We start from the raw sequence: 111,540 nt of genomic DNA, 5'->3' as shown, positions 1-111,540 counted from the left end.
CCCAAAGAACCCCGGGCCCCCAGCCCCCAGCCCCCAGCCCCCGGCCCCCAGGGCTAAGCCGACCGGGCCTCCGCCTCCGCACCCGCCGTGTCCGGCAGCACCGCCGACACCCGGAAACCGCCCGCGTCCGTCTCCCCCGACACGAACGCCCCACCCAGCGCCCTCACCCGCTCCCGCATCCCCACCAGGCCATTGCCACCGGACGGCAGCCCCGCGCCCACCGCATCCGCGGCCGAAGGGCCGTTCTCCACCTGCACCGCCACCTCCACACCCCGGTACGCGACCCGCACCACCACCTCCGCACCCGCCGCGTGCTTGTGCGCGTTCGTCAGCGCCTCCTGCACCACCCGGTACGCCGTCTGCTCCACCTCCGGCGCATACGACCGCGCCTCCCCCTGCACCACGAGCTCCACCGCCATGCCCGCGTCCCGCGACTGCCCCACCAACGGCCCGATGTCCCCGAGACACGGCCCGTCCCCCGCCGCCGCTGCCGCAGCCGCCGCAGCCGCCACACCCACCGCCGCCAGCGGCACCCCCGCCCCGGACCCGCCGCCAGAGCCGGCAGTCTCCGCCACAGGACCCCGCTCCGGCCCGCACGCCGACACCCCCGCCGCCTCCCGCGCGGCCGCCGCCTCCCCCGTACGCAGAACCCCCAGCATCTCCCGCAGCTCCGTCAACGCCTGCCGCCCCATGTCCCCCACCAGCGCCGCGTTCTTCACCGCCTTCGGCGGATCCTTCAACGCCACCGCCTGCAGCGCCGCCGCATGCACCACCATCAGACTCACCCGGTGCGCCACCACGTCGTGCATCTCCCGCGCGATCCGCGTCCGCTCCTCCGTACGCGCCCACTCGGCACGCTGCTCCGCACGGTCGGCCAGCAGCGACAACTCCTGCTCAAGGCTGTCCGCACGCTCCCGCAAGCTCTCCATCAGCCGGCGCCGCGCCCCCACATACAGCCCCAGCAGCACCGGCGGCGCCGTGAACCCCACCGAGATCAGCACCGTCAGCACCGGCACATACCACGGCTCGGAGTCGAACCCCGGACTCCCCATCTCGTGCCGCGTCCGCAGAAACGTCACGATGAACGTCGCAGCGAACGACATCCCGGAAAGCGCCGCGATGATCCGCCGCGGCGCCTCGGAGGACGCCAGCGCGTACAGCCCGAGCAGACCCAGCACGAACCCCATCTCGGCCGGCGTCACCGCCACCGAGACCAGCACCACCGCGTACGGCCACCGGCGCCGCACCAGCACCACGGCCCCCACAAGGAAGCCCAGCACCACCCCCAGCGCCCCCGGCAGCGACACGTCCCCCGCGAACCTGCCGCCCTCCGCCGCACACTCCAGAGCCGACACCAGCGCCAGCCCCACATCGAGGACGACGCCGCGCCGCCGCCCCCACCACCAGTAACCGCGGGTGGTCACTCCCGCGGTCTCCTGATACGCCCCCGTCGTGGTCATGTGTCCACCCTAAAGGCGGGCGCATCCCCTTTTCCGGTGACCGACCGGTATGCCACTCGGGCACACACTCGATCAACACGTGCACATCCGCTCGAACTGCCGAACTGATCGGCGCTCGCCACCGGAGGCCTGGAGTCCGGCAGAAGATCCCGACATGACCACCCCGAACAGCACAAGCTTCAGCGACAACCCCTTACGCGCCCGCGCCAGAGACGACCTCCGCGAACAGGCCCGCGCACTGCACAGCCAGGGCCTCACCTACGACCGGATCCAGCAGCGGCTCGGCTGCTCCAAGAGCTCCATCTCCCTCTGGGTCCGCGACCTGCCGCGGCCACCGCGGCGCGACCCCGGGGAGCAGGGCCTGCTCACCGCCCGCAAACGCTGGGACCGCGAGCTCCCGATCCGCGACGAGAAGCGGCAGCGCACCAGGGAAGCCGCGCTGGCGGAGATCGGCACGATGACCGACCGGGAGCTCTTCATGGCAGGCGTGGCGCTTTACTGGGCCGAGGGGTCCAAGGACACGGCCTACGCCCGTCGGGAACGAGCCGTCTTCATCAACAGCGACCCCGGCGTCATCACCGTCCACCTCGCCTGGCTGGACCTGTTGGGCATCGAGCGGGACCTGCTCAGGTTCCGCCTCCCCATGCACGAGACGGCGGACGTACCGGGCGCCGAGTGCTACTGGGCCGAGCTCACGCGCATGGACCGGTCACAGTTTCAGCGAGCCACGCTGAACGAGCCACGCTCAAGAAGCACAACCCGAGGACACTCCGGAAGAACTCGGGGGGAAGCCTGTCGAGGGTGCCTGATCATCGCCGTGCAGCAGAGCGCGGACCTATACCGTCGCATCGAAGGCTGGTGGTGCGGCATAGTTAGGGACGCCGCCGAGACGGGCTGACCAGATGTCCGTTTTTGCGGCTTGAACCATCCCCTGTGGTGTAATAGGCAACACGGGTTACTTTGGATAACTTGTTCCAGGTTCGAGTCCTGGCAGGGGAGCCTCCACCTACGGGCCCCGACCGCTGGCGCGGTCGGGGCCCGAGGCCGTTTGCGGGGCGGGTGCGCCCGCTAAGCTGCCCACGTCCCACCATCTGAACAGTCGAAAGGTGCACCGTGAGCGCCAATCGCCCGGCCGCCGTCGTCGTCCTCGCCGCGGGGGAAGGCACACGTATGAAGTCGAGGACGCCGAAGGTCCTGCACGAGGTCTGCGGGCGGTCGCTCGTGGGGCATGTGGTGGCGGCCTCGCGCGCGCTGGAGCCGCGGGAGCTGGTCGTGGTCGTGGGACATGCGCGCGAGCAGGTGGAGGAGCACCTGGCGGGCGCGTACGGCGGGGTGCGTACGGCGTTCCAGGCGGAGCAGAACGGCACGGGGCACGCGGTGCGTACGGCGCTCGCCGAGCTGGGTTCCGTGCCGGACGGGACGGTGGTGGTGCTCGCAGGCGACACGCCGCTGCTGACGGCGGAGACGCTGGGCGCGCTGGTGGCGGGGCACGAGGCGGAGGGGAACGCGGTCACGGTACTGACGGCCGAGGTGCCGGACGCGTCGGGGTACGGCCGGATCGTGCGGGACGCGGCGAGCGGCGCGGTGACGGCGATCGTGGAGCACAAGGACGCGAGTGAGGGTCAGCGGGCGATCCGGGAGATCAACTCGGGGGTGTTCGCATTCGACGGGAAGCTGTTGGGTGACGCGCTGGGGAAGGTGCGGACGGACAACAGCCAGGGTGAGGAGTATCTGACGGATGTGCTCGGGATCCTGCGGGAGGCGGGGCACCGGGTGGGCGCTTCGGTGGCGGGGGACTTCCGGGAGATCGTGGGGATCAACAATCGGGTGCAGTTGGCGGAGGCGCGGGGGCTGTTGAACCGGCGGCTGCTTGAGCGGGCGATGCTGGCGGGGGTGACGGTGGTGGATCCGGCGTCGGTGCAGGTGGGTGTGGACGTGGAGTTCGGGGTGGATGTGGTGGTGCATCCGAATACGCAGTTGTCGGGTGCGACGCGGCTGGCGGACGGTGCGGAGGTGGGTCCGAATTCGCGGTTGCACGACACGGTGGTGGGTGTGGACGCGCGGGTGGACAACACGGTGGCGGACGGCGCGGTGGTGGGGGACGAGGCGCAGGTGGGTCCGTTCGCGTATTTGCGGCCGGGTACGCGGTTGGGGGTGCGTGCGAAGGCGGGTACGTATGTGGAGATGAAGAACGCGTCGGTGGGTGAGGGTACGAAGGTTCCGCATCTGTCGTATGTGGGGGACGCGACGATCGGCGATTTCACGAACATCGGGGCGGCGAGTGTGTTTGTGAACTATGACGGGGTGCGGAAGTACCACACGACGATCGGGTCGCACTGCCGGACGGGGTCGGACAATATGTTTGTGGCGCCGGTCACGGTGGGGGACGGTGTCTACACGGCGGCGGGTTCGGTGATCACGAAGGATGTGCCGGCGGGTTCGCTGGCCGTGGCGCGGGGCCAGCAGCGGAATATCGAGGGGTGGGTGGCGCGGAAGCGGCCGGGTTCCGCGGCGGCGCGGGCGGCGGAGGCGGCGGGCGACGGGTCGGCGAACGGCGGCTGAAGCGGGGCTGGCCAGTACCCGGCCGCTCGCTCTCGCGTACGGTATATCTGCACGATTCGGCTGGCTCGCAGGTACCGGTCCCGGTACGTCGGGTCCAGCAGCATCCGACACGTCTGAGGAGTCTGTGCTGTGACCGGGATCAAGACGACCGGCGAGAAGAAGCTGATGTTCTTTACCGGCCGCGCCCACCCCGAGCTGGCCGAGGAGGTCGCGCACCAGTTGGGTGTCGGGATCGTCCCCACGAAGGCGTTCGATTTCGCGAACGGCGAGATCTATGTGCGCTACCAGGAGTCGGCGCGTGGGGCGGACTGTTTCCTGATCCAGAGCCATACGGCTCCGATCAATAAGTGGATCATGGAAACGCTGATCATGATCGATGCGTTGAAGCGGGCCTCGGCTCGTTCCATCACGGTGATCATGCCGTTCTACGGGTATGCGCGGCAGGACAAGAAGCACCGCGGGCGTGAGCCGATTTCGGCGCGGCTGATCGCGGATCTGCTGAAGACGGCGGGTGCGCACCGGATCCTCACGGTGGATCTGCACACGGATCAGATCCAGGGGTTCTTCGACGGTCCCGTGGATCACTTGTTCGCGCTGCCGGTGCTCGCGGACTACGTGGGCGAGAAGGTGGACCGGTCGAAGCTGACGGTGGTGTCGCCGGACGCGGGTCGGGTGCGGGTGGCGGACCGGTGGTGTGACCGGCTGGGTGCGCCGTTGGCGATCGTGCACAAGAGGCGTGACAAGGATGTCGCGAATCAGGTGACGGTGCACGAGGTGGTCGGTGATGTGGAGGGCCGGGTGTGTGTCCTGGTCGACGACATGATCGACACGGCGGGGACGATCTGTGCGGCGGCGGACGCGTTGTTCGCGCACGGTGCGGCGGATGTGATCGTGACGGCGACGCACGGTGTGCTGTCGGGTCCTGCGGCTGATCGCTTGAAGAATTCGAGGGTGAGCGAGTTCGTGCTGACGAACACGCTGCCGACGGCGGCTTCGCTGGATCTGGACAAGATCACGGTGTTGTCGATCGCGCCGACGATCGCGCGTGCGGTGCGTGAGGTGTTCGAGGACGGTTCGGTGACGAGCCTCTTCGACGACGAGGCCTGAGGGCTGGACGGGGCCTGCGGGCTGCCGGCCGGGGCGCGTCGGCGTGCGTGGGGCCGCTGTCGGGGGCGTAACGCTTCTGCACGGCGGGTCCCGGGCGCCGGGGCCCGGTGATCGATTTCTGGGCGGCCTCCCTGGCCGGGTAGACTCGTGAAGTCGCTCGGCGAGGGAGGCCGTACGTACGCGTACGGCGGTCCGTTATCGACGCGCGCTCCTTGTAGCAGGCCCGTTCGTGGCCGGGTGACGCCGACGACATCCATCCGTCACCGATTACGAGGAGCCGCCGTCATGGCCGAGCTGAAGATCGCTTCCGAGACCCGTACCGAGTTCGGCAAGGGCGCTGCCCGCCGTATCCGCCGCGTCGGCAAGGTGCCCGGTGTGATCTACGGGCACGGTGCCGACCCGGTCCACGTGACCCTGCCGGGCCACGACCTGATGATGGCGCTGAAGACGGCGAACGTCCTGCTGAGCCTGGACATCGACGGCCGCAACGAGCTGGTGATCCCGAAGGCCGTGCAGCGCGACCCGCTGAAGGGTTTCATCGAGCACGTGGACCTGCTGGCGGTCACGCGCGGCGAGAAGGTCACCGTCGAGATCAACATCCTGACCGAGGGCGAGCTCGCGCCGGGCCAGAACCTGCTGGAGCACGTGCTGAACACGCTGTCGGTGGAGACCGAGGCGACGCACATCCCCGAGTCGGTGACGGTGTCCGTCGAGGGCCTCGCGTCCGGGGACTCGGTGCTGGCGAAGGACATCACGCTGCCGTCCGGCACGACGCTGGTGACGGACGAGGAGGCGGTGGTCCTCCAGGTGCTGGCGGCGCAGGCGGAGGAGCCGTCCGAGGAGGGCGCGGAGGGCGCCGAGGAGTCCGCGGAGGCCTGAGTTCCGTACGGTGCGGGGCGGGTGGACCCGGTGGTCCGCCCGCCCCTTCGCTGTGTCGTGGCGGGTGCTGGTTCACTGTCCGTACGTTCCGTACGGCGAGTTGCGAGGGTTGTAGACGATGACGACGGATGGTTCCGCACCCTGGCTGGTGGTGGGGCTCGGGAATCCGGGCCCTGGGTACGCGGCCAACCGCCACAACGTGGGGTTCATGGTGGCGGACCTGCTCGCGGCCCGGATGGGCGGTTCGTTCAAGCGGGCGGGGAAGGCTCAGGCGCAGGTGGTGGAGGGGCGTCTTGGACCGATGGGCCCTGGGAGCCGGCGGGTGGTGCTGGCAAAGCCGATGTCGTTCATGAACCTGTCGGGTGGGCCCGTGGTGGCGCTGCGGGACTTCTACAAGGTGGACACGGCGCATGTCGTGGCGGTGCACGACGAGTTGGACATCGATTTCGGGACGTTGCGGCTGAAGCTGGGGGGCGGGGACAACGGCCACAACGGGCTGAAGTCGATGACGAAGGCGATGGGCCCCGACTACCACCGGGTGCGGTTCGGTATCGGGCGGCCGCCGGGGCGGATGCAGGTGGCGGACTTCGTGCTGAGGGACTTCTCGTCGGTGGAGCGCAAGGAGCTGGACTACCTCGTGGACCGTGCGGCGGACGCGGTGGAGGCGCTGGTGACGGAGGGGCTTGAGCGGGCGCAGGGGGCGTACAACTCGTAGGGGGCGCGGGAGCGGTGGCCCGCGGGCCGCGCGGCGGGCGGTGGCGCGATGGCGGTTTGACGGAGAGCTGTGCCATGGCCAAGGATCCGGCCATGCCCGCAGAGTCTTCCCGCGCCTCCGGTTCGCGTTCCGCCCTCTCGGCCGGCAGGTCGGTGCTGATGGCGCTGGTCGCGCTGCTGCTGCTGGTGGGCGGTGGATACGCGTCGTGGGGTGACGCGCAGCAGGTGCTGCTGGGGAAGGGGCGGGTGCACGGGGAGTTCGCGGTGACGGCGTGCGGGGACGCGACGTGCGCGGGGTCGTTCGACCCGGAGGGGCCCGAGGGGCCGCGGTCGGACATGACGGTCAGGGCGTCGGTGGCGGTGCGCAAGGGCGAACGGTTCCCGGCGGTGGTGAAGCCGGGGACGCACGAGGTGGTGCGGGCCGGCGCGGCGGGCTCTCTGCACGCGTGGGTGCCGCTGGGCGGCGGGCTGCTGCTCGCGGGTCTGGTGATCGCGGGCGGGATGCGCCGCGGGCGGCTGGGTCTCGTGGTCGCGGCGCTGGGGGCCGCGCAGCTGTTCGCGACGTTCCTGCTGCTGTAGTCACGGTCCGGGCGGCCGGAAGACCGCGGGGCGGGCGCCGGAAACCGCGGGCGGGCGGCCGGGACGCGGCGGACCGGCGCCGGAAGACCGCGGGCCGGGCCGGGGGGGCGAGCCGGGCACCCGGGGGCTGCGGGCCTGGCCCGGGAATGCCGTACGGCCGCGCGGAGGGGTTCCGTGCGGCCGTACCGTGTGCGGTGGTGGGGCGTGGCGTGTCAGCCGGTGTTGCGCAGGCCGGCGGCGACGCCGTTGACGGTCAGGAGCAGGGCCCTGGCGAGCAGCGGGTCGGGGGCCTCCTCGGCCTCGGCCGCCTTGCGCTGGCGGGCGAGGAGGGCGACCTGGAGGTAGGAGATCGGGTCCAGGTAGGCGTCGCGGATGGCGAACGTCTGCTGGAGCGCGGGGTTGGAGTCGAGGAGCTTCTCGCCGCCGGTGATGCGCAGGACCTCCTGGACGGTGAGGGCGTGTTCGGCCTCGATGTCCGCGAAGACGTGCCTGAGGTTGTCGGGCACGAGGGTGTCGACGTAGTGGCGGGCGATCCGCAGGTCCGTCTTGGCGAGGGTCATCTCGACGTTGGAGATGAAGTTGCGGAAGAAGTGCCAGTGTTCGTGCATCTCGTCGAGGACCGAGTCGAGTCCGGCCTCGCGCAGCGCCTTGAGGCCGGAGCCGACGCCGAACCAGCCGGGGACGATCTGGCGTGACTGGGTCCAGCCGAAGACCCAGGGGATGGCGCGCAGTCCGTCGAGTCCCGCGCCGGAGTCGGGGCGGCGGGAGGGCCGGGAGCCGAGGTGGAGGTCGGCGAGCTGGTCGACGGGGGTGGAGGCGAAGAAGTACGCGGGCAGGTCGGGGTCCTCGACGAGCCTGCGGTAGGCGGCGTGCGCGGCGTCGGAGACGGTGTCCATGGCCGCGTCCCAGCGGGCGAGTGCCTCACTGGACTGGCGGGGCGCCGTGTGCAGGGCGGACGCCTGGAGGGTGGCGGCGACGGTCAGTTCGATGTTCTCGCGGGCGAGCGAGGGGATGAGGTACTTGTCGGAGATGACCTCGCCCTGCTCGGTCACCTTGATCTCGCCCTCCAGGGTGCCCCAGGGCTGGGAGAGGATGGCGTCGTGGGAGGGGCCGCCGCCGCGGCCGACGGTGCCGCCGCGGCCGTGGAAGAGGCGGAGCCGTACGCCGTGCCGGTGGGCGACGTCGCGCAGCCGGCGCTGGGCGCGGTGGATCTCCCACTGGGAGGTGGTGATGCCGCCGAACTTGGACGAGTCGGAGTACCCGAGCATGACCTCCTGGACCTCGCCGCGCAGGGAGACGAGGCGGCGGTAGGAGGGGTCGGAGAGCATGTCGTCGAGGATGACGTCGGCGGCGCGCAGCTCGTCGGTGGTTTCGAGGAGCGGCACGATGCCGATCTTGGCCCAGCCGCCGTGGAGGTCGAGGAGGCCGGCCTCGCGGGCGAGGATCGCGGCGGCGAACACGTCGTCCGCGCCCTGGCACATGGAGATGATGTAGGACTCGATGACTTCGGGCCCGAAGCGTTCGAAGGCCTGCTTGACGGTCTGGAAGACGCCGAGGGTCTTGGCGCCCGCCTCGTCGAGGGGGGCGGGGCGGGGTGCGAGGGGGCGGCGGGAGCGCAGCTCCTTGGCGAGGAGCTTCTGCCGGTTCTCGCGGGGCATGTCGGCGTAGCGCCAGGACTCCTCGCCGAGCCGGTCGAACAGCTGGCCGAGCGCGTGGTGGTGGGCGTCGGCGTGCTCGCGCACGTCCATGGTGGCGAGCTGGAGGCCGAACGCGGCCAGGGTGCGGATGGTGCGGTCGAGGCGGCCGTCGGCGAAGAGGCCGCCGCGGTACTCGCGCAGGGAGGTCTGGATGAGCGTGAGGTCCGTGAGGAGTTCGGCGGTGCCGAGGTAGTCGCGGCCCGGCTCGTGCGGGATGTTGCGGGCGAGGCGCTCGCGGGTGTTGACGAGCTTCTGGCGGATGCAGGTGGCCTTGAGCCGGTAGGGCTCCTCGGCGTTGAGCCGCTTGTAGCGGGGGCTGATCTCCGGGAGGCGCTGGAGGTCGGTGGCGAGGGAGTCGAGGAGTTCCTCGGTGGCGCCGGTGTAGCGGATGGAGTTGGAGAGCTGCCCCCGCAGGGTGTCGATCATTTCCAGCGCGTCGGTGATGCCGTGTTCGTGCTGGAGGATGAGGACTTCGCGGGTGACGTCGGGGGTGACGTTGGGGTTGCCGTCGCGGTCGCCGCCGATCCAGGTGCCGAAGGTGAGGGGGCGGGTGCCGGGGGGCAGTTCGACGCCGACACGCTCCAGTTCGGCGGTGAGGTCTTCGAGGACGTCGCCGACGGCGTTGGCGTGGAGTTCGTCGAGGTAGTAGATGGCGTTGCGGGCCTCGTCGGCGGGCTCGGGCCGTACGACGCGGAGTTCGTCGGTCTGCCAGATCAGGTCGATGGACTCGGCGAGCCTGAGGTCGTGGCGGCGCCGGTCGGAGGGGTTGACCGGGGTTTCGAGGAGTTCCGCGATGCGGCGGAGCTTGTTGAGGACGGAGCGGCGGGCGGCCTCGGTGGGGTGCGCGGTGAAGACGGGCCGGACGTTGAGGTTGCGTACGGTCGCGCGCAGGTGGTCGGGGTCGGCGTCCTTGAGCCGGTCGGCGGTGCGGGCGAGGAGCCCGCCCTCGGCGGCGCGGCGCTCGCGCAGCTCGCGGCCGCGGTGGACCTGTTCCGAGACGTTCGCCAGGTGGAAGTAGGTGGAGAACGCGCGGACCAGCTTCGCCGCGGTGTTGAGGTCGGTCTCGCCGAGGAGGGCGGCGGCGGCCTCGCCGTCCTCGCGGGTCAGGTGGCGGACTCGCTCGACGAGGTCGAGGAGGTCCCGCCCTTCCTGCCGTACGAGCGTCTCGCCCAGCAGGTCGCCGAGGCGGCGGATGTCGGCGCGCAGTTCCGCGCTCGCGGCCGCGCCGGCGGAGCCGGCGGGGGCGTCCGTGGCCTGGGCCGGCTGGCTCGTGGTCTGGTCGGCACTGCTCACAGGTGCGGCTCCTTGCAGTGTTTGAGCACGTCTGGAGTGTTCTGGACGCTTCCGGAGACTTCCGACCGCCTGCCGGTCGTCGCTGGGCAGCCGGTCGTGCGGACCACGCTGTCCGACGGGGTCAAGGATAGGTGCCCTTCGTCCGACGTTATCCACAGGCCTCTTGTCGCGACAGGGGGCGCTGCGATACTTACGATGCCGTAGGTTACGGAGCCGTATCCGGGCAACTGCCGCATTCCTCACCACAGGGGATCCCCCATGACCACAAGCCCCGACGTGATCGAAGACGCGTCCCCCCGACCCGCGCCGTCCGACGGCGCCCCACTCCCCGCCGCGACGCTCGGCGGCGAACAGAAGCGCTCCATCGAGCAGATCGCACTGCTCCTCTTCATCTTCGTGCCGTTCGTGGCGCTCGTCGCCGCGGTTCCGCTGGCCTGGCGGTGGGGCGGCATCAGCTGGCTCGACCTCGGCCTGATGGTCGTCATGTACTACATCGGGTGCCACGGCATCACGATCGGTTTCCACCGCTATTTCACGCACGGCGCCTTCAAGGCGAAGCGGCCGCTGCGGATCGTGCTCGCGGTGATGGGCTCGATGGCGGTCGAGGGGCCGCTGGTGCGGTGGGTGGCCGACCACCGCAAGCACCACAGGTTCTCCGACGCGGAGGGCGACCCGCACTCGCCGTGGCGCTTCGGCGAGACGCTGCCCGCGCTGATGAAGGGCCTGTGGTGGGCACACATCGGCTGGCTGTTCGACGAGGAGCAGACCCCGCAGCAGAAGTACGCGCCCGATCTGCTCAAGGACTCGGCCGTCCGCGCGGTGTCGAAGCAGTTCGCGCTGTGGACGGTGGTGTCGCTGCTGGTGCCGCCGCTGGTGGGCGGCCTCGCCACCTGGTCGTGGACGGGCGCGTTCACGGCGTTCTTCTGGGGGTCGCTGGTCCGGGTGGCGCTGCTGCACCACGTCACGTGGTCGATCAACTCGATCTGCCACGCCGTGGGCAAGCGCCCGTTCACGTCGCGTGACCGCAGTGGGAACGTGTGGTGGCTCGCGGTGCTCTCGTGCGGTGAGTCCTGGCACAACCTGCACCACGCGGACCCGACGTGCGCGCGGCACGGGGTGCTGCGCGGGCAGCTGGATTCGAGCGCGCGGCTGATCCGCTGGTTCGAGCGGTTCGGCTGGGCGCACGACGTGCGCTGGCCGAGCGCGGCGCGGCTGGACTCGAAGCGGGCGGCGGCCACGCCGACGAACGCGGCCTGAGTCGGCGCCGGGGGGTGGGCGCCTCGACGCCCGGTCGGCGCTCGGGCCGATGGGGCATGATGGCGCCCGTGGCGACCGACACGAGTTCGAGCAGCGCGAGCGGCAGCGGCAAGGCCGGCCGCCCCACCCAGGGCAGGCGTGCGCGCCGGGTCCGGATGACCGGGGCGGAGCGCCGCGAGCAGCTGCTCGACATCGGCCGCACGGCGTTCGCGGAGAAGGGCTTCGAGAGCACCTCGGTGGAGGAGATCGCGGCGAAGGCCGGGGTCTCCAAGCCGGTGGTGTACGAGCACTTCGGCGGCAAGGAGGGGCTGTACGCGGTCGTGGTGGACCGCGAGATGCGCCAGCTGCTCGACATGGTCACGGGGGCGCTGACCGCGGGGCACCCGAGGGAACTCCTCGAACAGGCGGCGTTCGCGCTGCTCGACTACATCGAGATGTACACGGACGGCTTCCGCATCCTGGTCCGGGACTCGCCCGTCGCGCAGTCGACGGGCACGTTCGCCTCGCTGATCAGCGACATCGCCACCCAGGTCGAGGACATCCTCGGCCTGGAGTTCAAGGCGCGCGGCTTCGACCCCAAGCTGGCCCCGCTGTACGCGCAGGCGCTGGTCGGCATGGTCGCGCTGACCGGCCAGTGGTGGGTGGACGCCCGGCGTCCGAAGAAGTCCGAGGTGGCCGCCCATCTGGTGAACCTCGCCTGGCACGGCCTTGGCAACCTGGAGGCGAAGCCCCGGATGATAGGCCACAGGAAGGTCTGACCCCCCGCCGGTTCCGCTCGGTGGCGGGCCGCCGAGACCGTCCGCATACGCAGGGGGCACATGCGGAGCGCGCGGCGCGGGGGCACACGCACCGGTCGCACCGTGCGGTTCTACGTCACTCGTCGTGAGGACGGTGACGGCCACGGGCGGTTGCGGCGGGATGCGAGGCACCAGCGTCCCGTCCACGGGAGGAACCATGACCGCCGAGCCCGTGCAGGACGAGGCACGCAACCGGCCCGGCCGCCGAGGACGACGCGCCTCACCGGCCCCGGCCCCCGCAGGACGGCTAGACCGTGGACGACCTGTTCACACTTCCGGATCTCCCGCCGCACACCGAGCCGATCGACGGGAGCCTGATGTTCGTGAGTCCGCAGCGCCGTTTTCCCGCCCGCGTGATTGATGTGCTGGTCACGGCTCTGCGGAGCACTCCGGCATCGACCGCCAGCCGGTCGTGCACGTCTACGAGCTCGACGTGCACGACCGGCGCGTACGGACTGACCGGCACCCACCACGACCGGCTCAAGGTCACCGTGCCGTTCGACATCGACATCGACATCTCCCCGGCGGCCCCGCCGGGCGCTGTGAGACGGCCGCGGCAGGGGGCTCAGGCCGGGCGGCGGGCGACGGCGAAGAGGCGGCGGAAGGGGAAGACCGTGCCGTGCGGGGTGGGCGGGTACGCCTTCCGCAGGGCCGCGCGGTACTCGTCGGTGAAGGCGGCAGCGGCGGCCCCGTCGTCGCCGCAGGAGCCCAGCTCCGTGAGGACGGGCCGCAGCGCGGTGCCCTTCACCCAGTCGAGTACGGGGTCCTCGCCGGTGAGCACCTGGAGGTAGGTGGTCTCCCAGACGTCGGCCTCGCAGCCCAGGTCGAGCAGGACCGTGAGGTACTCCTCGGGTTCGAGCACGGGCGCGAACCGCAGCCGCCCTTCGAGGCGGGAGCGCCAGCGCGGGGAGGCGCACAGCTCCGCGAGGATGGTGTGGCTCGGCGCGGTGAAGTTGCCGGGGACCTGGAAGGCGAAGGTCCCGCCCGGGGCGAGTCCGTCGAGCCAGGCGGGGAAGGACGTGACGTGGTCGGGCACCCACTGGAGGGCCGCGTTGGAGACGATCAGGCCGTAGGGCCTGTCCGGCGCCCAGGTCGCGGCGTCGGCCTCGCGGAACTCCAGGCTGCCGCCGCCCGGCGTCGGGCCCTCGTACGCGGCGCGTGCGCGGTCCAGCATGGGCTGCGAGGTGTCGAAGCCGGTGACGCGGGCCGCGGGCCAGCGGTCGGCAAGGAGCGCCGTCACGTTGCCTGGGCCGCAGCCGATGTCCGCGACGTGGAGCTCACCGTCCGGGGCCGGGGGGTCCTGGACGCGGGCGAGGAGGTCGAGGAAGGGGCGGGCGCGGTGGTCGGCGTGCCGCAGGTACTGCGCGGGGTCCCAGGAGGGCTTCCCCGGCGCGGAGGCGGACTGAGCGGACATGCGGGGGCCTTTCGAACACGGCGGGCCGGCGGGCCGCGGTGCGCGGCCTGGGCGTGGCACCAGACTGCACCCCGAATATCTTGACGTCAAGAGACTTCATGTCGAGGGACCAACTACACTGATCGCATGGAGGACGAGGTCGATCGACTGGTCGCGGCATGGCGCCGAGAGCGCCCCGACCTCGACGTGGAACCGCTCGAAGTGCTCAGCCGCGTCTCCCGCCTGGCCCGCCACCTCGACCGCGCCAGGCGGCTCGCGTTCACCGAGCACAGCCTGGAGCCGTGGGAGTTCGACGTGCTGACCTCGCTGCGGCGGGCGGGCGCGCCGTACCAGCTCTCCCCCGGCCAGCTGCTCACCCAGACCCTGGTCACCTCGGGCACCATGACCAACCGCATCGACAGGCTCGCGAAGAAGAGCCTGGTCGAGCGGCTGCCCGACCCGAGCGACCGGCGCGGGGTCCTGGTCCGCCTCACCCCGGAGGGGCAGGATCGCGCGGACCAGGCCCTCGCGGGACTGCTCGACCAGGAGCGCGCACTCCTGTCCGAGCTGTCCCGCGCCCAGCGTGCTGAACTGGCCGGGCTGCTACGCCAGTTGACCGCCCCGTTCGACAACGTCCCCGGCGTCGGCTAGCTCCGCGGGCCCCACTCCGGCCCGGCGCGCCAGCGCCACCGCGGCCAGGGTGGAGTGCACGCCGAGCTTCCCGAGGACGTTCTGCATGTGCGTGCGCACGGTGTGCGGCGAGAGGTACAGCCGCTCGGCGACGGCCTTGCGGCCGAGCCCCGCGACCATGCACCGCAGCACCTCGCGCTCGCGCGGGGTCAGCGACTCGACAAGGCGCTCGCTCTCCGTGCGGTGCTTGCGCGCCGCCGTCAGCTCCCGCAGGACGCCGGTGAGCAGTGCCGGCGGCAGATGGGTCTCGTCGCGCAGGACGCCCCTGATCACGGCGAGCAGCCGCTGCAGGGAGCAGTCCTTCGCGACCCACCCGAAGGCGCCCGCCTGGAGCGCGAGCGCCGCGCGGCGCGGGTCGTCGCGCTCGGCGAGCACGATCGTGCGGACGGCGGGATGGCTGCTGCGGACGCCCGCGACGAGCGAGAGCCCGTCCACGAACACCAGCGCGCCGCCGGGTTCGGGCGCCGGGTCCCGCCCGGGTCCTGAGCCGATGCCGGGTCCGGTCGCGGCCCCGGACCTCGTCCCGACCCCGACTGCGACTCCTGCTCCTGCTCCTGCTCCTGCTCCTGCTCCTGCGGGAACGCCGGCGGACGCGGTCGCGGAGACGCCCGGCGCACCTGAAGCGCCGGCCGTGCCCCGTACCCGTACGCCCGCGGTGGGCCCCTGGCCCGGCCGGCCAGCGCCGGTGACCGTGCGGCCGGCGGCCGCGGCGGCCGAGCCGAGGTCGGCGTCGACCAGCATCACGTCGAAGCGGCGGCCGTCCGAGGCCGCCCGTTCGAGGCAGCGCAGCGCGGCCGGGCCGCTGCCCGCCGCCGCCACTTCCACATCGGGCTCGGCCGCCAGCGCGGCGGCGAGCGATTCGGCAAAGATCCTGTGGTCGTCGACCACCAGGACCCGGGTTCTTACCACGTGAGGACACCCCCATAAGGCGGGGAGCGGAGCCGGCGGGGCGCGGCGCCCGGCGCGTGGTGCTGGGCGGTGCCCGGTCCGGACGACATTGTCCGGGGCCGCCGGACCCCGCCCCGGGCGCATCGCCCGACCGGCTCCACCCCAGTTCAGCACCGGCCCCCACCGGCGCTGAGGATCAGGGTACGGGTGAGGGCCCCAAGCGGAAGGGAAAACGCAGAACTGGCAGGCGCCTGTGCCTACTGTGGGGCGCATGTTCCGGTGGGAGACAGGAGTGGACAGGGAGCGGCACGCGCTGCTGGGCCAGCGGCTGCGGGACACCAACACGCGGCGGTCCCCGACGCTGCGGGCCCTGCGCGGCACCCCGGCGGAGGACGAGGTCCCGCTGCACGTGTGGCTGATGGAGGAGGGGACCGGGCTGCTCGCGGGCGGCCTCGCGGGCCGCACCTGGGCGCGCTGGCTCCATGTGGACCTGCTGTGGGTCGAGGAGCGCCACCGCGGGGGCAGGCTCGGCTCGCGCCTGCTCGCGGAGGCGGAGCGGATTGCGCGTGAGGAGCGCGGCTGCGCCCGCTGCCGCCTGGAGACCTGGGACTTCCAGGCGCCGGGCTTCTACGTGGAGCAGGGCTACGAGGTGGTGGCGGAGATCGAGGACTACCCGCCGGGCGTCACGGAGTACACCCTGGTCAAGCGACTGACGGCGTGAGCGGGCCGCGGTGCCGCGGGAGACGCCCGTACCCCGCGGCGCCGCGGAGTACGGGCGCGGCCGGACGCGCCGGCGACGAACAGCGGACGGGCCGGGCGCCCGGCTGGGGCGCGGCGGAGCGGCCGGGGGGCGGGCGGTCGTGACTGGCTTTGTTGGATCGTGAGCGGATTCAGCGGCGGTTTCTGGGGAGTCTCTTGACGGTAACCCCTTTCCATGGTTTCTATATGTGCGATTATGTTTGTATGTGTTGCGCACCAGGCCGGCGTCCGCGCCGACGGGAGAGACCATGAAGAAGACGGTGACCACGCTCGCCGACGGCCGTGAGCTGATCTACTACGACCGTCGCGACGACGTCGTGCGCGACGCGGCGGACGAACGGCCGCTGGGCCGGGTCGCCACCTCCTCAGAGGTGCGCCGCGACGCCCTGCTCGGCGACAGCGTCGCCATCGCCTCGCACCGCCAGGACCGCACCTACCACCCGCCCGCCGACGCGTGCCCCCTCGACCCGTCGCGCGACGGGCGGCTCACCGAGATCCCGGACAGCGACTACGACGTCGTCGTCTTCGAGAACCGCTTCCCCTCGCTCTCCGGCTCCTTCGGCCGCTGCGAGGTCGTCTGCTTCACCTCGGACCACGACGCCTCGTTCGCCGACCTCGACGAGGAGCAGGCCGCGCTCGTCCTCGACGTGTGGACGGACCGCACCGCGGAACTCGCCGAACTCCCCCAGGTCGAGCAGGTCTTCCCGTTCGAGAACCGCGGCGCCGAGATCGGCGTCACCCTCGCCCACCCGCACGGGCAGATCTACGCCTACCCCTTCGTCACCCCGCGCAGCGCCCAGATGCTGCGCTCGGCCGCCGAGCACCGGGCCGCCACCGGACGCAACCTCTTCGAGGACGTCGTGGCGCGCGAGCGCGCCGACGCCGAGCGGGTCGTGCTGGAGACCGCGCACTGGATCGCCTACGTGCCGTACGCGGCGCACTGGCCCTACGAGGTGCACCTCCACCCGGCCCGCCGCACCGCCGACCTGCGGGGCCTCGACGACGGCGCGCGCGCCGAGTTCCCCGGCGTCTACCTGGAGCTGCTGCGCCGCTTCGACCGGATCTTCGGACCTGGCCAGCCCCCCACCCCGTACATCTCCGCCTGGCACCAGGCGCCGCTGCGCGCGGCGGGCCGCGAGGAGTTCGCGCTGCACCTGGAGCTTTTCACCATCCGCCGCACGTTGGGCAAGCTGAAGTACCTCGCCGGCTCCGAGTCCGGCATGGGCGTGTTCATCAACGACGTGCCGCCGGAGGCCGCGGCGGCGCGACTGCGAGAGGTAGCGAGCCAGTGAGTAGCAAGAAGTACCTGGTCACGGGCGGTGCGGGCTATGTGGGCAGCGTCGTGGCGACGCATCTGCTCGAAGCCGGGCACCGGGTCACCGTGCTGGACGACCTGTCCACCGGCTTCCGCGCGGGCGTCCCCGAGGGCGCCGACTTCGTCGAGGGCCGTGTCCAGGACGCGGCGAGGTGGCTGGACGGCTCGTACGACGCGGTGCTGCACTTCGCGGCCTCCTCGCAGGTCGGCGAGTCCGTGGTGAAGCCGGAGAAGTACTGGGAGAACAACGTCGGCGGCTCGATGGCGCTGCTCGCCGCGATGCGCGCGGCCGGCGTGCGCACGCTGGTGTTCTCGTCCACGGCCGCGACGTACGGCGAGCCCGCCACCACGCCCATCACGGAGAGTGATCCGACCGCGCCCACCAACCCGTACGGGGCGACGAAGCTCGCCGTCGACCACATGATCGCGAGCGAGTGCGCGGCCCACGGCCTCGCCGCCGTCTCGCTGCGCTACTTCAACGTCGCGGGCGCGTACGGCGCGGCGGGCGAGCGGCACGACCCCGAGTCGCACCTGATCCCGCTGGTCCTCCAAGTGGCCCTGGGCAGGCGGGAGTCGATCTCGGTGTACGGGGACGACTACCCGACGCCCGACGGCACCTGCGTGCGCGACTACATCCATGTGGCGGACCTCGCCGAGGCACATCTCGCGGCGCTCGGCGCGGCCACCTCCGGCGAGCACCTGGTGTGCAACCTCGGCAACGGCAACGGCTTCTCCGTGCGCGAGGTCATCGACACCGTGCGCAAGGTCACCGGGCACCCGGTGCCCGAGGTGACGGCGGCCAGGCGGGACGGCGACCCCGCGGTGCTCGTGGCCTCCGCGCGCGCCGCGCGCGAGCGGCTCGGCTGGACGCCGCGCCGCCCCGACCTCGCCGGGATCGTCGAGGACGCCTGGGACTTCGCACGGAGGAACGCGTGAGCGGGACGGCCGCGGCCACGGCCGACGGGTTCGAGGAGCTGTACGGGGCGGCGCCCGAGGGCGTGTGGGCCGCGCCGGGCCGGGTGAACCTGATAGGCGAGTACACCGACTTCAACGACGGCTTCGTGATGCCGCTCGCGCTGCCGCACACCACCCTCGCCGCGGTCTCCCGGCGCACGGACGGAGTGCTGCGGCTGCACTCGGCGGACTCCCCGCAGGGCGTGGTGCGGCTGGACGCCGCGTCCCTCGCGCCCCGTTCGGGCGCGGGCGGCTGGGCGGCCTATCCTGCGGGCGTCGTCTGGGCCCTGCGGGAGGCCGGGCACGAGCTCGGGGGCGCCGACATCCATGTCACGTCGACGGTGCCCACGGGCGCGGGCCTCTCCTCGTCCGCCGCCCTCGAGGTGGCCACCGCGGCGGCACTCAACGACCTGTACGGGCTCGGGCTCTCCCCCGCCGAGCTCGCGGTGCTCGCGCAGCGCGCGGAGAACGAGTTCGTCGGCGTGCCCTGCGGGATCATGGACCAGATGGCGTCCGCGTGCTGCGCCGAGGGACACGCCCTCTACCTGGACACCCGCGACCTCACGCAGCGGCAGGTGCCGTTCGACCTGGTCGCGCAGGGCCTGCGGCTGCTGGTGGTGGACACCCGGGTCAAGCACGAGCTGGGCGACGGCGCGTACGCGGAGCGCAGGGCGGGGTGCGAGGCCGGGGCGCGCGCCCTCGGCGTGCGGGCCCTGCGGGACGTGCCGTACGCCGAACTGCCGGACGCGCTCGCCCGCCTTGAGGCGGCCGGGCAGCCGGAGAACGTGATCCGCTACGTGCGCCACGTGGTCAGCGACGACGCCCGCGTCGAGCGCGTCATCGCCCTGCTCGACGCGGGCGAGGCCCGCGCCACGGGAGAGATCCTGCTCGAAGGGCACGCCTCGCTCCGCGACGACCTGCGGGTGTCGAGCGCCGAACTCGACCTGGCGGTCGAGGCGTCGGCCGCGGCGGGCGCGCTCGGCGCGCGGATGACCGGCGGCGGCTTCGGCGGCTCCGCGGTCGTACTGGCCGAGGCGGACGCGGTGGAGCGGGTCGTGAAGGCAGTGGAGAGCGCGTTCGCCGGGGCGGGCCACCCGGCGCCGCGCGTCTTCGAGGCGACACCGTCGAAGGGGGCGCACCGGCTGCGGTAGGCCTCGACGCGAGGCGCGCTGACCGGCACACGGCCGGTCGGAGCCGGTCAGAGCCGGTCAGAGCCGGTCGGAGCCGGTCGGGCCCTCCCGCCTCGCGTGCGGCCGGGGTCCGGCGCCTGTCCGGGCCTTCCCGCTCGGCGCCTGGCCGGGAGACGCGGGCAGCCCGGTTCGGTCCCTCCCCGTCGGCGCGTGGCCGGGGGCCCGGGGGCCAGTGCCTTCGCTCCCGCTCGGGCGTTGCCGGGAGCCCTGGCGGGCCTTTCAGGTCTCCCGCTCTGCGTGGTCGAGCAGGCCCGTGCGGGCGGCGAGGGCAGCGGCTTCGAGGCGCGAGCCGACGTTGAGCTTCATCAGGACCCGCTGGACATGGGTCCTCGCGGTGGAGGGCGCGATGCCCATGCCGGCGGCGATCTGCCGGGTGTCCTCGCCCTCCGCGACCCTGACCAGCACCTCCACCTCGCGCGGGGTGAGCATGGCGAGCAGCCGCCGGCCCTCGTCGTCCGGCTGGGCCACCGGGTGGAGCAGCTCGGTGAACGCGCCCTGGAGCAGTCCGGGGGCGACCGCTGCCTCCCCCGCGCGCGCCTTGGCCATGGCGCGCTCGACGCCCTCGATGCGCTCGTCGTGGCGGACGTAGCCGGACGCCCCGGCGGCGAAGGCGGCGGCGATGCCGCGCGGGCTCGGCACGGGGCCGAGCACCACCACCGCGACCTGCGGCCGGTCCCGCTTGATCCGGACGACCGGGTCGAAGGCGCCGGGCTCGGCGGGCGCGGCCGTCCCCATCAGGCACACCTCCGGAGCCCTGCTCACCACCAGTTCGGCGGCGCCCGCGGTGGGCGCGGCCGAGGCGAGCACCCGGTGCCCGCGCAGTTTCAGCGCGGAGGCCAGCGCCTCCGCGAGCAGCCTGTGGTCATCGATCACCATGACCCGCACGCCCATCGACAATCCCCCATCCGGCCGAGGCGGCCGGGCCCCAGGCTCCCAGACCCGGCAAGCTACACGCTTGTTCGAGGATGTGTGCCCCCTACCGGCCAGAAGACCCCCGGATTGTGGAATTCCGGCCGGTTCGCGCCCCGCCGCGGGCCGTGCCGGAGTGGCCGGCCCGCCGCCAGGGCAGTCAGGGCAGTCAGGGCAGTCAGGGCAGTCAGGGCAGGGTCAGTGCGTGGTGTACGCGAGCGCCAGGGGCTCCTTGGCGTCCTCCGCGTCGCTCGGCTTGTCGACGAAGTCCTGCGAGAGGAACAGCCGGCCGTCCGCGTAGAGCACCTGCGAGCCGCTGGGCACGAAGTCCGACTCCAGGTCGCGGGTGGCCTCGTCGGACGGGTTCTGCATCAGCACCGTCTGCCGGAAGGTGGAGCCGTCGACGGAGACGACCTGCCCGCCCTTGTCGTACGGGCCGGTCTTGTAGGCGATCAGGTTCGGGCCGTCCATGCGCAGCAGCTGCGCGGTCCAGCCGTCGCCGGCGTCGGCGCGCTGCGCGGTGCCCTTGCCCGTGGCCAGGTCGAAGGAGACGATCTCGTTGGTCTCGTCGAGCGCCTTGCCGTCGTCGGCGTCGTGCGCCGCCGTGGGCAGGTAGAGGTGGCCGCCCGCGGCGAGGACGTCGGTGCAGTTCTCCATCGCGTCGGTGCAGCGTGCGGCGTACGTGTTGCCGGTCGCGGAGATCTTCGCCCTGAGCTTCCCGGTCCTCGCGTCGAGGGAGAAGAAGTCCGATACCCCCTGGGAGCCGGTGTCGCCCACGTCGGCGGCGATGACCAGCGGGTCGGTGGAGACGGCGTGGATGTCCTCGACGCCGGGCGGCATCTTGTACGAGGAGATCGTGGCGCCGGTCTTCGGGTCGATGTTCTCGACGCTGATCTGCGCGTCGTCGCCGTAGCCGCACTGGCGGGAGGCGACGAGGATCTTCCCGCCCGCGTACCCGGCGTCGTGGCAGTCGTCGGTGGACGACGGCTCCGGCTTCCACCGGATCGCGCCGGTGTCGAGGTCGAAGCCCGCTCCGCCGCTGGTGGACCCGGCGGCTACGGTGTCGCCCGTCTGGGTGACGCTGTCGAAGTGGATGCCCTGGTCGCCGCCGGGGTTGGTGACGGACTTGCTCCACAGCAGCCGGCCGGACGACAGGTCGACCACGCCGACCTTGGAGCAGGCCTGCGGCGCGCTGGTCCCGGTGCGCGGCGCGCCGTCGTAGACGACGGCCGCCTTGCCGTCGGAGCTGACGTGGGGGCTGGCGGTGCACACGTCGCCCGGCAGCGGCACGCTCCACAGCGTGCCGCCGTCGTCCGGGTCGTAGCCGGTGATCGTCCGGATGCCGGCCTTCGCGTAGACGGTGCCGGTGAGCCAGGACGCCCCGACCGTGTGCAGGTCGGTGGCGGCGGGCTGCGGCACTCGGAACGCCACCTTCGAGTGAATGTCGGCGGGCACCTTCTCGTGGGCGGCATCCGGCCCTGTGGGGGTGGGGCGCACGGGGATCCTGCCCCCGTTGTCGTCGCTGCCGCCGCTCGACGCGTACCAGACCCCCGCGCCGAGTATCAGCACGACGGCGACGGCCGTGGCGACGATCATCCGCAGCTCGGTCCTGGTCAACCGGGACCCGCCGCCCTTCTGCGGCTGCTGGACGGTGACGGGCGGCGGGGCCTGGACGGGGTGGCCGTACCCCTGCGGTGGCACGGGCGCCGGGGCCGTGGCGGGATAGCCGTACCCGGGACCGCCCTGCGCGGGCGCGCCGGGCGGCGGCGCGGCGTGCGGGAAGCCGTACGCCGGCGGGTTCTGCGGCGCCCCGAACCCGCCCTGGGCGGGCGGCTGTTGGGGCGGCTGCGCCGGCGGCTGGGGCTGATGGGGTTGCTGCGGTGGCTGGGGCGGCTGGGTCACGGCGGTCGTCCTCGGTCGGTCGGGGTGCGGGCGTGGCGGGGCGCGGAACGGCCGGGGCTCAGTCGCCCAGCACCATCATGGACAGGGACGCGGTGTCGGAGCCCTGCCGTACGGGCGGCATGACCGCGTAGTTGGTGAGGTAGAACCTGCCGCCGACATAGCGGTACGACGGGTGGTAGAAGCCGGTGGACTCCAGGTCGGCCGCCGCGTCGGGATGCTTGCGCACGACCGTGTACGCGCCGCCGCCCGCGCCGAGCGACGCGAGGGCGCCCGCCTGGCCCGGGGTGGCCTCCTCGTACACCAGGAGCCCGCCGCCGGGGCGCGGCGCCACCGGGGCGACGAGCCGGCCCGAGGGAGCGGGCGCCTTCCACTTCTGCTTGCCGGTGGCGAGGTCGAAGGCGACGACCGCGTTGCGGTAGGGCGAGTGGCTCTCGTCGAGCGCGGTGGTGATGTAGAGGGTGTGCGCGTCGACGGCGACGCCCTTGCAGTCCTGGAGGGTGCCGTCGTCGATGCCGAGCCCGTCGCCGCAGTCGTCGGAGAACTTCTCGCTGCTGCGCATCGTGGCGCGCTGGGTGCCGTCCGCGTTGAACGACGCGATGGCCCAGGCCTTGGTGTCGTCGTTCTTGACGGAGACGACGAGCGGGTCGGTGGAGTAGACCTTGTCGACGGCGTAGCCGGACTTCAGCTTGAAGGTCCACTTGGCCTTGCCGGTGACCGGGTCGAGCTCCTGGAGCTGCTGCGGTCCGCGCCCGGTGAGTCCGGAGCCGGGGCAGGACTCGTTGGCGATCATCCTGCTGCCGCCGGTGACGGCGACGGGCTGGCACTCGCCCGGGACCTTGCTGAACAGCGGCTTGCCGTCGCTGACCCGGTAGGCGTTGGTGCCGCCGACGCGGGACACGGCGACGGTGTCGCCGACGATCGCCATGTTGAAGTTGAGCAGGATGTCGAACTGGCCCTGCTTCGAAACCGCCTTGTGCCAGCCCGCCTTGCCGGTCCTGAGGTCGATCTCCTCGATCTGGTCGCAGCGCGCGGACTCGCCGGTGCCGTCCTCGTAGGCGACGACGATCCGGCCGTCGGCGGTGGGCGCGACCGGGGCGGCGCACACCGACTGCGGCAGGGTCACCGACCAGAGCTGCTTGCCGGTGGCGGGCGCGTACCCGGCGACCTGCTTGTACAGGGCGCGTACGACGGTGTTCCCGACGAACCACGGCCCGTAGACGGTGTTGTGGTCGCGCGGCACGTCGGTGCCCGCGGCCTGCGTCCACAGCACCTTGGCCTCGCCGGCCTTGCGGCCCGCGTTGGGGTCGGCGCTGGTGTCGGGGCCCCCGGGGCCCTTGCCGTCCCCCTGGAAGGGGGTGTCGGACGCGCTCGGGCCGTGGGTGGCGGGCGAGTGGCTGACGTCGGCGACGGGCTTCGTGCCGCCGCCGCCCGTGCCGAAGGCGAGCCAGCTGCCGCCGCCCACGACGACGACTCCCGCGACGACCGCGGCCAGGACGATGCCCGCCCTGCTCCGGAAGAAGCCGGACCCGCTCATTCCGCCGCCCGCGCCGAGCCCCGGGCCGTAGGGCGGCGGGGGCGGCATGCCGGGCCCTGCGGGGTACTGCTGCTGCGGAGCGCCGTAGCCGCCGTAGGGGGCGGCGCCCGGCTGCTGCGCGTACGGGTTGGGGCCCGGCTGCCCGTAACCGCCGGGCTGCGCCCCTGGCTGGTACGGGCCCGGCTGGGCGTAGGGCCCCGGCTGGGCGCCCTGCTGCGGGAAGGGCTGCGCGTACGGGCCCGGCTGGGCGCCCGGGTAGCCGTACGCGGGCGGCTGCTCGGCCTGCGGCTGCGCGTACGGCGAAGGACCCGCGGCGGGCGGCGGCGGCGCGGCGGGCTGCGCGCCCTCCGGGCCGCCGGGCGCGGGCGGGGCACCCCCGGGCGGTGCCTGCTCCGCGGCGCCGTCCGGGCGCTGCGGTTCGCTGGGCGGTGGCTGCTTGCCTGGCGGCTGAGTCATCGACGCGGTTCCCCCTGTGTGCACGGCCCGCCCGTCGGTGCGCCCGCGCCGGACCGGGTCCGGGGGCGGGCTGTGAGGGGCGGGAGTCCCGCTCCGCGCGGCGGCGGGCGGGGCTTCTTTCTACCATCACGTACCGGAACGGGCACCGGACGCATACCGTCCTGTTCCCAAGGGAGAACCGCGCCGTGATGGTGCCGTGACGCCCCCTAGCGGGCGTCCGCGGGGCCGCTTTGCGCGCGCGTCACTGGGCGTCCTCCGCGAGCTCCAGCCAGCGATTCTCCAACTCCTCGCGCTCCGCCACGAGTTCACGCAGCTCCGTGTCGAGCCCCGCGACCTTCTCGAAGTCGGTGGCGTGGTCGGCGATCTGCTGGTGCAGTTCGGCCTCGCGCGTCGAGAGCTTGTCGAGCTGCCGCTCCACGCGCTGGAGTTCCTTCTTCGCCGCGCGGCTGTCCTTGGCGGAGACGGCGCCCGCGGGCCTGGCGGCGGGCGGCGCGGCGGCGGGCCTGCGCTCGGCGAGGCGCGCCTCCTCCATGCGGTGGCGGCGCTCCAGGTACTCGTCGATGCCGCGCGGCAGCATCCGCAGCGTCCGGTCGCCGAGCAGGGCCATGGTCTTGTCGGTGGTCCGCTCGATGAAGAACCGGTCGTGGGAGATGACGACGAGCGTGCCGGGCCAGCCGTCGAGCAGGTCCTCAAGCTGGGTCAGGGTCTCGATGTCGAGGTCGTTGGTGGGCTCGTCGAGGAAGAGGACGTTCGGCTCGTCCATCAGCAGCCGCAGCAGCTGGAGGCGGCGGCGCTCACCGCCCGAGAGGTCGCCGACCGGCGTCCACTGCTTCTCCTTGGAGAAGCCGAACTGCTCGCACAGCTGGCCCGCGGTCAGCTCGCGGCCCTTGCCGAGGTCGACGCGGTCCCGCACCTGCTGGACGGCTTCGAGGACCCGCAGCGACGGCGGGAGTTCCGCGACGTCCTGGGAGAGGTACGCAAGCCGCACGGTGCGCCCGGCCTTGACCGTGCCCGCGGCGGGCTGGATGTCGCCGTCGCTGCGCGCGGCGTCGGCGAGCGCCCGCAGCAGGGACGTCTTGCCCGCGCCGTTGACGCCGACGAGGCCGACCCGGTCGCCGGGGCCGAGCTGCCAGGTCAGGTGCGTGAGGAGGGTCTTGGGGCCCGCCTCGATCGTCACGTCCTCCAGGTCGAAGACGGTCTTGCCGAGGCGGGTCGCGGCGAACCGCATCAGCTCGGAGGTGTCGCGCGGCGGCGGCACGTCCGCGATCAGCTCGTTGGCCGCCTCGATGCGGAAGCGGGGCTTCGAGGTGCGGGCGGGGGCGCCGCGCCGCAGCCACGCCAGCTCCTTGCGCACCAGGTTCTGCCGCTTGGTCTCCTCGGTCGCGGCGATCCGCTCGCGTTCGGCGCGGGCGAAGACGTAGTCCGAGTAGCCGCCCTCGTACTCGAAGACGGTGCCGCGCTGCACGTCCCACATGCGGGTGCAGACCTGGTCGAGGAACCAGCGGTCGTGGGTGACGCACACCAGCGCCGAGCGGCGGGCCCGCAGGTGGCCCGCGAGCCAGGCGATGCCCTCGACGTCGAGGTGGTTGGTCGGCTCGTCGAGCACGAGGAGGTCCTGCTCGGCGATGAGCAGCTTGGCCAACGCGATGCGGCGGCGCTCGCCGCCGGAGAGCGGCCCGATGACGGTGTCGAGGCCCTGCGGGAAGCCCGGCAGGTCGAGGCCGCCGAACAGCCCGGTGAGCACGTCCCGGATCTTCGCGACGCCCGCCCACTCGTGGTCCGCGAGGTCCCCGACGACCTCGTGCCGCACGGTGGCCTCGGGGTCGAGGGAGTCGTGCTGGGTCAGGACGCCGAGCCGCAGGCCGCCGCTGTGGGTGACGCGCCCGGTGTCGGCCTCCTCCAGCTTGGTCAGCAGCCGGATGAGGGTGGTCTTGCCGTCGCCGTTGCGCCCGACGACGCCGATCCTGTCGCCCTCGGAGACGCCGAGGGAGACACCGTCGAGCAGGGCACGGGTCCCGTACACCTTGGTGACCGACTCGACATTGACCAGATTGACGGCCATTTCACTCCTGACAAGGGGATGGATCAGCGTCCCAGCGTAGTCGGGCCGCGCGGTGGCGCGGACCGGACCTGGTGCGCTCCCTTGCCGCGGCCCCCGCGCGGGCCTACGGTGCTTCCGCGCCCCGGTCGCGCACACCCGTTCCCCCTGCGAACGCGCGCCCACGCCGCCACGGCCACCGTTCCTTGTCGAACCCGAGGAAGGCGCGAGCCCCATGCGGAAACCAGTAGCGAGCGGCATCCCTCCCCGGCGCACCGGCGCGCCGCCCGGCCTCACCGCGGGGACCCTGGTCGCCGGGTGCTTCGCCGTCTGCCTCGCGCAGATCGGCATCGCGACGCCCGCCACCCTCAACGGCCTCTTCCAGTCGGACCTGCACCCGGTGGGCTCGCAGCTCACCTGGATATCGGACGCGTTCCTGCTGCCGGTCGCGGTCCTCGAACTCACCTTCGGCGTGCTGGGCGACCTGTTCGGCCGCAAGCGGCTGCTGGTCGCGGGCGCCGGACTGATGGCCGCCGGCGAGGCGGTCGCGGCGGCCGCGGGCGGCGTGCACCTGCTGTGGGTGGGGCAGGCGCTCGCGGGGCTCGGCGCGGCGGCGCTGTTCCCGACGTCGCTCGCGATGCTCGCCGCGGGGACCCGCACGCACGAGCGGCGCGCGAAGGTGATCGCGCTGTGGGCGGCGCTGCTGTCGACGGGCGGCTTCCTCGCGCCGCTGCTCGGCGGGGTCACCGGCACCTACGGCTCGTGGCGCTGGGCGTTCGCGGTGGTGGCGGTCCTCGCCGTGCTCAGCGCGCTGGCGAGCCTGTGGCTCGCGGACAACTCCAGCGCGCCGGAGGGCCGTTCGCTCGACGTGGCCGGGCAGCTCGCCATCGGCGCCGGCCTGTTCGCCCTGCTGTACGGGGTGATCCAGGCGCCCACGGACGGCTGGGGCTCGGCGGGCGTGGTGGCGGCCTTCGTGGTCGCGGCGGTCTGCCTCGCGGCGTTCGTCGCGGTGGAGCGGCGGGCGGCCTCGCCGCTGCTGCGGCTCGACCTGTTCGCCAACCGGGGCTTCGCGGTGGCGTCCGCGGTGGCCGTCGTCGGCATGTTCAGCTTCCTCGGCACCTGCTACGCGACGAGCATCAGGCTCGGCCCCGTGCAGCACCAGAGCCCGCTGCGCACGGCGGTGGCGTTCCTGCTGCTGAACGGTCTGACGCTGTTCCTCACCCCGGTCACCGCCCGGCTGCTCGCCCGGGTGGCACCGCGCTGGGTGCTCTCCGGCGGCCTGGCGCTGATGGCGGCCGGCGACTTCCTCGCGGCGACCGTGCCGATCGGCGACACCGCGCTGACCTCGCTGATCGTGCCGCTCGGGCTGGTCGGCGTGGGCTTCTCCCTCGCGGTGTCGTCGATCACGGCGACCGCAGTCAACACGGTGCCGGTGCACCTCGCGGGCATGGCGAGCGCGACCACCAGCCTGCTGCGCGACGTCGGCTTCACGCTGGGCCCCGCGGTGATCGGCGCGGTCGCCCTCGGCCGGGCGGGCTCGGCCTTCAGCGCCGCGCTCGCCGGGTCGCCGCTGCCCGGCCAGGTGAAGGCGGCGGCGGGCGGGGTCGCGGCGGAGGGCGGCCCGCTCGCGGTGAACTCGGTGTCGCCCGCGAGCACACCGGGGCGGGCGGCGCACCTCGCCGTCGAGGCCCTGGGCCACGGCTATGCGATCGGCTTCGCGGTGTGCGGGGCCGCGGCCCTGTTCTCCTGCGTCCTGACCGTGCTCGCCCTGCGCGGCGCGCACCGCCCCGGCGAGACGGTCGAGACGGCGGACGAGGCGCTGCCCGCCGCGGGCGTCCCCGGCCAGGGCTGAGACGCGCAGCCCGGCGTGCGGGTCAGCCCCCGGTGCCCGCGGCCGGGTCCGCGGTGTCGGCCACGACGGTCGCGCCGCGCGCCGGGGACGCGGCGACCCGGGTCGTGCGGCAGGTGCCCGAGGCGGCGAGCGCGCCCGCGACCCGGTGGGCGGCCTCGGCGTCGGCCGCGAGGAACGCCGTCGTGGGGCCCGAGCCCGAGACCAGCGCGGCGAGCGCGCCCGCGTCGGTGCCCGCGGTCAGCGTGGCCCGCAGGGCCGGGCGCAGGGAGAGCGCCGCGCGCTGGAGATCGTTGGCGAGTGCCTTGGCGAGCGCGGGGGCGTCGCCGGTGCGCAGGGCGGCGAGCAGCGCGGGGTCGGCGGCGGGCGGCGGCACGTCGCTGCCTGCCGTGAGCCGGTCGAACTCCTGGAAGACGCGGGGTGTGGAGAGCCCCTCCTCGGCGACGGCGAAGACCCAGTGGAAGGTGCCGCCGACCGACAGCGGGGTGAGCTGCTCGCCGCGCCCGGTGCCGAGGGCGGCGCCGCCGAGCAGACTGAACGGCACGTCGCTGCCGAGGTCGGCGCAGAGCGCGAGGAGTTCGTCCCGCGGCGTGCCGAGGCCCCAGAGGGTGTCGCAGGCGAGGAGAGCGGCGGCACCGTCGGCGCTGCCGCCCGCCATGCCGCCCGCGACGGGGATGTCCTTCGCGATGTGGATGCGCACGTCGGGCGCGATGCCGTGGCGGTCGGCGAGGGCGACGGCTGCGCGTGCCGCGAGGTTGGTCGCGTCGAGCGGCACCTGCGCCGCGTCGGGGCCCGTACAGGTGAGGACGGGGCCCCCGCCCGGGGCGCCGGGGGCGACCGTCACCTCGTCGTAGAGGCCGACCGCGAGGAACACGTTGGCCAGGTCGTGGAAGCCGTCGGGGCGGGCGCCTCCCACGGCGAGCTGCGCGTTGACCTTCGCGGGCACCCGCGCCCGCACCGCGTCCGGCCGTGCGCTCCCCGCGCTCCGCGTACGCCCCGTGTCTCCCGTGCTCCCCGTGCCGTTCACGGACCCGCTCACCCGCCCGCCTCCTCGCTTCCCGCGCCGACCCTGCACTCGGCGATCCGGGCGAACTCTGCCACAGTCAGCGACTCGCCCCGGGCCTGCGGCGAGACGCCCGCGGCGACGAGTGCGCGCTCCGCGGCGGCGGCCGAGCCCGCCCAGCCGGCGAGCGCGGCGCGCAGCGTCTTGCGGCGCTGCGCGAACGCCGCGTCGACGGCCGCGAAGACCTCGCGGCGGGACGCGGTGGTGTCGGGCGGCGCGGCCCTGCGGACCAGGGAGACGAGCCCGGAGTCGACGTTGGGCGCGGGCCAGAAGACGTTGCGCCCGATGGCGCCCGCCCGCCTCACCTCCGCGTACCAGGACGCCTTGACCGACGGGACGCCGTACACCTTCGAGCCGGGGGCGGCGGCGAGCCGGTCGGCGACCTCCGACTGGACCATGACGAGGGTGCGTTCGACGCTGGGGAAGTGCTCCAGCATGTGCAGGAGCACGGGCACCGCCACGTTGTACGGGAGGTTCGCGACGAGCGCGGTGGGCGGCGGGCCCGGCAGCTCCGTGACGTCGAGCGCGTCGGAGTGGACCAGCGCGAACCGGTCGGCGCGCCCCGGCAGCCGGGTGGCGACGGTGTCCGGCAGGGCGGCGGCGAGCACGTCGTCGATCTCGACGGCGACGACCCGCTCCGCGGTCTCCAGCAGCCCCAGCGTCAGCGAGCCGAGCCCGGGACCGATCTCCACCACCGTGTCGTCCGCGCGCACCCCGGCCGTGCGGACGATCCTGCGCACGGTGTTGGCGTCGATGACGAAGTTCTGCCCGCGCTGCTTGGTGGGGCGTACGCCGAGGCGCGCCGCGAGCTCCCGCACGTCGCCGGGGCCGAGGAGGGAGTCGGGGCTGGCTGCGGGGCGCGGGGCGGGCCCGGCGTGCTCAGGGATGCTCACCGCTCAAGCCTAGAGCGCGTATCCGAAGGCACGCGCCGTGTTCGCCGCGAGGACGGCGGCGAAGGCGTCCTCGTCGGCCCCGCGCACGGCGGCCATGGCGCGCAGCGTCACGGGAATGAGATACGGCGCGTTCGGCCGGCCGCGGAAGGGCGCCGGCGTGAGAAAAGGCGCGTCCGTTTCGACGAGGACGAGTTCCTGCGGCGCGACAATGAGCGCGTCCCGCAGCGGTTGAGCGTTTTTGAAGGTGACATTTCCAGCGAAGGACATGTAGTAGCCGCGGTCCGCGCACACTTTCGCCATTTCCGCGTCACCGGAATAACAGTGGAACACCGTGCGCTCCGGCGCCCCTTCCTCCTCCAGGATGCGCAACACGTCCGCGTGCGCGTCCCGGTCGTGAATCATCAGCGCCTTGCCGTGCCGCTTGGCGATGTCGATGTGCGCGCGGAACGAGCGCTCCTGCGCGCCGCGGCCCTCCGGCCCCGTCCTGAAGTGGTCGAGGCCGGTCTCGCCCACGGCCCTGACCTCAGGCAGCGCGGCGAGCTCGGCGATCTCGCCGAGCGCCGCGTCCAGGGTGCCCACCGCTTCGAGCTTCGGCGCCTCGTTGGGGTGCAGGGCGACGGCGGCGTGCACGGCGGCGTGCACGGCGGCCGTCCGCGCCGCCCACCGCGAGCCCGCCAGGTCGCAGCCCACCTGCAGGACGGTCGTCACGCCGACGGACGCGGCCTTGGCGAGGCTCTCCTCGACGCCGTCGCGCTGCATGTCGAGGTGCGTGTGCGCGTCCGCCACCGCGACCCGCAGCGGTTCGGGCAGCGGCGGCGGCGTCTCGTTCGAACTCATGGGCGCGATCCTACGAGCCCGCGACGATCCGCAGGCCGCGGGCGTGGGTCAGTGCCTGGCGGGCTCGTGGTGCAGCAGGTGGCGCAGGAACTCCGGCAGATGCGGATGCCAGGGCTGGGTGATGTGCTCGGGCGCCTCGGCCGCCGGGTCGAAGGCGGGCACGGCGCCTGCGCCGCGGGCCCGCTCCCCGCGTGCGGCGCGTGCGGCCTCACGCAGCGGCTGCGCGCCCTCGGGCTGCGGGGCGACGGCAGCCGTGCCGTACGAGCGGGTCAGCTCGCGGTAGCCGGAGACCTGGCCCGAGCGCATGATCCGCACGACGTGCCCCTCGCAGGTCGGGCAGCTCGGGCTCGTCAGCGGTGAGGGAACGGTTTTCCCCTCGGACTTGTACACAACAACAGTGTCCCCCTTGTCGCCGACGTGGTGTTCGATGTCGAACGACTGCTCCCAGCCGTGCCCGCACCTCATGCAGGCAAAGGCGTACGCCTCATGGGCTGCGACGGTACCCACACGCTCATTCATACCGTCTCCTTTCCACTGCTCCAGTTCACTACCCGGAGCTGTGGAAGGCACCGCGGCCAAGCAATTGATGGAGAGGTCTTGGGAATTCCGAGGACCGTTCACCGTTCGCCCCGGCGTGCGTTTTACCTTGATGTAAAGAGTCTTTACGTACCGCCCTTCGCGAGGCTGGCGCGTGGCAGGGGAACAGACGTGACGCCGCTCACGCCCGCCGGAGCGCCGCGCGCCCCGTGCGGTCACGCGCCGCGCCCCCGCGCTGGCGCTCCTTTGGGGTCCGCCCGGTCACGCCCCGCCGCGGGCCGCGTTCTTCGCCGCCACCACCGCGTCGAACACCCGCCGCTTCGGCAGCCCCGCCTCGGCCGCGACCGCCGCGATGGCCTCCTTGCGGCGCTCGCCCGCCTCCTCCCGCACCCGCACGCGGCCCACCAGCTCCTCGTCGTCGAGCTCGGCCGGGCCCGCGGCCGGGGCGCCCGCCACGACGACGGTGATCTCGCCGCGCACACCCTCGGCGGCCCACCGCGCCAGCTCCCCGAGCGGCCCGCGCCTGACCTCCTCGTACGTCTTCGTCAGCTCGCGGCAGACCGCCGCGGCCCGGTCGCCGCCGAACACCTCGGCCATCGCGGCGAGCGTGTCGTCGAGGCGGTGCGGCGCCTCGAAGTAGACGAGGGTGCGGCGCTCGTCCGCGTTCTCCCGCAGCCTGGCGAGCCGCTCGCCGGCCTTGCGGGGCAGGAACCCCTCGAAGCAGAACCGGTCCACCGGGAGACCGGACAGCGCGAGCGCCGTCAGCACGGCGGACGGGCCGGGCACGGCCGTCACCCTGATGCCCCGCTCCACCGCGGCGGCGACCAGCCGGTAGCCCGGGTCGGAGACGGACGGCATCCCCGCGTCCGTGACCAGCAGCACCCGCGCGCCCCCGGCGAGCGCGTCCGCGAGCTCCGGCGTACGGGCGGACTCGTTGCCCTCGAAGTACGAGACGACCCGGCCCGCCGACTGCACGCCGAGGGCCTGGGTGAGCCTGCGCAGCCGCCTGGTGTCCTCGGCCGCGACCACGTCGGCGCGCGCCAGCTCGGCGGAGAGCCGGGGCGGGGCGTCCGCCACGTCCCCGATCGGCGTCCCCGCGAGCACGAGCACCCCGCCGCCGTCGCCGGGTCCCGGCGCTCCCGGCACCGGCGCGGCCACCTCCTGCGGTGCGACGGTCATATCGGCGGGGTGGCCCTCGGGCGGCTCGTTCGCATTCACAGCCGCCATCCTCCCAGCCTCACGGATACGTTCCCTACGATGGCGCGGTGACCAGTACTGCGCCCGAAGCCCTGCACGGGCCCGACGCCGACGACACCCCGTCCACGTGGCCAGGGCGGCTGCGCCGGTTCGGTCATGTGCCCCGGCGTACCGTCAGCCTGCGCGACCGCCTCGTGCCCCCGTACACCGCGCCGTCCGACCGCCTGTGGGCGGTGCTGCGGGTGCCCCCGCGCACGGCGGGACTGCTCGGCCGGTGGTCCGGCTGGGGCGGGCCGCTGCTCGTCACGCTGATCGCCGGAGTGATGCGCTTCTGGCACCTCGGCAGCCCGAAGGCCGTCATATTCGACGAGACGTACTACGCCAAGGACGCCTGGGCGCTGTGGCACCAGGGCTACGAGGGCAACTGGCCCAAGGACGTCGACAAGAAGATCCTGCTCGACCCGTCCTCCGTGCCGGTCCCGCACGACCCCGGGTACGTCGTGCACCCGCCTGTCGGCAAGTGGGTCATCGGCTTCGGCGAGTGGCTGTTCGGCTTCGACCCGTTCGGCTGGCGCTTCATGGTGGCCGTCTGCGGGACCCTGTCGATCCTCCTGCTGTGCCGGATCGGGCGGCGGCTGTTCCGCTCCACCTTCCTCGGCTGCCTTGCGGGCGCCCTGCTCGCCACGGACGGCCTGCACTTCGTGATGAGCCGCACCGCGCTGCTCGACACCGTGCTGATGTTCTTCGTGCTCGCCGGGTTCGGCTGCCTGCTGCTCGACCGGGACTGGACGAGACGGCGGATGGCCGCGGCGCTGCCGGTCGACGAGGAGGGGGTGCTGCGGCCCGACGCGCGCGTCGCGGCGACCCTGCGCTTCGGGTGGCGGCCGTGGCGGCTCGCGGCGGGCGTGGTACTTGGCCTCGCGTTCGCCACCAAGTGGAACGGCCTGTACATCCTGGCGGCGTTCGCGCTGATGTCGGTGGTCTGGGACGTCGGCACGCGCCGCACGGCAGGCGCGGCAAGGCCCTGGTCGGCGGTGCTGCGACGGGATCTCGTGCCCGCGTTCGTCTCGACCGTGCCGGTGGCGTTCGCCACGTACCTGCTGTCGTGGAGCGGCTGGCTGTTCACCGACAACGGCTACTACCGCAACTGGGCCGCCACCAAGGGGCAGGGCCTCGGCGGCCACTACACCTGGCTGCCGGACTGGCTGCGCAGCCTGTGGCACTACGAGTACCAGGTCTACGAGTTCAACATCCACCTCGACAGCGGGCACACCTACCAGTCGAACCCGTGGAGCTGGATCGTCCTCGGCCGCCCCATCTCCTTCTACTACGAGTCGCCCTCGGCCGGGCAGTCGGGCTGCCCCGCCGACACCGTCGGCAAGTGCAGCAGCGAGGTGCTCGCCATCGGCACCCCGCTGCTGTGGTGGACGGCCTGCTTCGCGCTCCTCTTCGTGCTCTGGCGCTGGCTGTTCCGCCGCGACTGGCGCGCGGGCGCGATCGCCTGCGGCGTCGCCGCGGGCTGGGCACCGTGGTTCCTCTACCAGGACCGTACGATCTTCTACTTCTACGCGGTCGTCTTCGCGCCGTTCCTCTGCCTCGCGGTCGCGATGCTGATCGGCGCGCTCATCGGCCCGCCGGGCTCCGACGAGCGCCGCCGCACGGCGGGCGTGGTCGGCGCGGGCGTCCTGGTCCTGCTGATCTTCTGGAACTTCGTCTACTTCTGGCCGCTGTACACGGGCACCCCGGTCCCGTACGCCTCGTGGCAGCACCGGATGTGGCTGGACACCTGGATCTAGCCGCACCCTGTCCCAGGTCGCGTCTGCACGAGCCCGTCCGGGGCCGCGGCGGGTTACCCTGGGCCGTAGACGCCTCAGACCCCGGCTTCGCACTGCCCGGCACGGGCGGTCGCAGGCACCCGGGCAAGGAGAACAGCGGACGGTTCCCCGTTCGTTCCGGCACCCGCGGCCACGCTCCGCGTCCCGCCGTCGCAGTGGACCTGCCCGTCACGCAGCGCCTCGCGGCCCGGCGTGAGCAGCGATGTTCCCACAGGACGGCAGCGCGTCGCCTCTTCACGGCTCTCCCGCGTGAGGTTCTCCCGACCGATGCCGTGGCCGTGGCCGACCAGAGAGGCGGGGACGGATGTCCACGCACGCCCTCAACACCGCACGGACCACCCCACCGCACGGGGCGGGCAGCGACTTCGCCCGCCTGTCGCAGCAGATCGCCGCGGCGGGACTGCTGCGCCGGCGGCCCCTCTACTACACGGTGCGCATCGCGCTCGTCCTCCTCGCGTACGGGGGCGCCTGGACCACCTTCGTGGTCGTCGGCGACAGCTGGTGGACGCTGGCCGTCGCGGCGCTGCTCGCCGCGGTCTTCGGGCAGGTGGCGCTCGTCGCCCACGACATGGCACACCGCCAGGTCTTCCGGCTGCGCAGGGCGAGCGCCGTGGCCGGCCGGATGGCCGGCAACCTCGGCATCGGCATGGGCTACGGCTGGTGGCAGGACAAGCACGCCCGGCACCACGCCAACCCGAACCACGAACAACTCGACCCGGACGTCGCGCCGGACATCCTGGTCTGGAGCCAGGACCAGGCGCGCGGCGCGAAGGGGCTCGCACGGGCGGTCGGCGGCTCGCAGGCCTACCTCTTCTTCCCGCTGCTCGCGCTCGAAGGCTTCAACCTGCACATCGCCGGAGTACGGGGACTGGCGCGGCGCACGCTCAAACAGCGCCGCCAGGAGGGGACGCTGCTGTTCGCCAACTTCGCGCTCTACCTCACCGCGCTCCTCCTGGTGCTGCCGCCCGGCAAGGCGGTGGCCTTCCTCTTCGTCCACCAGTGCCTGTTCGGGCTCTACCTCGGCTCGATCTTCGCCCCGAACCACAAGGGCATGCCCACCCTGACGGGCGACCGCCGTCCCGACTTCCTGCGCCGCCAGGTCCTCACGTCGCGCAACGTGCGGGGCGGACTGTTCACCGACATCGCGCTCGGCGGCCTCAACTACCAGATCGAACACCACCTCTTCCCCCACATGCCCACGCCGCAGCTGCGCAGGGCGCAGCCCCTCGTCCGGGAGTACTGCCGGGAACTCGACGTGGAGTACCTGGAGACCGGGCTTGTCGCCTCGTACCGCCAGGCGTTGTCGAGCCTGCACGCGGCCGGGGCCCCGCTCAGGGGCGCCGGGTCCCGCACACTCCCGCAGGCACCTGACGCGTGACCGCCGGCCGCCGCCACCGGGTGCCCGTAGCCACAGAGGGGCCGGTGGTCTACTGTTCGAACAGCGCCCCTGCCCCCGGCGACCCTGATTCCACGGCCGCTGTAGGTGACGAGCATGAGGCAGCACTCCCCGGACGCATGCACCGCTGACGACATCTCACCGACGACGTCGCAGAGCCGACGGGCTTCGGCGATCTCCCAGCACGCGTCAGACCTCTGCCATCGGCACGCCGGTGCCCTCTACTCGCTCGCGCGGCTCCTTTACCAGGACACGGAGCGGGCCGAGGAGGCGGCGGTGACGGCCCTCGCCCAGGCGGCCGCCGTGGACGACGGGCCCGCCGGGCTCGCGCAGGAGCGCCGTGCGCTCGCCTCACGGCTCGTGCGCGACCACCGCAGGCACACCGCGGACCACGGCGGCGTCCCTGACCACCCCGCGGGCTTCCTCACCCAGCAGGAGAGGGCCCTCCTCGGGCTCGTCCTGTTCGGCGGGCTGACCGGCCGCCAGGCGGCGTCGGTCACCGGCGTGTCCTACGCCTCCGCCGCCCTCGGGCTGCGTTCACTCCTGCGTCGGGCGAACGCCCAGGGCGGGGTGGGACCGGCCCCCTCGCCCACCGCCGCGGTGCGAGGAGCAGAGCAGTGACGGCGGCGCGGCACCCCGCCGGGCCCCGCGGTCCTCTGCCGGCCGCCCCCGCGCGGGAAGGGCCCGGCACGACCGCTCTGCCGTGGATCGCCGAACCCGTCAGGGTCGCCCCGCGGGACGCCCGCGAGCTGACGCCGCTGTTCCTCGGGCGGCTCGCCGTGCTGGAGGAGGGCTCGCCCGAGTACCAGTACGCGCGCAACACACTGATCGAGATGAACGACTCCCTGGTGAAGTACGTCGCGGGCAGGTTCCGCAACCGGGGCAGCGGTCAGATGACGGATGTCGTACAGGTGGGGCAGATCGGCCTGATCAAGGCGATCGACCGCTTCGACCCGTCCCGCGGTGTCGAGTTCACCGCACTCGCCGTCCCGTACATCTCGGGGGAGATCAAGCGGTACTTCAGGGACTCCACCTGGGCCGTGCACGTGCCCCGCGGCCTCCAGCAGCTCAGGACCGACCTGGCCAGGGCGGCGGACGTGCTGACGGAGCGCCTGGGCAGGCGCCCCACCGTGGCGGAGTACGCCGACCACCTGGGCCTCGCCGCGAAGGAGGTGGCCGACGGGCTGCGCGCGGCCAACGGGTACACCGCCCGGTCCCTCGACACGCCGCTCGGCCAGGACGGCGACAGCGGGCACGGCCGCGGGAGGACCCGCGTCCTCGGCGAGACCCTGGGCCGGTGGGACGCGGGCATGGAGCTGGTCGAGGACCTGCACCCGCTCGCCCCGCTCCTCGGCGGGCTCGACGCGCGCCAACGCCGTATCGTGCAGCTCCGCTTCGGTCAGGAGCTGACCCAGTCCGAAATCGGCGCCGAGCTCGGCATCTCCCAGATGCACGTCTCGCGGCTCCTGCGCGACATCCTCGCGGAGCTGCGCGACGGCATGCTCGCAGAGGACTGATGGAGAGGCCACGGCCCGGGGGACGGGGCGCGGCGGCCGCCGGGGGCCGCGCCTTCGCGGGGCCGGCGCACGGGCACCGTGCGCCGGGCGGTGCCGGGGGCGTCGTGACCGGCGCGGGGGTCCGGTCACGGCGCCGCGGCGCGCTTCCCGTCCGCCCCTCGGAGGTGCCCAGGCCCGCGGTGAAGAGCCCTCACGTACGCTGGAGGCGAACGAGAGGCGGCCGCCGGTGGTCAGTGCCGGGATGACCGAGATGCTGCGGCTGCTCCACGGCGAGCCCGGCAGGCTCCCCGACGGGTGTGCGGCCGTCCTCGGCGTGGACCACCTGGTGGTGTCGCTCGCGGTGGACGGGCAGGTCACGGAGCAGCTCTGGTCCTCGGGACACGTCGGCTCCACCTTCGAGGACCTGCAGTTCACCCTCGGCGAGGGGCCCGGTACGGACGCGCTGCGCACCGGGCGGATGATCCTGGTGCACGACATGGCGGAGGTCGCGGCCGACCGGTGGCCCGCCCTGCTGCCCGCCGTGGCGCACCTTCCGGTACGGGCCGTCTTCTGCCTGCCGCTGGTGCTCGGCGGCATCACCGTCGGTGTCCTCACCGCGGTACGCTCGGCCGCGGGCCCCATGACCGGCCGGGAGACGGACGACGCCGTCGCTCTCGTCAGCGGCCTCACCCTCCAGTTCCTCGGCGCCGACGGCGTACAGGCGGATTCCTGGGTGGGGGCTCCTCTGGACGGCGGGCTGCACCGGGAGGTCGTCCACCAGGCCACCGGGATGCTCAGCGTCCAGCTCGGCACCTCCCTGGCCCAGGCGCTGCTGCGGCTGCGTGCGTACGCCTACAGTCACGACAGGTCCATCATCGACGCCGCCGAGGACATCGTGTCCCGGCGGCTTCGGCTGGACGAAGGCGATCCGGGTCCGGACCCGGATCCACCTGAGGAGACAGAGGGATGACTTCCATGTCCCGTGAGCAGCGAGTGTCAGCGGTCTTCGTGCAGGTAGCGGACTCCCTGATCGACGACTTCGACCTCATCGAGTTCCTTCAGCAGCTGTGCGGTCACTGCGTGACGCTGCTCGACGTCTCCGCGGCGGGCATCCTCCTCGCCAACGAGAGGGAGACCCTGCACACGGTCGCGGCCTCCGACGAGACCACCGAGATGCTGGAACTCTTCGCGCTCCAGCACGACCAGGGGCCGTGCCTGGAGTGCTACCGGCTCGGCACGGCGCGCATCGACATCGACCTCGGCGACGAGGCCGCCGTCAGCGCCTGGCCCGGGTTCGCCGCGCAGGCGCGCCGGAGCGGTCTGCGCACCAGCCACGTCTTCCCGCTGCGCCTGCGCGACCGCGCCGTGGGGGCCCTCAACCTCTTCCACCACGGGGCGCAGAACCTCACGGCGCAGGACGCCTCCCTCGCCCAGGCCCTTGCCGACGTGGCCACCATCGCGCTCCTGCAGCAGCGCGACATCGGCCAGGAACAGCTGGAGAAGGCGCAGCTGCAGTACGCGCTCACCAGCCGTATCACCATCGAACAGGCCAAGGGCATCCTGGCGGAGCGCTGGAACAGCACGCCGGACGACGCCTTCCACGCGCTGCGCGCCTATGCCCGCGCCCACCAGCTGCGCATCTCCGACTGCGCCCGCAGGGTCATCGACCGCACCCTCGACACCGGCGACATCCCGCGCCCGTCGAGCGCATGACACCGGGGAGGGCGGCGGCACCCGGGGCCCGGAGCGCGCCGGGCACTCCCGGCCCACCGCGCCCGGCGCCCGCGCCACCCGGCCCGTCTCCGGCACACCCGCCCGGCCCGCTCCCCCCCGGCGGGCCCGGAGACGCCCCCTCGGACCTGAGCGGCGTGGAGCGGGGCCCCGCCGGCCGCCGGCGCGCACGGTGGCGGCGTACCGGCCGCCGGCGCTCGCGCCCACGGGCGCGGGCCCTCAGCGCAGAGAGGTCGGGCCCTCAGCAGGGGAGGTCGGGCCCTCGGCACGGAAGGTCGGTCGCCCCCCGGGAGCGTCGCCCGCCCGCGTGCGCCGAGCGGGTCGCGTGCAGCGACGCGAGGAGGCGCAGCCGGTCCGCGTCGGCACTGCCCGGCTCGGCGGTCCAGACCAGCATGACCGGGCCGGGCGCGCCGGGCAGTGGGTAGGTGTCCCAGTCGAGGACGAGGTCGCCGACGCCGGGGGCGCGGAAGGTCTTGGTGCCGCTGACCGACGTGCCCACGTCGTGCCGTGCCCACATCCGCCGGAACGCGGCGCTTCTGATGCTCAGTTCGCCGACGATCGCGGTGGCGCGCGGATGGGTGGGGTCGGTGGCGACGGCGGCGCGCATCATGCCGACGTACTCCAGGGCCTGCTGCTCCCAGTCAGGACAGCTCCGCTCGCCGGTCAGCGTGTCGTCGAACATCAGCATCAGCATGTTGAGCGGGTGCGACGGGTGGGCGTCAGGGCTGCCGAGCAGCGCCTCGGCCATCGGGTTCCAGGCGAGCAGGTCCAGGTGCCTGCCGAGCACGACCGCCGGGGTGTCCATCACCCGCAGCAGCCGCCGCGTGCTCTCGGGGACCCACTCGGGACCGCGCTCCACCCGGGCGGGCTCGGGCCGGCGCGCGGCGTGCGCCAGGGTGAACAGGTACCGGCGCTCCTCCTCGCCCAGGACGAGCGCGTCGGCGAGCGCGTCCAGCACCCGGTCGGAGGGACGCACCTCACGGCCCTGCTCCATCCGCTGGTAGTAGTCGGTGCTCAGCCCGGCGAGCAGCGCGAGCTCCTCGCGCCGCAGCCCGGTGACCTTGCGTCGGCCTCCCGGTTCGAGGCCGACGTCACGGGGGTGCAGCCTGCCGCGCCTGGCGCGCAGGAAGTCGCCGAGCTCGCGGGCGTACGGATGGGTCATGCCCCCAGCATGCCGCCGCGGGGAGCGGCCAGGGTAGGTCTCCTGGACCTAGGCAGCCGAGGACCATCGAGGCCGCGTGCCGCGCTCCTAGCGTCGTTGCTCCACCGCACGACACCCACGCCCCCAGGAGCAGCGCATGGCCGGATGGAACGCCGACCGCATTCCCGACCAGCACGGCAGGACCGCCGTCGTCACCGGCGCCAACTCGGGCCTCGGCCTGGTCACCGCGACCGAGCTGGCCCGCCACGGCGCCCAGGTGGTGCTCGCCGTCCGTGACACCGCGGCCGGCGCGGAGGCCGCCCGCAGGATCGGCGGCGGCACCGAGGTGCGCGAACTCGACCTGGCCTCGCTCGACTCGGTGCGCGCCTTCGCCGCCGGGCTGACCGCGGCGTACCCGGCCGTCGATCTGCTGGTCAACAACGCGGGGGTGGTTCTGCTCGGCCCACGCCGCACCACCGCTGACGGCTTCGAACTGCAGCTCGGCACCAACATGCTGGGGCACTTCGCGCTGACCGGGCTGCTGCTCGGGGTGCTGGCCGCGGCGCCCGCGCCCCGCGTCGTCAGCCTCAGCTCGATCACCCACAAGAACGCGCACCTCGACTTCGACGACCTGATGTACGAGCGCGGCTACCGGGCTACGACCGCCTACGGCAGGTCCAAGCTCGCCACCACGGTCTTCGGTGTGGAGCTCGACCGCCGGCTGCGCGCGGCCGGCTCGCCGGTCGTCAGCGTGCTGGCCCACCCCGGCCTCACCCGTACGAACCTGACACCACGCGCCTGGGAGCACCGCGGCAGGCTCGGGCGGCTGACCGCGCGGCTCGGGCTGCTCGCCGCCCAGCCCGTCGAGCAGGGCGCGCTGCCGCAGCTGCGCGCCGCGACGGAGCCGGGGCTGCGCGGCGGCCGGTTCTTCGGCCCCGCGGGCCTCTTCGAGACCCGCGGCCGGGTCACCGAGGCCAGGCTCGGCGGGGAGGCGGCCGATCCGGCCGTGGGCGAAAGGCTCTGGTCGGCCGCCGAGGAACTGACCGGGGTCAGCTACCTCTGACCGCGGGGCGGCCGGGGGCGCCGGGCGCGCGGGAGGCCGGGGGCGGCGGGCGCGCGGGAGGCCGGGGGCGGCGGGCATGCGGGCGGCCGGGGCGCATCACCCATGCGGACATGCGTACGGATACTCAGGCGCGCGCGGCGCGGCCGGGGGACCGTGGAAGGCGACCGCGCACCCGGCACGACGGGAGAAAACCCCATGGAACCCACAGAGCCCACGCAGCCCACGGACGCCACCACGACCACGCGAGCGCTGCTCGCCGCGTTCCTCCGCTCGCTGCGGCACCCGGTCGCCCTCGCCTACCTGGCGCTGGTCGCGGCGGTCTGGGTGGGGGTCGCGGCCGACCTCCTCTTCGTCACCCACGAGGACGCGAGCCTCTCGGGCGTCTGGGCGTTCCTCGTGACGGCGCCCACCTCGCTCGTCTTCGCCGCGCTGCCGTCGCCGTTCATCTGGCTCGGCCTCCCGGTGGGCGCCGCGGTCCAGGGCGCGGCCCTCGGCGCGGCGGCCCGCCACGCCGCGCCGCTCGTGCGCGGCGGCTTCCGGCGCGCGCACCAGTGACGGGTCGGAGAGCAGGAACACAGCGAAAGGAACCCACCGAGCCATCCAGGAGGATGTGCCATGCACCCCGCCTTACCCCCGCACGCGCGCCGCGTCTGCGGCGCCACGACCCGCCTCCCCGAGCGTCTCGTCCTCGCGGCCCTGCGCCTCGCGCCCGAGCCGTACGGCGAGCCCGAGGACGGACGGGTGGAGCGCAGGCTCCGCTGCGTCCGCGAGGCGCACGCCAGGGGTGACCACCACGCGCGCGTGCGCGACGTCGACGGCGTGCGCGCCGGAGCCGTATGGGCCAGGTGGCGCGGCAACGACAGGCCACGGACCGTGGCCGTACTCCCCGACTGCCCCGCCGTCCAGACCCACCACCGCGGCACCACCCCCTGCACCGCCTTCCGCAACCACCCGGGCGGCCACAGCTGGGAGTTGGGGGGCGGGTGAGGGGCTGAGGGGTCAGGCGGTCGGGGTGTGTCGGGCGAGGAGGGCGTCGATGCGGGCGCGGTGGGCCCTCTCCCAGTCGTCGAGGGACTCGGCCTCCTCCGCGGCGAGTGCGCGGCGGGCCTCGGGGAGGAGTTCGGCGGCGCGGGCGGCGGGGACGGACACGATGCCCTCCTCGTCCGCGACCACGATGTCACCCGCGTTCACCCGCACGCCGCCGCAGCGGATCTCGGCGCCGAGCGGGGTGACGGCCCGTTTGGTGCCGGGGATCGGGACGACCCCGCGGGCGTAGACGGGGAAGCGGGCCTCACGGACCTCCGCGACGTCGCGGATCACGCCGTCGAGGACGAAGGCGGCGACGCCCCTGCGCTGCGCGACGGCGCACACGTTGCCGCCCGCGAGGGCGTAGTCGAGGTCGCCGGACTCCACGACGATCACGGAGCCCGGCTCCGCGCGGTGGATGGCCGCGTGCAGCATCAGGTTGTCGCCGGACGGGCACCGCACGGTGAAGGCGGGGCCCGCGACCCGGGGGCCGCCCGCCCACAGCGGACGGATGCCGATGTCCATCACCTGCTCCCTGCCGAGGAAGTCGGCGAGTGTGGTGGTGGGGATCGTCTCGAAGCCGCTGTCGCCGCTCATGTCTGCCTCCGCCTTCCGCGAGGGTGCGCGTACGCCGTCCCCGGTTCGTGCCACGACGCGTGCGTGATGCTACGGGAGAGGGCCGCCCCGGCGCGTGGGCCCGCGGTCCGGTGTGATCGTGGTCCCAGTCGGATCACGGCGGGACCCTGCCGCGCTCCGGCCCCGTAGAGTGCCATGACAGAGGGTTTTGAACACGTTCAAGATCCGGGGGGACCCGGGGGGAGCGAGGCTGCGCCATGCGCAGTGGGGTGAAGAGAGGCGTGGTCGGGGGCGCGGTCGCGGTCGTCGCCGGGGGCATGGCCTGGGGTGGGCTGAACCTGTACCACGGCCTCACCGGCGGCAACGCCCACACGACGGACGAGGGCCTGGTGGGGCAGGCGGCACCGCGCAGCACGGCCCCCGCGCATCCCGGGCCGCTGAGCGCGGCCGAAGTGCGGGACACCGCACGGCGGTTCCTCGCCGCCTGGGCCTCGGGCGAGGACCCGCGGGAGCTCGCGCGGCTCACCGACTCGGCGGCCGAGGCCGCGCCGTACTTCACCGACTTCCGCGACTCCGCGCACGTCACGAAGGCCGTCATCACGCCGGGGACACCGGCAGGCGCGACCGTGCCGTACACCGTGCGCGCGACGGTCTCGTACGGCGGCGCGACCAAGCCGTGGACGTACCACGCGCAGCTCACCGTCGTGCGCGAGCGCGCCACGGGGCGCGCCGTGGTCGACTGGTCGCCGACGGTCGTCCACCCCGATCTGACGGCCACCACGACGCTCGTCACCGACCGGGCCGCCGCGCCGCCCGTCGAGGCCGTGGACCGCGACGGCGGGGTACTCGACGCGGCCCACTACCCCTCGCTCGGCCCGGTCCTCGACGAGCTGCGCCGGCGGTACGGCGCGCAGGCGGGCGGCAAGCCGGACATCACGCTGCGCGCCCAGGAGCGCGACGACAGTGCCGACGCCGGGCAGGGCGCCACACCGAAGATCCTGCTGACGCTGGCCAAGGGCCGCGCGGGCCGGGTCCCGACGACCATCGACGCCCGGGTGCAGGCGGCGGCAGAGGCCGCGGTGAAGCGGTACACCAACGCGTCGGTCGTCGCGGTCCGGCCGAGCACGGGCGCCGTGCTCGCCGTCGCCAACCACCGCGGCGACGGCTTCGACGCCGCGCTCCAGGGCGCCCAGGCGCCCGGCTCGACCATGAAGATCGTGACGTCCGCGCTGCTGCTCGAAAAGGGCCTCGCCGCGCCCGACCGGCCGATGGAGTGCCCGCCCACGGCCACGTACTACGGCCGTACGTTCCACAACGAGGACAACTTCTCCCTCAAGCCGGGCTCCGCGATGCGGGACGCGTTCGCGCAGTCCTGCAACACCGCCTTCATCAAGCTGATAGACGACACCAAGGACGACGCGGGCCTGGGTGAGGAGGCCCGCGAGGTCTTCGGCATCGGCAACAACGACTGGAAGACGGGCGTGGTGTCGTTCGACGGCAAGGTGCCCGCGGAGACGGGCGGCGAGGCAGCGGCCCAGTACATAGGCCAGGGCACGGTCCAGATGAACGCGCTGGACATGGTCTCGGTGACCGCCACCGTCAAGGCGGGCGCCTTCCACCAGCCGGTGCTGGTGCCGCAGTCCTTCGACCATCGCGAACTCGCCATCGCGCGGCGCGCGTTGGCGCCGTCCGTCGCTCAGGCCATCACCGGCATGATGCGTACGACGGCCCTCAGCGGCACCGCCGCGCACGCGATGGCGGGCCTCGGCGGCGACAAGGGCGCGAAGACCGGCTCCGCCGAGGTCGACGGGCAGGCCGTCTCCAACAGCTGGTTCACGGCCTTCCAGAACGACTGCGCCGCCACCGCCGTCGTCGACGCGGGCGGCCACGGGGCCGACGCGGCGGGGCCGTTGGTCGCCTCGGTGCTCGCGGCGGACTGACGCGGCGGGGCCGTTGGCGGCCTCGGTCCTCGCGGCGGACCGAGGCGGCGGGCTTGACATGTCGGGCGGGCGGCCGGGGATACGGCCGCGCCAGGCCCGACGGCCTCCTGGCCCCGCAGCCCCGGGGCCCCGCAGCCCCGGGGCCAGACGGCCTCGGGGCCAGACGGCCTCGGGGCCAGCCGGCCTCGGGGACGCCGCCCAGGGCCCCTGGGCCACAGGGGCCCTGGGCGGCGGGGCGGCCTAGCCGGCGCCGACCTCGGCGACGCCGGCCCAGATCGCGCTGCGTTCGGGCTTCGGCCTGAGCTGATCGGCCTGGTACCACTCGGGGGCCGTGACGAGGCCGGGCGGCACCAGCGTGAGGCGGTCCTCGTCGAAGAAGGGCTCTATCTCGGCGCGCCTGCGGAACTGCGCCTCGATCCTGCGCTCGTACGCGCCCGCCGCCTCGACGTCCTCGGGGAACTGGGTGACGTCGCCGTGACTGAGGACGAGGAAGCTGCCCGCGGGCAGCCGGCTCACCAGCGTGCGCACGATCGCCCGGGGGTCGTGGGCGTCGGTGACGAAGTGGAGCACGGCGACGAGGGACAGCGCGATCGGCCGGTCGAAGTCGAGGGTGCCGCCCGCCGCCTCCAGGATCGCCTCGGGGGCGCGCAGGTCCGCGTCGACGTAGTCGGTCCTGCCCTCCGGGCTGCTGACGAGCAGCGCGGCGGCGTGCGCCAGCACGATGGGGTCGTTGTCGGTGTACACCACGCGCGCCGCGGGGTTGACGCGCTGGGCGATCTGGTGGAGGTTCGGCGCCGTGGGGATGCCCGTGCCGATGTCGAGGAACTGGTCGATGCCGCGCAGCGCGAGCCAGCTGATGGCGCGGCGCATGAACGCCCGGTTCTGCGCCGCGGCCGACCGGAAGAGGCCGGGGAGTTCCTCGGCGAGTTCACGGTCTACGGCGTAGTTGTCCTTTCCTCCGAGCAAGTAGTCGTACACGCGCGCCGAGTGGGGACGGCTGGTGTCGATCTGCCCTTTCGGCCGTGGGGGGAGGTGAGGCATCGTCCGTCCTTCTGGTCGCGCGCCGCGCGGGCGGGTTCCGTCGCAGCCGCGCGCCCCGTCGCGAGGCGGGGCACGACCCCGCCGCACGGACCGTTCCTGGCCCCGGCGCGGCCCGCCCGTGCCCCGCCGGGCGGCGCGGCACGGGCCCTGCCGCGGTGCCGGGTGCCGGGGACGGCACGCCGCGGTGGCCGCCGGTCCTCGGGTGCGACTGCGAAGCGGTCATTGGCCGTTGAGCGTACGGGACCGGGCCGCCTCCCGTGAAGGCGACCGGGGCGGCCCGCGCACGAGAGCGCCGACTGCCAGCCGTCCGCGCGGACGAGGTCCGAGGGGCCCGAGGGACGCGGCTGACGCGCCCCGCGGGACCGTACCAACCGGCTTCCGGCTTCCGGCTTCCGGCTTCCGGCTTCCGGCTTCCGGCTTCCGGCTTCCGGTTCAGGGTAGGTCGAGGCGGCAGAGGGCCTCGCGGTGCGTGGGCCCGTACCCCAGTGCCTCGTTGACGCGGCGCATCGGCGCGTTGGTCTCGGCGGTGTCGGTCAACAGGCCGCCGAGCGCGGGGAACCGGGTGCGGGCGTACAGGACGGACGCCGACTTGATCCAGCGGGCGAGGCCGCGGCGCCGGTGTCCCGGGAGGACGCCGGTGCCGTAGTGCTGGGCGTCGCCTGTGCCGTCGCCGGGGACGACGAGTTCGGTGAAGGCGGCGACCGAGCCGTCGGCGGTGTCGACGGCGACGACGGTGTGCAGCAGGTCACCCCGGTCGGCGACGGCCCGCGCCGCCGCGCGCACCCGCCGGGCGTCCCACACCGCGGGGACCGTACCGTCGCCCGTGGGCATGTCGTCCATGGCGCGGCGCGCGTACGCGAAGCTCTCCGCGAAGCGGTCCGGCACCGCGCCGGACCAGGACTCCAACCGGTAGCCGGGATGGGGCCGTTCGACCGCGGCGGCGAGGGCGGCGGGGTCGGCGTCCGCGAGCGCGAGCCGCGTGTGGACCAGCGTGAGGGTCGTACGGAAGCCGCGCCGGGCGAGGAACCGCGCGCCGGGCGACCCCTCCTCGGCCCGCGCCGTCACCGTCCGCCGCCCCTCCTCGCGCGCGGCCTCGACGGTGGCGGCCAGCAGCAGGGTCCCCGCTCCCCTGCCCCGCTCGGCGGGGTGCACCCGCAGCTCGGCCTCGGCGAGGTGGTCGCGCCCCGGCCGCTCGTGCAGCAGCAGATATCCCGTACCGACCGGGCGGCCGTCCGCGCCCGCGTCCGCGACGACCCAGGCGCGGCGGCGGGTGCCCGGCGCCGGCCGCGGATCGCTCAGCGACGTGATCCGGAACGCGGTGGACAGCACGGGCCCGCCCGGGGGCGCCGGGGCGGCAGGCGGACCCTGAGGCTCGGACGGGCGCGTGGACGGGTCCTGAGGCGTGGACGGGTCCTGAGGCGTCGGCCTGCGCCCCGGCCCGTTCCGCGGTGGTTTCTGGGTCACGGTCCGCCGACCGTAACGACCGGCGGCCCCGGCCACAACCGGTCCGCGCGGGCGGGCCGCGGCGCACACGGGCCCCCGTCCGGGGCCCGCCGGGCCCCTACGACGGGTGGACACAGCCGGGACGTGCGCGCCTGCGCGGGGGTCGGCGTCGACAATGGCGGCATGAACGTGACGCCTGACCCCGACCGTGCGAACGACTCCGCCGCGTCCGTCCAGCGGCCCGCGGCCGGGGGCGGCGATGCCGCGACCGGTGCCGTGTGGGCGGCGCTCGGCGGGCCGCCCGCGCTGCTCGAACGGGTCTCCTACGAGGGCGCGGCGGACGTCCTGCCGTCCCGGCTGCCCGTACGGGAGCTGGCCCGTGCCACCGTCGGCGCCGCCTCACTCGCCGCGGCCGAGCTGCTGGCCGTACGGCGCCGCGGCGAAGGCGCGCCCGACGCGGACGCGCACGTCCGGCGGGCGGGAGCGGCCGGTGCCGGCGACACGGTGGCCGTCCCGGCGGACGCGGTGCCCGCGGTGGCGGTCAAGGAGGGCGCCGTCGCGACCGCGTTCGTCAGCGAGCGGCACCTGCGGATCGACGGCAGGCGCCCCGCGCCCTTCGCGCCGCTGTCCCGCTTCTGGCCGGTCGCGGACGGCTGGATCCGCACCCATGCGAACTACCCGCACCACCGGGCCAGGCTGCTGCGCGCCCTCGGCATGGAGGACATCGGCGACGACGCCAGGCTCGTGGCGCGCGTCGAGACGGCCCTCGCCACGAGTCGTGCCGCGGACGTCGAGGAGGCCGTGTACGCGGGCGGCGGGCTCGCCGTGCGCGTCGCCGCGGGACCGGTGGAGCGGACCCTGCCGCTGGTGGAGACCGCGCGCGGCGGGACGGGCGGCGGGACGCGGCCGCTGCCGCCCGCCGCGCTGCCCGCGCAGGGTGTGCGCGTGCTCGATCTGACGCGGGTGATCGCGGGGCCCGTCGCCACCCGCACCCTCGCGCTCCTCGGCGCCGACGTGCTGCGCGTGGACTCGCCGCGCCTGCCGGAGATGCCGGAGGCGCACGCGGACACCGGCCTCGGCAAGCGGTCGACGCTGCTCGACCTCGGCGCGGCGGCGGACCGCGCGACCTTCGACGAACTGCTCGCCACCGCCGATGTGATCGTCACCGGCTACCGGCCGGGCGCGCTCGACCGGCTCGGCCTCTCCGCGGGCGAACTGCGCGAGCGCCACCCCGGCCTCGTCGTGGCGCAGCTGTCCGCGTGGGGCTGGTCGGGGGTGGGGCCGTGGGCACAGCGCCGGGGCTTCGACAGCCTGGTGCAGGCGGCGACGGGCATCGCCGCCGTGGAGGCGGCCGAGGACGGCACGCCCGGCGTGCTGCCCGCCCAGGCCCTCGACCACGGCACCGGTTATCTCCTCGCCGCCGCCGTGCTGCGGTCGCTGACCGCGCGGCAGGCGACGGGCGCGGGTTCCCGCGTACGGCTGTCCCTCGCGGGCACCGCGCAGTGGCTGCTGCACGGCCTCGCGCCCCACCCGCTGCCCGGCCCGCCCTACGCACCCGACCAGTACGTCACCCAGGAGCCCTCACCCGAGCTCGGTGTGCGGCACGCCCTGCCGCCGCTGCACTACGAGGGCGCGCCCGCCGACTGGAACCACCTGGCCACCCCGTGGGGCTCGGACACCGCCAACTGGCTGTGAGCGCGGGCCAGGCGCCCGATACGGTCGGGCCATGAGCGACACGGGCGGGGGAAGTGGGCGGCGGGCGGCCGGGGGCGAGGGCCGCGGCGCGCCTGGCGGCGTGCCGGGGCGGGCCGGGGGCGTGGACTGGAGCGGGCGGCCCGCGTGGTTCGTCGTCAACGAGTCGGCGGCCTTCCTGGTGGAGCTCGCGGCGTTCGCCGCGCTGTGCTGGTGGGGGCTGCGCGCGGGCGGCGCGCTGTTCGCCGTGGTGGTGCCGCTCGCGGCGATGGTGGTGTGGGGGCTGTTCGCCGCGCCGCGCGCCCGCTTCACGGTGCCGCTCGCCGTGGTCCTGCTGGTGAAGACCGTGGTCCTGGGCGGCGGCGCGGTCGCGCTGTGGGGTGCCGGGCGGCCGGTGTGGGCGGTGGTGCTCGGCGCCGTGGTCGTCCTCAACACCGCGCTCGCCGAGGCGTCCCGCCGCCGCTGCACCGGCGCCGACACGGGCACGGGCTCCCCCTCCGGCTCCGGCTCCGGCTCCGGCTCCGGCTCCGGCTCCGGCTCCGGCTGACGGTATGGGCAGGGGCTGACCGTACAGGCGCGGGCCGACCGTACAAGGCGCCGGCCGTACGGGCGGGACGGGACGCCACGGGACTGCCCGGCGGCACGGGCGGCACCGGCGGGGGCATCGCAACGCCGCCGCTACCGCCCCGGCGCGCCCGCCAGCGCGCGGTGGATGTCCCCCGAGGCGCGGGAGAGGCGCTCGCCCGTGCCGCCCCAGCGCAGGGCGATGATCTCGGCGGCGATGGAGACGGCGGTCTCCTCCGGGGTGCGGGCGCCGAGGTCGAGGCCGATCGGCGAGGCGAGGCGCGCCAGGTCCGCCGCCGCCACGCCCTCCTCGCGCAGGCGCGCCGTCCGCTCGGCGTGGGTGCGGCGGCTGCCCATCACCCCGATGTACGCGGCGGGCGTGCGCACCGCGGCCCGCAGCAGCGGCACATCGAACCGGGGGTCGTGGGTCAGCACGCACACCACGGTGCGCTCGTCCACCTCGGTGCGGGCCAGGTACTCGTGCGGCCAGGCCCGCACGACCTCGTCGGCGGCGGGGAAGCGCTCGGGCGTGGCGAAGGCGGGGCGCGCATCGCACACCGTCACCCGGTAGCCGAGGAAGGCGCCCATGCGGGCGGTCGCGGCGGCGTAGTCGATCGCGCCGAACACCAGCATCCTGGGCGGCGGCCTGAAGGACTGCACGAACACCGTCACCTCCTCCAGGCGCCGCTGGCCGCGCCTCCCGTAGTGCCGCACACCCGTGGCGCCCTGCGCGAGCAGCCCGCGCGCGTCCTCGTCCACGGCGGTGTCGAGCCAGGGGTGGCCGCCGAGGGCGCCCGAGGCGCGGGACGCGGTCAGCGAGCGGCGGGCGCCGAGCGGCGCGGCGCCTCCGGTCACCGTCGCCACCGCGACGTGCTCCCCCGCCGCGATCGCGTCGAGCACCTCGCCGAGCGCGGCACGGGCCGCGCCGTCCCCGTACGGCACGATCAGTACGGACAGCACGCCGCCGCAGGTCAGCCCGACGGCGAAGGCGTCGTCGTCGGAGACGCCGTAGGTCTCGGACACGGCCTCGCCGCTCGCCAGGGTGCCGAGCCCCGCCTCGTACACGGCGCCCTCGACGCAGCCGCCCGAGATGCTGCCGATCACCCGGCCCTCCTCGGTCACGGCCATGGTGGCACCGGGGTCGCGGGGCGCGCTGCCGCGCACGCCGACGACGGTGGCGAGCGCGAACGGCGTGCCGGACGCGACCAGTTCACGCAGCTGCGGCAGGATCTCACGCATCGGTGCCTCCTCGGGAAGGCGCCGGGACGGCTCCGGCAGGCCTCCCGGGACCCAGGTGTGGTTCTGTGGTGTACGAGGGGTGCGGGGTGTGCGGGTGTCGTGGGACGTGCCCGAGCCGGGCGGTGGACGAGGACGGGAGCGTACGGCGAGTGGCGGTGTCGGGGTGAGCGGCGTGAGCGGTGAGACCGGTGTGACCAGTGAGACCGGCGCGCGTGGTGTGAGTGGTGCGAGTGGTGGGGACGGCGCGGGTGCGGACGGGGCGGCGCAGGCGCGCGCCGTGCTCCACGGGGCGGGCCTGACGGCGGGTGAGCGGGAGATCCTGCGGGTGCTCGGCCGGTCGGAGGACCTGGACAGCGTCGGCTCGCAGATCGTGGTGTCGCTCGGCGCCTCCATCATCGAGGGCAGACTGCGGCCGGGCGAGGACCTGAACTCCGTCGACCTGGCCCGCCGCTTCGGCAGCAGCCGCACCCCGGTCAGGGAGGCCCTGGCGATCCTGGAGCGCGAGGGCCTTGTGGAGGTCCCGGCGCGCAAGCGGCCCCGGGTGCGCAGACTGGGGATCGCCGAGGTCAGGGAGATCTACGAGCTCCGCGCCGAGTTGTACGCGCTGGTGAGCCGCCGCATCGTGGAGCACTGCCCCGACACGGCGGCCGGCGACCGGGGCGCGGACGGCCCGGGCAGCGGGGGCGCGGACGGCCGGGGCGGCCAGGGCGCGGGCGCGGACGGCGGCAGCCTGGACGAGCTGCGGGCGGCGCAGGCGGAGTTGGAAGCGGCAGCGGCGGCCGGCGATCCCGAGCGGTTCTTCTGGTCGATCGTCGGCTTCCGCAACACGGAGGCGCGGCTCGCGGCCAACGAGACCGTGCGCGGCGTCCTCGACTCGGTGGGTATCAGGACACTCCAGCTGCGCCACCTCAGCCTTTCGCTGCCCGGCCGGGTGGAGACATCTGTCGCCGACCACCGGCGGCTGATGAAGGCGTACACGGACCGGGAGGCGGATCTCGCCGCGGCGCTCACCCGCTCCATCGTGCGGCGCAGCCTCGCCGCGCTGGAGAGCTCCGGCTGGAACGGCTTCTCCGCATGACCCCGCGGGTCCCCGCGCGCCGCCGGAGCCGGGTGCCCGCGCCGGTCCGCCCCTCACAGGGCCCGCCCCCGGCCGGCCGCGAGTCCCGCGAACAGGTCGGATCCACTCAGCACGCGCTCGCGCGCCGCGCCGTCCTGCTTGGCGGCGTCCAGGGCCCCGACCGGCCGGTCGAGCCGCATCGGGAACGGGTAGTCGCTGCCGAGCACCACCCGGCCGGGCGCCGCGAAGTCCAGCAGGTGGCGCAGGGCGTCGTCGTCGTGCAGCACGGTGTCGAAGTAGAGCCGTCCGGCCAGCTGCCGGGGACTGAGCGCGCCCCGGGCACGGGCGGCGGGCGGTGCCGCGGTGAACCCGCGGTCCAGGCGGCCGATCTGATACGGCACGAAGCCGCCGCCGTGCACCAGCAGCACCCGCAGCGCGGGATGGTCCTCAAGCACCCCGCCGAGCATCAGGGCCGCGGCGGCGAACGTGGTCTCCGCGGGGTTGCCCACCAGGATGTGCAGGAAAAGCCGCCGCATGCGCTCGGGCACGTCCAGCTCGGCCGGGTGCACGATCACCGGCACGCCGAGGTCCTCCGCGGCGCCCCAGAACGGCGCGAGCGACGGATCGTCCAGGCCGAGCTCACCGACCCGGGCGCCGATCTGCACCGCCTCGTGCCCCAACTCCTCCACTGCACGGCGCAGTTCGGCCGCCGCCAGGTCGGGGGCCTGGAGCGGCACCGCGGCCGCGGCCCTGAATCTCCCGGGGTGCGCGGCGCGCAGCGCCGCCGTCGAGTCGTTCTGCACGCGGGCCAGCCACAGGCCGTCCTCCGGCGGGAGCTCATAGCCCGCGAGGTCCATCCAGGGCGCGACGAGCTGGACGTCGACCCCGGCGGCCGCCATCCACTCCAGGCGCGCCGCCACGTCGTTGAGCTGCGGGATCAGCGGCAGCCCGCTCAGCCTGCTGCCGACCTCGACCCGGGTCACCCGGTGGCCGCCCGCCTCCTGCGCGACCAGCTGGACGCCGTGGACCCCGCCCTCCTCGCGGATGCGCTCGACGGCGTGCTCGCCGACGTGGTGCGCGTGGACGTCGAGGACGCTCATGACGCCTCCCCCGCGCCGGTGGGCGTCCCGGCGCCGAGGCCGGCGATCCGGGCGAGCGCGTCGGCGACGACGCCCGGGTTCTCCAGCGGCGTCAGGTGCCGGGTGCCGGGCACCACCACGGCGGGCTCTTCGCCGATGAGCGCGGCGAGCTCGCGGGCCATGGCGGGCGGTGTCGCGGAGTCGTCCTCGCCGACGAGGACCGCGGCAGGGTGCGGGATGCGCGGGGCCGTCCCGCGCAGGTCGGCGGCGCCGAGCATGGTGCAGGTCGCCTCGTACGCCGCGAGGGTGTTGGCGGTGAACACGCCCGTCAGGTGGTCCATCAGGTCGGGCTCTGCCGCGCGGAACGCGTCCCCGAACCAGCGGGTCAGCTGGAACGGGATCAGCGACGCGAGCCCCTCCTCGCGCGCCTTCGCCGCGCGCCCCGCCCAGTCGTCGGGCGCCGTGGGCCCGTACCAGGCCGTGGTGTCGACGAACAGCGCGCCCCGCGTACGGCCGCGGTGGCGCGCCGCGAAGTCCTGCGCGACGCAGCCGCCCATCGAGCAGCCCGCGACGACGGTGTCCCGCCAGCCGAGGTGGTCCAGCAGGTCCGCCAGGTCGTCCGCGAACTGGGCGGTCGTGTAGGGGCCCGCCGGCCGCCCCGACCTGCCGTGGCCCCGGCAGTCGTAGACGACGGTCTCGGCGCGCCCGGCGAGCAGCGGCGTCACCCGGGACCACAGGGACCGGTCGAGCGCCAGGCTGTGCACCAGGGCGATGCGGGGCGCGCCCGCGGGCCCGGGAGTGTGCGTGTACGACAGGACGACGCCGTCGCGTGTGCGCGCCTCGCCCTCGACTGCGGTGTCCACGGCGGTCATCGGTCTCCTCCTCGGTGCTGCGCGGCGGCGCGGGCCCGGCCTGCTGCCCCGGTCAGCGCGCGCCGCGCGAACTCGGCGATCATCCGCGTCTTGTACGCCGCGGAGCCCTTCACGTCGTCGTACGGCCTGGTGCCCGACGCGGCGCGCCGCGCGGCCTCGGCGATCAGGGCCTCGTCCACGGCGCCGCCGAGCAGGTCGTCGAGCGGGACCGCCACCGGGCCGCCCTCGACCGACCCGACGGCGAGCGAGAGCCGCTCGGCGCGGCCCGTGCGGCCGTCCGGCCCACTGAGTCCGACAACGGCGGCGACATGGACGCAGGCGTACTCCCACACGCCACGTACCAGGAACTTCTCGTACGCGGAGCCGGTGGCAGCGCCCTCGGGCAGCGGCGGCAGCACGACGCTCTCGATCAGCTCGCCGCGCCGCAGCCCGGCCCCGCCGCCCGCCAGGTCGGCGGGGGCCAGAGCCCGGGTGCCCGTGCGGGCGCCGCGCACGGTGAGCACGGCGCCCGCGGCGGTGAGCGCGACCGGCGGGTCGTGGGCGTCGTCGCGCGCGGCGATGTTCCCGCCGAGCGTGACGAGCCTGCGGATCCTGGCGGTGGCGACGACGCCGCACGCCTCCGCGACGACGGGCCACACCCGGGCCAGCGCGGGGTCGGCCGCGCACGCGTCGAGCCGGGTGGCCGCGCCGATGGTGAGGCTCCCGTCGTCCCCGGTGCGGATGCCGGCGAGCCCCGGCAGTCCCGCGACCGACACCAGGGTGCGGCCGGCGGCCGGCCTGCGGTGGTGCCTCGCGAGGGTGTGCCCGACGCCGCCGCCGAGCACGGCGGCGCCGTCCTCGGCGAGCAGCGCGAGCGCCTCGTCCAGCGTGCGGGGCACGGCGACGGCCACGGGTGGCCGGGGCGCGGGGGCCGTGCCGTCCGTGACGGGTCCTGGTGCGAAGGTCGTCATCGGTCGTCCCCTTCCGTTTCCGTGCCGGGGCGCACGGCGCCGGCACCCGTACGCGGGGCCGGGTCCGCGCCGCCGGGCGGCGGTGCCGACCTGGCGTCCTGAGCCACCGGGTCGGCGGTGCCCGGTGGCGCGCCCTCGGGCGCCATGCCCCAGAAGATCTTCTCCGCCGTGATCGGCAGCTCGTGGACCCGCACGCCCACGGCGTCGGCGACCGCGCTCGCGATGATGGACGGCACGGGGTCGAGGGAGATCTCGCCGACGCCCTTCGCGCCGAACGGGCCGGTCGGCTCGTAGGAGTCGGCGAACCCGATGTGCAGCGTGCGCGGCATGATGCCCGCGGTGGGGAGCTTGTAGTCGCCGAAGTTGGGCCGGGCGGGCGCGCCGTCCCGCCAGGCGAACCGCTCGGCGACCGCCATGCCGAGGCCCTGTGCGATGCCGCCCTCGACCTGCCCCTCCGCGAGCGGCGGGTTGAGGACCGTGCCGCAGTCGACGACCGCGGCGAACTCGGTGACCGTGATCGCGCCCGTCGCCGGGTCGACCTCCACCTCGGCGGCCTCGGCGGCGAAGTTGTACGCGCCGGACTCGTTGCCGTACCTGGACTGGTCGGGGAACTCGGAGGGGTTGTCGAACGAGCCGACGCCGACGACCGGTTCGCCGTCCGGGCGGTACAGCTCGGCCCGTACGACCGTGCCCACGGGCGAGGACACCGGGCCCTCGCCGTCCGGGCCTGCGGGACCGTGGACGACGCCGTCCTCCACCCACAACTGGGACGCGGGCCTGCCGAGCTGCCGGGACGCCGCTTCGAGCAGCCGCCCGCACGCCTGCTCCGCCGCGCGCTTGACGGCGTTGCCCGCGACGTACGTGACCCGGCTGGCGAGCGCGCCCAGCGCGTGCGTCGTCAGATCCGTGTCGGGCCGGGAGACGGAGACGTCCGCGACGGGCAGGCCGAGTTCGGCCGCGGTGATCTGGGCGAGCGTGGTCCTGGCACCCGTGCCGATGTCGCCCTCGCCGACGATGACCGCGGCGCGGCCGTCCTCGGTGAGCCGGACGATCGCCGAGCTGCCGTCGTAGTCGCCGAAGCTGCGCCGCCCCGACACATGGACGCTGACTCCCATCGCGAGTCCGCGGTGCGGAGTGGGGTGCGCGCGCTTGCCGTACCAGTCGATGGCGTCGGCCGCCTTGCGTATGCACTGCTTCAGCTCGCAGCTGGTGATCTTGTGGTTGTGCGGGGAGACGCTGCCCTGCTCCACGGCGTTGAGCAGGAACAGGTCGGGCACCTCGATGCCCAGCTTCCCGGCCGCCAGGTCCCACGCCTGCCCGACCGCCCAGTCGGCGGACGGGTTGCCGAAGCCGCGGAAGGCGCCCGTCGGCACCAGATTGGTGTACACGAGCCGCGAATGCGCCTTCACCGCACGGTAGTTGAACAGTGCGTCGTGCCGGACGGTGGCGGCGCCGAGCACCGCCTGCGCCTTGCCGGTGTAGGCGCCGTTGTCCGCGGTGACCTCGATGTCCTTCGCCGTGACCAGGCCCGACGCGGTGAAGCCGAGCTTCACCCGGTACCGCATGGGGATACGGGGGCGGCCGGCGAGGAACTCGTCCTCGCGGGTGTTCACCAGCTGCACCGGCCTGCCGGTCCTGCGGGCCAGGATCGCGCAGATCACCGAGGTGTTGTCGTCGCCCGACTTGCCGCCGAAGCCGCCGCCGATCTCCGTCTGCACCACCCGCACAGCCCGCAGCGGCAGGCCGAGCGCGGTGGCGTAGCGCTGCCGTGCGAGGAACGGCGTCTGGGTGTTGACCCACATCGAGACCCGGTCGCCCGACCACTCGGCGGTGCAGCCGATGGTCTCGATGGCGGCGTGCCACTGCCGCGCGGTCTCCCACACGCCCTCCACGACGACGTCGCTGCGCTCGAACCAGTCGTCGGCGCCGCCCCGGTCGAAGGCGAACTCGTGCGCCACGTTGCCCTCGGCGTCGTCGTGCACGAGCGGCGCGCCCTCGGCGAGCGCCTCGTCGAGCGAGAGCACCGCGGGCAGCGGCTCGTACGCGACGGAGATCAGCTCGCAGGCGCGGCGTGCGGTCTCCAGGTCGCGGGCGGCGACCGCGGCGACCTCGTCGCCCACGTACCGGACGCGGTCGAGGGCGAGCGGATACAGGTCGGGCCTGAAGGCACCCCACTTGACCTTGGCGGTGTCGGCGCCGGTGATCACGGCGTGCACCCCGGGCAACCGCTCGGCGCGCGAGGTGTCGACGCGCAGCACGCGGGCGTGGGCGTGCGGGGAGCGCAGGACCGCGCCGTACAGCATGCGCGGCAGGCGGGAGTCGGCGGCGTACGAGGCGCGGCCCGAGACCTTCTCCAGGGCGTCGATGCGCTCGACGGGGCTGCCGATGAGTGGCGGCAGCACGGCCCTGCCCAGGTCGAGGGGGGCGGCGGGGGCCGTGGTGGGGAGGTCGGTGGTGGACATCAGCGCTCCCCCTCACCCGCGTCGCGGCCGGGGGCGCCGGGCCCCGCGGTCTCCAGGGCGACGGCCTCGCGCGCGGCGGCGAGGATCTTCACATAGCCCGTGCAGCGGCAGTAGTTGCCGTCGACTGTCTCCCGCAGGCGCTCCTCACCCGGCTCGGGGTCGCCGTCGAGGAGGGCGCGCAGCGCCATGATGTGGCCGGGGGTGCAGAACCCGCACTGGAAGCCCGCCTTGTCGACGAACGCCCGCTGGACGGGGTCGAGCCCGTCCGGGCCGCCGAGGCCCTCGACCGTGCGCACGTCGCGGCCCTCGACCAGGCCGGCCATCTGGAGGCAGGACGGCACGGCCTCGCCGTCCACGATGACCGTGCAGGCTCCGCAGTAACCGATCGCGCAGCCGGACTTGGTGCCGGTCAGGCCGAGGTCGTGGCGGAGCACGTCGAGCAGGGGCGCGCCGGGGTCCTGGACATGGACTTCCACGTCCTCCTCGTTGAGCCGGAAACGCAGAGGTACGGACATGGTCTTCCTTGCCTGGGTCTCGTGCGGGTGCGGGTGCCTCGTGCCGGTGTGTTCGGCGCCGGCGCGATCGGTGTGTCGGGCGCCGGCGCCGCTGCGACCGGCGCGGTCGGTCCCGGACCCGGTGTGTTCGGTGTGTTCGGTGTGTTCGGTGTGCGCGGTGTGCGCGGTGTGCGCGGTGTGCGCGGTGTGCGCGGCGCGTTCCGTACGGGCGGGACGGCCGGTGTGTCCGGCGCGCTCGCCGGCGCCGGCGCGGGCGCCCCGGGCCTGCGCGGTGCCGCTCATGGCTCCTCCCCCGTCCAGCCGGAGCGCTCTATGGCCGCGAAACCGCCCCTGACCAGGGACTGGGTCAGCGCGGACGCCAGGTCCGCGTCCCGGTCCTCGTAGGCCCGCAGCAACCGTGCGTGGTCCTCGACCGACGGGCCGAGCCTGCCGGGCTGCGACAGGCTGAGGTGGCGCAGCTGGAGGGCGCGCAGCCCGAGCGTGTCGAGGACGCGGCGCAGGGTGGCGTCCCGCGCGATCGCCGCCTCGGTGTTGCGGTACTGGACGTTGACCCAGAAGTACCGGTCCACGTCGTCCTCGGCCGCCGCCGCCTCAAGGGCCCCCTGGTGGCCGCGCAGCAGCTCCAGGTCCTCCGGCGTGGCGACCCGGCACACCGAGTGGCTGACCACCGCGTACAGCTCGGCGCGCAGGTTGTACAGCTCCCGCACCTCGCTGAGCAGCAGCCGCGCCACCCGGGGCCTGCGACGCGCGGTGATCTGCACGAACCCCTCGCGCTCCAGGACCAGCAGCGCCTCCCGCACGGGCGTCCTGCTGCTGTTGAACGTCCGTGCCAGCTCGACCGAGTTGAGGTCGTCGCCGGGCGAGAGCCGACCCTCGATGATCTCCGCGGCGACCGCGACGGCTATCTCGTCGGCGATGCTGGCGCCCGCGATGCCCCGGTTGAGCATGCGGGTGAGCTCATGCCGCCTGGCGGTGTCCCCGATCGTGGGGTAGGCGGGGCGGATCGGCACCGCACTCACCACGAACCGCCGAGCGCGTCGGGCCAGCGCCGCACGACCCGGTCGATCAGCTCCTCGCTGGCCTCGGCGACGGGCGGGAAGGAGTCGATCCTGCTCCAGGGGCGGCACGCGTCGATCACCGCGCGGGTGTTGAACGGCGGGGCATCCTTCTCCCGCAGCGGGTCGACCCGGCTCCCCCAGGTCTTGCGCATGGTCTCGATGTCCTCTGCGGGGTCCGTGCGGGTGCACATCGCCCACACCACGTCGCTGAGGCTGCGCGGGTTGACGTCCGCGTCCACGACGACCACGAACTTGTTCATGTACGCGGCGGCGGGCAGCTGCGCCGCGAGGTAGCCCGCCTGCCTGGCGTGGCCCGCGTACCGCTGCTGGACCGCGACGGCGAGCAGCTGCCGCCCGCCGCCCGCCTCGTGCGCCCACACCCCCTCGACGCCCGGCAGCCCGGCCTGGATCAGCGCGTCCTGGATCATCGCGGACTTCATGACGCTGCGCATGTACGAGTAGTCGTGCGGGGGCTTCCCGGGGGGCGCCCCCAGCTGGATGGGGTCGTCGCGGTGGTAGATCCGCTCGATGTCCAGCGTCAGCACGGGCTCGGCGCCGCCGCTGTAGTACCCCGTCCACTCGCCGAACGGGCCCTCCTGCTCCCGCCGGTCCGGGTAGAGCCAGCCCTCCACCGCGATCTCCGAGGTGGCGGGGATGGGCAGCCCCGTGACCTCGCCCCTGATCACGTCGACGGGCCGGCCGAGCACGGCGCCCGCGTACTCCAGCTCGGAGACCCCGGTGGGCACCTCCGTGCCCGCGACGACCAGCAGCAGCGGGTCGTGCCCGAACGAGGCGGTAACCGGCGCCCTGCCCTCCCGGGCGAACCACTCCCGCACATGGGCCGCGCCGTGCTTGCCCGCCTCGATGTTGACGCTTGCGGCGCGGCCGTCGTTCTGCACCTGCATGCGGTACGCGCCCGCGTTGAGCACGCCCGTCCCCGGGTCGATGGTGAACACGGCGCACCCGGTGCCGATGTAGCGGCCGCCGTCCGCCTCGTGCCACTGCGGGACGGGGAAGTCCAGCAGGTTCGCCGCGTCGCCCGCGACGACGTTCTCCTTGACGGGTCCCGTCTCCACCTCGCGCACCGGGTAGCGCGAGGCGTTGGCCGCCCACTCGCCCGGCTTGCTGCGCAGCGCCTCCACCAGGGCGCGGTCGTCGAGGTCGGTACCGAGCCTGAGGGTCATCCCGAGGCGGCGGGCGTTGCTCATGGACGCGGTCAGCACCCGCTGCCCGGTGCGGTGGCCGACGATGTCGTCGAAGAGGAGCGCGGGCGGTGCGGGCCGCTTGTAGTTGGCCTCGGACGCGGCCCCGATCTCCTTGTCCCAGTGGGCACCGGTGATCGTTTTGACCTCGCCGAGCTTCTCCGCGAGCGCGAGCCAGCCCCGCAGGTCGTCGATGCTGTCAAGTGACGCCATGTCACTCACCCTTCGTCTCGTCCGCGGGGCCGCCGCCGGTGCGCCACGGGCACCGGCGGCGGTCGCGGGTCACCGGTACAGGGAGTCGATGAAGCCGGAGTCCCTCAGCTTGTCGACGTAGGAGTTGTCGATGAACTCGTCGGTGTCCTTCGGCATCGTGCCGACGCCCTTGGCGACGGTCGCGGCGAACGCGTCGTGGACGAGCCGCGGATCGACGCGCGGGTCCTTCGCCCACAGCTTGTCGAAGAAGTCGTACGAGTACTCGGCGAGCGCCTTGTTGTCGACGCCGCTGTGTTTCATGATGCTGCGCACCGCCGCGTCCCTGTCGTTGTGCAGCATGGCCAGGCACTCGGCCTCCGACTTGGTGAAGGCGGCGACGGCCTTGCCGTTGGCGGAGAGGTAACCGGTCTTCACCGTGTAGGCGTTGGCCGCGGTGGGCAGATCGGTGAAGTCCATGACCTTCTTGAAGCCCTTCTGCCGGGTCTTGGTGCCGGTGGGCGGCTGGGTGACGATCGCGTCGACCGCGCCGTTCTCCAGGGCGGACACCTCGGCCGGGGTGGACTTCAGGTAGATCTTCTGGATGTCCTTCTGCGACCAGCCGTTCTTCTTGATGAGCGCGTCGACCGCCGCGTCCCCGAGGGAGCCCGGCGAACTCAGGCCGATCTTGCGGCCCTTGAGACCGTCGCCCGCGGTGAGGGACTTCTTGCCCCACATCTCCATGTAGTAGCGCTTGATCGGCAGGGCGATGTAGCGCAGGTCGACCCCCTTGAGGTTCATCGCGCCCGCCGCGGTCGCCGTGGTGGCGCCGACACCGATCTGCACGCTGTTGCTGACGAGGGCGGCCACCAGCTGGGACGAGCTGTTCAGCAGGGTGATCTTCACGTCGAGGCCGTTCTTCTTGAAGACCCCCGCGTCCTCACAGATGTACAGGTCGGAGTAGGCGGCGCCGATGGCCGTGTAGCCGACCGTGATCTTCATGCTGGACGGCTGGATCGACGCGCTGCTCGTGGCCGCGCAGCCGGAGGCGGTCAGCGCGAGGGCCGCGGCCAGCGGGACGGCGAGCCGCACGGCGCGCCGCGGGCGCCACGGCACGGGTACACGCATGCGCATACGGGCCTCCTCTCAGTCCGTCGCGGACCAGAACGTGAACCGGCGCTCCAGGTAGCCCACGCCCCGCGTCAGGGCGATCGCGACCACCGCGATCACCGCGATCGAGGCCATCGCGTCGTCCATCTCGAAGTTCGACGTCTGCAACTGGACCTGGTAGCCGAGGCCCGATGACCCCATGAACAGCTCGGCGACGATCGCGCCGATGAGGGCGCGGCCCACCGCCTGCCGCACACCGGCGAGGATGTACGGGAGGGTCGCGGGAAACGCGACCGCCCGCAGTGTGTACATGCGGGAGGCGCAGTAGACGCGGGACACCTGCGCGTACGCCGGGTCGAGGTTGCGGGTGCCGGCGATCACGTTGATGAGCAGCGGGAACATCGCGCTCCACACCACGATGACCAGGCGGGCGTTCATCCCGATGCCGAACCAGAAGATCAGCATGGGCAGGAACACCACGTACGGCACCGAGTACAGGATGCTGATCAGCGGGTCGGTCAGCCCGTACAGGTACTTGTTGCGGCCGATCAGGAGGCCGACGGGTATCCCGACGACGACCGAGATCGCCATGCCGAGCGCGACGATCGACAGGGTCGAGCCGAGCGGCGACCAGATGGTGCCCGAGGTGACCGAGTCGATCAGCGCGACGAAGGCCCCGGCGGGCGAGCTGCTGAAGTTGGGGTCGACGATCCCGGTGGACGAGCAGAGCTGCCAGACGGCGAGCACCACCGCGAGACCCACCACGCCGAGGATCAGATTGAGGCGGCGGCCCGATCCGCGGCGCCGGCCCCGCCGCGCCACCCGGACCGGGGGCCCGACCCTATCCGACGACAGGTGTGTTGCTGCCACGGTCGCTCGCCGCCCTTCGTCCCGGCTGTGTCTGGCTCATGACGAGCCCGAGGATGTAGTCGTTCAACTCCTGGAATCCGGGGGACCGCTTCACGGCGGCGTCCCGGGGGCGCGGCAGGTCGATGTCCACCACCTCGACCAGGTGCGCGGGTCCGCTGGAGAACACCGCCACGCGGTCGGCGAGGAACACGGCCTCCGGCACGTCGTGCGTCACGAACACAGCGGTCTTGCCCTGGCCCGCCACATCGGCCTGCCAGATGCGGGTCAGCTCCTCCTGCATGACCTCCCTGGTCTGCGCGTCGAGCGCGGAGAACGGCTCGTCGAGCAGGAGGAGGTCGGGGTCGGTGGCGAGCGCGCGGGCGAGATTGACCCGCTGGCTCATGCCGCCGGACAGCTCGCGCGGATAGACGCGCTCCTTGCCCGCGAGTCCGACGAGCTCCACCAGCTCGGCGACTCTGGCCCGGCCCTTGGCGTCGAGGCGCTGCTGGGCCTTGAGGCCGAACTCGATGTTGGCCGTCACCGTGGCCCACGGGAACAGCGACGCCTGCTGGAAGACGAGCGAGCGGTCGGGCGCGGGGCCCGATATCTGCGTGCCGTTGAGCTCCAGGCGGCCCGAGGTCACCGGAACCAGGCCCGCGAGCGCGGTGAGGAACGTGGTCTTGCCGCACCCGCTCGGGCCCACCACGGCGACGAATTCGTTCTCCGCGATCTCGAACGAGAGCCCGTCGCACGCCAGCGAGAACGCCTCGGTGCGCGAGGACCAGTGCCCGAGCCGCAGGTCGTCGACGACGAGTTTGGACGTTGGGTGGTTCACGGATACCTCCTTACGAAGGGGGAGCCGGTCACACGGTCGGACACCCGTGAGCGGGGCGGGGCGGGCGGCATCGGGAGGACCGGAACGGCACGCGGAGGGCCTGTCCTGGCCCCGCACGGCACGCCCGCCGAGACCGCTCCGTCACGGCTCGTCGCAAAGTGTCGACACTAAGATTCAAACAGCACCCCCGGCCGATGTCCATAGCGTTGCGAACACCCGTCCAGATTGCTTCACGCGCGCGATATTGACGTTCTCCGGCCACCGCCGACCGCACGCCGATCGCACGCCGACCGCACGCGGACCGCTGTACGGCGCCCCCGGGCGCGGCCGGTTCCCGCGGCCCTTAAGGTGAGGAAAGCCCGCACAGGGGACAACCGGGCGGCACAATCCGGCACCCGGCCCCGCCCGCCGCCGCCCCGCGCCCCGCGCGCACCGCCGCCCGTCGGCAGGACTGCCCGACGGCGGGCCCCCGACAGCCGCGCGCCCGGCCTTCGGCGCCCCGCGGCACCCCCACGGCACCCCCACGACATAAAGTGTCGACACTTTCTGTCACGGGAAGTGGTCCCGCCGCCCGGCAGCCGGACAGCGGCGGCTCACCCCCGGGCCCCACCCGCACCACCGGCCGCCCGCAGCCGCTTACCGGCGCCGCCGCCGGGGTGTCCCTCCGGCTCCGCCGCCGGGGCGGCCGCTGCTCGGCGGCGCACCGGCCACGGCACCGCCCAGGGCGCGCGGGCGCGCCGCCCACGCCCAGAACGCGCGGCGCGGCGCCCGGGGCGCGCTCCACCGCACCCGGCCGCCGTCGAAGCGCCCACCGACACCCCTGCCGAGCCCACACCGACACGCCTACCGAGCCCCGCACACCGAAGCGCACACCGAAGCGCCCGCAGAACGCCCCGCCGGAGGCGGCCGTTCAGTCCAGGCCCCTGACCGCCCTGCGGAAGCCCGGCTGTGCCGCGAGGATGCCGCCGTCGACCGGCAGGGCGATCCCGGTGATCCAGGCGGCGTCGGACGACGCGAGGAAGGCGACCGCGGCCGCGATGTCCTCGGGCCGCCCCACCCGCCCCATCGGGTAGAGCGCGGCGGCCCGTTCGAGCGCGTCCTCGCGCCCCGCCCACCCCTCGGTGTGCACGGTGCCGGGTTCCACGAGGTTGACCCGCACGCCGCGCGGCGCCGCGTGCCCCGACAGGGTCCGCGTCAGGCTCGCGAGCCCCGCCTTGGCCGCGCTGTAGGCGTGGTTGCCGAAGTCCTGCTCGCCGTTGACCGAGCCGATGGAGACGATCGCGCCGCGCCCCGACGCCACCAGGTGCGGCAGCGCGGCCCGCGCGCAGCGGAACGCGCCGGTGAGGGTGAGGTCCAGGTCGCGGGCCCACTTGTCGTCGGGCTCGTCCTCGAACAGCGGCTCGTCGACGCCGCACGAGAACGCGTTGTTGACCAGCACGTCGAGCCGGCCGAACCGCCGCACGGCCCGCGCGACCGCCGCCTCCACCCCGGCACGGTCCCCCACGTCGCAGCGGAACGCCTCCGCGCCCTCGATGCCCGCGGCCGTCGCGGCGGCACGCTCCTCGTCGATGTCCGTGACGAGGACCCGCGCGCCCTCGGCGGCCAGCCGCCGCGCGGTCGCCGCCCCGATGCCGCGCCCCGCCCCCGTGATCAGGACGCCGTACCCGTCGAACCGCCGTACCGCCGCCCACCCGGCCGTACCGCCGCCGCTGCCCCGCTGAATCGCCGTCATCCGACGATCAGAACACCACGGCCCCCACCGGCACCAGGGGCCTGTCCGATCTGACGATCCCCGTCTGCCGCGCGACGGGAATCGTCAGACAGCCCCCGGAACGTGTGGACCGCCCCGCGCGCGGCAGGCCGAGCGCCGCCCTCACAGTGCCGAGCGGACCGCCCGCACCAGCGCCTGGGCCCGCGGGTCGGCCGTGACGCCCCTGCGCATCCCGTTGGTCACGTACCCGAAGGCGATCCCCGACTCCGGGTCGGCGAACCCCAGCGACCCGCCGCGCCCCGGGTGCCCGAAGGAGCCCTTCGCGAGCATCGGCGCCGCGGGGCCGTGCAGCATGTAGCCGAGCCCGAACCGGGTGGAGACCACGAGCACCCGGTCGGGGCCGGCCGACTCCTCGGTGCGCGCGAGCGTCAGCGTGGCCGGCGCGAACAGCCGGTGCCCGTCCACCGGTCCGATCATCGCCGCGTACACCCGCGCGAGCGCGCGCGCCGTGGCGATGCCGCCGGAGGCGGGCATCTCCGCGGCGTGGAACGCGGCCGCGTTCTCATCGGGCGCGGGGCGTACCGCGCCGAACGCCCGCCGCGTCAGCGACTCGGGGTCCGCGTACGCCTCCGCCACCGACCGCTTGGGCCGCAGCCGCAGTTCGCCGCCCGCCGCGGGCGGCTCGGCGACCTCGCCGATGCGGCCGACCCTGCGCCGCTCCTCCTCCGGCAGGCCGATCCAGAAGTCGAGGCCGAGCGGGCGCGCGACCTCCTCCGCGACCATGCGGCCGACCGTGCGTCCCGTGACCCGACGGACCAGTTCGGCGATCAGCCAGCCGTAGGTGTGCGGGTGGTAGCCGTGGTCGGCGCCCGGCTCCCAGACGGGCCGCTGCGCCGCGAGCGCCCGCGGCCCTGACTCGCCGTCGAGTGCCTGGGCCGGCGTCAGCGGCGTGTCGAGCACGGGCAGTCCCGCCCGGTGCGACAGCAGGTGCCTGACGAGGACGCGCTCCTTGCCCGCCGCCTTGAACTCGGGCCAGTACGTGCCGACCGGGGCGTCCAGGTCGATGTGGCCGCGCTGGTGCAGCAGCAGCGGCACGGCCGCCGCGACGCCCTTCGTGGCCGACCGCACGACCTGCGCGGTGTCGAGGGCCCATGGCTCACGCCCTGCCGCGTCGCGCGAGCCGCCCCACAGATCGACGACCTTCCGCCCGTCCCGGTACACCGCGACGGCCGCGCCGCGTTCGCCGAGGCGCTCGAAATTCCGTACGAAGGCGTCCCTGACCGGCTCGAAGCCGGCCGCCACCGTGCCCTGGACGTCCACGCCCGCACTCCCGCTCGTCATCCCGCCCGGCGCACCGCATGGCGCGCGGCACCCGAGTGGTGCCGCTTCTCTATGGTGCAACGTCCTCGGGGCCCCGGGGGACCAGGGGTGCGTCCCGCTTCCTTCCGCTGAGCGGAAGTCGCCCTGTGCGGCGCCCCGGTGCGCGGGCACGCTGGGCCCGACCCGGCCCGAGGCGGCTTCCCGCCACACCGTCGTGGCGGAGAAAGGCAGGAGCGATGAGTTCTCCCGTCGGCACGGAAACCAACACAGCCGGCACCGCCGGCACGGCCAGTACCGCCGGCGCGGCCCCCGCGCCCTGGTACGTGCGCAACCAGTGGTACGTCGCGGCGTACGGCGCCGAGGTGGGCCGCGAGCCCTTCTCCCGTACGGTCTGCGGCGAGCCCGTGCTGCTGTGGCGCACCGAGGCGGGCGCGGTCACCGCGATGTCGGACCGCTGCGTGCACCGGCGCTTCCCGCTCTCCCAGAAGCCGAGCCGCCTCGCGGGCGACCGGCTCGTCTGCGGCTACCACGGCTTCACCTACGGCGCGGACGGCGTGTGCGTCGCCGTGCCGGGGCAGCGCAGGGTGCCGAGGACCGCGCGGCTCACCCCGTACCCGGTGGCGGAGCGCGACGCGTTCGTCTGGGTCTGGATCGGGGACCGGGAGGCCGCCGACGAGGCGCTGATCCCCCGCGCGCCCTGGCTCGCCGACCCCGGCTACACGACCGTGTCGGGCAGGGAGCCGCTCGCCGCGCGCTACGGGCTGCTCGTCGACAACCTCCTCGACCTGTCCCACGAGACGTATCTGCACGGCGGGTACATCGGCACGCCCGAGGTGGCGGAGACGCCGATCACCACCGAGGTCGACGAGGCCGCCGGCATCGTGCGCGTCAGCAGGCACATGGACGACGCGGCCTGCCCGCCGTTCTACGCGGAGTCGACCGGGGTGCGCGGCCGGATCACGCGCTGGCAGGACATCGAGTACCACGCGCCGTGCCTGTACCTGCTGCACAGCAGGATCGCGCCGGCCGGCACCCCGCCGCCGGCCGCTGACGGTTCGGACCCGGACGCGTTCCACGTCGAGGTGGTGTACGCGATCACACCGGAGACCGAGCACAGCACGCACGACTTCTGGGCGGTGGCGCGGGACTTCGCCCCCGGCGACCGGGCGGTGACGGACTTCCTGCACGACAACAACCGCACGGTCGTCCTCCAGGACGTGGTCGCGCTCGACGCGCTGGAGCGTGCGGTGGCCGCGGAGGCCGGGGCGTACCAGGAGCTGAGCATCAACATCGACACCGGCGGCCTCGCGGCCCGCCGGATCCTGGAGCGTATGCGGACGGCGGGGGCGGGCGCGTGACCGGCGCACCGGCCCGGCGCGCCACCGCGGACGAGGTCTTCCGCATCCGCTGGCTGCCCGGCAGCGACGAGTTGCTCGCCGTCTGCTTCTGCGGCGCGGACCGGGTGTTCGACGACCCGGTGGAGCTGTGGGACTGGCTCCTCGCCCACCCCGGCCACCGGCGGGAACCCGCCGCGGGCGCCGCCGCCCCTGGGCCCGCCGCGGGAGCCCGCTCGTGACCGGCGCGGGCGGGGAGTTCACGGTCGTCGTCGCCCGCCGCGACGCCCTCGCGGACGGTGTCGTACGGCTCACCCTCGCGGACCCCGACGGCGGACAGCTGCCCGCCTGGACACCGGGCGCCCACCTCGACCTGCTGCTCGCGCCCCGCCTCGAACGGCAGTACTCGCTCTGCGGCGACCCCGCGGACCGCTCGGTGCTCCAGGTGGCCGTGGCGCGGGAGCGCGACGGGCGCGGCGGCTCGCGGTACGTGCACGACGAGTTGGCCGAGGGCGCCACGGTGGGCGTGCGCGGCCCGCGCAACACCTTCCCGCTCGTCGCGGCCGAGCGCTACCTCTTCGTTGCGGGCGGGATCGGCATCACCCCGCTCGTGCCGATGGTCGCGCGGGCGGCGGCGCACGGCGCCGACTGGCGGCTCGTCTACGGGGGCCGTACGGCGTCCGCCATGGCCTTCGCCGCGCCGCTCGCCGCGGCCCACCCCGACCGGGTCGAGCTGTGGCCGCGGGACGAGCGGGGCCTGCTCGACCTGGACGGGCTGTTCGGCGCCCCGCGCGCGGACACCGCGGTCTACTGCTGCGGCCCCGAGCCGCTGCTCGCCGCGGTCGGGGAGCGGTGCGCGCGGTGGCCGGCGGGCGCGCTGCACACGGAGCGCTTCTCGCCCGCGACGGGCGGGCCCGCCGGCCCCCTTGAGGCGTTCGAGGTCGAACTCGCCGCCTCCGGGCGCACGGTGACGGTGCCACAGGACCGCTCGATCCTCCAGGCGGTGGAGGACGCCGGGATCCAGGTCCTCTCGTCGTGCCGCGAGGGCACCTGCGGGACCTGCGAGACGGACGTGCTGGCAGGCGAGGTCGACCACAGGGACTCGCTGCTGACCCCCGAGGAGCGCGCCGCGGGCGACGTCATGTTCATCTGCGTATCGCGCTGCCGCTCCGGCCGCCTCGTCCTCGACCTGTGAGACCGATGGGACCTGCGGGGCCTGCGGGATCTGCGGGACCTGCGGGACCTGCGGCGCCCTCGGCCCCGCTCGGGTCTGCGTGCCCCGCGGCACCCCGGGGGACCGTGCACGGGCGGGGACCCGCCGGGGCCCGGACGCCCGGGCCCGCTCCCAGCGCCCGGGAGATGCCGCGCGCCGCGACCTGCACGAGCGGCACCAGGGTGTACGGCCGTACGCGGTCGGCGTGCGCCACGACCGAGACCGCGGCGACCACGTCGCCGTGCGGCCCGTGCACCGGCGCGGCGACCGAGACGCTGTCCTCGGTCACCTGCCGCTCGCAGATCGCCACCCCGGTGCGGCGCACCTCGGCGAGCGAGTGCCGCAGCACGCCGGGGTCGCACTCGGTGGCCGGGGTGCAGCGGGCCTGCGGCCCGGCCAGCGCGCGTTCCTGCACGTCGGGCGGGGCGTGGGCGAGCAGGACCCGTCCCACGCCGGTCGGCATGAGGGCGAAGCGGCCCGCCACCCGGGTCAGGACGGGGACGGCGCCGCGCCCCGCGAGCCGCTCGACGAACACCAAGGACAGGTCCTCACGGACCGCCAACTGCGCGTTCTCGCCGGTGACATGGACCAGGTCGGAGAGCTGCGGAAGGGCCGACTCGCGCAGCCCGAGACCGCGCGGCGCGAGCGAGGCGATCTCCCACAGCCTGAGCCCGATGCGGTAGCCGCCGCCCTCCTCGCGCTCCAGCGCCCCCCACCTGGCCAGCTCGCCCACCAGGCGGTGGACCGTGGTGAGCGGGAGGCCGGTGTGGCGCGCGAGGTCGGTGAGGGTACGGACCGGGGCGGCGGGCGTGAACGCCTCCAGCACGCACAGGGCCCGCCCGGTGACGGAGACAGGACCCCGCTGCCCCGCCGTGGCGGCGGGTCCCGCGCCGCGGCCCGCGTACCGGTCCCGACCGGCGCCCGCGCGGCCACGCCCCGCGCTCCCCGCGGCTCCGGCTCCCTCGCCCCGCACGCCCATTCCGCCATCGTCGGGCCGCCGGGGCCGGGGGTCAACGGTCCGACCGCCGGCCGCCGCGATGCGTAATTTTCACATGTTTGTACCATTAAGAGGTGATTTTGCCGTGCCGGGGTTTCACGACCCGGCATCCGTACGGAGGAGACGTTGATGTCACCCGTGGTCGAGCAGTCCGTCAAAGCCCGCCTGATAAGCGACGCCCCTCACCCCCGGATCGTCTCCGTGATGCTGCGCTACGACGGCGCGGACCCCCTCGCGATGCGGATGGTCTTCCCCGCCGAGGTCTCCCTCGACGACGGTGAGGTCGTCTGGGCCTTCGCCCGCGACCTCGCGAGGAACGGCCTGCGGGAGCCTGCGGGCGACGGCGACGTGCACGTGTGGCCGTGCGGGCGCGCCCAGACGGTGTTCGAGTTCCGGGCGCCCGAGGGCGTCGCGCTCGTCCAGTTCGACAACGCGCCGCTGCGCCGGTTCCTCAAGAGCGCCTACTCCGTCGTGCCGGCCGGCCAGGAGGCCGACCACCTCGACGTCGAGCAGCACGTCGGCAGTCTCATCATCTAGACGCCGGCCGGTCCCCCCGCAGAACCCGGCCTGTTCCCCGTGACGAGTTGCCCGCGCCCCTCCCCGTGGAAAGCATGGGAGGGTGAGTGACGACGCCGCGTATCTCCGCTTCCCGCACCTGCACGAGGACTTGGTGTGCTTCGCCGCCGAGGACGACATCTGGATCGCCCCCGTCGTCCCGGCGGGCAGCCGGCCCGGGCGGGCCTGGCGGCTGACCGTCGACCGGGTCAGGGTGGGGCCCCCGCGCTTCTCGCCCGACGGCCGGCACATCGCGTACACGAACTGGCGCAGCCTCGACCCCGAGATCCACCTCGCGCCCGTCGACGGCGGTCCCGCGCGCCGCCTCACCTACTGGGGCTCCCCCGACACCCGGGTGTGCGGCTGGAGCGCGCCCGACCCCCGCGAGCCGGGCAGCGGCGAGCCGCAGATCCTGGCCGTCTCCTCGCACGGCCAGCCGTTCTCCTACTACTCCTGGGCCTACGGCGTCCCCCTCGACGGCTCCCCAGGCGGCAAGCTGCCCTGGGGCCCCGTCTCCGACCTCGCCGTGGGCGACGTGCGCGGCGAGCGGAGGACGCTGCTGCTCACCGGGACGCCGCCGCACGAGCCCGCCGCCTGGAAGCGCTACCGCGGCGGCGCCACCGGACGCCTCTGGCTGCACGGGGAGCGGCTGCTCGCCGACATCGGCGGACACCTCGCCTGCCCGATGATCGTCGGGGACCGCGTCGCCTTCCTCTCCGACCACGAGGGCGTCGGCAACCTCTACTCCTGCCACCCGGACGGCACCGGGCTGCTGCGCCACACCGACCACGACGCCTTCTACGCCCGGCACGCCTCGACCGACGGGCGGCGCGTCGTCTACCAGTGCGCGGGCGAGGTGTGGCTGGTGGAGGCGCTGACCCCCAACTCGCGGCCGCGCAGGCTCGACATCCGCCTCGGCGGCCCGCGCGCGGGCCGCCGCGCCTACCAGGTGCCCGCGGCGCACCACCTCGGCGCGCTCTCCGTGGACACCACGGGCCGGGCGAGCGCCGTCTCCGTGCGCGGCAGCCTGTACTGGCTGACCCACCGCGACGGCCCCGCCCGCACCATCGCCGACACCCCGGGCGTCCGGGTCCGGCTGCCCGCGATGCTGGGCGCGGGCGGCCGGGTCGCGTACGTCACGGACGCGGAGGGCGACGACGCCGTCGAGATCGCGTACCTCCCGCGCGCCAGCGGCGACCGCCCGCCGCGCAGGCTGGCCCCGGGACTGCTGGGGCGCGTGCACGAGATGGAGCCCGACCCCGAGGGCGAGCGCGTCGCGATCGCCACCCACGACGGCCGCCTGCTCCTCCTCGACGTCTCCGACCCGGAGCCGCCCGCGGAGACGGCCCCGGCCGGCACCGGGGCCGCAGCGGCGGAGCCCCCCGAACCAGACACCTCCGGTGCGAACGCCCCCGGAACGGACGCCCCCCAGCCGGAGCCCCCCGCCGTCACCGAGATCGTCCGCTCGCTCAACGGGCCCGTCACCGACCTGGCCTTCTCCCCGGACGGTGCGTGGATCACCTGGTCCCAGCCGGGTGTCGGCCGCTCCCTGCGGCAGATCAGGATGGCCAGGATCGGCGGCGCGGGGGCCGCGGACACCGCCCCCGCGGTCGTGGACGTCACCGACGGCCGCTTCGAGGACGAGAACCCCGTCTTCACCAGCGACGGCCGCTACCTCGCCTTCCTCTCCTGGCGCGGCTTCGACCCGGTGTACGACGTGCACACCGGCGACCTGTCGTTCCCGCTGGGCTGCCGCCCCTACCTCGTACCGCTGTCGTCGGCGACGCCCTCGCCGTTCGCGCTCTCGCCCGAGGGGCGGCCCGCGGCCGGCGGTCTCGACCCGCGCGACGAGAACGGGACCGAGGCGGAGGGCGGGGCGGTCACCGTCGAGGTGGAGGGGCTCGCGAGCCGGGTGACGCCGTTCCCGGTCGCCGCGTCGAAGTACTCCTCGCTGTACCCGGTCAGCGGCGGTGGCCTGGTGTGGCTGCGGTGGCCGATCTCCGGCGCGCTCGGCGAGACGTTCGCCAACCCCGCGGACACCTCGGGCCGCCCCACCCTCGAACACTTCGACCTCGCGAAGGCCCGCAGGAGCGAACTCGTCGACCACCTCGACTGGTTCGCGCCGAGCGGCGACGGCACCCGGCTCGTCGTCGTGGACGAGGGCGAGCTGCGGGTGGTCTCCGCGACCGACGCGGGCGACGGCGACGCGGTCCACCTGGACCTGCGCCGCATCCTGCACGAGGCCGACCCCGAGGCGGAGTGGCGGCAGGCGTTCGACGAGGCGGGCCGCGTCGTCCGCGCGTACTTCTGGGACCCGGGGATGAGCGGACTCGACTGGGACGCGGTGCTCGACCAGTACCGGCCGCTGGTCGAACGGGTCGCCTCCCCCGACGAGTTCGCGGACCTGCTGTGGGAGACGCTGGGCGAGCTCGGCACGTCGCACGCGTACGTCTCGCCCGCGCGGCGCGACGAGGGACCGCCGCACTACCAGCGGCCGATGGGTCTGCTCGGCGCCAACCTCGTGTGCAGGGACGGCGAGTGGCTGGTGAAGCGGATCCTGCCCGGCGACTCCTCGGACTCGCGTGCGCGCTCCCCGCTCGCCGGTACGGGGGTGCGCGAGGGCGCGGTCCTCACCCATGTCGACGGCCGGCCGGTCGACCCGGTCGCGGGCCCCGGGCCGCTGCTGTCCGCCGCGGGCGGTACGACGGTGGAGCTGACGTTCCGCGCCGCGGTCCCCGCGCAGGACGAGGCGCAGGACCAGAGCCAGAGCCAGAGCCACGAGCAGGATGACGACCACCACCGGGACCACGACCGGGTGCCTGCCCGCCCGCACCCGCACACCCGGCGCGTCGCCGTCGTCCCGCTGATCGACGAGCGGCCGCTGCGCTACCAGGACTGGGTCACCAAGCGCCGCGAGGTCGTGCGCGAACTCAGCGACGGCCGCTGCGGCTACCTGCACATCCCCGACATGCAGGGCTCCGGCTGGGCGCAGTTCAACCGCGACCTGCGGATGGAGATGTCCCGCCCCGCGCTCATCGTGGACGTGCGGGGCAACGCGGGCGGCAACATCAGCGAGCTGGTGGTGGAGAAGCTGAGCCGTCGGATCATCGGCTGGGACCTGACGCGCGACGCGCAGCCGGTCTCGTACGCCTCCGACGCGCCGCGCGGCCCGGTCGTCGCGATCGCCGACGAGGCGACCGCGTCCGACGGCGACATGATCACCGCCGCGTTCCGGTTGCTCGGCCTCGGCCCCGTGGTCGGTCAGCGCACCTGGGGCGGCGTGGTCGGCATGACCGGGCGGCACCGGCTCGGCGACGGCACGGTGATCACGGTCCCGATGAACGCGGCCTGGTTCGACGCGTACGGCTGGTCCGTCGAGAACCACGGTGTGGAACCCGACATAGAGGCCCTGCGCACCCCGCTGGACTGGGCCGAGGGCCGGCACGCCCAGCTCGACGACGCCGTCTGGGTCGCCCTGGACCTGCTCGCCGCCCGCCCGGCGGCCGAACCCCCCGGCTACCGCGCCGTCCCCGACCGCCGCCGCCCCCGGCTGCCCCCGCGCGGGGGCGCGTGACCCGGTGGGGCCGACGGCCTCAGCCCCCGCGCGGGCTCACTCCCCGCGTGGGCGGCCCGTCTCGTCGGCCTGGCCGCCCGCGCCGACGAGGCCGCGGGCGATGCCCGCGAGGCGCGGCTCGAAGCGGCGCATCTCGCGCCTGCCGACCGTGGCGATCAGGCCGGGCAGACAGGGCCGCGCGCCCTGCATGCCGCGCAGCCACCACTGGCCGTACACGTGCGGCGCGCGGCGCTCGATGCCGGCGACGAGGCGGTCCACGGCGGGGCCGAGCGGATAGGTGCGGTTCGACGGCCACGGCAGCCGCTGCCGCAGTTCCCGCATGACCTCGTCGCGGTCCGCGCCGCGCACCATGTCGGTGTCGGTCCACGAGAGGTAGCCGACGCCGACCCCTACGCCCCGGTGCCCGACCTCGCACCGCAGCCCGTGGGCGAACGCCTCGACGCCCGACTTCGACGCGCAGTACGCCGTCATCATCGGCGCGGGGGTGAGCGCGGCGAGCGAGGCGATCTGGAGGAAGTAGCCCCGGCTTTCGAGCAGCGCGGGCAGGAAGGCGCGGGCCGTGTTGGCACCGCCGACGAGGTTCACCTCGATCACCCGCCGCCAGGTGTCCGGGTCGGACTCGGCGAACGGGCCCCCCGTCGCGACACCCGCGTTGGCGACCGCGATGTCGACCCGCCCGAACCGCTCGGCGACCTCGCGCGCGACCCGGCCGAGTTCCGCGTGGTCGGTGACGTCCGCGTGCCAGTGGCCGTACGGCCCGTGCAGCCGCTCCCCGACCAGCTTGAGCCGGTCCTCCTCAAGGCCGACGAGGGCGACGGTGGCGCCCCGCGCCGACAGCTTGCGGGCGAGGAGCTCGCCGACGCCCCGGGCCGCTCCGGTGACGACGGCGACCCGCCCTTCGAGCACCGGCCGCCGCCCGGCCGGGGCCGTCCCGCTGTCCGTGCCGTTCACGCGACCTCCTCCGTACGCTCCAGATGGGCGGCGGTCAGCGCGCGGATCGCCGCGGTCACCGCCTCCGGCGCCTCCACCGGGCTCATGTGCCCGACGCCCGGCAGCACGGTCAGGTCCACGCAGTCGGGCAGCGCGTCGGCGATCCTGCGCGCGTGCACGGGCGGCGTGAGCCGGTCCGCGTCGCCGCAGACGACCGCGGTGGGCACGGTCAACTCCCGTACGCTCAGCTCCAGATCGAGCGTGTCGAGCACCCGCGACCAGCCGGTCCTCGCGCCCCGGGGGCAGGCGTGCACCATCTCCACGCACCGCCGCACCCGGTCCTTCGCCGCGCCCGGCCCCATGGTCCCGTAGTGCAGCAGCCGTACGGAGAGAGGCGTGACGGGCCCGAGCGGGGCCCGCGCGCCGAGGACGCGGCGGGTGAGCCCGGTGCGCAGCCGGCCCGCCCGCAACGGCACCACCCGCGCGTCGGCGACCAGCCGCGAGGCGCCCGTGCTGCACAGCAGGGCGGCGGCGGCGTGCGCGCGGAACGCGGGCCGCCCCGACGCGGCCATCAGGGTCATCCCGCCCATGGAATGCCCGGCCAGCACGGCGCGCTGGTCCGGTTCGAGCGCCGTGTCGAGCACGGCCTCCAGATCGTCGGCGAGCGCCTCGGCGCAGTAGTCCTCGGGCGTGCCCGCCGGGCTCACGCCGTGGCCGCGCTGGTCGTAGACGACGACGCGGTGGTCGGCAGCCAGGTCGGCGATCTGGTCGGCCCAGAAAGCGGTGTTGCAGGTCCAGCCGTGGGCGAGGACGACGGCGGGCGCGCCGTCGGGCCCGTACGCCTCGACGTGCAGCCGGGAGCCGTCGGCCGAGACGGCCTCGAACACCCGGACGGGGTCGGGGATTTGCGCGATCGGGGTCGTCACCGTGCCACCTCCTTCACGCCCGCGCCTGCCGCGGCGGGCGCGGAGTCGGGCTGCCTGACGATGTCGTACTCGGCCGGGTCGACCCTCAGGGTCGCCCGCCTGAACTCCGCAGTGGTACCGGGCCAGATGGTGGTGTTGCGCCCCTCGGCGTCCTGGTACCAGCTGGTGCAGCCGCCGGTGCTCCACACCGTGCGGGCCATCCTGCGCTGCACGTGCTCCGTCCAGGCGTGCACCGCGCGCGGGCGGGCGTCGAGGGCGGCGCGGCGGCCACGGCCCCCGCGGTCGAGGGTGCCGAGCTTGCGCAGGTAGTCCGCGAGGTAGTTCAGCTGCGCCTCGATCATGAGGATCATCGAGGAGTTGCCGAGGCCGGTGTTGGGCCCGATGATCGTCAGCCAGTTGGGGAAGCCGTCGACGGCCGCGCCGCGCAGCGAGCGCATGCCCGTCTCGCGCCAGCTCTCGGCGAGGGTGCGCCCGCCGGCGCCGACGACGCGGTCCGCGATCGGCATGTCGGTGACGTGGAAGCCGGTGGCGAAGACGATCGCGTCGGCCTCGGCGGTGGTGCCGTCCGCGCCGACCAGCTCGCTGCCGCGCACCTCGGCGAGCCCGGTCGCGACGACGTCCACGTTGGGCTGCGCGAGCGCCGGGTAGTACGTGTTGGACAGCAGGATCCGCTTGCAGCCGATCCGGTACGAGGGCGTCAGCCGGGCGCGCAGCTCCGGGTCGGCTATCGCTTTGGCGAGGTGGTGGCGGCCGAGTGCCTCCACCATGCCGAGTTCGCCGGTGTGCTTGGTGAACGCCTGCACCTGGAGCTCGCGCACACCCCACAGGCCCTGGCGGCGCAGGGCGGCCGTGGCCGGCACGGTCCGGTGCAGGGCACGCTCGAAGCGGCTGATCGCCCGGTCGCGGCGCGGCATCACCCACGGCGGGGTGCGCTGGAAGAGGGTGAGCCGCCCGACCTCGGGCTGGATCGCGGGCACGACCTGGATCGCGGAGGCGCCGGTGCCGACGACGGCGACGCGCTTGCCGCGCAGGTCGTAGCCGTGGTCCCAGCGCGCGGTGTGGAACACCCGGCCGGGGAAGCCGGCGAGCCCCGGGATGTCCGGGGTCTTCGGGTCGGACAGCGGTCCCGCGGCGGAGACGACGACGTCCGCCGTGTACGTGCGGCCGTGCGCGGTGCGCACCGTCCAGTACAGCCCTTCCTCGTCCCAGCGCAGCGAGGTGACCTCGTGGCCGAGCCTGAGGTGCGGGCCGATGCCGAAGGTGTCGACGACGTCCTCCAGGTACGCCCTGATGTAGGGCTGCCCCGAGAAGGTGCGCGGCCAGTCGGGGTTGGGGGCGAACGAGAACGAGTAGAGGTGCGAGGGCACGTCGCAGGCGCACCCCGGATAGTCGTTGTCCCGCCACGTCCCGCCGACCGAGTCCGCGCGTTCAAGCACCACGAAGTCGGTGATGCCTTCGCGGCGCAGGCGTACCGCGGCGCCGATCCCGGCGAACCCGGACCCGATCACCGCCACGCGCACGTGCTTGTGCTGTCCCATTCTCCGCCTCCCAACCACGCCAGCAATCACTGGCACGATGGGAGCGTAGGGCATCTCCCTACCGAGTGGTAGGGGTGCGACGCCACCGAGTTACCGGCGGTACGCGCCAAGGGGGAGCACCTAAGCTGGCCGGATGCCGGACGATCAACGAGACGCAGCAGGCGGCGGGGTGCGCGAGTACCGCATGGCGGAGCTGGCCGAGGCCGCCGGCCTGCCGCTGCGCACCGTGCGCTACTACCGCGAGCGCGGCCTGCTGCCGCCGCCGCGCCGCGCGGGCCGCATCGCCTGGTACGACGAGCACCACCTGGCGAGGCTCCGCACCGTCACCGCGCTGCTCGAACGCGGCCACACCCTCAACGGGATCGCGGACCTCGCGGCGGCGCTGGAGAGCGGACGCGGCATCCACGACGTGCTCGGCGCCGACGCGCCCACCGAGGAGACACCGGTCAGCCTCTCGCCCGAGGAGATGGCCGACTACTTCGGGGCCGAGGTCACCCCGGAGAACCTCGCGGCGGCGCTCGACCTCGGCTACCTCGCCACCGAGGGCGACCACCTGGTGCACATGAGCCGCCGCCTGCTTGAGGTCTCCTCGACGCTGGTGCGCACGGGGGTCCCGCTCTCCGCCGTGCTCGCCGCGGGCCGCGAGGTCCGCGCCCACGCGGACGCCCTCGCCGCCCTCTTCACCGACCTGCTGCGCACCCACGCCCCCGGTGCCGACCCGAACGCCCTGCGCCCCCTGGCCCGCAGCGTCGTCGAGGCGGAACTCTCCCTCGCCCTCGACCACCACATCGCCGCCCCCGAAGACACCCCGGCCCCCGGGGCCGACGGCGCCCGGCACGACTAGGGTCCCCGTCTGGATCAGGGCGGATCCGGACGGATCAGGGAGCGGGGTCCTGTGCCGTGTGTCGCACGGCGGAGGAGGGAGTCATGGCGGAGCCCTGGCGACCGACGACAACCTCGCGGGTCAATGCACCTCGTCCCCGTAGACCACGGTCACCGGTGCGTGGTCGGACCAGCGCTCGGCATGGGTCGCGGCGCGTTCGACGACCGCCTTGACGGCGCGCGACGCGAGGCCGGGGGTCGCCGCGTGGTAGTCGATGCGCCAGCCCGTGTCGTTGTCGAAGGCCCTGCCGCGGTACGACCACCAGGAGTACGGGCCCTCCTGGTCCGGGTGGAGCGCGCGGACCACGTCGACGTAGCCGGCCTCCCCGTACACGCGGGAGAGCCACGCGCGCTCCTCGGGCAGGAAGCCCGCGTTCTTCCGGTTGCCGCGCCAGTTCCGCAGGTCGGCCTCGTGGTGCGCGATGTTCCAGTCGCCGCACACCAGCACCTCGCGGCCGTCCGCCGCGGCCCGCGCCCGCAGCTCCACGAGGTGGGCGAGGAACTCCTTCATGAAGCGGTACTTCTCGTCCTGGCGCTCCGTGCCCACCTCGCCGGACGGCAGGTACAGACTGGCGACCACGACGCCCGGCAGGTCGATCTCCGCGTACCGGCCGCTGGTGTCGAACTCGGCGCTGCCGAAGCCGATCCGTACCGCGTCGGGCTCCCTGCGCGAGTAGAGCGAGACGCCCGCGCGGCCCTTCGCCGCGGCCGGCGCGTGCACCGTGTGCCACCCCTCGGGTGCCCGTACGTCCCCGGGCAGCTGGCCGGGCTCGGCCCGTACCTCCTGGAGGCAGAGCACGTCGGCCGCGGTCTCCGCGAGCCACGGGACGAAGCCCTTCTTCGCCGCGGCACGCAGGCCGTTCACATTCACGGAAGTCACGGTGAGCACCCGTGCACACTACACACCGCACGACGCGGGCCCGGCCCCGCGCGGTGTGCGCGGAACCGGGCCCCTCAGGTACGCGGGTGCGTCAGTGGTTGCCGACGCCGTTGCCCGACAGGACCGGGATCTGGTCCAGGATGTGCGACAGCGGCTCGTCACCCTTGGCCTGGGTGGAGTTCTCGGTGCACTGCTGGTTCTGCGGGTTCGACAGGACGTTGATGTCCTGGACGGTGACCGGCACGAGGCCGACCAGCGAGCCGACGTCCGCCTTGATCGGCAGGCCGACACACGGCTTGTTCAGCGTGCCCTCGACGAGGCTCAGCTGGGGGCTCATGTCGCCGTCGGTCGAGGAGTTGCCAAAGGCCTGCTTCGAGCCGTTGCCGCTGGCCGACACCGTGCCGGAGTCGTCGCCGACCGCCAGGGCCGGAGCGGCCGCGGCGCCCGTGGCACCGACCAGCGAGGCGGCGACCACAGCGGTTGCCCACAGCTTCTTCATTTGAATACCTTTCCGGAAAGTCCGACTCCACCGGTGGAGTCCGATTCATTCAACTCGGCCGTCGGGGGGTTGGTTTCGCGCCTTCCCCCGGACGGCCCACCGCGGTGGGTCACCGCGCTTAGACAAGGGCGGCCGGGCTGGCGGCGGAGCGGCGTCGCGCCGCACACCCCGGCCGGCTCAGCGGACGGTCAGTGGTTGGCCGTGCCGTTGCCCGAGAGCAGCGGGATGTCGTCGAGGATGTGGGACAGCGCCTCGTCGCCCTTGGCCTGCGTCGAGTTCTCGGTGCACTGCTGGTTCTGCGGGCTCGACAGGACGTTGATGTCCTGGACGGAGACCGGCACGAGGCCGACGAGCGAGCCGAGGTTGGCCTTGGCCGGCAGGCCGATGCAGGGCTTGTTCAGGGAGCCCTGGATGAGCGCCATCTGCGGGCTCATGTTGCCGTACGTGGCCGAGTTGCCGTAGTACTGCGCGGCCCCGTTGCCGCTCAGCGAGGTGGTGCCGTGGCTGTCGCCGACGGCCATCGCCTGCGGCGCGAGGGCGGCCGAGGCGCCCACCACGGAAGCGGCGACGGCGGCTCCCGCCATAACCTTCTTGATCACGATGAGTCCCCATTCTGGTGGATGCCCCAACTGGCCGGGGCCCCCTGAGCAACTGCGCGCACCGGGTTTGGTTCTTGGCATTCACCCCAATGGCCCAGCGGTCGAGCCCGTGCGCCACCGCAAGCCGATCGGGTGACAAAGCGGAACCAAAGCGGGGACCCGCTGTTGGTACAGGGCGCACCTCTTGCATTCTTGAGAAAAGGAAAAGCACACCGTGATCAAGAAGATGATGGCCGGGGCCGCGATCGCCGCCTCCGTGATCGGCGCCTCGGCCGCCCTCGCGCCGCAGGCGATGGCGGTGGGCGACAGCCACGGCACCACCTCCGCCAGCGGCAACGGCGCCAAGGAGGCCTTCGGCAACTCCTCGGCCAAGGGCGACCTGAGCCCCCAGGCCACGCTCGTCGGCAGCTCGCTCAACGCGCTCTGCCTCGGCGTCCCGGTCAAGGCCAACGTCGGTTCGCTGGTCGGCCTCGTGCCGGTCACCGTCCAGGACATCAACGCCCTGTCCAACCCGCAGAACCAGCAGTGCGCCGACAACTCGACGCAGACCAAGGGCGACGAGGACCTGTCGCACCTCGCGGACCAGATCCCGGTGCTCTCGGGCAACGGCACGGCCAACGGCTGATCCGCACCCGCACGGCATGCGGCCGGCCGGGGGCACAGTGCCCCCGGCCGGCCGTACGCGTGAGGTCTTGCACGCGGGGTCTTCCACGCAGGGTCTTCCGAGGCCGTCGCGAAAGGGACCCGCGTCGTCACGAAAGGGACCCCGGGGGGGGCGTACGGGCCGCCCCGCGCGCGGCAATCGGGTGAACGCGCCCCCACCGCAATACGGAACAGTTTCCCCGCCGCTCTCCGCTCGTTGGAGTTCCCGCAGCGGCTTTACGGGCCGGTGAATTCGGCGGCCCGCGGACCACGAGAGTCGTGCGGACGCGTGTTTCCCGCTGCGGAAAGGGCTCACCATGAAGTACATGAAGGCCGCCTCGGCCGTCGCCGGGGTGCTCATGGCGGTCGGTGCCGCGGCTCCCGCGATGGCGGACTCCGGCGCCGGTGCCGTCGCCGCCGGCTCGCCCGGCGTGCTCTCCGGCAACGTCGTCCAGATCCCGGTGCACGTCCCGGTGAACGCCTGCGGCCTCAGCGTCGACGTGATCGCGCTGCTGAACCCGGCCTTCGGCAACACCTGCGTCAACGCCGACTGACGTCGGCCCTCCCGCGGCTCCCCCCGCGTGCGGCCCAGGCCGCACGCGGGGGCCCGTGCATCCGGCCGCCCCGTGCGGCGGCCCGGCGACCCGCAACGGTGCCGAACCTGTCAGCAGGAGAGAAAAGACCAGATGCGAGACCTCATCAGCAAAGGGCTGCTCACGGCCGCGGCGGCGACGAGCGTGCTGTCCCTCGGCGGCGGACACGCCTTCGCGTCCGACGCGCAGGGCGCCGCGACCGGCTCCCCCGGCGTGCTGTCCGGCAACAACGTGCAGGCCCCCGTCGAGATCCCGGTGAACCTCTGCGGCAACACCGTGGACGTGGCGGGCGTGGGCAACCCGGCGTTCGGCAACGAGTGCGCCAACGTGACCCAGCGGCACACCCACCGCCAGTACGAGCAGGCGTACGCGGACGCCATGGGGCGCGCCCACGGGCAGCAGGCCCCGGCGGACCACCGCTCGGCCGCCCCGGCCGCCGACCGCTCCGCCGCCCCCGCCGCCCCCGCCGCCCCCGCCGGCAGCGCCCACAGCGCGGAGGCGCCCACGACGCTGCCCGCCCCCGTGCACAAGCCGGCCCCGCGCCCCGGTGACGGCTCCGCCGGTCTTGTCCCGTCCCCGGCCACGCCGATGGGCACCCCGCAGCAGGCCGCGCCCGCCCACGCCGCCACCCCGACCAGGTCGGCCACCCCGGCGCCGTCCACCGCCGCGCGGCACGACGGGCACGACGGCGGATACGAGGACCAGCAGGGGTACGGAGGCGGCCACAAGCAGCACGGCGGGCCGTCCGCGCAGGCGGGCTCGGGCTCCCACGCCTCGGCCGTCGCGCAGGGCTCCCCCGGCGTGCTCTCCGGCAACCTCGCACAGCTCCCGATCGACATCCCGGTCAACGCCTGCGGCAACACCGTCGACATCGTCGGCCTGCTCAACCCGGTGTTCGGCAACCACTGCGAGACGGGGACCACCCCGGCCCCGCCGCACCACCACCCGCACCAGCCGCCGGCGCCCCAGCCGCCGCACCACCATCACCACACGCCGCCGCCCCCGCCGGCGCGCCACACCCCGCCCCCGCCGGTGCACACGTCCTACGTCCCGCCCGCGCCCGCCACGCCGCAGCCGCCGCAGCTCGCCCACACCGGGGCGGACTCCCACCTGCTCGGGGCGGGCGCGCTCAGCGCCGGCCTGCTGCTCGGCGGCTCCGTCCTGTACCGCCGCAGCACCGTGGCGGCCCGCACCCGCCGCTGACCCGGCGTCGACCGCGCACGTCCCCGGCGAGGCCGGGAGAGCCGACCGGCTCTCCCGGCCTCCCGCGTCTCAGGGCGCGGCCCCGGCGGGGCGCCCGCGGGCGGGCAGCTTCTCCGCCCCCGCCCGCTGCGGGATCAGGCGGGGCGCGCCGCCCGAGGCGCCGAGGCGCCGCCGCACGCCGCGCACCAGCCGCTCGGCGGTGTACGTGGCGCCGTACACGAAGCGCATCGAGGGGCCGAACGACGGCGCGCTCAGCAGCCCGGCGAGGAAGAGACCCGGGTACGAGGACTCGAACAGGCCGCTCGCCTCCGGGCCCTCGCTGCCGCCGACCGTGGCGAGCGAGCCCCGCAGCTCGGGCGCGAGCAGGCCGAGCCTGTCGAGCGCAGGGGTGAAGCCGGTCGCCGCGATCACGTGGTCGGTCTCGACCTCCGTGCGGGTGCCGTCCGCGCCGGCCAGGCCGAGCCTGAGGCCGCCGCCCGCGGGCTGCGCCGCGGCGACCCGCTCGCCGAGCCGCACCTCGACCGCGCCCTCGAAGCGCTCCCGCAGCCACCACGCGCCCGCCGGGCCGAGCGCCGAGGTGAAGACCCGGGCCCTGGTGGCGGCCGGCAGCCGCCGGAAGGCGCCGGGCGCCTCCGCGTAGAGCCAGTTCTTCCAGCCGCAGCCGAGGCCGGTGTGCGGGCCGCGCAGCCGCTCGGGCAGCGGGCGCTCCAGCGGGGGCGGCAGGGTGTTCCAGTTCAGCGCGGACGAGCGGGCCACCACCCGCACCGAGGTGCCCTGTTCCGCGAGGAGCGCGGCGGTCTCAAGTGCCGCCTGGCCCGCGCCGACCACCGTCACGTCGCGGCCCGCGAAGCGGCCGAGGTCGGCGTGGTGGCTGCTGTGCGAGGCCAGTTCCGCGGGCAGGCCGCGCAGCGCGTCCGGCACGTCGACGAAGGGCATCACGCCGACCGCGAGGGCGACGGTGCGCGCCACGACCGGTTCGCCGTCCGCCGTCGTCAGCACGAAGCCGCCGGGGCCCGGCCGTACGGAGACCACCTCGCGCTCGTCGGCCGGGGGCGCCGCGCGCCGCGCGAACCAGAGCCCGTACGCGGCGAAGAAGCGCACCGGCACCGGGACGCCGTGCCGGGACGGGGTGCCGAGGGTCTCGGCGTACGCGGCGAGGGTGTGCGCGCCGTCCGGGTCCGAGAGGTTGGACGCCCACGGCTCCGACTTGAGGAACATGCCGGGCGGCATGTGGTCGAGCCAGGACGCCATCGGCCTGCCGAAGACCTTGACGTCGAGTCCTGCGCGGGCGGCATGGGCCGCGATCGACAGGCCGTAGGGTCCTGCGCCCACAACTACCAGGTCGTACATGGGGGGTACCGCTCTCTGTGTCGTCGTCATGCGGTCTTCTTCATGCGGTGGTTTCTGCGGTGGTTCCTGCGGTGGTTCCTGCGGTGGTTTCTGCGGTGGTTTCTGCGGTCGTCGTCATGCGGTCGTCGTCGGCCGCTGTTCCCGCCGTGCGGCGGTGTCCTGGAGGGGCGCGGCGGGCGGGCGGCGCCGGGCCGGCAGGGCGCGCCGCACCGCGTGCCGGGTCCACGCGGCGGCCATCGCCGCGGCGGGACCCGGGTCGTCCGCGGCCCACCACGCGGCCTCGGTGCCGCCTCCGGCCGGCCCGCGGGCGACCGGGGCGCCGGCGGCGCGGGCGGTGCGGCGGCCGGTCCGGGCGGCGAGGGACCCGGCGAGCGAGAGCAGCGCGTAGTTCTCCACGACGAAGCTCCTCCCGTGGGCCGGGGCGAGGGGCGGCACCCTGCGCCCCGTCAGGTCCAGGTGCAGCGCCCGTACGACGTCGAGCCCCGCCCCGTCGGTGAACAGCCGGAACTGGGCGCCGGGCCGCGGGTTGAAGTCGAGCAGGTGGTACGCGCCGGTGCCGGGGTCGAGCCGGAAGTCCAGGTCGAGGATGCCCCGGTAGCCGAGCGCGGCGACGACACGGCGCGCCGCCGAGTCGACGGCCGGGTTGGGCAGCCACCTGCCGACCGCGGTGAGGCCCGCGTCGGCGGGCCAGGACCGCTCCTTGCGGCCGGTGGCGCCGGGGAAGCACGCCGGGCCGCGGCCCGCGTAGCCGTGGAAGAACCAGTCGAGGCCGCGGCCGGGCGGCAGGAACTCCTGCACCAGCAGGCGGCTGCCCGCGTCTGCGGCGCGCGCCTGGAGGTCGCGGGCCTCGCGCGCCGAGCGCAGCAGCCGGGTGGAGCGCAGGCCCGAGCCCTGCGGCAGCAGCCAGGGCCTGCTCCACTTGGCGACGGCGGGCAGCCCGAGGGACCAGGCGGCGGCCGCCGCCTCCGCCGGGGTGCAGGGCACGGCGGTGCGCGGGTGCGGCACGCCGAGTTCCGCGCAGACCGCGACGAGCTCGGCCTTGTCCGCGACCCGCCCGGCGAGCCCTGACGGCTGCTCAGGCAACAGGTAGCGGCCCGCGAGCGCGGTGCGCAGCGCGTCGGCCGCGATCGCGGTGACGTCGTCGAGCGGCACCAGGACCGCGGGCCTGCCCACGCGTTCCGAGACGGTGCGCAGCAGCCGCTGCACGCCGTCGAGGTCCGCCGTGCCGGGCGGTGCGACATGGGCGCGGGCCAGGTGGCGCGAGCGGGCGACCGGGCCGGCCGCCGCCCCGGTCACGGCGTGCACCTCGACGCCGGCGCGCCCCAGGGAGCGGACCGCGCCGAGGGTGCCGTGGTGGAAGGGGTTCCGGTCGAGCCGTACGAGTACGGCGGGTGTGCTGGTGTCAAAGGTCGGCAGCAAGGCGCCCCCTCCTTCTCTTTCCGATGGCCCATCAGAGGGATGAAATGCACGAACGGACCAGGAAAGGGCGGTACCGGATTCCCGTTCGGCGCAATAGAAATACTTTTGTTTTCAGCGTGGGCACGGACCGCCCGCGGCCACCGTAATGACATCGCACGCCGAGGAGCAGTCATGGCCCATTCGCGTCGCCGTATCGCGGTCACCTGTGCGGGCACCGCCGTGGCGGGACTCCTCGCCACCGCGGCGCTGCCCGCGCCCGGCTTCGCCGTGGAGCCGCGGCCCGCGGGCGCCGCGGACGCGGCGAAACCCCCGCCGGCCGCGCGGCCGGCGTTCGGCGCGTTCAGCGACTCCGACGCCCGGGGCGTGCAGGCGCTCGCCGCGATGCAGAGCTGGCTCGGCGGCACGGAGCTGCGGGTCGGCCACACCTATCTGCCGGGCGGATCCTGGTCGGACATCGAGGGACAGGTCGACTTCCTCCAGGACTGGGCGCGGTGGAAGCAGGCGAAGGCGGACCGGATGTTCGTCCTCAACGTCCCGATGCTCGACGACAACGAGGGCCACGTCCCCGACGCCCAGGTCGCCGACGAGCTGCGGCAGGGCGCGGCCGGCCGGTTCGACGCGCACTACAAGGCGCTGGGGCAGCGGCTCGTGGACCTCGGGGTGCCGGACACCGTGGTGGTGCTCGGCTGGGAGATGAACGGCACCACGTACACCGGCAGGTGCGGGCCCGACCCGGCCGCGTGGAAGGCGTACTGGAAGCGCGTGGTGGCCGCGATGCGGTCCGTGCCGGGGCAGAAGTTCCAGTTCGACTTCGCGCCGAGCCGCGGCAGGGACGCCGTGCCGTGGACCGAGTGCTACCCGGGCGACGACGTGGTCGACGTGATCGGCATGGACTCGTACGACCAGCCGCCCGGCACCACGTTCCAGCAGGAGGTCGACGAGCCGTACGGCCTGAAGGCGCACGTGGAATTCGCCGCCGCCCACAAGAAGCCGGTCTCGTACCCGGAGTGGGGGCTTTTCCGCAACGGCGACAATCCGCAGTACGTGGCGTCGATGCTGAAGTGGTTCGACACGTACAAGCCGCTCTACAACACGCTCACCGACTACTGCCCGCACGGCGTGCGGGAGTGCGGGGCGAATCCGAAGTCGGCGAAGGTGTTCAGGGACACGCTGTACGGGCGCGGCGCGAATCCGGTGGATCCGCCGACGGAGCCCACGCAGCCGCCGACCGAGCCGACGAAGCCGCCGGTCCCGCCGACGGATCCGACGAAGCCGCCGCAGCCGCCCGCCGACCAGGACTCGCCCGGCTGCACCGAGGTGCCGCTCGGCGACTGGATCGAGTCCTGGCTCGGCGGGAAGGTCTGCGTCCCGTCCGGCTGGTGGCACGCGTGGTACTGACCCGGCCGCGCTGACGAGCCCCTGCGGGGGTACCTGGCGGGTCATGCCCGCCCGGCGCCCCCGCCGCCCTTCGCCGCTTCGGCGCCCGCAGGCGTGCTGCTCGCCGCCGCGGTGGCGGGCGCGGAGCCGCGGGCCCGCCACCGCTTGACCGCGTGGGCCGCCGTGCGGCGTGCCGCCACGCCGGTGGCGAGCGCGGCGAGTGCGGGCCGCTGCGCGGGCGCCGCGAGCAGCAGCCGCTTGTTGCGCACGGGTTCGGGCCGCCAGTGGCCCTTGTACGCCTCGGTGCCGCGCAGCATGCTCAGCACGGCTCCTGGCGGCGTGCCGGGCCCGAAGTGCCCGGCACTGTTGCGCAGCAGCACCGCGGACACGTCGACCTTGCGGTCGCGCAGCGCGGGGTCGGCGCCGTACAGGTAGCCGCCCGCGAGGCGGGGCGAGAGCAGCGTCAGGTCGGAGACGACCAGCTCGCCGTCGAGCCGGAACTCCGTGACCCGGGCCTGGCCGCGCACGGTCATGGCCGTCACCGCGCGCGCGAGGTGCTCGGCGAACCTGGCGGTCAGGTGCTCGGGGTTGACGCCGCGGCCCGCCCACTGGCGGCGGTGCAGCCCGAGCAGCCGCCCGATGGCCGCGGGCACCTCCTCGACGGGCACGGGCCGCGCCTCGATGCCGAGCTTGTCGGCCTTGCGGAGCTTGGAGCGCACCCGCTGGCCGGTCTGCGAGGGCAGCCGCCCGATCAGGTCGGCGACGGGCGCGCCTGGCAGTTCGAGGCAGAGCGAGTCGGCGAGCTGGCGGCGCGGTCCCTGCCACTGGGCGAAGATCCGCTCGGCCGCGCCGCCAGGACGCACCTCGCGCAGGTCGAGCACGGCGCCGCGGGCCGCGCCGCGCAGCGCCTCGGCGAGCGCGTGCGCCGCCTGGTCGGGGCAGGAGTCGTCGAGCAGCACGTCGCAGAAGTCCGTGAGCGCGCCGCCGAGCGGCACCAGGACGGGGAACGGACGGTAGGTCAGCGCGAGCGGCGCGAGCGCGAGCAGCCGCCCGCCCTCGCCGCGCACGGCGGCGATCCGCAGCCGCCCCTCGGTGCCGTACGAGAGCCACCACGAGTACAGCCAGGCGTGGCTCTGGAAGGGCGTGGCGGTGCGGCAGCGCGCGAACAGCGCGTCCCACTCCCCGGCGAGCGCGGCGAAGTCGTCGGTGTCGCGGTGGACATGGACGGTGAGATCGGTGGCGCCCCGCTGTCCGGGCACGGTGGTGGCGGCCGTGCCCACGGGCTCAGCGGTGGCGGGTCCGGGGGCCGTCACACCGTTTCCGGCTGGGGCGTGTGGCCGCCCGCGTGCGCCGTCGCGGGCCCCGGCACCGGCGCGTACGTCTCGGGCGTGCCGCGCCGCCGCGGCCGTACGAGCAGGGCGAGCGCACCCAGCAGGCCGCCGGCGCAGCCGCCGACGAGCGCGGCGAGCGGGGTGGAGGGGGACGTGGGCGCGGTGGGTTTCACGGCCCGGGAGAACTGGAGGACCTTGACGTTGGTGTCGGTCTGGAGGTGGCCGCCGTCTGCGACGAGGGCGCGGGCCACGCCGTCCGCCATGTTCACCGCGGTGGTGGGGCTCGCGTCGGTGGCGGTCACGGAGATCATCGGCGCGTCGGGCGAGGTGGCCGTGGTGACGTGCTCCTTGAGTCGGGCGACCGGCACCCCGGCCCACACCTGCGCGTCGCCGAGGACCGCGACCTGCGAGGCGACCCGGCCGTACGCGGTGGCGAAGCCGAGCGCGGCCGTGGGGTCCGACGCGTCGGTGGGCACGACGAGGACATAGCTCGTCGCGCTGTACTCGGGCGTGCTGACGGCCCCGTAGACGCTGCCCGCCGCGACGCCGAGGACGGCGGCCGCGGGGACGACGGTCCACAGCGGCACCCTCCGCAGCCGGTCGAGGAGGGCGGGCCGCGCGGGCTTCTCCGGTGTCTTCTCGGTCATGATCGGTCACTCGCTCCTCGTGTGGCGATGGTGTAGACGGCCATCAGCCGCTCGGCACTGTGCGCGATGTCGTAGTGGTGTGCGGCGCGCGGCGCGGGCAGCCTCTCCTGCCGTCCGGCGGCGAACCGCTGCTGGTGGTCGCGGAGTTCGGCGGTCAGCTCCGGCACGGAGCCGGAGATCTGCCGGGCGCCCGGCGCCGCCTGGGTCGGCAGGTCGTGCAGGGCGGGGCAGGTGACGTGCAGTACCGGGAGCCCCGCGGCGAGAGCCTCCACGACGGCGAGTCCGAACGCCTCGTCGGGCGACGGCGAGACGAACACGTCCATCGCGGAGAGCAGCGCGGGCAGCGACAGCGCGGACGGCGCGGACGGCGGATCCTCGCAGGCGCCCGTGAGCACCAGACGGTCCGCGGCGCCGCGCCGCCGCGCGACGCTCAGCAGCGCGTCGCGCTCGGGCCCCTCGCCGACCAGCAGCAGCCGCGCGCCCGGCAGGTCGGCGACGGCCCGTACGAGGGTGTCGAAGCGCTTGCCTCGGGTGAGGCGCCCGACGCCGCCGACGACGAAGGCGTCCGGCGGCAGCCCGAGCCGCTCGCGGGTGGCGCGGCGCGCCGTCTCGTCGTAGCCGAAGCGCGCGGCCTCGATGCCGTTGGGCACGACGTGGATGCGGTCGTGCCGCACGCCCCAGCGCTCAAGGCGGCGGGCGACGGTGTCGGAGACGGCGACGGTCGCGGAGCCGAGGCGCTCGCCCGCGAGGTAGAGCGCACGGGCGCCCGCCGACAGCGGGCGACCCTCGATCTGCCGGGCGCCCAGGGAGTGCTCGGTCGCGACGACGGCGCGCACCCCGGCGAGGCGGGCGGCGAACCTCCCGTACACGCAGGCGCGGTAGAGGTGCGTGTGGACCAGGTCGTACCTGCCGCGGCCGATGAGCCCGGTGAGCCTGGGCAGGGCCGCGAGGTCGCGGTTGCCTGTCATACCGAGGTGGCGCACCCGGACGCCGTCGGCGGCGATCCCGGCGGCGACGGCGCCCGGGTTGGTGAGCGTGACCACGTCGTGGTCGGTGGGCAGGTGCCGCAGCAGCAGCCGCAGTTGCTGCTCCGCGCCGCCGATGCCGAGGCCGGTGATGACATGGAGGACCCTCACGGCGCGGCCCCTTCTCGCGTGGTGGGCTGCGGTCCCGCGTGCTCGGCGTACTCCTCTTCGGGGTAGGGCCCGTAGGGGACGGGCTCGCGGCGCCTGCCGTGCAGCGCCCGCTTGAGGAAGAGGCGCGCGCCGGTGTCCCGCTGGCCGACGTGCACGCGCGGCAGGGCGAAGAGGCCGGTGAGCGGACCGGGGTCGATGGCGACCGCGTACCGGTAGCCGGCGGCGCGCACGGCGGCGACGGCGCGCTGGTCGACGGCGCCGTACGGGTAGCAGAAGCCGGTCACGTCGCCGCCGGTGATCTCCCGCAGCAGGGCGCGGCTGCGCGCGGTCTCCGCGGCGAGCAGCTCGGCACCGACGGCGCTCCGGTCGGTGAGGTCGGTGTGGAGCAGGCCGTGCGAGCCGATCTCCATCCCCGCGCCGGCCGCGGCCCTGATGCCGTCCTCGGTCAGCAGCGGCTTGCGGGGGCCGAGCGGGTCCCACGCGTTGGTGCCGCCGAGCCGCCCCGGCAGGACGTAGACGGTGGCGGTGAAGCCGTACCGCAGCAGCGCGGGCAGCGCGTGCTCGGTGAAGTCGGCGTAGCCGTCGTCGAAGGTGAGGCCGACGAGCCCGGCCGCGGTGCCCGCGGCGCGGGCCCGCAGCAGGTGCTCCATGGACACGCCGGTCAGGCCGCGCCTGCGCAGGAAGCGCAGCTGGCGGTCGAGGCGCCCCGGCGAGACGGTGACGCGGTACGGGTCGTCGGCGGGATCGGCGACCGAGTGGTACATGGCTGCCCACAGGGGACCTGCGGACGGGCTGTCAGCGGGCATCGGGGAGCTTTCGTGTGAGGGTGCGTGCGGTACGGGGCAGGGCGGCGAGCACGGCGCCGGCGCCGGGCGCGCGCAGGGCGGCCGCGACGGCGAGGAAGACGGCGGCGACGGCGAGCGAGCCGGCGGCGGTGGCGAGGTACGGGTCGGGCAGGGCGCCCGCGCACAGCCGCCCCGCCGCGGTGGCGGCGAGGGCGGCGGCGGTGAGCTTGCCGAGCCCGGCCGCGACGTGCGGGACGCGGACGGGCACGCTGCGCCCGCCGAGCCCGGTGAGCAGCAGGACGGCGGTGAGGCTGATGCCGAGCGCGTTGGCCACCGCGATGCCGAGGACGCCCCACACCCGCACCAGGGCGGCGCCCGACGCGGTGGTCAGAGCGAGGCCGCCGAGCATGGCGAGCGCCGGGTACCACAGCGGGCGGGCGGCGGAGAAGTAGCAGCGCACGAGGGCGCCGACGAGGGTCTGGCCGAGCAGTCCGAGCGCGTACACCCGCATCACGGACGCGGTGGCCGCGGTGTCCGCGGCGTCGAACGCGCCGCGCTGGAAGAGGATGTGCACGATCTGCGGGGCGCAGGCGGTGACCAGCGCGGTGCCGAGGAGCACCACGACCGCGGCGGTCGCGAGGTCGCGCTCGACGCGGCGGCGCGCGGTCTCCGTGTCGCCCGCGCCCATCGCGCGCGCGACCACGGGGAAGGTGACGGTGCACAGCATCAGTGACAGCGTCATCGGCAACTGCGCCACTTTCTGGGCGTAGTTGAGGTGCGAGATGGCCCCTGCGGGCAGCGGCGCGGCGAGGAAGCGCTCCACGAGGACCTGCGCCTGGCGGCTGAGCGCGAAGACGATGACGGGCGCGACGAGCGCGACGCCGACGCCGGGCACCCGGGCGCCCGGCAGCGCGGGGCCCGCGGCCCGCACCCTGCGCCACAGCGAGGGCGCCTGGATCGCGGCCATACAGGCGCCGCCCACGGCGACGCCGATCGCGGCGGCCCGCACGCCGAGGCCGCCGGGCAGCAGCACCATCGTGACGACGATGCCGGTGTTGTAGGCGACGTAGATCGCGGCGGGCGCGAGGAAGCGGGAGTGCGCGCGCAGGGCGGCGCTGAAGTAGCCGACGAGTCCGAAGCTGAAGACGCAGGTCGCGGTGGCGCGCGTGCAGTCCACGGCCAGCGCGTGGTCGGGCAGCCCGGGGGCGAGCGCGTCCACCACCCAGGGCGCCCCCGCGATCACCAGCAGCGCGACGCAGCCGAGGAGGCCGCACAGCGCGGGCAGCGTCCTGCGCAGCAGCGCCCGCACGGAGCCGCGGGCGACGGCGAGGCTGAAGGCGGGCACCAGGATCAGCGCCATCGCGTCCTCGATCAGCAGCGTGGAGGACACCTCGGGCACGGTCCACGACACGAGGAACGCGTCGCTCTCCGCGCCCGCGCCGAAGAGGTGCGCGATGACCTGGTCCCTTACCAGCCCCAGCAGCGCTCCCAGCGCGGTCAGCACGGCGGTGACCAGCGCGGCCCGCCCGAACCGCCGCCCGCCCCCGCCCTCTTCACGGACGGCAGCGGCCTCGCCCGCGGGCGCGCTCGCCTAGGCGGGCGCGGTGGCGCCCGCCGCGGCGAGCGCCGTCTCCGGGCCGGGCGCGCTCCCCGGGCCGGGCGCCGTCTCGCGCGCGGGCGCGGACGAGGCGCTGGGCGCGGGCGCGGGTACGGCGTGTGCGGGTACCGCGTCCGCGGGCTGGGGGCTCGGGGCCGCCGTGTCCTTCATCGGCGCGGCGCCTCCCCCGGTGCGGTGCCGTGCGCGCCGCGGCCCAGCGCCCAGGCGGCCGTCAGGCCGAGCATCACGGCCGTCAGGACCGTGGAGGGGCCGCCGATGTCGGCGTAGGCGAAGTCGATGAGCTGCCACACCAGCAGCCCGCACACCAGCACGGCGGCGCCCGCCCCGCGCCCGGCGCGGCGGGCGCGGGGCAGCCCGCGCAGCGCGCACACCAGGACCGCGAGCCAGCTGCCGACGAGCGCGACCAACCCGACGAGGCCCTGCTCGCTGAGGACCAGCAGGTACATGTTGTGCGGCGAGAGCAGCGGCTGCCGCTGGAAGCCCGCGCCCGCGCCGTCGGTGTCGCTGCCGGAGGAGAGCGCGAGCGAGGCGTGCGCGTCGCGGTGCGCGGGGAACCCCTTGAGCCCGACGCCCGTCACCGGGTCCTCGCGCCACATGTCCACCGCGGCCGCCCACATCGTGTACCGGTCCGTGACGGACTGGTCGGGGTCGTCGGTGACCTGGGTGATCGAGTCGAGCCGCTGGGAGACCAGCTGCGAGCCGACGCCCGCGCCACCGATCAGCACCACCCCGAGCGCCCCCGCGACCAGCGCGGCGACCAGCGCCCGCCGCACGCCCGTGGCCAGCAGCATCAGCACGAGCACCACCGCCGTGGCGATCCACGCGCCACGGCTGAACGACAGCAGCAGCGGCACACCGAGCAGCGCGGCGCAGGCCAGGGCGGCGCCCCGGCGGCGCGCGGCGTTGCCGCCGTCCAGCGCGTACCCGACCGCGATGATCAGGCCGTACGAGACGACGGTCGCCATGCCCATCACGTCGGTCGCGCCGAAGGTGCCGACCGCTCGGATGTCCTTGCCCTCGTACGACGCGCCGGTGGCCGTCGCGTACTGCACGACGCCGACCGCGCCCTCCACCAGGGCGAGGGCGACGAGCCCGCCCGCGACCACGCCGAAGTCCCGCCGGTCGCGCACGAGCAGCACGAGCGAGGCCGGTACGAGGACGAAGACCTGGAGGTAGCGGGGGACCCCGGCGAGGCTGAACGCCGGGTCCTGGGAGGTGATCGCGGCGAGCGCGACGCCGACCACCGGCGCGCCGAGCACGAAGGCCGCCGTCCTGCTCAGGGGGCGCTCGCGCCGGCGCAGCAGCCGCCCGGCGCAGAACAGCACCAGCACGCCGGACGCCGCGTCGGCGACCGTGCCGGTGCCCTCGGCCACGCCGCCGCCCGGCGGTGCGGGCGCGGCGAGCAGCGCGAGCACGGCGAGCACGGGGAGCAAGTGCGCGGGGCGCCGCCACCGGGCGGGCGTGCGGGGCGCCGCCGGTTCGACCGGGGGCGCGAGCGCTGGCGCGGGCGCCGTCACGGGCGCCGGCGCGCTCATCAGCTGCCCGCCGGGCGGACGAGCGAGAGCGCCGTGCGCACCAGGATGCAGACGTCCTGCCACAGCGACCAGTGGTCGATGTAGTGGTTGTCGAAGCGCGAGCGGTCCTCGATGGACGTGTCGCCGCGCAGCCCGTGCACCTGGGCGAGCCCGGTGATGCCGACCGGCATCCGGTGGCGTGCCGCGTAGCCGGGCAGCGTCTTGCTGAAGTTGGCCACGAAGTGCGGGCGTTCGGGTCTCGGCCCGACGAGGCTCATGTCGCCGCGCAGCACGTTCCACAGCTGCGGCAGCTCGTCAAGCGAGGTCCTGCGCAGGATGTTGCCGACGGTGCTCATCCGGTGGTCGCCCGCGATGTTCCAGCGGGTGGCCGCCTCGTGCTCGTCGGCCGGCCGCAGCGTACGGAACTTCAGCAGCGTGAACAGGCGGCCGTCCTGCCCCACCCGCTCCTGTCTGAACAGCACGCCCGGGCCGTCGAGCAGCCGTACGGCGAGGGCGCAGCCGAGCAGCACGGGCGCGAGCGCGACCAGCGCGGGCGCGGCGACCGCGATGTCGAGGAGCCGCTTGGCGCGGCTGCCGCGCGGGGCGGGCGCGGGGTCGTCGATCCGGCGGATCGCGAAGCCCCACAGGTGGTCGGTCATCCGGGGGCGCACGGCCGCCGGCGCCCATCCGCCGTCGCCGACCCAGAGCACGCCGCAGCCGTACGCCCGTACCAGCGCGAGGAGTTCGGCGGGCGCCGGACCCGCGGCCGAGGACTCGGCCGGGGCCGCGAAGACGTCGGGGCCGACGAAGACGGCCTCCTGCACGCCGTTCTGGACGACGGCCCTGTGCACCTCCTCCGCGGTGGCGAGCACCGGCAGCGGCCCGCCGGGCCCGGCCGCGTCGGCGGGCGTGCCGCAGGCGACGCCCACGGGCCGCAGCCCGTACTCGGGGTGCTGGGCGAGCAGCGCGCAGACGGCGCGCGCCCGCGCGCCGGTACCGACGACGAGCGTGGAGCGCGCCCGGGTCCTCGCGCGGGCGCGGGCCCGCGCGTGGACTGCGGCGCGCCCTGCGCACGCGGTGACGAGCTGTGCGCAGGCGCCCACGGCGAGGACCGCGGGCGCGCACACCTCGGCGCCCGGGAAGACCGCCTCGCACACGGCGGCGGCCACGCACCAGGCGATGCCGACCCGCGCGGCGAGCGCGGGCAGCCGGTCGAGGACCGCGGGGTTGAGGGGTGGCTCGTAGAGCCCGCCGTACGCATTGAGCGCCGTCACGCAGGCGGCGAGCAGCACCCCGAGCGCGGCGTCGGCGGCGCCGGGCACCCCGCCGCCGCGCACGGCGGCGAGCCCGGCGAGCACTCCCGCCAGATCGGCGCCTGCGGCCGGCAGCGCCCGCAGCACGGCCGCCCCCGCGTGCCCGCGCCTGGCGGGCGGGGCGAGCCGCCGCGCCGGGTCCAGGCGGCGGGGCGCGAGGTCGCGCGCGCGGCCTCTCGGCGGGGCGGCGACGACGCCGCGGTCCGCGGTGGTCCCGGAGCGGCGCGCGGGCCCCGAGGGCGAGGGAACACTGGTGCTTTCCGTGCTCACTGGGGGATCGGCTCCCTGCGGTCAGGGTGCGGCGCGCCCGCGGCCTCGCGGTAGACATCCGCGATGGCCTCTGCGGTCAGCCGCACGTCGAAGGTGCTCAGGACGTGGTCGTGGGCCCGGCGGCCGAGCGCGGCGCACCGCGCCGGGTCGCGCAGCAGCGCCACAGCGGCCGCGGCGAGCGCGGCGGGGTCCTCCGGGGGCACGAGGCACGCGTCGGCGTGTCCCGGCGGGAGGCTCTCGCGGGCGCCGTCCACGTCGGTGACGACGACGGGCCGCCCGCAGGCCATGGCTTCGAGCGGGGAGAGCGCCATGCCCTCCCAGCGGGACGGCAGGACCACCAGATCGGCAGCGCGGTACCAGCGCGCGGTGTCGGCGACGGCGCCCGCGAAGAGGACGGACGGCGGGGCCGCGGCCCGCAGCGCGGCGCCGTCGGGTCCCTCGCCGACGAGCACGAGGCGGGCGCCCCGCACCTCACGGGCGACGGCATCCCAGGCGCGCAGCAGCACGTCCTGCCCCTTCTGGCGGCAGAGCCTGCCGACGCACACCACGACGGGGGCGGCCACGCCGTCCCGGCCCGCGTCGAGGCCGAGACCGCCGGGGCCGGGCCCGGCGAGGGGCGGCGGCGCGCCGCCGCCCGGTGGCGCCTGCGGGGTGAAGCGCCGGGTGTCCACGCCGTTGCGGACCACGTGGAACCTGCCGCGCACCCCGGCGCGCACGCCGGTGGCGCGCTCGGCCTCGCTGACGCAGACGACGGCGTCGCTCCACCGGGCGGCCCACCGCTCCCAGCCGCGGGCGGCGCGCGCCAGGGCGCCGTCCGCGGCCTCGAAGGACCAGGCGTGCGGCTGGAAGACGGTGGGGACCCGGCCGCGTGCGGCGAGCCGCCCCGCGAGCCCGGCCTTGGCGCTGTGCGCGTGCAGGACGTCGGGGCGTACGGCGTCGAGGACGCGGGCCGCGGCGCGCACCTCGCCGGGCAGCGAGGGCCCCGGCTCCCTGGTGGCGGCCCAGGGCAGCACCTCGGCGCCCGCGCGGGCCGCGGCGGGCGCGAGGGTGCTCCCGGGCGGGCAGGCGACGACGACGCGGAGCCCCGCCGCGGTCTGCGCGGCGGCGAGGTCGGCGACCACGCGCGGGACACCGCCGTCGAGGGGCTGGACGAGATGGAGTGCGGTGAAGCCGGTCCCGGCCCCGGAGCTGCCCGACGTCACGCGCACGTCATTCCACTTCTTTCCACTCGTGGGCGGGAAAGCCTTCGCGGTCACCTCTGCCGAGGCGCGGGATTCCGGTCACCCCCCGGTTGCCGCCCGTACGAAGAACGCACCGGCTCGAACGGGGTAACGCCCAGCGTCCAATCGAACGCAAAAAGGTTCTGCCACCCCGGTTGAAGGGGTTCTGGAATCGAACGCATCTGACCCTCCGCCACGATTGTTCGCATTAAAGGGTTGTCTCTTGATCTGGACGTCGCGGGGCAGGGTTGTCGGCGTGATCCGCGTCTGCACAGAAACCTCCCGCCAGAGGGCCGGACAGCTGGCCGGACAGAGATCCGGCCCGAACCGATAGGCACCTTTACAGAGCGGATGGTGAAAGTGCCGGAGGCACGCTGGCGCGCCCCGGCCGCCGGGGCCGCGGCCAGGGAGAAGAGATCAGGCTTCACTCATTCGGGGCAGCAACCGATCGGACCCCCGCGCGTTGATCGCTACGTCGGGCATTCACGTCCGGCGATTCGTTTGTTTGTTGTCACACCGAGGAGCCTCATCCCCATGTCGCGTATCGCGAAGGCTGTTGTTCTGTCCACCACGGCGGTCGCCGCTGTCGCCGGCGCGTCCGGTGCCGCGTTCGCCGACGCCGGCGCGGGTGCCGCGGCCATCGGTTCCCCCGGTGTCGCCTCCGGCAACGCCATCCAGGTGCCGGTCCACGTCCCGGTCAACGTCTGCGGCAACACCATCGACATCATCGGTCTGCTGAACCCCTCGTTCGGCAACACCTGCGTCAACGCCTGAGGCGTCGCGCCCCCTGGCACGAGGAAGCCGTCCCGCCGTCCCGGCGGGGCGGCTTTCGCCGTGTCCGGCCCGGGACCGCGCCAGGCGGCGGTACCGGTTGCGCCGCACGGGGCGGCGTCACCCACCCGTTCGGACCGGGCGCATTGCGGGCCCCACCCGCGGAACCGACCGTGAGGTGGATCCCCCCTCGCCCCGAGCGCCCCGAAAGGACCCCCGTACGATGCGTCCCCACCTCCCCCTGAGCGCGGCAGCCGCCGTCGCCTGCGCAGCCCTCGCCCTCGGCACCGCGGGCCCCGCTGCCGCCGCCTCGACCACCCCGGCGGGAGGCGCCCGCACCGCGCACTCCGCGCCCGCGCCCGACGCGGCGACGCTCGCCCGGCAGATCTCCACGCTGCGCGGCGTCGGCGGCGTGCTCACCCCCGTCACCGACCTGCTGACCGCCGCGCTCAAGACCGGCCACGGGAGCCTCTCCGCCGCCGACGCGGACCGGCTCTCCGCCGCGGCCCGGAAGGCGATCGCCGCGGCGCGGCCCGCCGCGGCCCCGGGAGCCGCCCGTACCGCCGCGCCCGCAGGGACCCTCGACGCAGCGCTCACCGCGCTCGACACGTCGGTGGACGCGCTCACCGCCGCGGCGCGCACGGGCACCGCCCAGTCCGCCCAGAAGACCCGCACGGCCGTGGGCGACACCGTGACCCAGCTGGTCAACGTGGTCGTGGCCAACGTGCTCGGCGGCGGGCTGCCGGAGCCGGACCTGCCGGGCCTGCCCGAGCTCCCGAGTCTGCCCGCGGCCCCCGGCGGCCAGGAGCCCGAGACCTCCACGCTGCCGGCCTCGACCCAGGTGACGACGCTGCCCGCGTTCGCCCACCCCGGCCTGACGAACCTCTCGGACCTCACCGACTGACGGCCGCGCACCCCGTGCCCACAGGGCCGGCCCCGGCGGATCGCGCCGCGGCCGGCCCGCCGCGCGCCCAACGACAGCGCGGCGGTTTCGATACGTGCTTCGGCGCACTGCCAGGCGTACGAGTGGCACCTGCGGAATTCGCGGACGTGCGAGTTTCCCCTGGCGGCGGGGGCTCGTTAGGGATATCGCAGTCCACGCGAAAGAAGGTTCACACCATGAAGTCCACGAAGGTTGCCGCGATCGTCGCCGGTTCCCTGGTCGCCCTCGGTACGGCCGCCCCGGCCTTCGCCGACGGCCTCACCCCCACCAGCCTGAACGGCGGCATCGACTCGATCGCGGCCAACGGCCTGCGCGACGGTTCGCCGATCAGCACCAACGCCCTCGACCCGTCGAACAAGGGCTCGCTGGTCAACGCCGTGAACAACACGGCGCAGAGCCTCAGCAAGGCGAAGCCCGCCCAGAGCGCGCAGGCCCCGTCGAAGGAGTCCGTCAAGCACCAGGGCCCCTCCGACCCGGTCGGCCAGCTCCTCGGCGGCCTCCCGCTCGGCGGCTGAACCGGTCCCGCACCGGGGTGCGGCACCCCGCGATTACGCCAGGCGGAGGAGTTTCCGTACGCGGCCGGGTCGGTCGGAACACCGGCTCAAGCTCGTACATAAACTGACAAAACGTCGAGGAAAGGTAATCGCATGAACGGCATCAAGAAGGCAGCTCTCGTCGTCGCGGCCGCCGGCATCGCGGCGGGTGCCGCCGCCGGTACCGCCGCGGCCGACTCGGGCGCGGGCGCCGCGGCCATCGGCTCGCCGGGCGTCCTGTCCGGCAACATCGCCCAGGTCCCGGTGCACGTCCCGGTCAACGTGAGCGGCAACAGCGCCAACCTGATCGGCGCGCTGAACCCGGCGTTCGGCAACCAGGCGGCGAACGGCTGACCCAGGGCGGATCCCTCCCTCCTCGGGAACCTCCCTGCGGGAAGCCTCCCTCCTCGGGAACACGACGGAGCGGGCGTGTGGAGTTGGGGCTCCACACGTCCGCTCCGTCCTTTGTCGGCAGGCCCGTTGGCGGTCAGCCGGTCCAGAAGTCCCACCAGCGCGTGAGGATGAGCATGGCGATGCCGCCGAGCCACACCAGCGGCGGCAGCCAGTGGAACTCCGCGAGCGCGGTGCGCACGGCGGCGGGCGCGGGCAGCACGCCCTGCTCGATGTTGTGCACCGTGACGTAGCAGAACGCGAGGATCGTCCCCGTCCACGCCAGGCAGCACCACAGGCACAGCGCGTTGATCTCGTACAGCGACTGGATCTGGAGCCAGGTGCAGAAGCCGACCCCGAACAGGGTGCCCGCGTTCAGCCCGAGCCAGTACCAGCGGCCGTAGCGGGCGCCCGCGAGCACGCCCATGCCGACCGCCACCACCACCGGGTACGTGGCGAGGCCCAGCATCGGGTTGGGGAACCCGAAGGCCGACGCCTGGGCACTCTTCATCACGCTGCCGCACGAGACCACCGGGTTGAGGCTGCACCCCGGCGTGAAGTTCGGGTCCTTGAGCAGCTCGAACTTGTCCAGGGTGATCACCCAGGCGGCCAGCAGGCCCATAAGCCCCGCCACCACCAGGAGAACACCGAAGGGGCGGCTGCCGCCGTACCGGCGCCCACCGCCCTCGGGCCCGGCCTCTCTCGCGTGTGCCGGGCGTCCGTCTTGCTGCTTGCCGGCGGAACCCCTGCCGGCCACTGCCGTTGCCATGGCGACGACGCTATGCCCGGTTCCGGCCGACTCAGCCGCCACGAGCGTTCTTTCACCGGAACGAGCGAGCCGGTCCGCGACGGCGGCCGGACAATCCGATGAGCGGGAACGCACGTGAGCTGCTCGCACACCGAGTTCGGGCCCGAGGGTCGGGCAGGGGATTCGAGCGAGGGGTTCGAGCGACGGTTCGAGCGACGGGTTCGAAGAAGCGTTTCCCCCGTCCCCCTGTCCGCCCCCGCGAGAGTGACCCTGTGGACATCCTGTGCGTTCTCCCGGTATGGAAACCCTCCGTGCCCCGCGCCGGGACCGCCCGGCCGCCGAGCGGAAGCCGCGCGCCGAGTCGGCGCATCCGCGCACGCCCATCTACAACGCCCTGGTGAGGGAGTGGGGGGACGCGGGGCGCACCGTGCCCGCCGCACCGCAGGGCGGCCCCGCGGAACCGGCCGCGGAGGACCGCCACGGGGCCGGATGAGTCGGCCCCGACGGACGGGCAGCCGAACGGAGCTGCCGGGCGGGGGCTGCCGGGCGAGGGCTGCCGGGCGGGTCCCGACGGCACAGCGCTCGGGCCCGGTCCGCACGCGGCGTGCGGACCGGGCCCTTCGTGTGTGTTCTGGCGCCCTCCCGTCAGCCGGTCAGGCTGCGGACCGGTACGAGGCAGTGGGCCGCGGTCGCGACCACCTCGGGGTTGCCGACGAACGCGCGCAACTGGTCCTCGCTGACGGGGCGTCCAGGCACCCCGTCCGTCCACGGCTTGGTCGCCACGATGAAGTACACCCGGCCCGCTCTGCGCGCGTCCTGCTCCCACTCCGGCGGCACCGGGCACTGGGCGTTGAGGTACGGCATGGTCAGCACGGCCCGCCCCGCCTCCACCAGCAGTTTGATCGCGACGGACGGCCGGTCCGCGAGGTCCACGGTCTCGGTGCCGGGCTCCAGACCGATCTCGCCGAGTACGGCGTGCAGTGCCTCCTCGCCCGCCGCGGGCCCCTGCCGCCCGTCACCGAGGGAGTAGGCGAGCAGGAACGGCGCGCTGCGCTCCCCCTCCGCGGGATCTTTGGTCCAGGGGATCACCGAGAGCGTGCCCATGAGCGGGGCGTACGACGCGGTGTTGCTTGTCGTCATATCTCGTCACATTAGCGGCTGTTGGGGCATGATCGTGCCCCGTTGTCACCCGACCGGGTCACTCGGCGCGCCGTCGGGTCCGGTGTCCGGCCCCTCGGGCACCCGGCGCGGTGTGAACGAGACGGGCAGGCGCGCGGGCACCCGGGTCCACGGCGACGGGCTCGGCACCAGCTCCTCGGCGGGCACGGTGAGTTCGAGGTCGGGCAGCAGGTTGAGCACCGTACGCACGGCCGTACGGGCGATCAGCCGGGCCGGCAGCTGCGCGGGGCAGCGGTGCGGGCCCGCGGAGAAGGCGAGATGGGCGCGGTTGCCCCAGTCCTCGCCCTCGTCGGGCCGGATCTCCGGGTCGTCGTTGGCCGCGCCGATCCCCATGATCAGGCAGTCGCCCCTGCGCAGCACCTGGCCGCCGAGCTCGATGTCGTGCAGCACGTACCGGGCCGGCATCGCGTTCAACGGCGGTTCACGCCACAGGGCTTCGTCGAGGGCGTCGTCCACGCCGAGCCGCCCGCCGCGCAGCCGGGCCGCGAACCGCGGGTCGGTGATCATCATCCGCAGGGTCTGCGCGATCCAGGAGATGGTGGGGGCGTTGCCCGCGATGAGCATCAGGTGCATCGCCGCGTACCGCTCCTCGTCCGTCACCAGGTTGGGGTGGTGGGCGAAGGTCCACGTGAGGTCCGTGTCGGGAGCGGACCGCTGGCGGGCGATCATCTCGCCGATGATGCGGTGCTGGGTCTGGTACGCCTCCTCGGAGCCGGGGTTGGAGCCCACCACGCCGAGGACCGTGCGCACCAGCTCCTCGCTCTGCGCGGGGCCGAGGCCGAAGAGCCCGGCGAGCGACATCATCGGCGCGAGCGCCGCGTAGTCGTTGACCAGGTCGGCGTGGCCCTCCTCGGAGAACCGGGCGACGAGCGCGCGGCAGCGCACCTCGATCAGCCGCCGCGCGGCCCGCTCGTTGAGCCTGCCGACCCCCTCGTCGAACGGCACGCGCATGCGCCGGTGTTCTGCGCCGTCCTCGTGGTAGCAGACCGGGTGGTAGCGCATCATCGGCATCAGCGGCGACTCGGGCGCGATCCTGCCCTCCCGCAGGGCGTGCCAGTTGCGCGGGTCGCGGGAGAACAGCTGCTCCTGGCGCGTGATGACGAGGAGTTCGTGGTAGCCGAGCACCAGCCAGGCGGGCAGGCCGGGTTCGAGCTCGACGGGCGCCACCGGGCCGTATGTGTCGCGCAGTTCGCGGTAGACGAGGTGCGGGTCGGGCGAGGAGACGATGTCGGTGAGCAGCATCGGCCGCTCGGCGCCGCGGTGCTGCCCGCCGCCGCCCGCGCCGTACGGGACGGGGCAGCCGCCGGGCGGCGCCACCTCCTGCGCCCCGGTCCGGGCTCCGTGCCGCGCCGTGTCGTGGGGGCCGCTCCCGCGCGGCGTCACGACGCGGTCTCCGGGGTGCGTACGGCACTGCCGTCCAACACGTACTCGACGAGGGTGATCAGCGCCTCCGCCGACGACGCGCGATCCCTCGCGTCGCACATCACGATGGGTGTCTCCTCCAACAGGTCCAGGGCTTCCCGGAGTTCCTCGGTGGGGTAGGGGTGGCTGTCGGGGAACTGGTTGACCGCGACCGCGAACGGCACGTGCCGCACCTCCAGTTGCTCCAGCACGTCGAAGCTGTCCTCAAGCCTGCGGGTGTCGATCACCACCAGCACGCCGAGCGCCCCTTCGAGCAGCCCCTCCCACAGGTCCCAGAACCGCTTCTGGCCCGGCGTGCCGAAGAGGTAGAGCACGATGCGCGGGCTGAGGGTGATGCGCCCGAAGTCCATGGCGACGGTGGTGGTGGTCTTGCCGCTGGTGGCCGCCAGGTCGTCCACGCCGACGCTGGCCTGCGTCATGACCTCCTCGGTGCGCAGCGGCGCGATCTCGCTGACGGAGCCGACCAGCGTCGTCTTGCCGACCCCGAAGGCCCCGACCACGGGGATCTTGACGGCCTGCTGGACAGTGTCGGGCAGGTAGCGGTCAGCGGAGCCGACGGAGACCATCCAGTACCTCCTGAAGCAGTTTCGGGTCGGGCAGTACGGCCTGCGGCACGCCGGAGCGCGCGGTGAGGTGGCCGCTGTCGACCAGGTCGGACGCGAGGACCTTCACCAGGCTCACCGGGAGGTCGAGGTGGGCCGCCGCCTCGACCAGGGAGAGCAGCCGCTCGCACATGCGCACGAGGGCCCGCTCCTCGCGTGCCGCCGACACCGGCAGCGGCTTGGCGGGCACGGTCGCGACGAGCAGCGTCTCGACCCCGACCGTGTTGCGGCTCGGCCGCGAGCGGCCCCGCGTGATGACGTACGGGCGCAGTGCCGCGGAACCGTCCTCGGGATCCGGCCCCGGGCGCGCCCGCCCGGGGCCGGCTGAGCCGCTCACACAGACCCCTGCCGGGGCGGACTGCTCAGGTTCGGGGCCCCGATCTTCATCACTTGGGCCTGCATCTGCCGGGCCACCAGCTTCGGGTCCACCACGGGCCCCGTGACGACGGCGAGATGGGCGCCGTGCGCGCTGCGCATGAAGAGGAAGCCGCCGTTGAACTCGACCATCTGCTGGTGGACGAGGCCGCCGTCGGAGCCGAACTCCTTGCCGAGGCTGCGGCCGAGCGAGAGCAGCCCCGAGCAGTTGGCGGCGAGCCGGTCGGCCGCGTCCCTGTCCATCCCCTCAGAGCTGGTCAACAGGAGTCCGTCGGCGCTGAAGACGATGACCTGGCGTACCCCCGGAACGGCGGCGACGTCGGCGATCATCCAGCTCCGCTGCTCCGGCTCGGTCACGTAACTCATGGTCGGTTCCGTCCTTCTGGGGATTCGGGCTGGCGGGAGGGGAGGGGGCGGTGCGGCGGCCCCGCGCGGGCGGGGTCACGAGGCGTGCGGGGGTGTTCCGTCGTCGCCCGCGGGGCGCGGGTGCGGGGGCTCCTGCGCGGTGCAGCCCTCGAAGAAGGCCGACATCCACTCCCCCGCCTCCTCGGGCGTGCCGGGCGGGGTGGTGCTGCTCGGGCCGTTCGGCATCGGGCGCGACTCTCCCCGCGCCGATCTGCGGCGCGGCAGCCTCCTCGGTCCTTCGGGCGCGCTGTCGTGGGCCCCGGAACCGGCCCGCTGGCGGGGTTCGGGGACGAGCGGCTCGGGGGCGGCGGGGTGCTGCGCGGCGGGGCGCCCGTGCGCGGGCGGGCGCCCTGGCGCGTCGTCGCGGTCCCGCGCGGTGCGGTCGTGGGTGATCGGGTCCTGTGCGCTGATGTCGTCGAGGGTCCGTTCCTGTGCGCTGCGGTCGTACGGGTCGCGTCCCCCGGCCGTGCGACCGGTCCCGGCCCTGTCCTGAGGGCCCGGGCCCTGCTCCCGCGCCGGTGCGGCCGTGTCCTGGGCGGCAGGGCCCGGCTCGCGCCCGGCGTGCTGCCGCCCCTGCCCGGCCGTGCCGGGCGCCTCGCGGCGGGGCAGCGTGGGCTCCTGCGCGGGAAGTTCGGGCCTGCGGGGTTTCCTCGGCGGCTGCGGGACGAGCGGGTTGTGCACGAACCGCGGGTCGGCGGGCGACACGTCCGCGTCGGTCAGGCCGTCGGACCGCTCACGCCCGGGGGCGCGCTGGGCCGGGCGCTCCTCGTCCGCCGCCGGGCGGCGCTTGGCGGTGCCGGGCGGGTCGAGCTTCTCCAGCATCTCCAGGGGTACGAGGACGACCGCGCGGATCCCGCCGTACGGCGAGGGTCCGAGGTCGACGCCGAAGCCGTGCCGCCTGGCGAACCTGCCGATGACCGCGAAGCCGGTCTGTGGGATCTCCCCCACGTCGCCCACGCCGAGCAGCCTGCGGCCGGAGACGATCTCCCGCGCCTCGGCGAGCCGGTAGTCGTCGAGGCCGAGACCGCCGTCGTCCACCTCGATGACCGCGCCGCGCTGCACCGGCCGCACGGCGACGGGGACGGCGGTGCGCGGCGGCGAGTACTCGGTGGCGTTGGCGAGGAGCTCCGCGATCAGGTGGATCAGCGGCTCCACGACGATCGCGGCGATGCCGACGTCCGGGTCGCCCGTGACCTCCACCCTGCGGTACGACATGATGCGGCCTGACGCGGCCCGTACGACGTCGACCAGCGCGAGCGGCTCCTGCCACTGCTGGCCGGGCCACTCGTCGCACAGGACCTTGAGGCTCTGCGCGTGCCTGGCCTGCTGGGTGGCGGCGTGGTCGACCTGCATGGTGGTCTCCAGCAGGTCCGTGTCGCCCGGGTAGCGGTCCGCGATGCCGGTGGCCTTGGCCTGGATGCGGTGCGCCGAGGTCTGGATGCGGTTCGCCAGCTCCACCAGGGAGAGCCGCTGGGACTCCTCGCGCTCGTCGATGGAGCGGGAGACCTCGGCGAGCATCCGGTCGAACCAGACGGAGATGCCCTCGCCGCCGTCGCCCCCCGGGCCCGGCGGTCTGGCCGTCTCGGCGGCGCCGTCGGCGCCGTCGGCGTGCAGCGCGGGCGGCACCGCCGTGCGGGCGAGGGCCGCGGGCAGCCTCCGTTCGAGCGTGAACTGGGCCTCTTCCCTGATGCGTTCGGCCTGGGTGTTGACGTATCCGTGCCACTGGGCGTCGCGGCGGGCGAGTTCGGCGTCGCGCTCCTTGACCTCTCCGCGCAGCTTGATCAGGGCGTAGGTGAGGTCGTGCTGCGCGCGCCTGAACGATTCGAGCCAGCCGAGCAGTACGGCACCCGCGACGCCGTACGCCGCCACGGCGCCGACCCCGACCGCCCGCTCCATGGCGAAGCCGCCGCCGGTCAGGGCGAGGAACGCGAGGACGAGCACGACCGGCCAGGGGCGTGTCCTGCGGGCGGTGGTGGCAGACACGGGGGTGCGGGCACGGGTCATGGAAAACCTTCGTGTGGTCCGAAGTCTCGTCTCCGACCGGCACTCCGTGGCGGACGGTGCCGGCCCGGCCGATCCTGAGGTCAATTCCCCGGCAGAGGTCAATCCCTCGACCGGGTGCGTTGCGTCGAGAGCGACTGGGCGCGCGCCGGACATTGCTGGGGCCGAACAATGCGGGGATCGTATATCGCCCGGAGGACGGCCAGGGACGCTTTTCCCGAGCACGCCCGCCCGTCCTTCGGCCGTGCGGCCCTGACCTGCGACGACCACCGGGACAACTCCCGGCAGAACATCTACCCTCCGTCACCTGCGGCGCGAAACCGCCCACCGAAAGGGCGAGGTGACGGGGCGCGAGCGGTCTCCGGAAGACCGCCCCACCGCTTTTCCCCCGAGCCGTACGGCGTTCCACGGCCCACCGGGAGGACAAGCCCACGAATGACATCGTGACGCGACGGAACCGAATATTCGAGAACTCCGTTTCGCCTTTCCCGAAAGAACTCGGACAAGCCCAGTCACACGCGGCTCTCGGCGGACGGGCGGACGGCGTACGTCCCGTCCCGGCGCGCGGGGGATCATGGGCCGGTGAACACCGACGAGGCCCCCGCTGTCCGTGCCGACGTGCCCGGCACCTTCGCCCACAGCGTGCTTGCCGAGCGCCATCCCGCGCTCGTCCGGCAGGTGCGCGACGCCACCCCCTACCCGCCGGCCGTGCGCGGCGCCCTCGACGGGCTGCTCGCCGAGATCACGGACGGGACCGTGGCACCGCTGCCACCGGACGCGCACGACGCCCGGCAGTGGGACGCCTGGGGCGCGGGGACCGCCGTCGGCAGGCCCTGGTACGACCTGACCTTCCTGTGGGGGGAGAGCTACTTCTACCGTCGGCTGCTCGGCGCGGTCGGGTACTTCGCACCGGGGGTACGGCAGGGGCTCGACCCGTTCGCGCCCTTCAAGGACGCCGAGCTGCGCGGCACCGCCGTGGACGAGGAACTCGCCGCGCTCGACGCGCTCGCAGAACACCCCGAGCGTGAGCGGGCGGACGCGCTGCTCGGCGCCGCGCTCTGGGGCAACCGCGCCGACCTCGGCTTCCGGATCACCGCGGGCGAGACGGCGCCCGGCGGCGCGGCGCAGCTGGTGGCCGACGAGCGGGAGCGCCTCTGGGACATGCTCCCGCCGGGCGACGACCCGGCCGCGACCGTGCACCTGATCGCCGACAACGCGGCCCGCGAACTCGTGCCCGACCTGCTCCTCCTCGACCACCTGCTGCACACCGGCCGGGCGGGCAGCGCGGTCCTGCACGTCAAGCCGTACCCGTACTACGTCTCGGACGCCACGGCGGCGGACGCGGACGCCGCGCTGCGGCGCCTCGCGGCGGCCGGCGGCGCGGCGGGCGAGGCGGGCCGCCGCCTGTGGGACGCGGTGGCCGAGGGCCGGCTCGCCATCGGCGCGCACCCCTTCTTCTGCGCGCCGTTCGGCTACGCGGAGATGCCGGACGACCTGCGCCGCCATCTCGCCACCGCGACCGTCACGCTGCTCAAGGGCGACCTCAACTACCGCCGCCTGGTGGGCGACAGGCTCTGGCAGCCGACGACGCCGTTCGCCGACCGCGCCGCCCACTTCCCGAGCCCGGTGGCGGCGCTGCGCACCCTCAAGTCGGACGTGGTCACGGGCGTCGCCCCGGCGACGGTGGCCGCGCTCGACGCCTCGGGCGAGCCGTGGCGGGTGACGGGGACGCACGCCCTGGTGCAGGTCGCGGGCGCGGACGCGTAGCGTCGGCCCGTACCCGCCGCAGCCGTACGAGAGAGGCGAACACCCCATGAACGCTGACACATCGCCGGACGACACCCCCAGGACGGCGGCCGGGCTGCCGCGCTTCCACCTGGCCGTGCCGGTGGACGACCTGGCCGCGGCCCGCCGCTTCTACGGCGGCGTGCTCGGCCTCACCGAGGGCCGCAGCGCGGAACGGTGGGTCGACTGGAACCTCCACGGCCACCAGTTCGTGACCCACCTGGCGCCGCGCCCCGCCGAGCGCGCCCACAACGCGGTGGACGGCCACGACGTGCCCGTGCCCCACTTCGGACTCCTGCTGACGATCCCCGAGTTCCACGACCTCGCCGAACGACTGCGCGCCGCGGGCACGGAGTTCGTCATCGAGCCCTATCTGCGCTTCGCGGGCGAGAAGGGCGAGCAGTGGACCATGTTCCTGCTCGACCCGGCGGGCAACGCCCTGGAGTTCAAGGCGTTCGCCGACGACACCCAGGTCTTCGCCGCCTGACCCGCGCCCGGCGCCTCGGCACAGCACGAGGAAGCCCCTGTCGGATCTCTCCGACAGGGGCTTCCCTGTGTCTGTGGACCTGAGGGGATTCGAACCCCTGACCCCCTCGATGCGAACGAGGTGCGCTACCGGACTGCGCCACAGGCCCTTGCGACGAGTGAGACTCTAGCACCCCGGTCGGGCTGGTCGGAAATCCGTTGTGCGCTGGTCACCGGGGCCGGTGGCCCGGTGCGGTCACTCGTTGGCCGCGCGCGGCCTGTCGGCGTCGCCGTAGTCGTCGTACTGGTCGAACAGGGGCGTCCTGCCGTGGTCGCGGACGCGGCGCGGAGCCGGCGCGGGCGCGGGCGCGGGCGCCGGGTCGGCGGCGGGCGAGGAGCGGGCGGCGCTCCAGGTCTCCGGGTCGCCGACCTCGACGCCGTTGGAGGCGCGCGGCGCGACGGGCGCGGTCACATAGGTGGGCAGCGGCACCGGGACGGGCTCCCAGCTGTCGCCGCGGCCGGGGCGGCGCTCGCGCTCCTGGTCGAGCCACTCCGCGTGGTCGGTCTGCTCGACCAGCGCCCTGCGGCCCGCCTCCTGCGGCGAGACGCGCTGGGCCGGCTGCGGGGCGGGGGTGCCTTCGGGCAGCGCGTCCTCGTCGCGCTCCGCGGGCACCTGGCGATGCGAGCGGGTCTCGCGCAGCCGCTGGGCGGCCGCCTCGGCCCTGCGCCGGTCCATGGTGAAGGTGAAGCGCCGCCGCTCGTTGGCGCGCAGGTACGCGATGTAGACGCTGAGCAGCACGGCCGGCACGGCGGGCGCCCACAGCAGCCGCAGCCCGCCGACCGCGGCGACGACGGCGCCCGCGGTGAAGGCGAGGAAGAGGACCACGGTCGTACGGCGCCGGCGCGCGAGCACCTGGGAGCGGCGCGCGCGGGTGGCGCGCTCGGCCTCGGCGGCGGACCGGCGCGCGCGGGGGGCGCGATCCTCGGCGGGCGGGCGCCCTGCGGGTTCCTCAAAGGCCGCGCGCCCGGCGGGCGCGCGCACCTCGATCCGCGCCTCGGTCAGGGCGGGGGGCGCGGCGAAGGAGCGGACGTCGACGGAGCTCATCGACTCCGCCCCGGCGCCCGGCTCCGCGTCGCCGCGCCCGGCGGCGTCCGGCGCGTCGGGTGCCTCGGCCGTGTCCGGTTCCTGGTCCTCGACGCGCTCCCGCAGGCCCTTGGCGTATCTGCGCTCCATCGCCGCCCGGCCGGACAGCAGCCGGATGGCGGTGCTGAAGCGTTCTGTCGGACGGGCCTCGTTGAGCTCGTCCTGCCTGCGGAGCCACATCGGCACCAAGTAGGCGGCCCAGGCCCCGACGATGACTGCGTAAATGAGGCCGCTGCTGCTCACGCTTCACACCGTAGAGGGATCCACCGGAGCGCATCCGCCACTTGGGCCGGTGTGTCGCACGATCTGGCTGATATCACTGAACTTTTTTGTGATTGTTCGGACCACCCTATGGCGGAATGGTGAACTACTCTGATCGATATCGAACACACATTCCCATAAAGGGAGAGGTCGCACCGTCTTTTTATTCGAACGCATTTCGAACTCAGGATCGGTGAAAGAGCCCCGAAAGGGAGGGGGAAGGTCCCGGGGGAAGCGGCCCCCGGCGGCCCCGGGCGCCGTCCGCTCACTCCCCGGGCGTACGGTGCCGCCTGGCCTGGCGCCAGCGGCGCAGCAGCCCCTCGGGGACCTCCTCGGCCGTCAGCGCGAAGACCAGGTGGTCGCGCCAGGCGCCGTCGATGTGCAGGTAGCGCGGTCGCAGGCCCTCCTCGCGGAAGCCCAGCTTCTCCACGACCCGCCGGCTCGGCCCGTTCTCGGGGCGGATGCAGACCTCAAGGCGGTGCAGTCCGAGCGCCTGGAAGCAGTGGTCGGTGGCGAGCGCCACGGCCGTCGGCATCACGCCCTGTCCGGCGACCTCGCTGTCGATCCAGTAGCCGACGTGGCCCGAGCACATCGAGCCCCAGGTGATTCCGGCCACCGTCAACTGTCCGACCAGGCGCCCCCGGTACTCGATGACGAAGGGCAGCATCCGCCCCGCTGCCGCCTCCCGCTTGAGGTGGCGCACCATCTGCCGGTACGTCGGCCGGTGGCCGAGCGGCGCGCCGGGCACGGGCGGCGGGACGGTTGCCTCCCACGGCCTGAGCCAGTCCCTGTTGCGCCGGTTGACGTCCCGCCAGTCCCGCTGGTCGCGCATCCTTATCGGGCGGAGGGCGATGTCGCCGTCCGTCAGCAGCACCGGCCAGGCGGGGTTCATCCGTCGTCGCGGGGGTGGTCGGCGCCGCGGAGCTGGTCAACGGCGTGCACCAGCACTCCTCCGAGCACGGCGAGCCCGTCCCGCACGCCGCCCCTCGACCCCGGCAGGTTGACGATCAGGGTCCGGCCCGCGACACCCGCGAGGCCGCGCGAGAGCGCCGCCGTGGGCACCTTGGCGAGGCCCTGCGCGCGGATCGCCTCGGCGATGCCGGGCACCTCGCGGTCGAGCACCCGCCGGGTGGCCTCGGGCGTGCGGTCGGTCGGTGAGATGCCCGTACCGCCGGTGGTGACGACCACGTCGTAGCCGGCCGCGACGGCGTCGCGCAGCGCGCTCTCCACCGGGTCGCCGTCGGGCACGACGCGCGGGCCTTCCGCGGTGAAGCCGAGGTCCGTGAGGGCCGCGACGATCAGCGGGCCCCCGGTGTCCTCGTAGACGCCGGCCGCGGCCCGGTTGGAGGCGGTGACGACCAGGGCGCGGCGGTCCGCCGCCGCGCCGCTCACGCGTCGCCTCCCGCGCGGGTCCAGACGCCGGACTTGCCGCCGCGCTTCTCCTCGACCCGTACGTCCGTGATCACGGTGCCCTTGTCGACCGCCTTCACCATGTCGACGACGGTGAGCGCCGCGACGGACACCGCGGTCAGCGCCTCCATCTCGACGCCGGTGCGGTCGGTGGTCTTCACCGTGGCCGTGATCTCCACCGCGTCGTCCGCGACCGCGAGGTCGACCGTGACGCCGGAGACGGCCAGCGGATGGCAGAGGGGTACGAGGTCGGGCGTGCGCTTGGCACCCATGATCCCGGCGATGCGCGCGACGGAGAGCGCGTCGCCCTTGGGCACGCCGCCGCCCCGCAGCAGCGCGACGACCTCGGGCGCGACGAGCACCCGGCCGCTGGCCCTCGCCACCCTGGCGGTGACGTCCTTCGCTGAGACGTCGACCATGCGGGCCGCGCCCGTCTCGTCGACATGCGTGAGGCCCACGGCGGCCTGCCCGTCCTGGGGCAGCGGACCCCCGGCTCCCGGCTGTCCGGGGCTGCCCCCCGGCGGAATCGCGGTCATACGGTGTGACGCTCCCGGTCCTGGCCCGTTCTGACGGCCGTACGGGGCCGGGCCCGCGCGGCCCGGCCCCCTCGGCGCGTACCG

The 111,540-nt window shown here is 74.4% G+C and carries 103 protein-coding genes and 2 tRNA genes; 45 read left to right on the top strand and 60 right to left on the bottom strand.

What is annotated here, in order from left to right; genetic code table 11:
• Positions 1–53: 53 nt before the first annotated feature.
• Complete coding sequence (locus ABEA77_RS09400; protein WP_345643834.1) at positions 54–1,460, bottom strand: sensor histidine kinase; 1,407 nt, start codon at positions 1,458–1,460, stop codon at positions 54–56.
• Positions 1,461–1,614: 154 nt separating this feature from the next.
• Here ABEA77_RS09400 and ABEA77_RS09395 point away from each other — a divergent pair, with 154 nt between their 5' ends.
• The 7 genes from ABEA77_RS09395 (at position 1,615) to ABEA77_RS09365 (ending at position 7,301) form a co-directional block, all read left to right on the top strand.
• The gene (locus ABEA77_RS09395) at positions 1,615–2,358 is read left to right on the top strand and encodes a hypothetical protein (RefSeq protein ID WP_345643831.1); all 744 of its coding nucleotides are present in this window, start codon (positions 1,615–1,617) and stop codon (positions 2,356–2,358) included.
• A gap of 29 nt (positions 2,359–2,387) precedes the next feature.
• A tRNA-Gln gene (locus ABEA77_RS09390) sits at positions 2,388–2,459 on the top strand.
• Positions 2,460–2,573: 114 nt separating this feature from the next.
• Positions 2,574–4,022: a bifunctional UDP-N-acetylglucosamine diphosphorylase/glucosamine-1-phosphate N-acetyltransferase GlmU gene (gene glmU / locus ABEA77_RS09385; protein WP_345643828.1), complete on the top strand. Its 1,449-nt coding sequence runs from the start codon at positions 2,574–2,576 to the stop codon at positions 4,020–4,022.
• A 129-nt stretch (positions 4,023–4,151) separates the two neighbouring features.
• On the top strand, positions 4,152–5,129 hold the full coding sequence (locus ABEA77_RS09380) for a ribose-phosphate diphosphokinase (RefSeq protein ID WP_345643825.1): 978 nt from the start codon (positions 4,152–4,154) through the stop codon (positions 5,127–5,129).
• A gap of 285 nt (positions 5,130–5,414) precedes the next feature.
• Complete coding sequence (locus tag ABEA77_RS09375; protein WP_345643822.1) at positions 5,415–6,008, top strand: 50S ribosomal protein L25/general stress protein Ctc; 594 nt, start codon at positions 5,415–5,417, stop codon at positions 6,006–6,008.
• 118 nt (positions 6,009–6,126) lie between these two features.
• Positions 6,127–6,723, top strand: coding sequence for an aminoacyl-tRNA hydrolase (gene pth, locus ABEA77_RS09370; RefSeq protein ID WP_345643819.1), 597 nt, complete (start codon positions 6,127–6,129; stop codon positions 6,721–6,723).
• 92 nt (positions 6,724–6,815) lie between these two features.
• Positions 6,816–7,301 carry a hypothetical protein gene (locus tag ABEA77_RS09365; RefSeq protein ID WP_345643816.1) on the top strand — a complete coding sequence of 162 codons (486 nt, stop codon included), beginning with the start codon at positions 6,816–6,818 and terminating at the stop codon, positions 7,299–7,301.
• Between the two features lie 212 nt (positions 7,302–7,513).
• Here ABEA77_RS09365 and ppc read toward each other — a convergent pair whose 3' ends face one another.
• Positions 7,514–10,291, bottom strand: a complete 2,778-nt coding sequence (gene ppc, locus ABEA77_RS09360; RefSeq protein WP_425588240.1) for a phosphoenolpyruvate carboxylase — start codon at positions 10,289–10,291, stop codon at positions 7,514–7,516.
• 258 nt (positions 10,292–10,549) lie between these two features.
• On the opposite strand from ppc, the gene ABEA77_RS09355 reads away from it, so the two are divergent.
• Together ABEA77_RS09355 and ABEA77_RS09350 are read left to right on the top strand one after the other, a co-directional pair.
• A complete protein-coding gene (locus ABEA77_RS09355; protein ID WP_345643814.1) occupies positions 10,550–11,548 on the top strand; it encodes an acyl-CoA desaturase in 999 nt (332 codons plus the stop codon).
• 56 nt (positions 11,549–11,604) lie between these two features.
• Positions 11,605–12,306, top strand: a complete 702-nt coding sequence (locus ABEA77_RS09350) for a TetR/AcrR family transcriptional regulator (protein ID WP_345643811.1) — start codon at positions 11,605–11,607, stop codon at positions 12,304–12,306.
• Positions 12,307–12,910: 604 nt separating this feature from the next.
• Here ABEA77_RS09350 and ABEA77_RS09345 read toward each other — a convergent pair.
• A complete protein-coding gene (locus ABEA77_RS09345) occupies positions 12,911–13,759 on the bottom strand; it encodes a trans-aconitate 2-methyltransferase (RefSeq protein ID WP_345643809.1) in 849 nt (282 codons plus the stop codon).
• 126 nt (positions 13,760–13,885) lie between these two features.
• Here ABEA77_RS09345 and ABEA77_RS09340 point away from each other — a divergent pair, with 126 nt between their 5' ends.
• The gene (locus ABEA77_RS09340) at positions 13,886–14,389 is read left to right on the top strand and encodes a MarR family winged helix-turn-helix transcriptional regulator (RefSeq protein WP_345643806.1); all 504 of its coding nucleotides are present in this window, start codon (positions 13,886–13,888) and stop codon (positions 14,387–14,389) included.
• Here the strand turns inward: ABEA77_RS09340 and ABEA77_RS09335 are convergent.
• Positions 14,342–15,337, bottom strand: coding sequence for a LuxR C-terminal-related transcriptional regulator (locus tag ABEA77_RS09335; protein ID WP_345643803.1), 996 nt, complete (start codon positions 15,335–15,337; stop codon positions 14,342–14,344). The genes ABEA77_RS09340 and ABEA77_RS09335 overlap by 48 nt on opposite strands.
• Before the next feature lie 250 nt (positions 15,338–15,587).
• On the opposite strand from ABEA77_RS09335, the gene ABEA77_RS09330 reads away from it, so the two are divergent.
• The 4 genes from ABEA77_RS09330 to galK all read left to right on the top strand — a co-directional run bounded on the left by ABEA77_RS09330 (position 15,588) and on the right by galK (position 19,495).
• On the top strand, positions 15,588–16,037 hold the full coding sequence (locus ABEA77_RS09330; RefSeq protein WP_345643800.1) for a GNAT family N-acetyltransferase: 450 nt from the start codon (positions 15,588–15,590) through the stop codon (positions 16,035–16,037).
• Positions 16,038–16,323: 286 nt separating this feature from the next.
• On the top strand, positions 16,324–17,367 hold the full coding sequence (gene galT, locus ABEA77_RS09325) for a galactose-1-phosphate uridylyltransferase (protein WP_345643797.1): 1,044 nt from the start codon (positions 16,324–16,326) through the stop codon (positions 17,365–17,367).
• The gene (gene galE / locus ABEA77_RS09320; protein WP_345643794.1) at positions 17,364–18,326 is read left to right on the top strand and encodes a UDP-glucose 4-epimerase GalE; all 963 of its coding nucleotides are present in this window, start codon (positions 17,364–17,366) and stop codon (positions 18,324–18,326) included. The genes galT and galE overlap by 4 nt, the downstream gene beginning before the upstream one ends.
• Positions 18,323–19,495, top strand: a complete 1,173-nt coding sequence (gene galK / locus ABEA77_RS09315) for a galactokinase (RefSeq protein WP_345643791.1) — start codon at positions 18,323–18,325, stop codon at positions 19,493–19,495. Before galE ends, galK begins: the two co-directional genes overlap by 4 nt.
• A gap of 258 nt (positions 19,496–19,753) precedes the next feature.
• Here the strand turns inward: galK and ABEA77_RS09310 are convergent, their stop codons facing one another.
• From ABEA77_RS09310 to ABEA77_RS09295, 4 genes are all read right to left on the bottom strand, one after another.
• Positions 19,754–20,425, bottom strand: a complete 672-nt coding sequence (locus tag ABEA77_RS09310) for a helix-turn-helix transcriptional regulator (protein ID WP_345643788.1) — start codon at positions 20,423–20,425, stop codon at positions 19,754–19,756.
• 216 nt (positions 20,426–20,641) lie between these two features.
• Entirely contained in the window at positions 20,642–22,345 is a 1,704-nt protein-coding gene (locus tag ABEA77_RS09305) for an outer membrane protein assembly factor BamB family protein (RefSeq protein ID WP_345643785.1), read from the bottom strand.
• Positions 22,346–22,403: 58 nt separating this feature from the next.
• Positions 22,404–24,335 (bottom strand): outer membrane protein assembly factor BamB family protein, encoded by a 1,932-nt coding sequence (locus ABEA77_RS09300; protein WP_345643783.1) that lies wholly within the window; start codon positions 24,333–24,335, stop codon positions 22,404–22,406.
• A 241-nt stretch (positions 24,336–24,576) separates the two neighbouring features.
• On the bottom strand, positions 24,577–26,397 hold the full coding sequence (locus ABEA77_RS09295; RefSeq protein ID WP_345643781.1) for an ABC-F family ATP-binding cassette domain-containing protein: 1,821 nt from the start codon (positions 26,395–26,397) through the stop codon (positions 24,577–24,579).
• A gap of 211 nt (positions 26,398–26,608) precedes the next feature.
• Between ABEA77_RS09295 and ABEA77_RS09290 the strand changes: the two genes are divergently transcribed.
• Positions 26,609–28,225 (top strand): MFS transporter, encoded by a 1,617-nt coding sequence (locus ABEA77_RS09290; RefSeq protein WP_345643779.1) that lies wholly within the window; start codon positions 26,609–26,611, stop codon positions 28,223–28,225.
• 22 nt (positions 28,226–28,247) lie between these two features.
• Here the strand turns inward: ABEA77_RS09290 and ABEA77_RS09285 are convergent, their stop codons facing one another.
• The 5 genes from ABEA77_RS09285 to rsmI all read right to left on the bottom strand — a co-directional run bounded on the left by ABEA77_RS09285 (position 28,248) and on the right by rsmI (position 32,779).
• Positions 28,248–29,249 (bottom strand): 4-(cytidine 5'-diphospho)-2-C-methyl-D-erythritol kinase, encoded by a 1,002-nt coding sequence (locus ABEA77_RS09285; protein ID WP_425588241.1) that lies wholly within the window; start codon positions 29,247–29,249, stop codon positions 28,248–28,250.
• An 8-nt stretch (positions 29,250–29,257) separates the two neighbouring features.
• A complete protein-coding gene (rsmA, locus tag ABEA77_RS09280) occupies positions 29,258–30,178 on the bottom strand; it encodes a 16S rRNA (adenine(1518)-N(6)/adenine(1519)-N(6))-dimethyltransferase RsmA (protein ID WP_345643775.1) in 921 nt (306 codons plus the stop codon).
• A 9-nt stretch (positions 30,179–30,187) separates the two neighbouring features.
• Positions 30,188–31,015 carry a TatD family hydrolase gene (locus ABEA77_RS09275; RefSeq protein WP_345643772.1) on the bottom strand — a complete coding sequence of 276 codons (828 nt, stop codon included), beginning with the start codon at positions 31,013–31,015 and terminating at the stop codon, positions 30,188–30,190.
• A 48-nt stretch (positions 31,016–31,063) separates the two neighbouring features.
• The gene (locus ABEA77_RS09270; protein WP_345643769.1) at positions 31,064–31,534 is read right to left on the bottom strand and encodes a hypothetical protein; all 471 of its coding nucleotides are present in this window, start codon (positions 31,532–31,534) and stop codon (positions 31,064–31,066) included.
• 279 nt (positions 31,535–31,813) lie between these two features.
• Positions 31,814–32,779, bottom strand: coding sequence for a 16S rRNA (cytidine(1402)-2'-O)-methyltransferase (rsmI, locus tag ABEA77_RS09265; RefSeq protein WP_345643766.1), 966 nt, complete (start codon positions 32,777–32,779; stop codon positions 31,814–31,816).
• 38 nt (positions 32,780–32,817) lie between these two features.
• On the opposite strand from rsmI, the gene ABEA77_RS09260 reads away from it, so the two are divergent.
• The 6 genes from ABEA77_RS09260 (at position 32,818) to ABEA77_RS09235 (ending at position 39,189) form a co-directional block, all read left to right on the top strand.
• Positions 32,818–34,545, top strand: a complete 1,728-nt coding sequence (locus tag ABEA77_RS09260; protein WP_345643763.1) for a dolichyl-phosphate-mannose--protein mannosyltransferase — start codon at positions 32,818–32,820, stop codon at positions 34,543–34,545.
• 343 nt (positions 34,546–34,888) lie between these two features.
• Positions 34,889–35,962, top strand: a complete 1,074-nt coding sequence (locus ABEA77_RS09255; protein WP_345643760.1) for a fatty acid desaturase family protein — start codon at positions 34,889–34,891, stop codon at positions 35,960–35,962.
• Positions 35,963–36,076: 114 nt separating this feature from the next.
• A complete protein-coding gene (locus ABEA77_RS09250; protein WP_345643757.1) occupies positions 36,077–36,601 on the top strand; it encodes a hypothetical protein in 525 nt (174 codons plus the stop codon).
• Positions 36,598–37,497: a SigB/SigF/SigG family RNA polymerase sigma factor gene (locus ABEA77_RS09245; protein ID WP_425588239.1), complete on the top strand. Its 900-nt coding sequence runs from the start codon at positions 36,598–36,600 to the stop codon at positions 37,495–37,497. The genes ABEA77_RS09250 and ABEA77_RS09245 overlap by 4 nt, the downstream gene beginning before the upstream one ends.
• Positions 37,498–37,738: 241 nt before the next feature.
• Positions 37,739–38,446, top strand: a complete 708-nt coding sequence (locus tag ABEA77_RS09240; RefSeq protein WP_345643755.1) for a GAF and ANTAR domain-containing protein — start codon at positions 37,739–37,741, stop codon at positions 38,444–38,446.
• Positions 38,443–39,189, top strand: a complete 747-nt coding sequence (locus ABEA77_RS09235) for a GAF and ANTAR domain-containing protein (protein ID WP_345643752.1) — start codon at positions 38,443–38,445, stop codon at positions 39,187–39,189. The genes ABEA77_RS09240 and ABEA77_RS09235 overlap by 4 nt, the downstream gene beginning before the upstream one ends.
• 259 nt (positions 39,190–39,448) lie before the next feature.
• On the opposite strand, the gene ABEA77_RS09230 is transcribed toward ABEA77_RS09235, so the two are convergent.
• Positions 39,449–40,369, bottom strand: coding sequence for a helix-turn-helix transcriptional regulator (locus ABEA77_RS09230; protein ID WP_345643749.1), 921 nt, complete (start codon positions 40,367–40,369; stop codon positions 39,449–39,451).
• A gap of 136 nt (positions 40,370–40,505) precedes the next feature.
• Here ABEA77_RS09230 and ABEA77_RS09225 point away from each other — a divergent pair, with 136 nt between their 5' ends.
• The 3 genes from ABEA77_RS09225 (at position 40,506) to ABEA77_RS09215 (ending at position 42,398) form a co-directional block, all read left to right on the top strand.
• Positions 40,506–41,411: an oxidoreductase gene (locus tag ABEA77_RS09225; RefSeq protein WP_345643746.1), complete on the top strand. Its 906-nt coding sequence runs from the start codon at positions 40,506–40,508 to the stop codon at positions 41,409–41,411.
• Between the two features lie 195 nt (positions 41,412–41,606).
• A complete protein-coding gene (locus ABEA77_RS09220) occupies positions 41,607–41,966 on the top strand; it encodes an SCO4225 family membrane protein (protein WP_345643743.1) in 360 nt (119 codons plus the stop codon).
• A gap of 60 nt (positions 41,967–42,026) precedes the next feature.
• The gene (locus ABEA77_RS09215; protein ID WP_345643742.1) at positions 42,027–42,398 is read left to right on the top strand and encodes a hypothetical protein; all 372 of its coding nucleotides are present in this window, start codon (positions 42,027–42,029) and stop codon (positions 42,396–42,398) included.
• 12 nt (positions 42,399–42,410) lie between these two features.
• Here the strand turns inward: ABEA77_RS09215 and ABEA77_RS09210 are convergent, their stop codons facing one another.
• Entirely contained in the window at positions 42,411–43,034 is a 624-nt protein-coding gene (locus ABEA77_RS09210) for an RraA family protein (RefSeq protein WP_345643740.1), read from the bottom strand.
• A 236-nt stretch (positions 43,035–43,270) separates the two neighbouring features.
• On the opposite strand from ABEA77_RS09210, the gene ABEA77_RS09205 reads away from it, so the two are divergent.
• The gene (locus ABEA77_RS09205; RefSeq protein WP_345643737.1) at positions 43,271–44,953 is read left to right on the top strand and encodes a penicillin-binding transpeptidase domain-containing protein; all 1,683 of its coding nucleotides are present in this window, start codon (positions 43,271–43,273) and stop codon (positions 44,951–44,953) included.
• A gap of 240 nt (positions 44,954–45,193) precedes the next feature.
• On the opposite strand, the gene ABEA77_RS09200 is transcribed toward ABEA77_RS09205, so the two are convergent.
• Together ABEA77_RS09200 and ABEA77_RS09195 are read right to left on the bottom strand one after the other, a co-directional pair.
• Positions 45,194–45,994 (bottom strand): SAM-dependent methyltransferase, encoded by an 801-nt coding sequence (locus tag ABEA77_RS09200; RefSeq protein WP_345643734.1) that lies wholly within the window; start codon positions 45,992–45,994, stop codon positions 45,194–45,196.
• A 432-nt stretch (positions 45,995–46,426) separates the two neighbouring features.
• The gene (locus ABEA77_RS09195) at positions 46,427–47,323 is read right to left on the bottom strand and encodes a GNAT family N-acetyltransferase (protein WP_345643731.1); all 897 of its coding nucleotides are present in this window, start codon (positions 47,321–47,323) and stop codon (positions 46,427–46,429) included.
• Positions 47,324–47,620: 297 nt separating this feature from the next.
• Here ABEA77_RS09195 and ABEA77_RS09190 point away from each other — a divergent pair, with 297 nt between their 5' ends.
• The gene (locus ABEA77_RS09190; protein WP_345643729.1) at positions 47,621–49,132 is read left to right on the top strand and encodes a CoA transferase; all 1,512 of its coding nucleotides are present in this window, start codon (positions 47,621–47,623) and stop codon (positions 49,130–49,132) included.
• Between the two features lie 31 nt (positions 49,133–49,163).
• Positions 49,164–49,676, top strand: a complete 513-nt coding sequence (locus ABEA77_RS09185; protein ID WP_345643727.1) for a YrdB family protein — start codon at positions 49,164–49,166, stop codon at positions 49,674–49,676.
• A 131-nt stretch (positions 49,677–49,807) separates the two neighbouring features.
• Here ABEA77_RS09185 and ABEA77_RS09180 read toward each other — a convergent pair whose 3' ends face one another.
• Entirely contained in the window at positions 49,808–50,932 is a 1,125-nt protein-coding gene (locus tag ABEA77_RS09180; protein WP_345643725.1) for an XdhC family protein, read from the bottom strand.
• 172 nt (positions 50,933–51,104) lie between these two features.
• Here ABEA77_RS09180 and ABEA77_RS09175 point away from each other — a divergent pair, with 172 nt between their 5' ends.
• Positions 51,105–52,010 (top strand): GntR family transcriptional regulator, encoded by a 906-nt coding sequence (locus tag ABEA77_RS09175; protein ID WP_345643722.1) that lies wholly within the window; start codon positions 51,105–51,107, stop codon positions 52,008–52,010.
• A gap of 53 nt (positions 52,011–52,063) precedes the next feature.
• Here ABEA77_RS09175 and ABEA77_RS09170 read toward each other — a convergent pair whose 3' ends face one another.
• The 12 genes from ABEA77_RS09170 to ABEA77_RS09115 all read right to left on the bottom strand — a co-directional run bounded on the left by ABEA77_RS09170 (position 52,064) and on the right by ABEA77_RS09115 (position 66,141).
• Entirely contained in the window at positions 52,064–53,089 is a 1,026-nt protein-coding gene (locus ABEA77_RS09170) for an amidohydrolase family protein (protein WP_345643720.1), read from the bottom strand.
• Entirely contained in the window at positions 53,086–53,940 is an 855-nt protein-coding gene (locus ABEA77_RS09165) for an alpha/beta fold hydrolase (RefSeq protein WP_345643717.1), read from the bottom strand. Before ABEA77_RS09165 ends, ABEA77_RS09170 begins: the two co-directional genes overlap by 4 nt.
• On the bottom strand, positions 53,937–54,890 hold the full coding sequence (locus ABEA77_RS09160) for an FAD binding domain-containing protein (protein ID WP_345643715.1): 954 nt from the start codon (positions 54,888–54,890) through the stop codon (positions 53,937–53,939). Before ABEA77_RS09160 ends, ABEA77_RS09165 begins: the two co-directional genes overlap by 4 nt.
• Positions 54,887–57,352, bottom strand: a complete 2,466-nt coding sequence (locus tag ABEA77_RS09155) for a xanthine dehydrogenase family protein molybdopterin-binding subunit (protein ID WP_345643712.1) — start codon at positions 57,350–57,352, stop codon at positions 54,887–54,889. Before ABEA77_RS09155 ends, ABEA77_RS09160 begins: the two co-directional genes overlap by 4 nt.
• A complete protein-coding gene (locus ABEA77_RS09150; protein ID WP_345643710.1) occupies positions 57,352–58,149 on the bottom strand; it encodes a (2Fe-2S)-binding protein in 798 nt (265 codons plus the stop codon). Before ABEA77_RS09150 ends, ABEA77_RS09155 begins: the two co-directional genes overlap by 1 nt.
• Positions 58,146–58,877 (bottom strand): GntR family transcriptional regulator, encoded by a 732-nt coding sequence (locus ABEA77_RS09145; protein WP_345643707.1) that lies wholly within the window; start codon positions 58,875–58,877, stop codon positions 58,146–58,148. Before ABEA77_RS09145 ends, ABEA77_RS09150 begins: the two co-directional genes overlap by 4 nt.
• 5 nt (positions 58,878–58,882) lie before the next feature.
• Positions 58,883–60,340: a UbiD family decarboxylase gene (locus ABEA77_RS09140; protein WP_345643704.1), complete on the bottom strand. Its 1,458-nt coding sequence runs from the start codon at positions 60,338–60,340 to the stop codon at positions 58,883–58,885.
• A gap of 69 nt (positions 60,341–60,409) precedes the next feature.
• Positions 60,410–61,450 (bottom strand): ABC transporter substrate-binding protein, encoded by a 1,041-nt coding sequence (locus ABEA77_RS09135; protein ID WP_345643702.1) that lies wholly within the window; start codon positions 61,448–61,450, stop codon positions 60,410–60,412.
• 12 nt (positions 61,451–61,462) lie between these two features.
• Positions 61,463–62,191 (bottom strand): ABC transporter permease, encoded by a 729-nt coding sequence (locus ABEA77_RS09130; protein WP_345643700.1) that lies wholly within the window; start codon positions 62,189–62,191, stop codon positions 61,463–61,465.
• A 76-nt stretch (positions 62,192–62,267) separates the two neighbouring features.
• Entirely contained in the window at positions 62,268–63,110 is an 843-nt protein-coding gene (locus tag ABEA77_RS09125) for an ABC transporter ATP-binding protein (protein WP_345643698.1), read from the bottom strand.
• A 910-nt stretch (positions 63,111–64,020) separates the two neighbouring features.
• Positions 64,021–64,842 carry an SDR family NAD(P)-dependent oxidoreductase gene (locus tag ABEA77_RS09120; protein WP_345643696.1) on the bottom strand — a complete coding sequence of 274 codons (822 nt, stop codon included), beginning with the start codon at positions 64,840–64,842 and terminating at the stop codon, positions 64,021–64,023.
• A 141-nt stretch (positions 64,843–64,983) separates the two neighbouring features.
• On the bottom strand, positions 64,984–66,141 hold the full coding sequence (locus ABEA77_RS09115; protein WP_345643881.1) for a serine hydrolase domain-containing protein: 1,158 nt from the start codon (positions 66,139–66,141) through the stop codon (positions 64,984–64,986).
• A 236-nt stretch (positions 66,142–66,377) separates the two neighbouring features.
• Here ABEA77_RS09115 and ABEA77_RS09110 point away from each other — a divergent pair, with 236 nt between their 5' ends.
• From ABEA77_RS09110 to ABEA77_RS09100, 3 genes are read left to right on the top strand one after another with little or no spacing between them, the layout of a single operon-like run.
• Complete coding sequence (locus ABEA77_RS09110) at positions 66,378–67,499, top strand: Rieske 2Fe-2S domain-containing protein (protein WP_345643693.1); 1,122 nt, start codon at positions 66,378–66,380, stop codon at positions 67,497–67,499.
• A complete protein-coding gene (locus ABEA77_RS09105; RefSeq protein WP_345643691.1) occupies positions 67,496–67,717 on the top strand; it encodes a hypothetical protein in 222 nt (73 codons plus the stop codon). Before ABEA77_RS09110 ends, ABEA77_RS09105 begins: the two co-directional genes overlap by 4 nt.
• Positions 67,714–68,670 (top strand): PDR/VanB family oxidoreductase, encoded by a 957-nt coding sequence (locus ABEA77_RS09100; protein ID WP_345643688.1) that lies wholly within the window; start codon positions 67,714–67,716, stop codon positions 68,668–68,670. Before ABEA77_RS09105 ends, ABEA77_RS09100 begins: the two co-directional genes overlap by 4 nt.
• Here the strand turns inward: ABEA77_RS09100 and ABEA77_RS09095 are convergent.
• Positions 68,621–69,667 carry an IclR family transcriptional regulator gene (locus ABEA77_RS09095; RefSeq protein WP_345643685.1) on the bottom strand — a complete coding sequence of 349 codons (1,047 nt, stop codon included), beginning with the start codon at positions 69,665–69,667 and terminating at the stop codon, positions 68,621–68,623. The two genes, ABEA77_RS09100 and ABEA77_RS09095, sit on opposite strands and share 50 nt — an antisense overlap.
• A 147-nt stretch (positions 69,668–69,814) precedes the next feature.
• On the opposite strand from ABEA77_RS09095, the gene ABEA77_RS09090 reads away from it, so the two are divergent.
• Positions 69,815–70,222: an SsgA family sporulation/cell division regulator gene (locus tag ABEA77_RS09090; protein ID WP_345643683.1), complete on the top strand. Its 408-nt coding sequence runs from the start codon at positions 69,815–69,817 to the stop codon at positions 70,220–70,222.
• Positions 70,223–70,304: 82 nt separating this feature from the next.
• A complete protein-coding gene (locus ABEA77_RS09085) occupies positions 70,305–73,814 on the top strand; it encodes a S41 family peptidase (protein WP_345643682.1) in 3,510 nt (1,169 codons plus the stop codon).
• A gap of 36 nt (positions 73,815–73,850) precedes the next feature.
• On the opposite strand, the gene ABEA77_RS09080 is transcribed toward ABEA77_RS09085, so the two are convergent.
• From ABEA77_RS09080 to ABEA77_RS09070, 3 genes are read right to left on the bottom strand one after another with little or no spacing between them, the layout of a single operon-like run.
• Positions 73,851–74,765 carry an SDR family oxidoreductase gene (locus ABEA77_RS09080; protein WP_345643681.1) on the bottom strand — a complete coding sequence of 305 codons (915 nt, stop codon included), beginning with the start codon at positions 74,763–74,765 and terminating at the stop codon, positions 73,851–73,853.
• Complete coding sequence (locus ABEA77_RS09075; protein ID WP_345643678.1) at positions 74,762–75,670, bottom strand: alpha/beta fold hydrolase; 909 nt, start codon at positions 75,668–75,670, stop codon at positions 74,762–74,764. The genes ABEA77_RS09080 and ABEA77_RS09075 overlap by 4 nt, the downstream gene beginning before the upstream one ends.
• Positions 75,667–77,208 (bottom strand): flavin-containing monooxygenase, encoded by a 1,542-nt coding sequence (locus ABEA77_RS09070; RefSeq protein ID WP_345643676.1) that lies wholly within the window; start codon positions 77,206–77,208, stop codon positions 75,667–75,669. Before ABEA77_RS09070 ends, ABEA77_RS09075 begins: the two co-directional genes overlap by 4 nt.
• Positions 77,209–77,341: 133 nt before the next feature.
• Here ABEA77_RS09070 and ABEA77_RS09065 point away from each other — a divergent pair, with 133 nt between their 5' ends.
• Positions 77,342–78,052: a MerR family transcriptional regulator gene (locus ABEA77_RS09065; protein ID WP_345643674.1), complete on the top strand. Its 711-nt coding sequence runs from the start codon at positions 77,342–77,344 to the stop codon at positions 78,050–78,052.
• A 120-nt stretch (positions 78,053–78,172) separates the two neighbouring features.
• Here the strand turns inward: ABEA77_RS09065 and ABEA77_RS09060 are convergent, their stop codons facing one another.
• The 3 genes from ABEA77_RS09060 to ABEA77_RS09050 all read right to left on the bottom strand — a co-directional run bounded on the left by ABEA77_RS09060 (position 78,173) and on the right by ABEA77_RS09050 (position 80,068).
• The gene (locus ABEA77_RS09060) at positions 78,173–78,979 is read right to left on the bottom strand and encodes an exodeoxyribonuclease III (RefSeq protein ID WP_345643671.1); all 807 of its coding nucleotides are present in this window, start codon (positions 78,977–78,979) and stop codon (positions 78,173–78,175) included.
• Between the two features lie 82 nt (positions 78,980–79,061).
• Positions 79,062–79,469, bottom strand: a complete 408-nt coding sequence (locus ABEA77_RS09055) for a rodlin (protein WP_345643668.1) — start codon at positions 79,467–79,469, stop codon at positions 79,062–79,064.
• 188 nt (positions 79,470–79,657) lie between these two features.
• Positions 79,658–80,068: a rodlin gene (locus tag ABEA77_RS09050; protein WP_345643666.1), complete on the bottom strand. Its 411-nt coding sequence runs from the start codon at positions 80,066–80,068 to the stop codon at positions 79,658–79,660.
• Between the two features lie 217 nt (positions 80,069–80,285).
• Between ABEA77_RS09050 and ABEA77_RS09045 the strand changes: the two genes are divergently transcribed.
• The 3 genes from ABEA77_RS09045 (at position 80,286) to ABEA77_RS09035 (ending at position 82,506) form a co-directional block, all read left to right on the top strand.
• Entirely contained in the window at positions 80,286–80,693 is a 408-nt protein-coding gene (locus tag ABEA77_RS09045) for a rodlin (protein WP_345643879.1), read from the top strand.
• Between the two features lie 334 nt (positions 80,694–81,027).
• Positions 81,028–81,264, top strand: coding sequence for a chaplin (locus tag ABEA77_RS09040; RefSeq protein WP_345643663.1), 237 nt, complete (start codon positions 81,028–81,030; stop codon positions 81,262–81,264).
• A gap of 132 nt (positions 81,265–81,396) precedes the next feature.
• The gene (locus ABEA77_RS09035; RefSeq protein WP_345643660.1) at positions 81,397–82,506 is read left to right on the top strand and encodes a chaplin; all 1,110 of its coding nucleotides are present in this window, start codon (positions 81,397–81,399) and stop codon (positions 82,504–82,506) included.
• A 69-nt stretch (positions 82,507–82,575) separates the two neighbouring features.
• Here ABEA77_RS09035 and ABEA77_RS09030 read toward each other — a convergent pair whose 3' ends face one another.
• Positions 82,576–83,856, bottom strand: coding sequence for an FAD-dependent oxidoreductase (locus tag ABEA77_RS09030; protein ID WP_345643877.1), 1,281 nt, complete (start codon positions 83,854–83,856; stop codon positions 82,576–82,578).
• Positions 83,857–83,970: 114 nt separating this feature from the next.
• Positions 83,971–85,275 carry a carboxylate--amine ligase gene (locus tag ABEA77_RS09025; RefSeq protein ID WP_425588238.1) on the bottom strand — a complete coding sequence of 435 codons (1,305 nt, stop codon included), beginning with the start codon at positions 85,273–85,275 and terminating at the stop codon, positions 83,971–83,973.
• Between the two features lie 171 nt (positions 85,276–85,446).
• Between ABEA77_RS09025 and ABEA77_RS09020 the strand changes: the two genes are divergently transcribed.
• Positions 85,447–86,673 (top strand): glycoside hydrolase family 26 protein, encoded by a 1,227-nt coding sequence (locus ABEA77_RS09020; protein WP_345643659.1) that lies wholly within the window; start codon positions 85,447–85,449, stop codon positions 86,671–86,673.
• A 41-nt stretch (positions 86,674–86,714) separates the two neighbouring features.
• On the opposite strand, the gene ABEA77_RS09015 is transcribed toward ABEA77_RS09020, so the two are convergent.
• From ABEA77_RS09015 to ABEA77_RS08975, 9 genes are all read right to left on the bottom strand, one after another.
• Positions 86,715–87,965 carry a GNAT family N-acetyltransferase gene (locus tag ABEA77_RS09015; protein ID WP_425588237.1) on the bottom strand — a complete coding sequence of 417 codons (1,251 nt, stop codon included), beginning with the start codon at positions 87,963–87,965 and terminating at the stop codon, positions 86,715–86,717.
• Complete coding sequence (locus ABEA77_RS09010; protein ID WP_345643657.1) at positions 87,962–88,630, bottom strand: YveK family protein; 669 nt, start codon at positions 88,628–88,630, stop codon at positions 87,962–87,964. The genes ABEA77_RS09015 and ABEA77_RS09010 overlap by 4 nt, the downstream gene beginning before the upstream one ends.
• Positions 88,627–89,766 (bottom strand): glycosyltransferase, encoded by a 1,140-nt coding sequence (locus ABEA77_RS09005; RefSeq protein ID WP_345643654.1) that lies wholly within the window; start codon positions 89,764–89,766, stop codon positions 88,627–88,629. The genes ABEA77_RS09010 and ABEA77_RS09005 overlap by 4 nt, the downstream gene beginning before the upstream one ends.
• Positions 89,763–90,572, bottom strand: coding sequence for a polysaccharide deacetylase family protein (locus ABEA77_RS09000; RefSeq protein WP_345643651.1), 810 nt, complete (start codon positions 90,570–90,572; stop codon positions 89,763–89,765). Before ABEA77_RS09000 ends, ABEA77_RS09005 begins: the two co-directional genes overlap by 4 nt.
• The gene (locus ABEA77_RS08995) at positions 90,562–92,055 is read right to left on the bottom strand and encodes a lipid II flippase MurJ (RefSeq protein ID WP_345643648.1); all 1,494 of its coding nucleotides are present in this window, start codon (positions 92,053–92,055) and stop codon (positions 90,562–90,564) included. The genes ABEA77_RS09000 and ABEA77_RS08995 overlap by 11 nt, the downstream gene beginning before the upstream one ends.
• 87 nt (positions 92,056–92,142) lie before the next feature.
• Positions 92,143–92,319, bottom strand: coding sequence for a hypothetical protein (locus tag ABEA77_RS08990; RefSeq protein ID WP_345643643.1), 177 nt, complete (start codon positions 92,317–92,319; stop codon positions 92,143–92,145).
• Complete coding sequence (locus tag ABEA77_RS08985) at positions 92,316–93,704, bottom strand: O-antigen ligase family protein (RefSeq protein WP_425588236.1); 1,389 nt, start codon at positions 93,702–93,704, stop codon at positions 92,316–92,318. The genes ABEA77_RS08990 and ABEA77_RS08985 overlap by 4 nt, the downstream gene beginning before the upstream one ends.
• Positions 93,704–95,266 (bottom strand): sugar transferase, encoded by a 1,563-nt coding sequence (locus tag ABEA77_RS08980; RefSeq protein ID WP_345643640.1) that lies wholly within the window; start codon positions 95,264–95,266, stop codon positions 93,704–93,706. Before ABEA77_RS08980 ends, ABEA77_RS08985 begins: the two co-directional genes overlap by 1 nt.
• Positions 95,263–96,468, bottom strand: a complete 1,206-nt coding sequence (locus ABEA77_RS08975) for a glycosyltransferase family 4 protein (RefSeq protein WP_345643638.1) — start codon at positions 96,466–96,468, stop codon at positions 95,263–95,265. Before ABEA77_RS08975 ends, ABEA77_RS08980 begins: the two co-directional genes overlap by 4 nt.
• Positions 96,469–97,020: 552 nt before the next feature.
• Here ABEA77_RS08975 and ABEA77_RS08970 point away from each other — a divergent pair.
• The 4 genes from ABEA77_RS08970 (at position 97,021) to ABEA77_RS08955 (ending at position 99,087) form a co-directional block, all read left to right on the top strand.
• Entirely contained in the window at positions 97,021–97,260 is a 240-nt protein-coding gene (locus tag ABEA77_RS08970) for a chaplin (RefSeq protein ID WP_345643635.1), read from the top strand.
• Between the two features lie 220 nt (positions 97,261–97,480).
• The gene (locus ABEA77_RS08965) at positions 97,481–98,161 is read left to right on the top strand and encodes a hypothetical protein (RefSeq protein WP_345643632.1); all 681 of its coding nucleotides are present in this window, start codon (positions 97,481–97,483) and stop codon (positions 98,159–98,161) included.
• Positions 98,162–98,376: 215 nt separating this feature from the next.
• Positions 98,377–98,715, top strand: a complete 339-nt coding sequence (locus tag ABEA77_RS08960) for a hypothetical protein (RefSeq protein WP_345643629.1) — start codon at positions 98,377–98,379, stop codon at positions 98,713–98,715.
• Between the two features lie 132 nt (positions 98,716–98,847).
• Complete coding sequence (locus ABEA77_RS08955; protein WP_345643626.1) at positions 98,848–99,087, top strand: chaplin; 240 nt, start codon at positions 98,848–98,850, stop codon at positions 99,085–99,087.
• A 133-nt stretch (positions 99,088–99,220) separates the two neighbouring features.
• Here the strand turns inward: ABEA77_RS08955 and ABEA77_RS08950 are convergent, their stop codons facing one another.
• The gene (locus tag ABEA77_RS08950) at positions 99,221–99,892 is read right to left on the bottom strand and encodes a vitamin K epoxide reductase family protein (protein ID WP_345643623.1); all 672 of its coding nucleotides are present in this window, start codon (positions 99,890–99,892) and stop codon (positions 99,221–99,223) included.
• Positions 99,893–100,169: 277 nt separating this feature from the next.
• Here ABEA77_RS08950 and ABEA77_RS08945 point away from each other — a divergent pair, with 277 nt between their 5' ends.
• On the top strand, positions 100,170–100,364 hold the full coding sequence (locus tag ABEA77_RS08945) for a hypothetical protein (RefSeq protein WP_345643620.1): 195 nt from the start codon (positions 100,170–100,172) through the stop codon (positions 100,362–100,364).
• Positions 100,365–100,516: 152 nt separating this feature from the next.
• Here ABEA77_RS08945 and ABEA77_RS08940 read toward each other — a convergent pair whose 3' ends face one another.
• From ABEA77_RS08940 to ABEA77_RS08915, 6 genes are all read right to left on the bottom strand, one after another.
• Positions 100,517–101,011: a DUF5949 family protein gene (locus ABEA77_RS08940; RefSeq protein ID WP_345643617.1), complete on the bottom strand. Its 495-nt coding sequence runs from the start codon at positions 101,009–101,011 to the stop codon at positions 100,517–100,519.
• Positions 101,012–101,056: 45 nt separating this feature from the next.
• Positions 101,057–102,433 carry a cytochrome P450 family protein gene (locus tag ABEA77_RS08935; RefSeq protein ID WP_345643614.1) on the bottom strand — a complete coding sequence of 459 codons (1,377 nt, stop codon included), beginning with the start codon at positions 102,431–102,433 and terminating at the stop codon, positions 101,057–101,059.
• Entirely contained in the window at positions 102,430–103,038 is a 609-nt protein-coding gene (locus ABEA77_RS08930; RefSeq protein WP_345643612.1) for a GTP-binding protein, read from the bottom strand. The genes ABEA77_RS08935 and ABEA77_RS08930 overlap by 4 nt, the downstream gene beginning before the upstream one ends.
• A complete protein-coding gene (locus tag ABEA77_RS08925) occupies positions 103,016–103,345 on the bottom strand; it encodes a DUF742 domain-containing protein (RefSeq protein WP_345643866.1) in 330 nt (109 codons plus the stop codon). The genes ABEA77_RS08930 and ABEA77_RS08925 overlap by 23 nt, the downstream gene beginning before the upstream one ends.
• A gap of 62 nt (positions 103,346–103,407) precedes the next feature.
• Positions 103,408–103,815: a roadblock/LC7 domain-containing protein gene (locus tag ABEA77_RS08920; protein WP_345643609.1), complete on the bottom strand. Its 408-nt coding sequence runs from the start codon at positions 103,813–103,815 to the stop codon at positions 103,408–103,410.
• A gap of 75 nt (positions 103,816–103,890) precedes the next feature.
• Positions 103,891–105,837 (bottom strand): sensor histidine kinase, encoded by a 1,947-nt coding sequence (locus ABEA77_RS08915; protein ID WP_345643606.1) that lies wholly within the window; start codon positions 105,835–105,837, stop codon positions 103,891–103,893.
• Between the two features lie 600 nt (positions 105,838–106,437).
• Here ABEA77_RS08915 and ABEA77_RS08910 point away from each other — a divergent pair.
• Positions 106,438–107,622, top strand: a complete 1,185-nt coding sequence (locus ABEA77_RS08910; RefSeq protein ID WP_345643605.1) for an ARMT1-like domain-containing protein — start codon at positions 106,438–106,440, stop codon at positions 107,620–107,622.
• Positions 107,623–107,668: 46 nt separating this feature from the next.
• Positions 107,669–108,127, top strand: a complete 459-nt coding sequence (locus ABEA77_RS08905; protein ID WP_345643602.1) for a VOC family protein — start codon at positions 107,669–107,671, stop codon at positions 108,125–108,127.
• Between the two features lie 74 nt (positions 108,128–108,201).
• Here ABEA77_RS08905 and ABEA77_RS08900 read toward each other — a convergent pair.
• The 5 genes from ABEA77_RS08900 to moaC all read right to left on the bottom strand — a co-directional run bounded on the left by ABEA77_RS08900 (position 108,202) and on the right by moaC (position 111,339).
• Positions 108,202–108,275, bottom strand: a tRNA-Ala gene (locus tag ABEA77_RS08900).
• Between the two features lie 86 nt (positions 108,276–108,361).
• On the bottom strand, positions 108,362–109,492 hold the full coding sequence (gene sepX / locus ABEA77_RS08895) for a divisome protein SepX/GlpR (protein ID WP_345643599.1): 1,131 nt from the start codon (positions 109,490–109,492) through the stop codon (positions 108,362–108,364).
• A 283-nt stretch (positions 109,493–109,775) separates the two neighbouring features.
• Positions 109,776–110,402: a GNAT family N-acetyltransferase gene (locus ABEA77_RS08890; protein ID WP_345643596.1), complete on the bottom strand. Its 627-nt coding sequence runs from the start codon at positions 110,400–110,402 to the stop codon at positions 109,776–109,778.
• Positions 110,399–110,902 carry a MogA/MoaB family molybdenum cofactor biosynthesis protein gene (locus ABEA77_RS08885; protein WP_345643594.1) on the bottom strand — a complete coding sequence of 168 codons (504 nt, stop codon included), beginning with the start codon at positions 110,900–110,902 and terminating at the stop codon, positions 110,399–110,401. The genes ABEA77_RS08890 and ABEA77_RS08885 overlap by 4 nt, the downstream gene beginning before the upstream one ends.
• Entirely contained in the window at positions 110,899–111,339 is a 441-nt protein-coding gene (gene moaC, locus ABEA77_RS08880; protein ID WP_345643864.1) for a cyclic pyranopterin monophosphate synthase MoaC, read from the bottom strand. Before moaC ends, ABEA77_RS08885 begins: the two co-directional genes overlap by 4 nt.
• Positions 111,340–111,540: the final 201 nt, after the last annotated feature.

The sequence above is a fragment of the Streptomyces tremellae genome (genome assembly GCF_039540215.1).
Lineage (GTDB): Bacteria > Actinomycetota > Actinomycetes > Streptomycetales > Streptomycetaceae > Streptomyces > Streptomyces tremellae.
The sequence above is the reverse complement of the archived record's forward strand: the minus strand, read 5'-3'. Positions and strand labels throughout refer to the sequence as shown.

Bases quoted from the DNA above. Each gene is read 5' to 3' on its own strand.
- ABEA77_RS09400 (WP_345643834.1), bottom strand. From the start codon at position 1,460: ATGACCACGACGGGGGCGTATCAGGAGACCGCGGGAGTGACCACCCGC.
- ABEA77_RS09395 (WP_345643831.1), top strand. From the start codon at position 1,615: ATGACCACCCCGAACAGCACAAGCTTCAGCGACAACCCCTTACGCGCC.
- ABEA77_RS09375 (WP_345643822.1), top strand. From the start codon at position 5,415: ATGGCCGAGCTGAAGATCGCTTCCGAGACCCGTACCGAGTTCGGCAAG.
- pth (WP_345643819.1), top strand. From the start codon at position 6,127: ATGACGACGGATGGTTCCGCACCCTGGCTGGTGGTGGGGCTCGGGAAT.
- ABEA77_RS09365 (WP_345643816.1), top strand. From the start codon at position 6,816: ATGCCCGCAGAGTCTTCCCGCGCCTCCGGTTCGCGTTCCGCCCTCTCG.
- ABEA77_RS09355 (WP_345643814.1), top strand. From the start codon at position 10,550: ATGACCACAAGCCCCGACGTGATCGAAGACGCGTCCCCCCGACCCGCG.
- ABEA77_RS09350 (WP_345643811.1), top strand. From the start codon at position 11,605: ATGATGGCGCCCGTGGCGACCGACACGAGTTCGAGCAGCGCGAGCGGC.
- ABEA77_RS09345 (WP_345643809.1), bottom strand. From the start codon at position 13,759: ATGTCCGCTCAGTCCGCCTCCGCGCCGGGGAAGCCCTCCTGGGACCCC.
- ABEA77_RS09340 (WP_345643806.1), top strand. From the start codon at position 13,886: ATGGAGGACGAGGTCGATCGACTGGTCGCGGCATGGCGCCGAGAGCGC.
- ABEA77_RS09330 (WP_345643800.1), top strand. From the start codon at position 15,588: ATGTTCCGGTGGGAGACAGGAGTGGACAGGGAGCGGCACGCGCTGCTG.
- galT (WP_345643797.1), top strand. From the start codon at position 16,324: ATGAAGAAGACGGTGACCACGCTCGCCGACGGCCGTGAGCTGATCTAC.
- ABEA77_RS09310 (WP_345643788.1), bottom strand. From the start codon at position 20,425: ATGGGCGTGCGGGTCATGGTGATCGATGACCACAGGCTGCTCGCGGAG.
- ABEA77_RS09300 (WP_345643783.1), bottom strand. From the start codon at position 24,335: ATGACTCAGCCGCCAGGCAAGCAGCCACCGCCCAGCGAACCGCAGCGC.
- ABEA77_RS09295 (WP_345643781.1), bottom strand. From the start codon at position 26,397: ATGGCCGTCAATCTGGTCAATGTCGAGTCGGTCACCAAGGTGTACGGG.
- ABEA77_RS09290 (WP_345643779.1), top strand. From the start codon at position 26,609: ATGCGGAAACCAGTAGCGAGCGGCATCCCTCCCCGGCGCACCGGCGCG.
- ABEA77_RS09275 (WP_345643772.1), bottom strand. From the start codon at position 31,015: ATGAGTTCGAACGAGACGCCGCCGCCGCTGCCCGAACCGCTGCGGGTC.
- ABEA77_RS09270 (WP_345643769.1), bottom strand. From the start codon at position 31,534: ATGAATGAGCGTGTGGGTACCGTCGCAGCCCATGAGGCGTACGCCTTT.
- rsmI (WP_345643766.1), bottom strand. From the start codon at position 32,779: ATGGCGGCTGTGAATGCGAACGAGCCGCCCGAGGGCCACCCCGCCGAT.
- ABEA77_RS09255 (WP_345643760.1), top strand. From the start codon at position 34,889: ATGTCCACGCACGCCCTCAACACCGCACGGACCACCCCACCGCACGGG.
- ABEA77_RS09250 (WP_345643757.1), top strand. From the start codon at position 36,077: ATGAGGCAGCACTCCCCGGACGCATGCACCGCTGACGACATCTCACCG.
- ABEA77_RS09240 (WP_345643755.1), top strand. From the start codon at position 37,739: ATGACCGAGATGCTGCGGCTGCTCCACGGCGAGCCCGGCAGGCTCCCC.
- ABEA77_RS09235 (WP_345643752.1), top strand. From the start codon at position 38,443: ATGACTTCCATGTCCCGTGAGCAGCGAGTGTCAGCGGTCTTCGTGCAG.
- ABEA77_RS09230 (WP_345643749.1), bottom strand. From the start codon at position 40,369: ATGACCCATCCGTACGCCCGCGAGCTCGGCGACTTCCTGCGCGCCAGG.
- ABEA77_RS09225 (WP_345643746.1), top strand. From the start codon at position 40,506: ATGGCCGGATGGAACGCCGACCGCATTCCCGACCAGCACGGCAGGACC.
- ABEA77_RS09220 (WP_345643743.1), top strand. From the start codon at position 41,607: ATGGAACCCACAGAGCCCACGCAGCCCACGGACGCCACCACGACCACG.
- ABEA77_RS09215 (WP_345643742.1), top strand. From the start codon at position 42,027: ATGCACCCCGCCTTACCCCCGCACGCGCGCCGCGTCTGCGGCGCCACG.
- ABEA77_RS09210 (WP_345643740.1), bottom strand. From the start codon at position 43,034: ATGAGCGGCGACAGCGGCTTCGAGACGATCCCCACCACCACACTCGCC.
- ABEA77_RS09205 (WP_345643737.1), top strand. From the start codon at position 43,271: ATGCGCAGTGGGGTGAAGAGAGGCGTGGTCGGGGGCGCGGTCGCGGTC.
- ABEA77_RS09200 (WP_345643734.1), bottom strand. From the start codon at position 45,994: ATGCCTCACCTCCCCCCACGGCCGAAAGGGCAGATCGACACCAGCCGT.
- ABEA77_RS09190 (WP_345643729.1), top strand. From the start codon at position 47,621: ATGAACGTGACGCCTGACCCCGACCGTGCGAACGACTCCGCCGCGTCC.
- ABEA77_RS09185 (WP_345643727.1), top strand. From the start codon at position 49,164: ATGAGCGACACGGGCGGGGGAAGTGGGCGGCGGGCGGCCGGGGGCGAG.
- ABEA77_RS09180 (WP_345643725.1), bottom strand. From the start codon at position 50,932: ATGCGTGAGATCCTGCCGCAGCTGCGTGAACTGGTCGCGTCCGGCACG.
- ABEA77_RS09170 (WP_345643720.1), bottom strand. From the start codon at position 53,089: ATGAGCGTCCTCGACGTCCACGCGCACCACGTCGGCGAGCACGCCGTC.
- ABEA77_RS09165 (WP_345643717.1), bottom strand. From the start codon at position 53,940: ATGACCGCCGTGGACACCGCAGTCGAGGGCGAGGCGCGCACACGCGAC.
- ABEA77_RS09160 (WP_345643715.1), bottom strand. From the start codon at position 54,890: ATGACGACCTTCGCACCAGGACCCGTCACGGACGGCACGGCCCCCGCG.
- ABEA77_RS09155 (WP_345643712.1), bottom strand. From the start codon at position 57,352: ATGTCCACCACCGACCTCCCCACCACGGCCCCCGCCGCCCCCCTCGAC.
- ABEA77_RS09150 (WP_345643710.1), bottom strand. From the start codon at position 58,149: ATGAGCGGCACCGCGCAGGCCCGGGGCGCCCGCGCCGGCGCCGGCGAG.
- ABEA77_RS09140 (WP_345643704.1), bottom strand. From the start codon at position 60,340: ATGGCGTCACTTGACAGCATCGACGACCTGCGGGGCTGGCTCGCGCTC.
- ABEA77_RS09135 (WP_345643702.1), bottom strand. From the start codon at position 61,450: ATGCGCATGCGTGTACCCGTGCCGTGGCGCCCGCGGCGCGCCGTGCGG.
- ABEA77_RS09120 (WP_345643696.1), bottom strand. From the start codon at position 64,842: ATGACGGCGATTCAGCGGGGCAGCGGCGGCGGTACGGCCGGGTGGGCG.
- ABEA77_RS09110 (WP_345643693.1), top strand. From the start codon at position 66,378: ATGAGTTCTCCCGTCGGCACGGAAACCAACACAGCCGGCACCGCCGGC.
- ABEA77_RS09095 (WP_345643685.1), bottom strand. From the start codon at position 69,667: ATGGGCGTGCGGGGCGAGGGAGCCGGAGCCGCGGGGAGCGCGGGGCGT.
- ABEA77_RS09090 (WP_345643683.1), top strand. From the start codon at position 69,815: ATGTCACCCGTGGTCGAGCAGTCCGTCAAAGCCCGCCTGATAAGCGAC.
- ABEA77_RS09070 (WP_345643676.1), bottom strand. From the start codon at position 77,208: ATGGGACAGCACAAGCACGTGCGCGTGGCGGTGATCGGGTCCGGGTTC.
- ABEA77_RS09065 (WP_345643674.1), top strand. From the start codon at position 77,342: ATGCCGGACGATCAACGAGACGCAGCAGGCGGCGGGGTGCGCGAGTAC.
- ABEA77_RS09055 (WP_345643668.1), bottom strand. From the start codon at position 79,469: ATGAAGAAGCTGTGGGCAACCGCTGTGGTCGCCGCCTCGCTGGTCGGT.
- ABEA77_RS09040 (WP_345643663.1), top strand. From the start codon at position 81,028: ATGAAGTACATGAAGGCCGCCTCGGCCGTCGCCGGGGTGCTCATGGCG.
- ABEA77_RS09035 (WP_345643660.1), top strand. From the start codon at position 81,397: ATGCGAGACCTCATCAGCAAAGGGCTGCTCACGGCCGCGGCGGCGACG.
- ABEA77_RS09030 (WP_345643877.1), bottom strand. From the start codon at position 83,856: ATGTACGACCTGGTAGTTGTGGGCGCAGGACCCTACGGCCTGTCGATC.
- ABEA77_RS09020 (WP_345643659.1), top strand. From the start codon at position 85,447: ATGGCCCATTCGCGTCGCCGTATCGCGGTCACCTGTGCGGGCACCGCC.
- ABEA77_RS09010 (WP_345643657.1), bottom strand. From the start codon at position 88,630: ATGACCGAGAAGACACCGGAGAAGCCCGCGCGGCCCGCCCTCCTCGAC.
- ABEA77_RS09000 (WP_345643651.1), bottom strand. From the start codon at position 90,572: ATGCCCGCTGACAGCCCGTCCGCAGGTCCCCTGTGGGCAGCCATGTAC.
- ABEA77_RS08990 (WP_345643643.1), bottom strand. From the start codon at position 92,319: ATGAAGGACACGGCGGCCCCGAGCCCCCAGCCCGCGGACGCGGTACCC.
- ABEA77_RS08985 (WP_425588236.1), bottom strand. From the start codon at position 93,704: ATGAGCGCGCCGGCGCCCGTGACGGCGCCCGCGCCAGCGCTCGCGCCC.
- ABEA77_RS08970 (WP_345643635.1), top strand. From the start codon at position 97,021: ATGTCGCGTATCGCGAAGGCTGTTGTTCTGTCCACCACGGCGGTCGCC.
- ABEA77_RS08965 (WP_345643632.1), top strand. From the start codon at position 97,481: ATGCGTCCCCACCTCCCCCTGAGCGCGGCAGCCGCCGTCGCCTGCGCA.
- ABEA77_RS08960 (WP_345643629.1), top strand. From the start codon at position 98,377: ATGAAGTCCACGAAGGTTGCCGCGATCGTCGCCGGTTCCCTGGTCGCC.
- ABEA77_RS08955 (WP_345643626.1), top strand. From the start codon at position 98,848: ATGAACGGCATCAAGAAGGCAGCTCTCGTCGTCGCGGCCGCCGGCATC.
- ABEA77_RS08950 (WP_345643623.1), bottom strand. From the start codon at position 99,892: ATGGCAACGGCAGTGGCCGGCAGGGGTTCCGCCGGCAAGCAGCAAGAC.
- ABEA77_RS08945 (WP_345643620.1), top strand. From the start codon at position 100,170: ATGGAAACCCTCCGTGCCCCGCGCCGGGACCGCCCGGCCGCCGAGCGG.
- ABEA77_RS08940 (WP_345643617.1), bottom strand. From the start codon at position 101,011: ATGACGACAAGCAACACCGCGTCGTACGCCCCGCTCATGGGCACGCTC.
- ABEA77_RS08930 (WP_345643612.1), bottom strand. From the start codon at position 103,038: ATGGTCTCCGTCGGCTCCGCTGACCGCTACCTGCCCGACACTGTCCAG.
- ABEA77_RS08920 (WP_345643609.1), bottom strand. From the start codon at position 103,815: ATGAGTTACGTGACCGAGCCGGAGCAGCGGAGCTGGATGATCGCCGAC.
- ABEA77_RS08905 (WP_345643602.1), top strand. From the start codon at position 107,669: ATGAACGCTGACACATCGCCGGACGACACCCCCAGGACGGCGGCCGGG.
- ABEA77_RS08890 (WP_345643596.1), bottom strand. From the start codon at position 110,402: ATGAACCCCGCCTGGCCGGTGCTGCTGACGGACGGCGACATCGCCCTC.
- moaC (WP_345643864.1), bottom strand. From the start codon at position 111,339: ATGGTCGACGTCTCAGCGAAGGACGTCACCGCCAGGGTGGCGAGGGCC.